Here is a 115,343-nt window from a genome sequence, read left to right as displayed (position 1 = left end):
CGTGCTGCGCGACACCGAGGTCGATTGGGACGAGTCGAGTATCGCCGACATCATCGATGCCGACCGGCAGGCGCGGGCACTTCGGCGACTCGCGACGGCGGCCGCGGCTCCGTTCGACCCGGCCCACCCACCGCTGGTGCGGTTCCACCTCGTGCGCACGGGCGTGGATACCTTCCAACTGCTGGTCACCAACCACCATCTCGTGCTGGACGGGTGGTCGATGCCCCTGCTGATCCACGAGTTGCTGTCGCTGTACATCTCCGACGGCGATACCGTCGAGCTCGCGCCCCCTCGGTCATACCGCGAGTATCTGCAGTGGCTGCAGGCTCAGGATCGCGACGCCGCGATCGCCGCGTGGCGGGCCACGCTCGCCGGAATCGACAGTCCGACACGGGTCACCGGCAGGTCGGATCGGTCCGTCGCCGCGGAAGTCGGTGAGGTCGACCTGAAGCTGGACGCCGCGACCACCGCCGCGTTGCTGGATCTGGGCCGCTCCCACGGCGTCACCGCCAACACGGCCCTGCAGGTGGCGTGGGCGATGCTGGTGGCCGCGCTGTCCGGCCGGTCGGATGTGGTGTTCGGCAATACGATCGCGCACCGCCCGCCGCAGATCCCGGATGTCGAGCGCATGGTCGGGCTACTGGTCAACACGCTGCCCGTCCGAGTCCGCCTCGACCCCGGCGAAACCGTCGGCGAGTTGCTCGTTCGCGTGCAATCCGAGCAGGCCGCCATGCTGGATCACCAGTACGTCGGGTTGGCGGAGCTGCAACGGGCCACCGGCATCACCGACATGTTCGACACCGCGACGGTGCTCGAGTCCTATCCGCTCGACCGGGAACTGTTGGCGCGCAATCTCTCCGACGCCGGCTTGCGCTTCGTCGACATCGACGCCCACGATGCCACGCCGTATCCGCTGAGTTTGCAAGTGTCCCCGCCACGGTCGAGCGGCGACGGACGAACGGACGCCGCCGACCATCCCGGCACCTACACGGTGGCACTGAAATTCGCCGCCGACCGATTCGGCACGGACGAGGTACGCACGCTGCTCGAACGCTTCGAGCTCCTGCTCACGCAGATCGTCGGGTATCCCGCCCGGAAGGTCGCCGCGATCTCGTCCTGCTGGGATTCCGAACGGGCGGAACTGCTTTCGGTCGGCAGCGAGGAGCCCGCCGCGGAGCTCGTGCTGCGCGACATCCTGTGGGGGACCGCGCGCGAGTACCCGGATGCCGTGGCTGTCCGCAGCGGCGACACCACGTGGACCTATCAGGAGCTGGAGCGTCGCGCCGACGGGTTCGCTCGCCTGCTGGCCGACCGTGGTGCTCGCGCGGAGTCGATCGTCGCCTTGGCCGTTCCCCGTTCGGCCGAACTGGTGGTCGCGATCTGGGCGGTGGCGAAAACAGGTGCCGCCTTCCTGCCGTTGGATCCCGGTAACCCCGCCGCGCGGATCGAGGAGTTGTTGGCGGACTCCCGGACCCGTCTGGGCGTCACGACCAGCGCTGTCGCGCCGCAGCTTCCGAATACCGTCGACTGGTTGACGCTGGACGCTGCGGCTTCGGACGCGCAGCAGGGTCTACCACTGCCGTCGGGGGCCGACCGGCTGTCGGCCGACAACGCCGCATACGTGATCTACACGTCCGGATCGACCGGCAAACCGAAGGCGGTCCATCTCAGCCATCGAGGACTGGCCGATCTGGTCGCGGCGCAGGTAGACGCCTTCGGCGTCAGCGCGGATTCGGTGGTGTTGCAGGTCGCGTCGCCCGGATTCGACGCCTGCCTGTCGGAGTTGCTGTTGGCGCACGGCAGTGGCGCCGAACTGGTGGTGGCCCCGCCGGAGGTGTACGCCGGGGCCGACCTCGAGGAATTGATTCGCGCACAGCGGGTTTCGCACGCGATCATCACCCCGTCGGTGCTGAAGACCATGGATCCGTCCCGGACGCCGTCGTTGACCTCGCTCGCGGTCGTCGGCGAAGCGACCGAGCCGGACACCGTGAACCGGTGGGGCCACGGGCGACGGCTGATGAATCATTACGGACCTACCGAGTGCACGATCTGGGCGACGGGGTCGGATGCCGTCGTCCCCGGCGAGCCGGTGACGATCGGCGGCCCGATCCGAGGCGCGTCCGCGATGGTTCTCGATACGTGGCTGCGGCCGGTGCCGGTCGGGGTCGCGGGCGAACTCTATCTCGGTGGTCCCGGACTGGCCCGCGGGTACATGGACCGACCGGGTGTGACCGCGTCACGCTTCGTCGCGGATCCGCGATCCACCCGTGGCGAGCGGATCTACCGCACCGGTGATTCCGTGCGCTGGGTCCGCGGACGCACCGGATTGGCACTGGAGTATCTGGGTCGGCGCGATCAGCAGGTCAAGATTCACGGCCTGCGGATCGAGCCGGGGGAAATCGACGCCCACCTGGCCCAGCACCCGGATGTGGCGAGCGTGGCCACCGTCGTGGTGAAGGGTCCCGCCGAGGAACCGATTCTGGTGTCCTATTTCGTCTCCGCCTCGGGCTCCGCGGTAGACGTGGCGGCACTCGGCGACGATCTCTCGGGCACGCTACCGCGTTATATGAATCCCGCGGCGATCGTGCAGCTCGAGGAGATGCCGCGCACGCCTACCGGCAAACTCGATCGCAAAGCATTGCGGCAGCGGGCCTTCGAATCCGACGCCACGGGCGGCAGAACGCCGTCGACGCGGACCGAACAGGTCGTGGCGAAACTCTTCGCCGAGGTGCTCCATCTCGACTCCGTGTCCGCCGACAGCAACTTCTTCGCGCTCGGCGGGGACAGTATCGTCTCGATGCGGCTGGTGGCGCTGGCGAGATCCGCCGGGCTCACGTTCACGCCGCGAGATGTCTTCGAAAACAAGACAGTTGCCGCACTGGCCGCGATGGCCGGCGGCGATCCGGTGCCGGTGACAGATCGCGCACCGGACGCTCCGCTGGTCGCGCTCACACAACCCGACCTCGCTCGGCTCGAGCAGCAGTACCACGGCCTGTCCGACGTATGGCCGTTGTCGCCCATGCAATCCGGCGTGCACTTCCACTCGACGTTCGATCCGGACGCGGGGGACAACTACACCGTCCAGACGATGATCGGATTCTCTGGCACGGTCGACGGTGAGCGCCTGCGCCGTGCCGCTCAGGCCGTGGTCGACCGGCACGATATCCTGCGCGCCGCCTTCGTGGAGACCGCGGCCGGGCCGTGCCAGATCGTGCTCGACCATGCCGAGATCGGTTTCCGAGAGATCGATCTCGCCGATGCGGAGTCTCCGGCCGACCCGGAATCGATCGCCTCGGCCGACGCGGCGGCGGGATTCGACCTGTCGGCGGCACCGCTGCTGCGCTTGACGCTGATCCGTCTCGACGCGCAGTCCTTCCGGCTGCTCGTCACCAATCACCATGTGATCCTGGACGGCTGGTCGATGCCGCTGCTGATGCGAGAACTGCTCGACTACTACGGGTCGCCCGACCATATCGACTCCGCCGGACCTGCTCCCTCTTACCGCGACTATCTGTCCTGGCTGGGCAGGCAGGACAGTTCCGCATCCAAAGCGGCATGGGCGCAAGCATTTTCGGATGTGGACGCACCCACCCGGGTGTCCCGCGACGTGGGCGCGGCGGGTTCGGCATCCACCGCCGAAGTCGGGGCCGAGCTGACGGCGCGGCGATTCGGGGACCTCCGTCGAGTGGCGGCGGAGGCCGCTGTCACCCTCAATACAGCGGTCGCCGCGGCCTGGGCTCTGAATCTGCGCGTGCTGACCGGTGAGACCGATGTGATCTTCGGCTCCGCGGTGTCGGGGCGGCCCCCGGAGTTGCCGCTGGTCGATCAGACCCTCGGCATGTTCCTCACCACGATTCCCGTGCGAGTTCCGCTCGAACCCACCATGACGGTGCGCGCGTTGCTGACCAGCATTCAGGCGCGGCACGCCGACATGCTGGACCATCACCATATCGGCCTACCCGAGATCCACCGCAGCGTCGGCCTGCCCGAACTCTTCGATACCGCCGTCACTTTCCAGTCGTTCCCCGTCGACCGGACGGCACTGCAGCGACTCATCGATTCGGCGGGCCTGCGGGTGGACGAACTCAGCGGCGTCGACGCGACCCCGTACCCGCTGAGCCTGGTCGTGGAACCGAAACAGTCCGAGCACGGCGAAGCACAGGGACTGCGGATCACCCTGCGATTCCACGACCGCGCATTCGACACCGCCGCCGCGCGTCGGATCCTCGACCGCTTCGTCGCCTTGCTGGGCCGGATCGCCGTCAACGCCGACGTACGGCTGGGCGAGCTGCCGCTCGACGAGGAACCGGGGCCGTCGTGGCCGGATTCGGCCGCGGAACAGGCGATCCCGGACACACTCGACCGGATACTCGCCGCTCGCGCTGCCGCCGAACCCGACGCGATCGCCGTGCGATGCGATACGACCGCGATGACGTACCGGCAGCTCGACGAGCGATCCGCACGTCTGGCCCGGGTTCTGCTGCGGCACGGTGTCCGGCGGGGACAGGTCGTCGCCGCGGTGCTTCCGCGATCCCTGGCGGCGACCCTCGCCCTGTGGGCCGTGGCGAAGACCGGCGCCGCGTTCCTGCCGATAGACCCGACCCTGCCAGCGGAGCGGATCGAATATCTGCTGTCGGACTCGGGAACCGTGCTCGGGCTGACCGACCAGTATGCGAGGCAACATCTTCCCGATGGCGTCGAGTATCTGATCCTCGACCAGGAGCAGCTACTCGACGCCGGGGACTCGGTTTCCGCCGGACCGATCACCGACGCCGAACGCGGGGGACCGATTCGACGGGATCAGACCGCGTACGTGAGCTACACCTCCGGGTCGACCGGTATGCCCAAGGGCGTCCTCGTCAGCCATCGCGGCCTGGCCGATATCGTCGCGGCGCAGCGGCGGATACTCGGCGTCGACCCGGAGTCGGTGGTTCTGCAGGTGGCCTCGCCCAGCTTCGACGCCTCGGTGTTCGAGTTGTTGATGGCGCACGGCTCGGGCGGTCGACTGGTCGTATCGCCCGCCGATGTCTACGCCGGACCCGAGCTGGCGGATCTCATCGGGCGCGAACATATTTCGCACGCGGTGATCACTCCCTCGGCGCTGGCGACCATCTCGTGCGAGGGTCTCGACGGGCTGCGCGTGCTGGCGACAGCCGGCGAGCCGGTCGGGCCGGAACTGGTCGATCGGTGGGCGCCGCATCGCACCATGGTCAATCTCTATGGGCCGAGCGAGAGCACGATCTGGGCCACCGCCAGCGAGGCACTCGCGCCCGGTGCCGCGATCACGATCGGCAGGCCGGTCGGCCCCGTCGCGGTCGTCGTCCTCGACACCTGGTTGCGGCCCGTGCCGCACGGTGTCGAGGGTGAGCTGTATCTGTTCGGCGCCGGTCTGGCCGATGGATATGCCGCCAGGAGGGGGTTGACCGCGGCGCGGTTCGTCGCGTGCCCGTTCGCGGAGCCGGGTCAGCGCATGTACCGCACCGGTGACATGGTGCGCCGTGACGCCGATGGCGAGTTGGAGTTCTTGGGGCGCAACGATTTTCAGGTGAAGGTGCACGGCACCAGGGTCGAGCTGGGCGAGATCGACGCGGTGCTCGACGCGCGTGCGGAGGTGGCGTACGCGGTCACGGTGCCGCGTCGCGACGGCGGGCGCCCGGTGGTGCTGGTGTCGTATGTCGTGCCCGCGCCGGGGGCGGAGGTATCGGGCGAGGAGTTGCGTGCGGCACTGGCCGAGGTGCTGCCCCGGTACACGGTCCCGTCCGCGGTGATGATGCTGGACGAGATGCCGCTGACCGTCAACGGGAAGCTGGATCGCGAGCGGTTGCCCGAGCCGGTCGCCGTGACGCGCGAATTCCGGGCGCCCTCACCTGGGTTGGAAGAGCTGGTCGCGCGGACCTTCGAGCAGGTGCTCGACGTGGACCAGGTGGGCGTCGACGACGACTTCTTCGCCCTGGGCGGCGATTCGCTGAGCGCCTCGATGGTGGTGGCGCGCATCGGCGCGGCCCTGGACGCGCGAGTGCCGGTGCGGTCGGTCTTCGAGGCGCCGACCGTCGGCGGATTGGCCGGGCTGGCCGCGGCGGTCAGCGGTGGGGGCCGGTTGCCCCTGCTGCCGGGAGTGCACCCCGACTCGGTGCCGCTGTCGCTGGCACAGCAGCGGATGTGGTTCCTGAACCGGTTCGAGCCGGACTCCGCGGTGCACAACATTCCGGTGATGCTGCGGTTGTCCGGACGGCTGGACACCGAAGCGCTGGGTGCCGCGCTCGCCGATGTGGTCGCGCGCCACGAGGTGTTGCGGACGATCTATCCCGAATCCGCCGGTGAGCCGCGGCAGGTCGTTCTCGACGAGCCCGCGGTGCCGGTGCGGCCGGTGCGGGTGCACGCGGATTCGGTCCCGGAGGTGGTGGGCGAGTTCGTGCGGGGTGGATTCGATGTGACGACCCGTGTGCCGATGCGCGTGGGATTGTTCGAGCTGGGCGCCGAGCACGACAGTGACACCGGCGAATTCCTGCTGGTCCTCGTGGTCCATCACATCGCAGGCGACGGTCAGTCGATGGGGCCGCTGGCCCGTGACGTGATGGTGGCCTACGTCGCGCGGCTGGCCGGGCAGGCTCCGGAGTGGGAACCGCTCGCTGTGCAGTACGCGGATTACGCGTGGTGGCAACGGCAGATGCTGGGCGCCGCGGACGATCCGGCGTCGTTGATGTCGCAGCAGGTGGAATTCTGGCGCTCGACTCTCGAGGGCGCACCGGACCGGCTGGAACTACCGGCGGACCGCCCACGCCCGGCTGTGGCGTCGCTGTCGGGAGGCCGGGTACCGGTGGAGATCGGTGCGCGGCTGCACGAACGGCTGGGCACGCTGGCACGGTCGCGCGGGTCGTCGCTGTTCATGGTGATGCACGCGGCGCTGGCAACGGTATTGGGGCGGCTCAGCGGCAGCGATGACATCGTGATCGGCACCCCGGTCGCGGGGCGGGGCGAGCCCGGTCTCGACGATCTGGTGGGGATGTTCGTGAACACGCTGGCGTTGCGGACCCGGGTGGAGACGGGCGAGCCGTTCACCGAGTTGCTGATGCGCACCCGGGAGACGGACCTGCTGGCGTTCGAGCACGCGGACGTGCCGTTCGAGCGGGTCGTGGAGAAGTTGAACCCGGAGCGATCGGCTGCCCGGCATCCGTTGTTCCAGGTGGCCTTGGCATTCCAGAACGTGTCGACGGTCGATGTAGTGCTGCCCGAGGTCCGGGTGACGCGGGCGAATGTGGATACCGGGGCGATCCAGTTCGACCTGCAACTGGTGCTGGCCGATTCCTCCGGCAATGCCGGTGCGGCGCAGGGTATGTCGGGCATGCTGACCTACGCTCGGGATCTGTTCGACGAGGCGAGCGCGGCGGCGATCGTCCGGCGGCTGGTGCGAGTACTGGAAGCCGTCGCCGACGATCCGACCGTGGTGGTCGGGGATATCGACTGGCTGGAAGCCGACGAGCGCTCGGCGCTCACCTCGCGGGTCGGTGCGCGCACCGTGGAGGCGTCCGAGCCGCCCGGATCGCTGCCGGAGGTGTTGGCCTCGGCCGTCCGCGACAACGGCGACGGTATCGCCGTGGTCGCCGGGGATACCGCGCTGTCGTATACGCAACTGCACGAACGATCGAGCCGACTGGCGAGATTGCTGATCCGCCGTGGCGCCGGACCGGAGAATCCGGTGCTGGTCGCGGCGGCGCGGTCGACGGAGTCCGTCGTCGCGTGGTGGGCGGTGGTGCAGTCGGGTGCGGCATACGTACCGGTGGACCCACGCTATCCCGAAGGCCGGATCGAGCAGATGGTGTCGGATTCTCGTGCGACACTCGGGATCACGGTGTCGTCGGTGCGCGCTCAGCTGCCCGATTCGGTGGACTGGATCGTGCTCGACGACCCGGCTGTCGCCGCGCGGATCGACGCGGCGGCGAGCGGCCCGATCGGCGACGACGAGCGGACGCGGCCGCTGCGGACCTCGGACGTCGCCTACGTGGTCTTCACCTCCGGATCCACCGGCGTGCCGAAGGGCGTGGCCGTCACCCATTCCGGCATCGCCGACTTCGTCTCGGGGCGGCGTGCCGACCGCGGGCTCCAGCACACGTCCAGGGTGTTGCATTTCGCGTCGCCGTCGTTCGACGCCGCACTGATGGAGATCCTGATGGCGGTCAGCCGGGCCGGAGCGCTGATCGTGGCGCCGACGGGGATCTACGGCGGCGGTGAGCTGGCCGAGTTCTTGCGCGTGCGGCGGGTCACCCACGCCTTCATGACCCCGGCCGCGCTCGCGTCGGTGGATCCGGCCGGGCTCGACGACTTGCGGCTGGTGATGTCCGGTGGCGAGGAGGTCCCGGTAGATCTGGTGAGCCGATGGGCGGGCACCGACGTCGCGGGCGCCCGGGAGTTCCAGGTGCTGTACGGACCGACCGAGGCCACCATGATCGCCACGGCGACGCGTGCGCTGCGACCCGACGATCGCCCGACGATCGGTGCCCCGCTGCCGGGGATACAGGCACTGGTCCTGGATGCGCGCCTGCAGCCGGTGCCGGTGGGGGTGGCCGGAGAGTTGTACCTGGCGGGTCCGGCGCTGGCGCGCGGGTACCTGAACAAGCCGGCGACCGATGCGGCGCGGTTCGTGGCGCATCCGTTCGGGGAACCGGGACACCGCATGTACCGAACCGGCGACGTGGTGCGCTGGAATACCGACGGCGATCTGGAGTTCCTGGGGCGCAACGATTTCCAGGTGAAGATCCGCGGCTACCGGGTGGAGCTGGGCGAGATCGACGCGGTGCTGAGCGCACGGGCGGAGGTGGCCTACGCCGTTACGGTGCCGTGGCGTGCGGGTACCGGTCCGGCGCAGTTGGTGTCCTACGCGGTACCCGAAACCGGGGCGAGCCTCTCGGGCGAACAGTTGCGCGCGGCATTGGTCGAGGCGCTGCCGTCGTACCTGGTGCCCGCCGCGGTGATGAAACTCGACGCGATCCCTTTGTTGCCCAACGGAAAACTCGACCGCACGGCCCTGCCCGCACCCGTTGTCCAGGCCAAGCGATTCCGGGCACTGGCGTCGCCGGCGGAGGAAATCGTGGCAGGCGTCTTCGCCGACGTCCTCGGTATCGACGGTCCCGTCGGCGCCGACGACGACTTCTTCGACCTCGGCGGCAACAGCCTGGTGGCCACCCGCGTGGCGGCGCGGATCGGTGCCGCGCTCGACGTGACCATCCCGGTGTCGGTGATCTTCGAAGCGCCCACGGTCGAGAGGTTGGCCGCGCGCGCCGAATCGCATGCCGACACCGGTCGGGTAGCACTGACCGCGCGACCGCGGCCGCCGCGAATTCCCCTGTCGTCGGCACAGCAGCGGATGTGGTTCCTGAACCGGCTCGAGCCCGGCTCGGCCGCCTACAGCATTCCGATCGTGCTACGGCTGTCCGGACAACTGGATCTCGACGCGTTGCGCGCGGCGATCGCGGATGTGGTGGACCGGCACGAAGTACTGCGGACCGTGTACCCGTACGCCGAGGGCGAGCCGTCGCAGGTCGTCCTTCCCACCGCGCGGGCATGCGCGCCGATCACCGTGACCTCGGTCGCGGAACCGGAACTGGAAGAGGCGTTGTCGGCGTTCGTCTCGACGGTGTTCGATGTGACGGTCGATGCGCCGTTGCGGGTGCGGGTGTTCGAGCTCGGGCCGAACGAGTGGGTCCTGGCCGTGGTGGTGCACCACATCGCCTGCGACGGGTCGTCGCTCGGCCCGCTGGCACGGGACATGATGACCGCCTACACGGCTCACCTGGTCGGGAAGACCCCGAGTTGGCTGCCGCTGCCGGTCCAGTACGCCGACTACGCGATCTGGCAGCGGACGGTGCTGGGCGACGAAGACGATCCGGAGTCGCTGCTGAGTGCCCAGATCGACTACTGGACACTCGAATTGGCGGAGCTCCCGGTGGTGCTGGGTCTGCCGACCGACCGACCGCGTCCGCCCGTGCAGACCCATGCGGGCGCGAGCGTACCGATGACCGTCGGCGCCGATCTGCACGCGCGACTCCAGCAGGTCGCGCGAGCGCACAACACGACGCTGTTCATGGTCTTCCACGCTGCGCTGGCGGCCACGCTGGCCCGGCTCGCCGATACCGACGACATCGCGATCGGCACTCCGTTCGCGGGCCGCGGCGAGCCCGAACTCGACGATCTGGTCGGGATGTTCGTCAACACCCTGGTGCTGCGGACCCGGTTGACGCCGGGGATGACATTCACCCAGCTCCTCGAACAGCAGCGGGGGACCGATCTGGCCGCGTTCGGGCACGCCGATGTTCCGTTCGAGCGGCTGGTGCAGGAGCTGAACCCGGTGCGGTCGCACGCCAACCACCCGCTGTTCCAGGTGATGCTGGCATTCCAGAACGTCGCCGGGGCCCAGTTCGAACTTCCGGGGCTCTCGGCGTCCGCCATGACGGCCGACACCGACATCGCACTGTTCGATCTGCTGATCACGATGTCGGATTCCTATGACTCCGCCGGTGATCCGGCCGGGATGAGCGGCGCGGTGATCTACGCGAGCGACCTCTTCGACGCGGCGACCGCGACCGCGATCGTCGATCGCCTGCTGCGCTTGCTCGACGCGCTGGTGACCGATTCGGCACAGCCGGTGCGCGAGGTGGATCTGCTCGGCGCGGACGAACGCGAAACCATTCTGACGCACTGGAATTCGACCGATCGCCGGATGATTCCGGGCGAGACGCTCGCTTCCGTCTTCGCCCACGCCGTGCGGGTGCACGCGGACCGGCCCGCGGTGACAGCCGGGGAACAGACGTTGACCTATGCGGAATTCGCGTCCCGCGTGCATCGGTTGGCGCGGTGGTTGATCTCGCGCGGAGTGGGTCCGGAGTCGTTGGTGGCGCTGCGGATGCGACGTTCACTGGACCAGGTCGTCGCCATCTACGCGGTGCACGCCGCGGGCGGCGGGTACGTGCCGGTGGATCCGGATCTGCCCGCGGACCGCATCGCCTACATGCTGTCGATCGCCGCACCGGTGCTGGAGCTGTCGTCCCTCGAGGGGCTGGAGCTGTCCGGATTCGATGACGGGCCGGTCACCGACGCCGATCGGCTCACCCCGCTGCGATCGCACAATATCGCCTACGTGATCTTCACTTCGGGGTCGACCGGAAGACCGAAAGGCGTTGCGGTATCGCACTGTTCGGTGGTCAACCAGATGCGCTGGGTCGACGAGACCTACGGGCTGACGCCGAATGACGTCGTACTGCAGAAGTCCCCGGCCACCTTCGACATGTCGGTGTGGGAGCTGTTCGCGGCACCGGTGGTGGGCGCGCGGCTGGTGATCGCGCGAGCCTACGGGCATACCGACCCGGCGTATCTCGCCGAAATCATTGCCGCCCAGCGGGTCACGTTCGCCGCCCTCGTGCCGTCGATGCTGTCGGTACTCGCGGACATGGCGTCTGCGGAGTCGCTCGCGTCGTTGCGGACGCTGCTGGTGGGCGGTGAGGCATTCGGCCCGGAGACGGTGGCCGCGGCCCGGCGAATAGTGCCCGGGGTCGAGTTGCACAATCTATACGGGCCGACCGAGTGCACCGTGTGCTCGACCGCGCATCGGGTGACCGGAGCCGAGAGCGGGAACATGCCGATCGGCTCACCGGTTTGGAACACGCGGGCCTACGTACTCGACGACCGGCTACAGCCGGTACCGGCCGGCGTCGCCGGGGAGTTGTACTTGGCGGGCACCCAGCTGGCACGCGGCTACCAGTCACGTCCCGGCCTCACCGCGGAACGGTTCGTGCCCGACCCGTACGGTGACGGCCTGCGCCTGTACCGCACCGGCGACTTGGTGCGCTGGCGAGGGGCCGGCGAATTGGAGTACCTGGGCCGCACCGATTTCCAGGTGAAGCTGCGCGGCCTGCGGATCGAACTCGGCGAGATCGAGGCCGTCCTCGCCGAGCATCCCAGCATCGCGCGGGCGATCGCGGTGGTGCGCCCCATCGGTGTGATGGAACACCTCGTCGCCTATGTCGTGCCCGCCGCGGGCGCCACGGTCGACACCGTCGCGGTCTCGGCGCACGCGGCGACCAAACTGCCCGACTACATGGTGCCCGCCACGCTGATGGTGCTCGACACGGTGCCCCTGCACACGTCGGGCAAGCTGGACCCGTTGCGGCTACCGGAGCCGGTGCTCGCCGTCGCGGAGTTCAGGGAGCCCTCGTCCTGGCTGGAAGGCGAGGTCGCCCGGGCCTTCGGCACGGTACTCGGGGTGGATCGAGTCGGCGCGGATGACGACTTCTACGCATTGGGCGGCAACTCGCTGAAGTCGGTGCAGGTGGTGAGCGAGTTGCGCAAGGAACTCGACTACGAGGTTCCGATCAGCTGGATGTTGTCCGATCCCTGCCCCGCCGACCTGGCGAAGCGGATCGAATCCAGAATCGACGCCGATCCCGCCGTCGACGGGCCCGATGCCGGCTTCGACACGCTGCTGCCGATCCGGACCGGCGGTGAGCGAGCCCCACTGTTCTGTATCCACCCGGCCCTTGGCCTGTCGTGGTGTTACCGCACACTCGACCGCTACCTCGCCGACGATCGACCGATCTACGGCATCCAGGCGCCACAGATCAGCGGCGAGATCCCCGGTCCGACAACGATCGAAGACATGGCAACACGCTACTTCGACGAGATTCGCGCAGTTCAGCCACACGGCCCCTATCACCTCCTCGGTTGGTCGCTGGGCGGTGCGATCGCCCACGCCATCGCGGTCGAGATGCGCGCCGCCGGGGAAGAGGTCGCGCTGCTGGCGCTGTTGGACGCCGAGGTGGGCGGTGTCGACGAGTCGACGCTGCGCGCCGTCACGGCCGGCGAGCTGATCAGCAATCTCGGCCCGGTCATGGGCGTGGATTTCGTCAGCCCCGACGCGAGTGCCGAGGAGGCCGCCGAGCTGATCGAACGGCACCTGGGCAGCAGCCTCGGTATCGACGCCGCACGGATCCAGCGTCTGACCGATGCCTACAACCTGGCGGTCCGGGCGGCCGGCGCGTGGCATCCCGCGGTCTTGGACAGCGACATGCTCTATTTCACCGCGACCCGCGAACGGCGATCCGACGCCACGGGTCACGAGGGATGGGCGCGGGTGGTCCGTGGGCAGCTGTCGAATGTCGACATCGATGTGGCCCACCTCGATATGACCCAACCGGGTGCGATCGCCGAGATCGCCCGGATTCTCAACGCGCGATTGGACAGCTGAGCGCGTCTCTTCTCCACCGGGTGGCCGACCCGGCGGTCCGGTTCGGTGCCTGCGCGTGCGACACCTACCTGGTCGCCTGCTATTTTGAACGTCGTTCAATGATGTAGCGAAGGATGTCTGCCGTGCCCGAAGTCGAGAAATCCCCGAAGCGGGCAACCGGATTCACCGCACGGGACATGGCGCAGATCGCGGTGTTCGCGGCCCTGATCGCCGCCCTCGGCCTGCCCGGTGCGATCACCGTCGGGTTCAGCGGGGTGCCGATCACGCTGCAGACGCTCGGGGTGATCCTCACCGGTGCGATCCTCGGCGCCCGCAAGGGCACGGCCGCGGTGGCGGTGTTCATCGCGCTGACCATGATCGGGCTGCCCCTGCTCTCCGGCGGCCGCACCGGCCTCACCGCGCTGGCGTCGCCGACGGCCGGCTATCTGATCGGCTGGATCCCGGCGACGCTGGTCATCGGGCTGCTCACCGCGATGATCCTGCCGAAGTATCCGATCGTGCTCGGCCTGCTGATCAACGCCCTCGGCGGCATCGTGATCATCTATCTGTTCGGCACCGCCGGCCTGCTCGTGCGCACCGATCTCAGCCCGTGGGCGGCGGTGTCGACCAACTTCGCCTTCGTGCCCGGCGATCTGGCCAAGGTCGTGATCGCCACGGTCGTCGCGAAGGGCGTGCATCGCGCCTATCCCGGGCTGATCCGTGCCTGATCGCCGACCGTCGTGAGCGAGATCGTCGTCGAGGCGGTGGGTCACCGCTTCGGTGATCGGACCGTGCTGCGCGATATCGATCTGCGGATCACCGAACGCCGGGTCGGATTCATCGGCGCCAACGGGTCGGGCAAATCGACGCTGGCCCGCATGCTCAACGGACTGCTGAAGCCGACCACCGGCACGGTGAGCGTCGACGGGCTCGACGTCGCCCGCAAGGGTGCGCAGGTGCGACGCAAGGTCGGCTTCGTCTTCACCGACCCCGACACCCAGATCGTGATGCCGACGGTCGCCGAAGACCTCGCGTTCTCGCTGCGCCGCAGCGGTCTGAGCAAGGCCGAGATCGCGGCCCGCGTGCAGCGCATGCTCGACCGCTTCGGCCTCGCCGCGCACACCGACCATCCGGCGCACCTGCTCTCCGGCGGGCAGAAACAGTTGCTGGCCATCGGTTCCGCGCTGATCCGCGAGCCCGAGGTGATCGTCGCCGACGAACCGACCACGCTGCTCGATCTGCGCAACGCGCGGCGGGTATCGCAGGCGCTGAACTCCCTGGACCAGCAGGTGATCGTGGTAACCCACCAGCTGGGATTACTCGACGGATTCGATCGAGTCGTGGTGCTGGACAACGGTTGCGTGGTCTTCGACGGCCCCCCGGCGGCGGCGATCGACGCGTATCGGCAACTGATCGAATGATCGGCCTGTATTGCCCCGGCGACTCGCTGCTGCACCGGCTGCCCGCCGGAGTGAAGCTGGCGCTGTTGCTGGTCTCGATCCTGGCGATGACGGTATTCGTCCGTGGCCCGCTCGGCGTGCTGGTCGCCGTGGCGGCAGTAGTCGGCCTGTTCGCGCTCGCCCGTGTCTCCTGGCGGGTGGCCTTCGCCCAGGTGCGCCCGGTGCTGTGGATGACCGCGATCATCGGGGTGTTCCAGTTGCTCACCACCTCACCGCAGCGAGCCGTGGTGGTGTGTGGGGTGTTGCTCGTGTCGGTGGCCCTCGCGGCACTGGTCACGGTGACCACGCGGGTCACCGCGATGCTCGACGCGCTGACTCGCGCACTGGGCCCGCTGCGTCGCGTCGGCGTGAACCCGGAGAAGGTGAGTCTGCTTCTCGCGCTGGCGATTCGGTGCGTTCCGTTGCTGGCGCAGATCGTCCACGACGTCGGCGAGGCGCGGCGGGCGCGCGGAGTGTCGTGGTCGGCGACCGCGCTGGTCACACCGGTGCTGGTGCGGGCACTGCGGACCGCCGACGCGATGGGCGAGGCGCTGGCCGCACGCGGCGTCGACGACGACTGAGTTCGGGTAAGGCGGACGTGCGCTTGCCATTACTAGACGACCGGTCGTATAGTTCCTCGCATGGCACGACCACGGCGCAGCGACGACACGAGGGCGCTTCTCATCGAGGAGGGCGCGGCCGACCTGCTGTCCAACGGCTATCACGGCACCGGCATCAAGCAGGTGCTCGACAAGGTCGGGGTGCCGAAAGGCTCGTTCTACAACTACTTCGACAGCAAAGAGACATTCGCCCGAGCGGTGATCGAGCACCATTCACTGTGCATCCAACGCAATCTCGCCGATGCCTTCGGCGCTGCCGCCGACCCCCTCGGTGGCGTGCGCGTCTTCTTCGCGCGGCAGACCGCCGAGTTCGTGCGCACCGACTTCACCGGCGGGTGCCTGCTCGCGAACCTCGCGGCCGAGCTCGAGGGCAGTGAGGTGCTGCGGGAAGAACTGTCGAGTGCCTGGATCGCCTGGCGCGACAGTGTCGCGGCCGCATTGCGTGCCGCACAGGCCGACGGCTCGGTGCGTGGCGATATCGACGCGGTCGACCTCGCCGACCTACTCCTCGAATCGTGGGAGGGCGCCGTGATCCGGATGAAGCTGCAGCGCACCGTGGAGCCGCTGCACAAGTGCCTGAAACGTCTGCTGGACGACTACTTCCGGCCCTGATCGGGGTCGGGCGGACCGGCTGGTTGCCGCTTGTCTATTCCAAGACGACCGGTCGTATCGAATGAAAGGGAAGACACCATGTCCACCATCAAGACGGCCATCGTGACCGGATCCTCCAGCGGAATCGGGCGCGACGTCGCCCGCGCCTTCGTCCAGCGCGGTGACAATGTCGTGCTCAACGGGCGTGATGCCGCGAAGCTCGCGGCGGTGGCCGAGGAGTTGGGCGCGCCCGAGCGCACGGCGGTCGTCGTCGGCGACATCGGCTCGCCCGCGACGGGCTCGGCCCTGGTCGCGGCCGCGGTCGAACGATTCGGTGGGGTGGATGTGCTGGTCAACAACGCGGGCACATTCGCCGCGAAGCCGTTCACCGAGGTCACCGCCGACGAGCTGACCGGCTACCTCGACGGCAACCTGAAAGGCACCTACTTCACCACGCAGGCGGTGGTCCGACGGCTGCGTGAGCAGGGTTCGGGCGGCAACATCGTCAATATCGGCACGGTGCTCGTCACGCACGCGATCGCCGATGTCCCCGCCTCCGCGCCCTTGGCCAGCAAGGGCGCGATCCACGCGTTGACCACGAGTTTGGCGGCCGAACTGGCTGCCGACCGCATTCGCGTCAATGCCGTCGCTCCCGGCTTCGTGCGCACGCCGCTGCTGGCCGCCGCCAACGAGACTGTGTTCGGTGGGTACGCCCTCCTGGACCGTCTCGGTGACGTCACCGAAACCACTGCGGCCGTCCTGTACCTCGCCGACGCCGAGTTCGTTACCGGCCACATCCTGCCCGTCGACGGCGGCTTCATTTCCGGCCGAGCGGCCTGAGTCGGCGAAAACATCTCCCGCGCAACGGATTCGGGTACGCAGCGCCCCGAACTCCGGTCATCCTGTGAGAGCTGCACCCATCGAAAGGACACGCTCATGCCGTACGTGAATATCAAGGTCACCGATGAAGGGGTTACCACCGAGCAGAAGGCGCAGCTCATCAAGGGCGTCACCGATCTGCTCGTCGATGTGCTCGGGAAGGATCCGAACCAGACCTTCGTGGTGATCGACGAAGTGCCGCTGACGGATTGGGGTGTGGGCGGACTGAATGTCGCCGAGTACCGGGCCGAGCGCGCGGCCCAGGGCTGAGTTGATCGGTGAGCCGGGATCTCGCGCCCGGCTCACCGACTCAGGCGGGTCCGTCGAGGGGCACCGAGGCGTCGAGTGCGAACCAGCCCATGGAGATTCGCTTGCTCCGCGTCGAGAAGTAGCTCGGGCCCAGCCACAGATCCGGTTCGATCTCGCGCAGTTCGTCGTAGATCCGCCGCGCCGGTCGCCGGGAGCCGACGCGGGGATCGTCGTAGTCGAAAAGCACCGCCGCGCGCCCGTCGATCACGGAATCGCCCACCGTGGCGACGAAATTCAATGCCCGCATGCCGCCGAGAAGGCGAAAGACATTGTGGCCGACGGCCACCTCGTTCACGTGACGAAACGACTTGGCTACCCAGAAGTACGACGGTCGAGCCATCGCCGGCCCCAGCAGTCGCTCGCCCGATCCGGGGAACGAGCGCATCGTCACGTCACCGTCGAGCCGGGCGAAGTCGGCCGCCGTCACATCGGGTGCCGCGGCGAACAACCTGCGGAATTCGGTGAGTCCCGCCGCGGACAACGCGTCGAGGCGGGGTCGGTGATCGGAGGGGTAGCGGACCGGCATCAGACCGTTCGCGGACAACGGTGTCGGCTTCATGGGCGGACTCGATTCTGTCGAAACTCGGTCCTCGCATGGTGCCAAGTGGCGGCGCGCGCCGGTGCCGGTTTCGCCGGACCCACGACAGCGGGCCGGGACGCAGCACGCGTCCCGGCCCGCTGTCGGTGCGGATTCTTACCGGTCGCGCAACGCGTACGGCTCGATCGCGCCGCGCTCCAGTGCCCGCGCGTCGATGGTCTCGGCGCGGTAGGGGAGCAGGGCGAGGCGGTCGCGCATGCCGCGGACCGGGTCGTCGATCTTCTCGTTCAGGCCGAACAGGAAGGTCCACTCGTGCTCGTCGCTGCCGTAGGGGACCACGGTGGCGAACTGCTCGTGGAAACGACCCCACGAACGTTTCAGCGTCTCGTTGCGCCACATCGTCGCGCAACCGGCCTGGGCCGACAGCACGCCGCCGGGGGCGAGCAAGGCCTTACATCGGGACAGGAACTCCGACTCGTAGAGGCGGTTGTGCTGGGCGTCCTCGACGCGCTCGTCGGGCAGATCGATGACGATCACATCGTAGCGGGTACCGGCAGCCTGCGCGTTCGCCAGGAAATCCCAGCCGTCGGCGTAGTGCACGTGGACAGGACCCTCGTGCTTCACCGCGGCGGTGAGCTCGGCGGTGGTGTAGCCGTAGGGCAGGTGCTCGGCGCACAGCTCCACTTCGCGCTGATCGATATCGACGTGGTCGACCAGGGTCGCCCCGGCCGCCACCGACATCTGCGAGGCCACACCCTCACCGGAACCGATGATCAGCACCCGATCGAGCTTCTCCGCCAGCACGAACGCCGGGACCATCATGGCCTCGTGGTAGGTGACCTGGGAGAACTCGGTGGACTGACGATCGTCGTCGGAGAACAGGGAGATCCCCTGATCGGTGCGCGCGATCACCATGTGCTGGAACGGGGTGTTCGTATCCACGATCACCTCGTGCAGATCCCAGATCCGGGTCAGGCCGTCGCCCACCGGTTCGTAGATCTTCTCGGCGCCGTGGCCACGCTGGACCGTCTGCATCCGAACTGTGGTGGGGGACAACTTGTCTCGGAGCAGTTCGACGGCTTTCGTCGCGCCCGCACCGATGCTGCCGCAGGTGAAGACGTCGACGAAGATGTCGCCGGACTCCGGATAAGTGTGAATCGAGGCGTGAGACTCCGACAACAGCGCGAGGACGGTCACCCCCTGCGGATCGAACTTTTTATGTACGACTTCGCAGATGGTGACGCCCGCCGCGATCAGAGACTCACGCAACGCCGATTCGAGTCGTTCGAGATCGTCACACAGGGCTGTGTCGACGCCACCGAACTCGGCCAGCACGTGCCAACCGGTGAATTCCGCCGTCATGGGCAAACTCACTCTCGCTCAGCGCCCGAGACATGAACGGTCAAGGGCGGAAAACCATTGAAGGACACCGACGAATAACTCGCGGTATAGGCGCCGGTGTGCAGGATCTGAATCCGGTCACCGGCTCGCAACGTGGTCGGCAGAAGGACCTTCGTGCGTTGATACAGTACATCGTCGCCGTCGCAGGTCGGACCCGCGACCACCGCCTCGTCGACCGGATCGCCGTCGCGATCGGTGACGAACCGGTAAGCGATGTACTCGTTCTCGGTCTCGGCCATACCGTTGTATCGGCCGATGTCGAGATACACCCAGCGCCGACCGTCCGGCGCGAAACGCACGCCGACGACCTCGGCGTGTACGGTGCCCGCGTTACCCACCAGCGCACGGCCGGGTTCCACGATCAGGCCGGTGGCCGCGGGCAGGAACTCGGCGGCGGCACCGGTGATGGCGGCCGCGATCGCGTCGAGTGCGGGGGCCTCGTCGGCGTAGGAGATCGGCAGACCGCCACCCACATTGACCGCCGAGACATGAATGTCCTTGTCCGCCAAGGCGGTGACGATCTCACCGGCTTGCTCGACACCGATCCGCCAGGCGGCGGGGTCGAGCTGCTGGGAGCCGACGTGGAAATAGGGACCGCCGACCGTCAGGCCCAGATCGCGGGCGCGCACCAGCAGCCGCAGGGCTTCGGCGGGCGAGCACCCGAACTTGGTGCCGAACGGGGTCCGCGATTCGGGCGCCGAGGACAGGAATCGGCACTCGACCTCCGAGCCCGGCGCGTGCTCGGCGATGCGGTCGAGGTCGTCTTCGGTGTCGAAGGCGTAGCGGCGCACGCCGAGGGCGAAGGCGCGCGCGATATGGGCGCTCTTCTTGATCGGGTTGCCGTAGCAGAGCCGCTCGGGCGCGACGCCGAGGTCGAGGCACTGGTCGATCTCGCCGATGCTGGCGACATCGAATTCGGCGCCCTCGTCGTCGAGCAGCGTGATCAGTTCGGCCACCGGGGCCGCTTTGACCGCGTATCGGATCCGGGTGCCTGCGGAGACGGCGGCATCGAGGGTTCGATAGTTGGCACGTACCCGCTCGGGGTCGATGACAAGGTACGGGGATTCGGGCACGGTGAACTTTCTCCTCGGCGGCCGGGAGAGACTATCAGCGGCGCCTACCCAACAACGAATCCGTCAAACATTCGTCATATTCGTCATAGTCGGTCGGTATTACTCAGCCTGCCGCGACTGTGACCTCGTCGAACACGACCTCGCCCGCGGCGTCGGACTCCTCGAGATCCACGATCGCCGTCAGCGCCCAGCCGTGGTCGCCCGCGGGGTCGTCGAGCACCTGGCGAACGTGCCAGAAACCGGGCCGCTGCTCCACCTGGAACAGCTGGGGGCCGCGTGCGTCGGGACCGGTGCCGATCGTGGCGTACTCGTCGAAATAGGGGGCGAAGTCGTCGGCCCAGTCAGGTCCGGTGCCGAGCTGGTCGAGTTCGTACCAGCGGCGTCGCGAGGCCAGCTCCACGCGGCGGAACATCGCGTTGCGGACCATGATCCGGAAGGCGCGTTCGTTGGCGGTGATCGGGCGCACCGTTTCGGCGCCGAACGCGACCTGCTGGGCGTCGTTCTCCGCGCCCGGGTTGGTGAGCTGTTCCCACTCGTCGAGCAGGCTCGAATCGACCTGACGGATCAGTTCGCCGAGCCATTCGGTGAGATCGTCGAGATCCTCGGTGCGCGCGGCGTCGGGCACGGTTCGACGCAGGGCGCGGTAGGCGTCGGCGAGGTAGCGCAGCACCACGCCTTCGGAGCGGGTCAGTTCGTAGTGCGAGATCAGTTCGGCGAAGGTCATCGCGCGTTCGATCATGTCGCGCACCACCGACTTCGGGGACGGCGCGAATTCCGAGACCCAGGGGTGCCCGGCCCGGTAGGTCTCGAACATCGGATCGATCAGCTCGGCCAGCGGCTTGGGCCAGGTGACTTCCTCCAGGAGCTCCATCCGCTCCTCGTATTCGATACCGTCGGCCTTCATCTCGTTGACGGCGACACCCCGGGCCTTGTGCTGCTGGGCCATCAGCAGCTGGCGCGGGTCCTCGAGGGTGGCCTCGATCAGGGAGACGACATCGAGCGTGTAGGTGGGACTCTCGCGATCGAGGAGGTCGAACGCGGCCAGCGCGAACGGCGACAGTGGTTGGTCGAGCGCGAAATCGCGTTGCAGGTCGACGGTGAGCCGCGCCATCCGGCCCTTCGCGTCGGGTTCGGAAAGTTGTTGCACCACACCGGCATCGCGCAGCGAACGGTAGAGCCGCAGGGCTCGCAGGATGTGCTTGCGCTGTGCCGCGCGCGGCTCGTGGTTGTCCTCGAGCAGGTGACGCATCGCGGCGAAGCAGTTGCCAGGGCGGGCGATCACGTTGAGCAGCATCGAGTTGGTCACCGCGAAGCGTGACACCATCGGCTCGGGCGGGGCGGCGATGAGACGGTCGAAGGTCTCCTCGCTCCACGAGACGAAACCCTCGGGCGGTTTGCGGCGCACCACCTTTCGCTGCTTCTTCGGGTCGTCGCCCGCCTTGGCGATGAGGCGGGTGTTCTCCACCTCGTGCTCGGGAGCCTGCACCACCACGGTGCCCATGGTGTCGTAGCCCGCGCGCCCGGCGCGTCCGGCGATCTGGTGGAACTCGCGGGCTTTGAGCCTGCGGGTGCGCACGCCGTCGTATTTGGTGAGGCCGGTGAGCAACACCGTGCGGATCGGGACGTTGATGCCGACGCCGAGGGTGTCGGTGCCGCACACCACTTTCAGCAGGCCGTCCTGGGCGAGCTTCTCCACCAAGCGGCGATATTTGGGCAGCATGCCCGCGTGGTGCACGCCGATGCCGTGGCGGATCAGCCGCGACAGGGTCTTGCCGAAGCCCGAGGCGAACCGGAACTCGCCGATGGCGGCGGCGATCGCGTCCTTCTCGGCGCGGGAGGCGAAGTTCACGCTCGTCAGCGCCTGCGCGCGTTCGAGGGCGGCGGCCTGGGTGAAGTGCACGACGTAGACCGGCGCCTGGTGGGTGGTCACCAGCTCTTCGAGGGTTTCGGTGATGGGCGTGCGCACGTACGAGAACGTCAGGGGGACAGGACGTTCGGTGCCCGCGACCACCGTGGTCGAGCGGCCGGTACGCGTTTCGAGATCGGTGGCGAAGAAGTCCACCTCGCCCAACGTCGCCGACATCAGCAGGAATTGGGCGCGGGGGAGTTCGATGATCGGCACCTGCCACGCCCAGCCACGGTCGGGGTCGGCGTAGAAGTGGAACTCGTCCATCACGATCTGGCCGACCTCGGCCGCCGCGCCCTCGCGTAGCGCGAGGTTCGCCAGGATCTCCGCGGTGGCGCAGATGATCGGGGCGTCGGCGTTGACCGCGGCGTCGCCGGTCACCATGCCGACGTTCTCCGCGCCGAATACCTCACACAGCGCGAAGAACTTTTCGCTGACCAGTGCCTTGATCGGCGCGGTGTAGTAGCTGCGCTGCCCGTTGGCCATGGCGAACAGGTGCGCGCCGACCGCCACCAGCGACTTTCCGGAGCCGGTCGGCGTCGACAGGATGACATTGGACCCCGAAGCCAACTCCATCAGCGCCTCGTCCTGCGCTGGATACAGGGGTGTGCCCTGCTCGGCGGCCCACGCCGAGAACGACTCGTAGAGAGCGTCGGCGTCGGTCCCGGGAATTTCGAGTAGGTCGGTCAGATCCACTCCGACAACCCTAGTCTGCGCGGCGGGCGAAGCCCTCGTCGGCCGCGCAGGGCCATAGCGAAGGCGCAGGTACGCCTAGTCGGTCCGGTGGGTCAGGCCTTACCGTCGTCGGAGGTGTCGTCGTAACCACCCTGCTCGGCCAGGAAGCGCTCGAACTCCGCCCCGAGCTCCTCACCGCTGGGTAGTTCACCGTCGGCAGCCAGCAGGCTGGACTGGCGTTCCTGGGCGGTGACGAAGCTGTCGTATTGGCGTTCCAGCGCTGTGACGACCGTCTCCACCTCCTCATTGCCCGCGATGTGCTCGGCGACCTGCTCGCGCACCCGCGCGGCCGCCTCACCCAGCGCCGAGAGCGGCAGGTCCAGGCCCGCGTTGTCGGCGAAGTTCTCCAGCAGCGTCTGCGCGGCTTCGGGGTAGTCGGTCTGAGCCAGGTAGTGCGGCACGTGCACCGAGAACCCGAGCGACTCGTGGCCGTGCTGAGCCATCCGGTACTCGAGCAGCGAGGACGCGCTGCCCGGCACCTGCAACTCGCCCGGCCAGCGCTGGTGCTCGCCGATCAGCGAGCGGTCCGAGGAATGCGCGGTGACGCCGAGCGGACGCGTGTGCGGGATCGCCATCGGAATCGCCGAGAGGCCGATCGTGCGGCGCACGCCGAGCTGTTCGGCCAGCAGCCGCACCGCGGTGGTGAACTTCTCCCAGCGCAGATCCGGTTCCAGGCCCGAGAGCAGCAGGAACGGGGTGCCCGCGGTGTCGCGCAGCGCCCACAGGTTCAGTTCCGGCTCGGCGTAATCGGCGAAATGATCGGTCTTGAACGTCATCAGTGGGCGGCGCGAACGGTAATCGAGCAGCTCGTCGACGTCGAAGGACGCGACCAGTTCCGATTCGAGGCTCTCGCGCAGATGGGTCGTCGCCAGACGCACGGCGTGGCCGGCGTCGGTGAAACCTTCCAGGCCGTGCACCAGCACGGGGCCCGCGCCGTCGTCCGAGGACAACTGCGGCGCCGGGAACTCCAGTTCGTACATATGCGACTGGTCATCCATCGCGTTTCTCCTTCCTGCGCGGTCCACCATCGCTCGCGGGGTGGGGAAGCGGATCTCCATTGTCCCCCACGCGAGCAGTGCTGTCGCACACGGCCGGGGACGGCTCGTCCTGGTAGGCAACAGCATGGACGCGCCGCGCATTCCCGCACTGCCGCGGCCAGGGGGCCACCGGCGGTGGTCGTCGGGGCTGGTGTGTGTCCCCACACGGCGTGGCGGGACCGAGCCGATCGACGAGGTGGGGCACAGTGGACGGTGTGAACGTGGCGCAGGCGACACCGATCCGCGCGGGTGATCCTGGCCTGCGTCGCTGGTGGCTGGGGTTGGCGACAGTGGCGTTCGCGCTCACCGGGTGCGCGCAGAGTGTCAGCGGGACGCCGGTCGCCGAGAGCGCGGTCTCGGTGCGACAGGTCGACGGTGCGTTGGCCGAGCTGTTGCCGTCGCCGTCGACCTTTCCGGCTCGGTACCCGGCGGTGGTGCTGCCCGCGCAGGCGGCGGCGGCCGCAGCGGGTGATCTCGACGGAGTCGGCGCGGGTGCGTCGGTCAGCCCGGCGCAGTGCACGCCGACCGAGCCCGAGCCAGGTGGGGAGCCGGCGGCGGTGGCGGTCGGATCCGATGACGCGAGCCGGGCCACGCTCACCGTCGAACTGTCGCGGAGCGCCGAACCGGTGGCGCGGCTGCGTGATCGGCTCCGCGAGTGCGGACAGATCCAGGTGCGGCGGGCCGGTGCGGGTTCCACTGTCACGACGGTGCTCGACCAGACCGTGCCTGCCGGTACCGATGACGCGATAGCGTTGCGACGCACCGTGGTTCCCGAAGTCGGTGGTGCCGGGCTGACCCAGACGATGCAGACCTCGATCGGGCAGATCGGCGATGTGCGCATCACGGTGACATCGATGACTTTCGGTGCGGGACAACCGGATACGGCCGCCGTGGACGAGATGTTCGCGACAACCGTCGCCTCCGTGCGCGGCAGCTGACGCGACTACCACGGGGCGGTGACAGATTCACCGGCGTCGCGGTGCCGGGACCGGGGTTACTCCACAGTTCCGGCGCTACTCACAGGGTGGATGAAAGCCCAGGTCGGCGCGGCCGGTGTGCGGCCGGCGGCGGGCACGGTGGAGTCATGACGCCATCGACGAACCCCACCCGCCGGCCCGCGCGCACCGGACCGTTTCCCCGCGCACTCGGCTGCGCCGAATCGACCCCCCGCTATCCCGGCGAACGACCGCGCCCACCGCTGCGGGTCGACGAACCCGGTGAACTGATCGCCGCCCTGCCCGCGATGCTCGGCTTCGTGCCCGAACGATCCCTCGTCGTCGCGGTGCTGCACCAGGTGGCGGGCGGTGTGGTCGAGGCGATCGAGGCGGTGGTGCGCTTCGACCTCGATGTGGCCACCGACAGGCGGCTGCTCGACCAGTTCACCGCCTGCCTGTCATCGATCTGCCTGCGCGAAGAGGCAACCGGGGTGCTTGTCGTCTTCGTCGAGGACCGCGCCGAGTTCGAGGGGGAGGAAGTCCTGCGCGCCGCCGAGTTGATCGACGCGCTGGCCGAGGACGGAATCGAGGTGCGCGGCGCCTGGTCGGTGCGGGCGATCGTGGCGGGCGAGCGCTACCGCAGCGTCTTCGGCACGGTCGGGACCGGTCTGGTCGCCGATCCGTCATCCTCGATCGTCGCTGTGTCACATGTGCTGGAAGGCAAGCAGATTCGCGGTTCCCGCCGGGAGATGACCGCGCTGATGATGCCCGACGACCTGCTGAGCGCGCGAGTGCGTGCCCAGCTCGGGGCGGCGCACGCGCGGTATCGGGGTGGGCTGGCGGCGGCGACGCGCGCCGGGAACATGCTCGCCTACCAGCGGCGGGCATTGGAATGGGTGCTGTGGCAGATCGCCGACACCGCGTCCGGCGCACCGCGGGCCGAGCGCGAACTCGCGCGACTGGCCGTGACCCTGCGTGACCGGCCGATCCGCGACGCCATGTACGGGCTGGCGCTGGGCGATCACGCCGAAGCCGCCGAGCTGCTGTGGGCACAGCTGGCGCGGGCGACGCCCGGTGCCGACCGCGCCGAAGCAGCGGCCCTGCTCGGTTTCAGCGCCTATCTGCGCGGCGACGGCCCCTTCGCAGGCGTCGCTGTCGCCGCCGCCGTGGAGGCCGACGCCGAGCACGCGATGGCGGCGTTGCTGGAGACTTCGCTACAGACCGGATTGCGGCCCGAACGGCTGCGCAGACTCGCGCATTGCGGTCACCAGATCGCCGCCGACCTCGGGGTCGACATCGGCCCGATCGCCCCGTGAGGCGGGCGTTTCAGCGCGCGCTGTGTGCCTTCGTGCCGAGGGAACGCAGGAAATCCCAAGCGTCGGAGACGATCTCGTCGAGGTCGTTGTGCTCGGGTCGCCAGCCCAGTTCGGCGACCGCGCGGTCGCTCGAGGCGATCAGGACGGCCGGATCGCCCGCGCGCCGCGGCGCGTCGATCGTCTCGATCGGCAGGCCGGTGACCCGCTCGCACGCCGAGATCACCTCGCGCACCGAGAAACCCGTGCCCGAACCCAGGTTGCAGATCCGGTGCGTGCCCGGCTGCGACGACGACAGCGCGAGCAGGTGCGCCTGCGCCAGATCGCGGATGTGGATGTAGTCGCGCACACACGTACCGTCCGGCGTCGGCCAGTCGGTGCCGTACACCGAAATGGCCTTGCGGTGACCCAGCGCCACCTGCAACACGAGGGGGATCAGATGTGTTTCCACGACCCGGTTCTCGCCGAGCCCGGCATAGGCGCCTGCCACGTTGAAGTAGCGCAGGCTGGTCGCGGCCAGATCGTGCGCCGCCGCGTAGGAGGTGATGGCGTGGTCGATGGCCAGTTTGCTCGCACCGTAGGGATTGGTGGGGCGAGTGGGCGAGTCCTCGGTGATCGGGACCTGCTCGGGCTCGCCGTACACCGCGGCCGTGGAGGAGAACACCAGGCGCGGTGTGCCCGACTCGCGGATCGCCTCCAGCAGCGTCAGCGTCTTCACGACATTGCCGTGCCAGTACTTCTCCGGCTGCTCCACCGACTCGCCGACCAGCGACTGCGCCGCGAAATGCAGGACGCCGTCGAAGGATTCGGCACGCAGCAGATCGGGGGCGGCGACGGCGATATCACCGTCGACGAATCGGGCCCCGGCCGGAACGCCGTCGGCGTTACCGGTCGAGAGGTCGTCGACGACGACGACCTCGTGGCCCTCTTCGAGCAGCACGGCGGCACAGCCGCCACCCACATAGCCGGCGCCGCCGGTGACAAGGAGTTTCACGAATCAGACCAGCCTCACCTGGACGGCATGCGCCATCTCTTCGGACAGTTCGAAACCGTTGTGGCCCGGCACTGTGATCAGTACCGCACCCGGCTTGGTCTCCACGGTAACGCGAGCGTCGGGCACCACACCCGCCTCACGCAACCGCCCGATGACCTCCGGGTCGGTCTGGATGTGCTCGGCCAACCTGCGCACGACCACCGCGTGCAGCGCGCCGTTGGGCAGATCGGAGAGCCGGATCAGCTTCTCCTCGGCGGCGGGAGCATCGGCGAGGCCGAGTTCGTCCAGGCCGGGAATCGGGTTGCCGTAGGGCGAGGTGGTCGGGTGGTTGAGCACCTCGATCAGGCGCCGCTCCACCTCCTCGCTCATCACGTGCTCCCAGCGACACGCCTCGGCGTGCACGTTCTCCCAATCCAATCCGATGATGTCGACCAGCAACCGCTCGGCGAGCCGGTGCTTGCGCATCACCGACACCGCCATGGACCTACCCTTGTCGGTGAGCTCGAGATGGCGATCGCCGGCGACGAGCAACAGGCCGTCGCGCTCCATCCTCGCGACCGTCTGGCTCACCGTGGGACCACTCTGCTCGAGGCGTTCGGCGATACGCGCCCGCAAGGGCACCACGCCCTCTTCCTCGAGGTCGTAGATGGTACGGAGATACATCTCCGTGGTGTCGACCAGATCCTTCACCTGATACCCCTTCGTCAGCACGAATTCTACCCACGCGCGAACGCCGGTCCGCCCGTCGGACCAGCGGCCCTATTTCTACTGCATGTCAACGCCGCACGGGGTCCGCTGCTTCCGGCTAGCGTGGCGAGCATGGTCACGTTGCCGAGCAGCGAACACGCAGGGACTGTCGTATGGACCGAGCGATTCCTCGGTTACACCTGGAGTCCGGAGCATCCGATGAAGCCGGCGCGCCTGCGATACACCATGTCGCTCGCCCAAAGCTTAGGTCTTCTCGACGGTGTCGAGCCGCTGGCACCCGACGCGGCCACCGAATCGGATCTGATGCGGGTCCACAGCAGCGCCTACATCGAGGCGGTGCGCCGGGCCGGGCAAGGGCCGCCGACGCCCGAGGATGCCGTCTACGGCCTCGGAACCGCCGATAATCCGGTGTTCCCGCACATGCACGAGGCCGCGTCGGTGATCGTCGGCGGCACCCTGGCCGCCGCGCGGGAGATCGCGGCGGGCCGTACGCGGCGCGCGGTGAGTATCGGCGGCGGAATGCACCACGCCATGCCGGATTCGGCGGCGGGGTTCTGCGTCTACAACGATGCCGCGATCGCCATCTCGTGGCTGCTGGAGAACGGCTTCGATCGCATCGCCTACCTCGACGTCGATGTCCATCACGGCGACGGGGTGCAGCGGGCCTTCTACGGCGATCCGCGCGTGCTCACGGTCTCGCTGCACCAGCATCCGGCGACGTTGTGGCCCAACACCGGTTGGCCGGAGGAGACCGGGGTCGGGACCGCCGAAGGCACCTCGATCAACCTGCCGCTGTTGCCCGGAACGCGAGACGCGCAGTGGTTGAGGGGATTTCACGCGGTGGTACCCGGGGCGGTGGCCGCGTTCCGGCCCCAGATCATCGTCAGCCAATGCGGTGTCGACACCCACCGCGAAGATCCGCTGGCCGATCTGGAGCTCACCGTCGACGGTCAGCGCGCGGCGTTTCTCGCGATGCGGGACCTGGCCGACGAATACGCCGAGGGGCGGTGGCTGGCGATCGGCGGCGGCGGATACGGCGTGGTGCGCGTGGTGCCGCGAGCCTGGACCCACCTGCTCGCCGCGGCACTCGACCGCCCACTGGCCCCCGAAACTCCGGTGCCCGCCGACTGGATCGAACAGGTGCGAGCGTCCGCGCCGCGGGTGCAGCCACCGACGTCCATGGGCGACGGCGGCGACACCGCCTACCGCCCATGGGACGGACCGGGCGGCACGCCCGAGATCGGCGACGCGGGCCAGATCCGCGCCCAGCGAGCGGTCGACACCGCCATCACGGCCACCCGGCGGGCGAGTTTCGGCCTGCTGGGTCTCGACCCGGAGGATCCACGTGACTGAGCCACTGCTGCCCGATACTTCCGACACGCCCGCGAATCCGCCTGCGCCACCCCAACACTGGTACGGCGACGTGCTCGCCGCCGACGGCGGTGTGGTCCAGGTGCGTCCGATCGTGCCCGCCGATGCCGACGCGCTCGCGGCCTTTCACACCGGTCTGTCCGACCGCACCCGGTATCTGCGCTATTTCGGTCCGTACCCGCAGATCTCGCCGAAGGACATGTACCGCACCACCCACGTCGACTACCGCGATCGGGTCGGCCTCGTCGCGGTACTCGGCACGGCCATCATCGCCGTGGCCCGCTACGAGTTGCTCGCCCGGCAGGGCCCACGTGCGGCCGAGGTGGCCTTCGTGGTCGCCGACGAGCATCAGGGACGCGGGCTCGGTTCGGTGCTGCTCGAGCATCTGGCCGGTGCCGCCGCCGAGAACGAAGTGGTCGCGTTCGTCGCCGAGGTGCTGGCCGAGAACGAGGCGATGATCACAGTCTTCCGCGAGGCGGGCTACCAACTGCAGCGCAGTCGTGACGGTTCCGAAGTACACCTCGAATTCGCCATCGACCCCACCGAGGCGCTGCGCACGGTGCGGGATTCACGGGAGGCCGCCTCGGAGGCGCGCAGCGTCGGAAACCTGCTCGCTCCCGGTTCGGTCGCGGTGATCGGCGCGTCACCGGAACGGACCCGCGTCGGCGGCGCCGTGCTCGCGAATCTGCTCGCGGGCGGTTTCAGCGGGCCGGTGTTCCCGGTGAATCTGCACCGGCGTTCGGTGCGCGGCGTGCGGGCCTACGCCACGGTGCGTGAGATCCCCGACGAGGTGGACCTGGCGGTGGTGGCGGTGCCGCCCGCCGCGATCGGGGCGGTCCTGGACGACTGCATGGCCAAGGGAGTCAAGGGCCTGGTCGTGCTGACCGCGGGTTTCGGTGAGACCGGGGCGGCCGGGCTGGCCGCCGAACACGACCTGGTCGCCGCCGCGCGCGGGCACGGCATGCGGGTGGTCGGGCCGAGCGCGCTCGGCATCGCCAACACCGACCCCGCGGTCGGTCTGAACGCCACGCTGGCCCCGGTCCTGCCGGAGCGGGGACGGATCGGGTTCTTCTGCCAGTCCGGACCGCTCGGTGCGGCGATTCTCGGCGAGGCCGCGGCCCGCAATCTGGGCCTGTCGACGTTCGTCTCGGCAGGCAACCGGGCTGATGTCTCGGGCAACGATCTGCTCCAGTACTGGGATACCGCCGCCGATACCGAGGTGATCCTGCTGTACCTGGAGAGCTTCGGTAATCCGCGCAAGTTCTCTCGTCTGGCCCGCCGGGTGGCCCGCGGCAAACCGATCGTGGCGGTGAGCAGCGGGCGCCTCGCCGCGGGCGCCGACATGGACCGCACGGTGGTCCGTGACCTGTTCGGACAAGCCGGGATCATCCAGGTCGACTCCATCTCCGAACTGTTCGACTGCGCCGCCCTGCTGGCCTGTCAGCCGCTCCCGAAGGGCCCCCGGGTCGCCGTGGTCGGCAACAGCGCCGCACTGAACTGGCTGGCGATCGACGCGGCGCGCGGCGAAGGGTTGCGGGTGTATCGGCCCGTCACCGCTGTCGACCGTGGTCCCGGCGCCCGACCGACCGAACGCGGCCTGCAGATCACCCGGTCGATCGAGCGGGATTCGCAGGGGGCGGTGCAGGCTGAGCGCGGTACGAACAGTTCGCCGCGGATCGACCGAGATCCGGCGGAAGTGCCCGACAGGGACTCGGACCGCGCCGGACGAATCGGTCGGGAGGCCGATCGTGGCAGGGCCGGGCGTGGAACGGATCGTGGGCGGCGGACCGGACGGGATTCCGACCGCGCGGAGCAGGGGTCCGATCGTGTCGGCCGGTCCGGGTGGGGTGTGCGGAGCGCTCGACGGGCCGGTCGTAATGCCGACAGCATCGAGCCTCCCGCCCGGGAGACCGACACCGCCGAGCCCATCGAGCGGGAAACTGTCGGGGTGGGAGTCGACGGGCCGGTGGACCTGGGTCCGGAGGCCACGCCCGCCGACTTCCGGGAAGCGGTCCTCGCGGCGCTGCGCAGCGACGAGGTCGACGCGGTGATCGTCGTGGTCGCGCCGCCGGTTCCGGTGCCGATGGAGGGCTTCGGGGATGCTTTGCGGGCGGCCGCCGCGGCAGCGCCGGGGAAGCCGGTGCTCACCACCTTTGTCGCGGAATCGGGCATTCCGCGGCAGTTGGCGGTGCGGACCACCGCGGGTGCGCCGGCGCGCGGATCGATCCCGTCCTTCCCGGACCCGGAACGGGCCGCGCGTGCGCTGGCCAGGGTCGACCGGTACGCGCGCTGGCGGGACCGGCCGATCTCGCCGGTCGTTCGCCCGCCCGGGATCGACACCGCGGCCGCGGCGGCGCTCGTGGAGGGCTGGTTGGCCGAATCGGGCGGACGTTGGCTCACCGATGAGGAGGCGGTGCTGCTGCTCGGCTGCTACGGGATCGACGTGGTCGAGTTCCGGGCGGTGCGCGATGCCGAGCAGGCCGTCGCCGCGGCCGAGGAGCTGGGCTATCCGGTGGCGGCCAAGGCCACCGGGGAGCTGTGGCGGCGTCGGCCTGATCTGATCGGTGTTCGCCTGGATCTGTGGGGGCCGGAGGCGGTCCATCAGGCCTACACCGACCTGGTGGAGATCTGCGGAGATCCGCTCCTGCACGTGCAGAAGATGGCGACCAAGGGGGTCGGCTGCGTGCTGCGCGTCACCGATGACCCTTCGTTCGGGTCGGTCATCCAATTCGGTCTGTCCGGCATGATCATCGACCTGCTCGGCGACCGCGCCTACCGCGCACTACCGCTGACCCAGGACGAGGCGACCGCGCTCATCGACGCACCGCGAGCAGCGCCACTGTTGTCGGAGGGTCCGGGCCGGACCGGGGTCGACAAGGCGGCCCTCGCCGAACTGGCCCAACGCATTTCGGCCCTGTTCGACGACATCCCCCAGATGCGCGAACTCTCGTGCGATCCCGTGCTCGCGGCCTCGGCGTCGGCGGAGATCATCTACGCCCGGGCCCGTATCGGTCCCGAACCGAGCCGCTTCGACACCGGCCCCCGCCGATTGGCCTGACGTCGCCGACCCTGACCGTCGGCTACCCGAGATGGGGCCGGTGAACGAACAACGCCGACCGGCTCGCGACCCGGAGGGGAGAGTTCGCGGTCGCCGGTCGGCGTTTCGGCAGACGACCCCGTGGGGCCGTCGAGTTTCGGATCAGCTGGCGTAGGCGCGCAGACGGTCGGCGCGGTCGCCCTTACGCAGCTTGGACATGACCTCGCGCTCGATCTGGCGCACTCGTTCACGGGACAGGCCGAACAGCTTGCCGATCTGGTCCAGGGTGCGCGGCTGGCCGTCGTCGAGACCGAAGCGCAGGCGGATGACCTGCTGTTCGCGCTCGTCGAGGGTGGCCAGGACGCTGCGCACGTCGTGGTGCAGCAGGCCGGCGATGACGGCGTTCTCGGCGGAGGTGGCCTCGGAGTCCTCGATGAAGTCGCCGAGCGGGGCCTCCTCGTCGTTGCCGACGGGCATGTCCAGGCTCACCGGGTCGCGGCTGTGATCGAGCAGGTCGGCGATCTTCTCCACCGGGATGCCCGACTCGTTGGCGAGTTCGGCGTCGGTGGCCTCGCGGCCCAGCTGCTGGTGCAGTTCGCGCTTGATCCTGGCGAGCTTGTTCACCTGTTCGACCAGGTGCACGGGCAGCCGGATGGTGCGGCTCTGGTCGGCCATGCCGCGGGTGATGGCCTGACGGATCCACCAGGTGGCGTAGGTGGAGAACTTGAAGCCCTTGGCGTAGTCGAACTTCTCCATCGCGCGGATCAGCCCGAGGTTGCCCTCCTGGATCAGGTCCAGCAGCGGCATGCCGCGGCCGGTGTAGCGCTTGGCCAGGGATACGACCAGACGCAGGTTGGCCTCGAGCAGGTGCGAGCGGGCGGCGGAGCCCTCGCGGACCAGGATCGCCAGATCACGCTTGCGAGCCGCCGTCAACCGCTTACCGGTCGATAGCAGGTTCTGGGCATACAGGCCCGCCTCGATGCGCTTGGCCAACTCGACCTCGTCGGCCGCCGTGAGCAGTGCCGTGCGTCCGATTCCGTTGAGGTACACGCGTACCAGATCGGCTGCCGGGCTCTGGGCGTCGATATCGGCCTCGCTGGGGCGCAAACGAGTGGTGGCGGGGCTTGTCATGACTTGCCTCCTGTCGGTGGTGTCTCATTCCGTTCAACGGACCCGACGTAGAGAAAGTTCCCGTTCCCGCGGTCGATAAACCGCTCTGAGCTGCTGGTTCCCACCCCAACGGCTGAGAAGTTCCTGAGAAGAGCGCCGTAGCCGGAACTCGCGCCACCGCGGGCCGATTCAGACGGGTCGCACCAATCCGTGGCGCACGAGTCCGGCGACCACACCGAGTGCCTGGGCGGCGAATTCCGGCGTGACCTGGTCGGCTCCGTCGGCGAGGGCGAGTAATTCGAGCAATTCGTACAACGGCAGCCCGTCGGGCCGCATTCCCGCCACCAGTGCGACGGTCGACTCGTCGACCTCGTGCTGCCAGCGGGGTCCGTCGCCGCGATGGAGCCGGGTCACCTGCTCGGTCCAGCCGAACTCGCCGGGCAGGAACACCCGTTCCAACGCGGTCGCCGGGCTCGGCGCGAAACGGGAGGTCCACGCGAGCCTGTCGTCGCCGGCCACCGCGCGCAGCCAGGCCGACCGCGCGAAGTACCCGGCCACCTCGGTGCCGAGCGGGTCGTCGAAGCCGTGGGTGAGGTCCTCGGCGAGGAGTTCGGTGGGGCCGTCGATCGCGCGCAGATAGACGAACCCGAACCCGACGCCTTCGACATCGGCGGCGTCGAAGGCGTCGAGCCACCGCGTGGCCTGTTCCTGGGCGGCCGGGTCACGGGGGTCCAGGCCCGCGTCGCGCAGCCAAGTGCCGACGTAGAGGGCCGGGTCGGCGACGTCGCGCTGCACGACCCACGCGTCGACGCCGTGTGCGGGCAACCAGCTCGACACCCGTTGCCGCCAGTCCTCGCCGTCCACGTGCACCCAGGCCGCGAGCATGGCCGCCGTGCCGCCGGGCGCCAGCAGCTCGGGCGCCTGCCCGATCACCAGTTCGCTGGCGCCGTCCAGGGCGAGGCCGGAGTCGCGATAGGTGTGCTCGATGCGAGCCGGACCGACCACGAACGGCGGATTGGCCACCACCTGATCGAAGCGCCGCCCGGCCACCGGCTCGAACCAGGACCCTTCGAGCAGTTCGATATCGAGTTCGTTGAGCGCCGCTGTGGCCTGGGCCAGCCACAAGGCGCGCGCGTTGACGTCGGTCGCGGTGACCCGACCCGCGTAACCCGCCGCGTGCACGGCCTGCACACCGCAACCGGTGCCCAGATCCAATACGGTGCCGACCGGTTCGGTCGGTGTCGCTCGCAGCAACGACAGCGACGCGTGCCCGACGCCGAGAACGTGATCCTCGGTGAGCGTGCGCCGACGCATCGAATCATCGAGATCGGAGAGGATCCACCGCGTACCCGCGCCGGCATCGAGCGGCCGCAGATCCAGCGCGGCCATGACCTCGTCACCCTCGCGCGTGAGCAGACCGGCCGCCACCGCCGCGTCGATGCGCACCGGCGCCAGCGCGGTGGCGACCTCGCGCTCGGGCAACACGTCGCCGAGCAGCAACAACCGCACCAGCGTGCCCAGGTCGCCCGCCGCCCGCGCGGCCCGGCGCACCGGCACCGGCTCCGAACGGCTCAGTGCCGCATGCACATCGGGTCCCAGCGCCTCCACCAGTGTGTCGGCGTCGTAGCCGACCCGGATCAGCGCGGTGCGCAGGTCCGGGCACAGTGCGGTGAGCAGGGAGTCGGTCATCGTCGGGTTCGTAGGCACTCGCCTACTCTGCCAGGACCGCGAGGGCCGAGATCGACCAGCTGCCGCTGCGTGTCGCCCGGTGCGCAGAGCCCGGGTCGCCTGGGCGCCGAAGGTGGCTCAGCCGGTGTAGGGGTCTCTGGATGTCACGCAGTACACGGCGTTTCCGGGGTCTCGTAGGACTATCCACTGTTCGCCGTCGGTGATTCGGGTGGCGCCGAGGGACTCGTGCCAGGCGGCGGTGGCGGCGATGTTCGACGAGGCCAGGTCGACGTGCGCGCCGGTGGGTCCGGGGTCGTCGAGGCGTTGGAGCAGAAAGTGCAGTGGCTGGTCGGGGCCGCGGAGGCGGGAGAATTCCGGGCGGCGGCCGGGCTTGTGTGTCCAGTCGGTGAGTGACTGCCAGAAGGCGGTATCGGCGTCGATGTCGCGGGGAGACAGGTCGAGACAGATCTGGTCCAGGCGCGTCACTGTGCCGTCGGGTGCGGTCGACACCGTCACCGGTGCGGGCCCGAGATCCGACGTGTCGGCGGCTGGAGTGAAGCAGAACGTCTGTCCGGCAGGCGATCGCAGCACGGTGTAGGCGGGCAGCTCGGCGACGACGCGGGCGCCGAGTCCGGTCGCGGTCGCTACCGCCGCGGGGATGTCGTCGACGTCGAGGTCGAGATGGATGCCGCCGTCGTCATCGACCGCTTGCATCTTGATCCACGCGGGTCCGGTGGCGGGCAGCAGGGTGACGAATTCGTCGTGCTCGCCACGCGGTGCCGACACCGTGGAATCGGTGACCTTCGCCCAGAACCGCGCGCAGTCGGCGAAGGTATCGACGGGCCGATCGAGAAATGCCCAGGTCCAGCGAATCATGCTGTCTCCCTTTCGATATGAGGACACTCGCGGAGACGTCGGCCGAATTCGGTTGCCCTGTCAGGCCGTGCGGATTGTCCTGTCCGAACGGTAGGCGGCCGGGGCTCCGCTGTCGACAGCCGTGAGGTGTGCCGCTGTAGCGGCGCTTCGTTTCGTGCCGCGTCTGCCCGAGGGGTGGTGGCAGGATATCGACGAAACATGTCACACCGGCCACTCGCTCGCTCGGCGCTGATCCGGCACGCTGACCGAGTGACCGATTTACGTGCGCCTGTGCCGCCCCTCGGCGACGACCCGGCCGACAACCTCACCCGCACACCGGCCTCGGTCCCCGACGAACGTCACCGACTCCACCCCGCGTGGATCGTGGCGGGCGTCGGATTCGTCGCCCTGCTCGGCGCGGCCGCCTTCCGCTCGGTGCCCAGCGTTCTCATCGAACCGTTGCACACCGAATTCGGCTGGTCGCACGCCACGATCTCCACCGCCATCTCGCTGAATATGCTGCTCTACGGCCTGATCTCGCCGTTCGCCGCCGCGTTGATGGACCGATTCGGCATCCGCAAGGTGGTGTGTTCGGCGCTGGTGCTGATCGCCGCGGGCAGCGGGCTGACGGTGTTCATGACCCAGGCGTGGCAGCTGGTGGCGACGTGGGGACTGCTGGTGGGCATCGGCGTCGGGTCGATGTCCATGCCGTTCGTCGCGACGATCACCGGACGCTGGTTCGTCCGGAGTCGTGGTCTGGTCACCGGGGTGCTCACCGCCGCGGGCGCGACCGGTCAGCTGGTGTTCCTGCCCCTGGTGTCGATGCTCGCCACCGAGCACGGCTGGCGACTGCCGTCACTGCTCGTGGCGGCGGTGGCACTGTCGGTGGTGCCACTGGTGTGGTTGTTCGTGCGCGACTATCCCAGCGATGTGGATGTGCGTGCCTACGGGGCGCCGGCGGGGTCGGACGTGGGTGTGCGGGTGCCGATCGCCGGGGGCGCGAACCGGGCGTTGAAGGTCTTGGCCTCGGCCGCGCGCAGGCCCGGATTCTGGCTGCTGGCAGGCGGATTCGCGATCTGTGGCGCCTCCACCAACGGCTTGGTCGGCACCCATTTCGTCACCGCCGCCCACGACCACGGCATGCCACCGACCACCGCGGCCGGTCTGCTGGCGCTGGTCGGAATCTTCGATGTGGCAGGCACCATCGCCTCGGGCTGGCTCTCCGACCGGATCGACCCGCGCTACCTGTTGCTCGGCTACTACTCGCTGCGCGGTCTGTCGCTGCTGATCCTGCCGTCGCTGCTCGGCCCGCACACCCAGCCGAGTATGTGGGTGTTCATCGTGTTCTACGGCTTGGACTGGATCGCGACGGTGCCGCCGACGGTGCTGCTGTGCCGTGAGCTCTTCGGCGCCGACGGCCCGATCGCGTTCGGCTGGGTCTTCGCCGCCCACCAGGTCGGCGCCGCCATCGCGGCCACCGGTGCCGGTCTCATCCGCGACCTGCAGGGTTCCTACGACCTCGCGTGGTATCTCGCGGGCGCGCTCTGTGGGATCGCGGCCGTCATGTCGATGCTGGTCCGCCGACCGAAGACGGCTGTGTAGCGGAAATTCGCGGCTATTCCAGCGTCTTGTGGTGTCTGGATTCGAGGGCGATCTGATTGTTGCGGCCGTCCCAGCGGCTGGGTTCGTCCTTGGTGCGCGGCGGCCGGTCGTTGGCGATCAATACCGCGATCCACGGCAGCGGCACCGACGCGGCGATGATCAGGATCGAGAGCAGCGGATTCTCGAACGCGCTGTAGGCGATCGCGGCGAGGATCAGGCACGGGATCCGGAAGGCCATGATGAAGGTGTAGCGGCGCACTCTGGCGCGATGCTGCTCGTCGAGCGAGGGCGCGGCCTCGGTGATCAGCACGGCGTGTTCGGCGGGGGCGGGACGGAAGAACCCACGCGAGGACTTGGGCTCGGTGGGCATGGTCACTTCCGGGTCCGGCTTCGATTCGTCGGCGCCTGGGTCATCGCCGTAGGACTGCATACCCCGAGTCTTCCACTCGACGTCGTCGAGCGCACACGCGGCTGGTCAGCGGTGCGGGCACCGGATGCGGCATCATGGAAGGCGTGAGTACAGACACTCTGGTACGCCCGGAAACCACGACCGACGAGACGACCAGCGACGACACCCCCAAATTCTTCCACTATGTGAAGAAGGACCGGATCGCCGAGAGTGCCGTGATGGGCACGATGGTCGTCGCGCTGTGCGGCGAGGTTTTCCCGGTGACGCGTTCGGCCAAGCCCGGCTCGCCCGTGTGCCCGGACTGCAAGAAGGTCTACGAGGGCTTGCGCAAGGACGGCGACTGAGCGGAGTGCTCGGTCGGTGACGCCGGTGCAACGGGTGAGGCATCGGCGTCTTCGTCGTGCTCGTCGACCTCCTCGTCGTCACCGCGCACCTGGCTGGTGATCCACTCCTTGACCTGCTCCATCCGGGTGGCCCGGGCGGGCCAGAACTCCTGAACGGCGGCGTTGAACTCCGCGCCCAGGATCACCGCGAAGCCGAGGAAGTACGTGAACAGCAGAAACGCGATCGGGGTGGCCAGCGCGCCGTAACTCACCCCGGTAGCGGTGATCCACGACAGGTAGCGGCGCAACAGGTCGCTGGCCGCGAGGAAGAAGACGCCGGCCACCAGCGCGCCGCCGAAGAGCCGATGCCACGGCAGCGATTTGTGCAGGGCCAACTTGTAGAGCGTGGTCAGCCCGACGATCAGCAGCACGCCGACGATCGGGTAGTAGAACGTGTCGATCAGCCGCAACCCGGGTTCACGCCACGCCTCGGGCAGCACCCGCCCGATCCGCGTGGGACCCAGCGCGATCACCGGCAAGATCAGCACCGCGGCCACCAGGAACTGTACGTAGAGCAGCAGTGCGAAGATCCGCTGCCAGACCGGATGACGCGCGTCCTGCTGCCCGTGCGCCTCCACGATCGCGTCGACGAAGGTGGCCATGGCCGAGGATCCGGCCCACAGCGACAGCACGAAACCCACCGACACCAAGGCGCCGCGTCCCTTGCCGAGCACATCGTCGACGGTGGGTTCGATCAGATCCGAGACCACCGACGGACTGAAGAAGTCGCGGCTGAACGCGATGATCTTGCTCTCCACGATCAGCACGGTGTCGGGCCCGAACAACCCGCCCACGTAGCCGAGGCTGCCGAGCAGACCGAGCAGCAGCGGTGCCAGCGACAGTGTTTGCCAGAACGCCGCGGCCGCGGACTTGGCGAAAATCGAGTTGTCCCAGGACTTGACCGCGACCCGGACCACCAGCCGCCACGCCGTAGCCAGCCAGCGCACCCACCGTGCGCGATCGCTGTGACGTTGCGGGGCTGCTTGCGCGTCGGCCGCGGGGCGCGCGGGCGCGTCGCGGGGCGGCAGCACCCGCGGCGGGTGCGCCGCGTCGGCAGCCGGGACCTGGTCGTTGCTCATCTCAGTGTCAAGCATCCCGCACGATGGGGGTCTGTGTGGTGCGGGCAGGGCATCGTGTCGGTGGGTAACAGGTAAATGGCCGGTGACCACGGGCGCGGTTGTGATGCCTGTCGCCCACCCCGCGTCGGTTTGGCGACACGCCGCATCGGGCGGCTAGGGTCGTCTGCGTGACTGGGTCGGGTGGTGCCGCTACGGCGAAGCAAGTGGGGACACCGGGCGATACTGCCGCGGGAGGTGCCCCGTCCGGCTCGTTGCGTGCCTGGCAGCGGCGCGCGTTGACGAAATACCTGGCCACCAAGCCGCGAGACTTCCTCGCGGTCGCGACACCCGGCGCCGGTAAGACCACCTTCGCGCTGCGGGTTGCCGCGGAGTTGCTGGCCGATCGCACGGTGGACCAGATCACCGTCGTCGCCCCGACCGAACACCTCAAGCACCAGTGGTCGGCCGCGGCCGCGCGGACGGGAATCCAGCTGGATTCGCGGTTTTCCAACTCCACCGGCGCGACCTCGGGCGACTATCACGGCGTGGTGGTGACCTATGCCCAGGTCGCCGCGCACCCCACCCGGCACCGGGTACGCACCGAGAACCGGCGCACCCTGGTGATTCTCGACGAGATCCACCACGCGGGCGACGCCAAGACCTGGGGTGAGGCGACCGAGGAGGCGTTCGGCGACGCGACGCGCCGCCTCGCGCTGACCGGAACCCCGTTCCGCAGTGACGATTCGAAGATCCCGTTCGTCACCTACGAACCCGACGAAGGTGGGTTCCCGCGCTCACGCGCCGACCATTCCTACGGTTACGCCGACGCGCTCGCCGACGGCGTCGTGCGTCCGGTGGTGTTCCTGGCCTACTCCGGCGACGCCCACTGGCGCGACAGCGCGGGTGAGGAACACACCGCCCGGCTCGGCGAACCGCTCAGCGCCGAGCACACCGCGCGGGCTTGGCGCACCGCGCTCGACCCGGCGGGCGACTGGATCTCGTCGGTGCTGCGCGCGGCCGACATGCGCCTGCGCCAGTTGCGCGACTCCGGCATGCCCGACGCGGGCGGTCTGGTGATCGCCACCGATCAGGAACGCGCCCGCGACTACGCCGAACTGCTCGAACACATCTGCGGCGAGCGGCCGACCGTGGTGCTCTCCGACGACCCACAGTCCTCGCAGCGCATCGGCGAGTTCGGCAAGGGCACCCAGCCGTGGATGGTGGCGGTGCGCATGGTGTCCGAAGGCGTCGACGTGCCCCGGTTGGCCGTCGGCGTGTATGCCACCAGCGCGTCGACGCCGCTGTACTTCGCGCAGGCCATCGGGCGTTTCGTGCGTGCTCGCAAGCCGGGGGAGACCGCGAGCGTGTTCCTGCCGTCGGTGCCGGTGCTGCTGGATCTGGCCGCGCAGCTCGAGCTGCAGCGCGATCACGTTATCGGCAAGCCGCATCGCGAGAAGGACGGCCTCGACGACGAGCTGCTGATGGACGCGAACAAGGCCAAGGACGAGCCGGGCGAAGACGAGAAGTCCTTCGTCGCGCTCGCCGCCGACGCCGAACTCGACCAGGTGATCTACGACGGATCCTCCTTCGGCACCGCCACCATCGCGGGCAGCGACGAGGAAGCCGACTACCTCGGTATCCCCGGTCTGCTCGACGCCGACCAGATGCGCGCACTGCTGCGCGACCGGCAGACCCGCCAACTCGCCGACCGGAGCGCCGCGCAGGAATCCGCGCCGCAACCCGCGGCCGTCGCCGAACGCGTCGCCACCTCCGACAAACTGGGCGAGCTGCGCCGCGAACTCAACAGCCTGGTGGCTATGCACCACCACCGCACCGGCAAACCCCACGGCGTGATCCATGGCGAACTGCGCCGCGAATGTGGTGGTCCGCCGACGGCGTTGGCCAGTGTCGATCAATTGGGCGAGCGTATCGCGGCCCTGCGGCGACTCTGAGAGATCCCGTCGACGGTCGCACTCGCCGGAGATCCCCGTCTGGCCTCGCCTAGCGTGTCACTGCCGCCAGTGTCTGCATGGCGCTGTCCACGGCGATGCTCAGTTCGTCGGGCCCGACGCCGTCTCTGGCCTGGATCGACAGGCCGTAGAGCACGGTGCTGAAAAGCATGGCGAGTGAAGCGGTATCGGTGTCGGGGGCGAGGTCGCCTTCGGTGACGCCACGGTCGAGCCGGGCGCGGATATCGGCCGTGGTGCGGCGGCGGGCTTCGACGAGGAATTCGCGGACCGCGGCGTTGCGGGTGGTGTAGGTCGCGCCGGCGAGCACCACCATGCAGCCGTGCGGAAGGCCGGGGTCGGTGTAGAGGGGGATGTTGTCGCGCAGCATCGCCTCGATCGCGGCGTAGGCGGTGGGTTGCTCGCGCAGCGCCCTGGCGGTGTGGGAACCCTCGCTGCGGCCGTAGAGCTCGACAGCGGCGCGGAACAAGGCTTCCTTGTCGCCGAATGCGGCATAGAGGCTGGGGGAGTTGATGCCCATGGCGGCGGTCAGGTCGCTCATCGAGGCGCCGTCGTAGCCGCGTTCCCAGAACACCTCCATGGCACGGCGCAGCGCGACTTCCCGGTCGAAGCCTCGGGGACGCCCGCGTTCTGCCATGCGAAACCTTTCTGTGCCGATCGGTAAATATACCGCCCAGGGAGAGGGCTTCGGCGCCTCCCGCTATTTCTGTGTCGATCGATAAGAAACTCTTGACGGCTGGGTGCGCGTGCGCTTGTCTATTTATGTATCGACCACTACAAAATTGGAGCGAGCCTGATGACGAGCAGCAACACCGTGGCCCTGGTGACCGGCGCGAGCCGTGGGATCGGCGCGGCCATCGCCCGCGCCCTGGCCGCCGCGGGCACCGATGTGGCGTTCACCTACCAGCGCGACGAGGTCGCCGCGAAGGCGGTGGCCGCCGAGATCGAGGCGCTGGGCAGGCGGGCGCTGCCGATCAAAGCAGACAGCGCCGACGCCGCGCAGGTCGTCGCCGCCGTCGAGCGGACCGCGCGCGACCTGGGTGGTCTCGACGTGCTCGTGAACAACGCGGGCATCTTCCCGGCCAAGCCCTACGAGGAGTTCACCCTCGACGAGATCGACCGCGCGCTGAACATCCACGCCCGCGCCGCCTTCGTCGCGGGCCAGGCCGCGCTGCCGCACCTCGGCGACGGCGGCCGGATCATCTCCATCGGCTCCAACCTGTCCGAACGGGCGCTCTTCGGCGGATTGTCGCTGTACAACCTGAGCAAGTCGGCCCTCAACGGCTTCACCAAAGCCCTTGCGCGCGAACTGGGTCCGCGCGGCATCACGGTCAATCTCGTGCAGCCGGGTCCCACCGACACCGATATGAACCCGGCGAACAGCGATCACGCCCCGACCCAACGAGAGTTCAATGCCCTCGGCCGGTTCGGCGCCGCCGCCGACGTCGCCGATCTGGTCACCTTCCTCGCCGGTCCGTCCGGCCGGTCGATCACCGGCGCGATCCTCACCGTGGACGGCGGCACCAACGCCTGAGCCTGCCGCTCAGGAGACGGGTACGAAGAACCGGCTCGGGTCGAGACTGTTGATGCTGGTCCAGCGCGGCTCCTGGGTGGGCAGATCGGAGGCGGTGGTGGCGTCGAAGTAGCCCTGCAATTCCAGTGCGAGGCGCGGATTCTCGTCGACCTTGCGCGCGATCGTGTACAGCATCGCGAACACGTGCACGCAGCGCGCGGTCCGCGCCGAGCAGGAACAGTCGGTGCTCACCAGGCTCGGCGCGGGGGAGTGACCCGCGTCGAGCAGGGCCCGGTGCATCTCGTCGGTGAGGATGGTCGGATCGGTGATCGTGTGACCGATCGCGGTCACCGCCGCTCGCGACAGCGGCGCCACCTCGACGTGCGCGATCGAGGCCTGACCGCCGCGATGCAGATGCGCGCGCACGGTGCGCCCCTCGATCTCGATGCCCACACCGTCGTTGCGGGCGATGCTGCGGGCCCGGGGCAGCAGTGGCTCCGGGCGGGTCTGGCGCAGCGGTTCGGCCAGCCGCACCCAGTCCCTTCCCCAGAGGGTGTAACCGAATTCGTTGTCGGCCATCAGTTCTCTCGCTTCCGGCGCAGGATGTCGACGAGGGCGTCGTCGTCGAGGCGGGCCAGTTCGGCGATGCCCGCGGCATCGGACAGATCCGTCAGCGCGGACTTACGGGTATGCATCGCCGCGATGTGTTCCTCCACCGTCGTGGCGCTGGTGAGGGTGGTGACGGTGACGGTCCGGGTCTGCCCGATCCGGTGCGCCCGGTCCGACGCCTGCGCCTCGACCGCCGGATTCCACCAGCGATCGAAATGGATCACGTCGGCCGCGCGGGTGAGCGTGAGGCCGGTGCCCGCGGCGCGCAGGCTCAGGATCAGCACCGGCGGTCCGTCCGGTGCCTGGAAGCGGGTGACCAGCTCGCCGCGCTGGACGGCGTCGAGCCCGCCGTGGAAGAACGGCGCCTCGACCCCGAACTGTTCGGCCAGGTGACGCACCAGCAGCTCGCCGGTCTTGCGGTACTGGGTGAAGATCAGCGTGGGGTCATCGGTGTCGAGGTTGGTGGCGACGATGTCGGTGCACAGGTCGAGCTTGCCGGAGCGGCCAGCGAGTTCGTCCAGGTCGCCGGAGACCAGTCCGGGGTGGTTGCACACCTGCTTGAGGTGGGTCAGCGCGGCCAGTACTCGGCCCTGCCGTTGCAGGCCGGAGCCGAACCCCTCGTCCAGCGCCTCGGCGAGGACCGCGTCGTACACCCGTTCCTGCTCGGCGGTGAGATCGCACAGCAGATCGCTGTGGATCTTCGCCGGCAGCGACGCCGCCACCTGAAGCTTCTTGCGTCCCAGGACAACCGGCTCGACCGCATCGCGCAGCCGAGCCGCCGCCGTGGCCGAACCCTCCTCGATCGGCTTGACGAACCTGCGCCGGAACTGCGTTCGATGCGCGAACAGTCGCGGCACGGTGAGATTGAGCAGGGCGAACAGCTCGTCGAGGTGGTTCTCCACCGGCGTGCCGGTCAGCGCGACCTTCGCATCGGCGGTCAACCCGCGCGCCGCCCGTGAGACCTGGGTGCGCGGATTCTTCAGCGCCTGCGCCTCGTCGAACACCACGGTCGCCCACTGCTCGCCGGTCAGTGCCGCCCCGTGCAGCCGCAAAGTCGGATACCCGGTCACGACAACTGTCCCCGCCCCTGCGGACACCGCACCGCCACGCCACGACACCGGCTTCAGCCCCGGCGCGAACCGTTCGATCTCGTGCACCCAGTTGCCCACCAGCGAGGTCGGACACACCACCAGCTGTGGCTCGTCGGCGCGCCCCTGGAGGAACCCGATCGTCTGCACCGTTTTGCCGAGGCCCATCTCGTCGGCCAGCACGGCCCCGCCGTACGCCGAGACGGTCTCGCGCAACCACCCGACCCCGCGCACCTGATAGGGCCGCAGCGTGGCGTCGAGGACCCCGGCGAGCTCCTCGTCGAGCGCCTGCGTCTGGCACAGCACCCGCGCGGCGCGCTCGGCGGAGACGATCGCGGTGCCGACCGCATCGGGCACCGCGTGTGCGGCGGTGGGCAATGCGGTGGGCCGTTCGTCGGTCAGCAATGCCCGCCAGGCCAACGCGGACGGGGCGAGGTCGTCGAGGGTGACGTGGGCCAGTTCGGTGGGCGTCACCACGGCGGTCGCCACCTCGACGGGTTCGATCGCGCCGCGTTCACCGACGGGCAGCGCGAGGGTGAGCTGCTCCTGGTCGCCGATTCCCGTCGGCGCGGCACCGGCATCGTGCCCGGTCCACGTCCACAACGCGAACAGATGACGGTCGGGGAGGTAGGTGGCCTGAGTGGCGGGCAGAACGTTCTCCTCTGATCGGGCAGCACGAACAACCAAACAACGTACACTGTACTGAGTTTGTTCCCGAACGCCCGAACTAGTTCCCGAGAGGAGGGCTGGTGCCCACCGACGAGGATGCGCAATCCATCGCACAGGCCACCCGGATCCTCGAACTGCTGTGGCGCCACGCCCTGCCGTCCAAGCCGGGTGCGCGCGGCCCGAAACCGGGCGTCACCGTCGACGACGTGGTCTCGGCGGGCATCGCGCTGGCCGACCGCGACGGTATCGACAAGCTGACGATCCGGGCGGTCGCCGCCGAACTCGGCCTGCGCGCGATGAGCCTCTACACCTACGTCCCCAGCAAGGATGCCCTGATCGTGCTCATGGTCGACGCGGTCGCCGCCGCGGACGCCCCGATCTCGGCCGACCTTCCGGTCCGAGACCGCATGATCGCCATCGCCACCCAGATCAGGGCCGAACTGATCGAGCACCCCTGGCTCCTGGAAGTGTCCCCGTGGCGCCAGGTACTCGGCCCGGGCAGGATGGGTCGCTACGAACGTCAACTGGCGGCGATCGACGGCATCGGCCTGGGTGATCTGGCCATGGACCGCGCGATCGCGGTTCTCACCGACTTCGCCACCGGCAATGCCCGCCTCGCCGTCGCGGCCGCGGGAGCCGCCGCGCACCTGAGCGACGCGCAGTGGTGGGAGGTCAACGGCCCCTTGCTGGCTCGGGTGATGCCCGCCGACGAATTCCCCCTCGCCGGGCGGGTCGGCACCGCCGTCGGCGAGCACTACCAGGCGCCCGCCGACCCGGACGGTGCGTTCGACTACGGGGTGGCGACCCTCGTCGATGGTCTGCTCTCCGACGCCTGATACAGCGACAGCGGGCGCCCTGTTCGGGTCGCCCGCTGTCGAGAGTTTTCTGTTGTCAGATGTTGTTGTTTCGGACGCGAGGAGTGGTCAGATCGCGGGAGCTTCGTCCGTGTTGATCACGGCTTCGAGTTCGCGCAAGCGGTCCATGTGTTCATTCGCGTGGTGCTGGCAGAAGAGCAACTCGCCACCCGCGGGAAGCACGGCACGCACTCGGGCAGCCGCCCCGCAACGATCGCAACGATCGAGTGCGGTCAGTGGGGTGCTGGTCAGGGTTCCTGGCATGACTCCTCCGTCCCGGCTCCCGGCTCTGCGTGGCCGTTCGCCTAGGTGTGGGCCTCGTGGTCACTCCACGCGGCTCGCATCCGCTACTTCCCAGCAGTGGTACGACTACTCTGTCAGACGTTCGGGGTTCAGGCTTTGTTCCCGGAAGTGAATCTTTGTGTTTTCGATAACAGACCTGCGGTTTCGCTGAAAGCGAACATCCACCGACCGTCGGTTTCGAGCACCCACCGATCACCCGCGAAGCGCTGATGCCACCTCCCCCTCGATCCTGTGACGCACCGATAGGTCGCTCGCTGCGGTGTTGCTCGTTACGCAGGGCGCAACCAGCGAACCGGGACGAAAACCATCGAGTTGTGACAGGGTCTTGACCGTCCGAACTTGTTGTCTACCCGGAGATTACCCGTGACATCCGACACTCACACCCTTGTTCACCTGTGTTCTTCCCAAGAATGGGAACAAGCTCGTAACGCAGGCGAACGCAGGCCGCCGTCGCTGGCCGACGCGGGCTTCGTGCACCTGTCCACCCCGGAGCAGGTCCACCTGCCCGCCAACCGACTCTTCGCCGGGCGCGCCGACATGGTCGTGCTGTGGCTCGACCCCTCGGCGTTCACCGGTGAGGTGAAGTGGGAGCCGGGCGTCCCCAGCGACCCGTCGTCGATGCTGTTCCCGCATCTCTATGCCCCGCTGCCCGTCGCCGCGGTGCTCGCCGCGCAGTCGTATCTGCCCGACTCCGACGGCGTGTTCACCACACCGCGCCGGGAGGGAGTGGCGTAGACCACAATCGAGGCCCGGCGCGTCTACTGTTGATGATGTGAACGTCGACGTCACAGCGCTACCGGGCATCGGAGTGCGTAAGGATTTCGAAGTCAGGTCGGGGCGCCGCGTCGGGGTGGTCGCCCACCGCGACGGTGACATCGACCTGATCGTGTCCAAACCCGACGACCCGGACGCCATCGCCGCCCAGGTGCCGCTGTCCACCGACGAGGCGTCGGTGCTGGCGAACCTGCTCGGCGCGCCGCAACTGGTCGCCAGACTCAACGACGACCACCGCGACCTGCCGGGCATCACCACCCGCCAACTCGCCATCGTCGACGAATCACCCTACGCGGGAAGAACCCTCGGCGAGACCGGCATGCGCACCCGCACCAAGACCTCGATCGTCGCGGTGATGCGCGCCGGTCAGCTCCACCCGTCACCCGGCCCGGACTTCACCTTCACCGAGGGTGATCTGCTCGTGGTCGTCGGAACCCCGGACGGCCTGGAAGCGGCCGCGAAGATTCTCGTGCACGGCTGAGCGCCCGTGACCTCGCAGGCCTTGGCTCTGCTCGAGCTCGGCGTGATCTTGTTCGCGCTGGGGGTCTGCGGGAGAGTGGCGGGCCGGTTCGGGATGTCACCGATTCCGCTGTACCTGCTCGGCGGACTGGCGTTCGGTCGCGGCGGGTTCATCGACCTCGGAGCCGCCACCGAGTTCGGGCACGTGGCGAGCGAGATCGGCGTCGTGCTGCTGCTGTTGCTGCTCGGGCTCGAGTACACCGCACCCGAGCTGATGACCGGTCTGCGGCGCTCCTGGGGGGCCGGAGTGCTCGACCTGGTGGCCAACGCGCTCCCCGGCGTCGCGGTGGCGCTGATCCTGGGCTGGGGCGCGCTCGGCGCCGTCGTGCTCGGTGGGGTCACCTACATCTCGTCGTCGGGAATCGTGGCCAAGGTGCTCGACGATCTGGGCCGCCTCGGTAACCGCGAGACCCCGGTGGTGCTGTCGATCCTGGTGTTCGAGGACCTCGCGATGGCGGTGTACCTGCCGATCCTGACCATGATGCTGGCGGGGTTGAGCCTGCTGAGCGGACTGATCTCCCTCGCGATCGCGCTGGCGACGATCACGGTGGTGCTCGTGGTCGCGCTGCGTTTCGGTCGGGTGGTCTCGGCGGTGGTCGACAGCGCCGATCGTGAAGTGTTCCTGCTGCAGCTGCTCGGTGCCGCACTGCTCGTGGCCGGTGTGGCCTCGGCGCTCAATGTCTCGGCCGCGGTCGGCGCGTTCCTGCTCGGCATCGCCATCTCGGGCTCCACCGCGCACGAGGCGGTGAAACTGCTCGAACCGCTGCGTGATCTGTTCGCCGCCATCTTCTTCGTGGCGTTCGGCCTGTCGATCGACCCGGCCGCGATCCCGCCGGTGTTCGCCTGGGCGGTCGCGTTGGCGGTGGTGACCACCGGCACCAAGATCGCGGTCGGCTGGTGGGCCGCGGGCAAGCAGGGAATCCGGCAGATGGGTCGCGCGCGGGCAGGCGCGGCGCTGGTGGCGCGCGGCGAATTCTCCATCGTCATCGCCGGATTGGCGGTCGCCTACGGCAAGGCCGACGCGAAACTGGCCGCGCTGGCCTCGGCCTATGTCCTGCTGATGGCGATTCTCGGGCCGATCGCGGCGCGGGTCGTCGAGCCGGTGGTCGAATCGGTCCGGCGCCGTTCGGGTGTCGCGACCGAGTGATCAGTCGATGACCCGGCGTGGCCACGCGCCCGCGCCGTCGTAACTCAGTTCCTCGGTGCGGTACTCGTGCTGGACAGGCGGCGCGAACTGCGCGACCGGTGCCGCGGGTGTGGCCGGTTTGGCTGGTTTGGCCGGTCGCGGACCCGGGCGGTGCCGCGAGGTGAGCCACATGCGCGGCAGCGCTTCCTCGTTCTCGATCTCGGTGAGGCTCACACTGATCAACACGAGCATGGTGACGATGCTGCTCACCCCGATCAGCGGAGCCAGCAGTTGCATCGCATGGGCGCCGGACCCCGGCGCGGCCTGGTGATCGGTGTGCGCGTGCATCGCCGCCATTCCGGTGTAGTGCATGCCGCACACGGCCACGCCCATGATCAGCGCCGCACCCACGGTGGCGAGAAAACCCTTGACGCGCAACGTGAACCACAGCGCCACGACCGAAGCCACGACCGCGATCAGCATCGACAGCGCCACGATCGCCGGGTCGTATCGCACGGTCGCGCTGGATTTCATCGCGAACATGCCGGTGTAGTGCATGGTCCCGACGCCGAGGCCGGTGATGGTGCCGCCGGCGAGCAACGAGCGCAGCGTCGGCTGCGGCTTGTTGACCATGAACAGCCCGATCCCGACCACCACCATCGCGGTGAGCGCGCTGAACAGCGTCAGCGGGACGTCGTAGCGAATGTCGGCGCCGCGGATGGTGAAACCGAGCATGGCGATGAAATGCATGACCCAGATGCCGGTTCCGCCGATCGCGATCGCGGCGCCGATGAGCCAGCCGGCCCGCCCCTCGGGGGCGTTGCGACCGCGGGCCGCGCATTGCAGCCCGAGCAGGCAGCCCGTGACGGACATGAAGTAGGCGAGAACAGGGGTGATCCAGCCGTAGCTGAAGTGATAAATGTCGAGCACGCGCGAAAAACCCTCAATGCCGATACCGCAGACTTGAGGCGGTAGAACGAAAAGCTGAGTGTGACCATACGGTGAAGATCGCCAATCCGTGTCCTCCGCAGTGCAATCCATCAGTGTGGGGTTGATCACGAAACGATTAACCGGTCGGTCTTCTGGATAAAACAGACCGCTGGGAATGTAGCTAGCGAAACGAAGAAAAGGCCCGCACCACCGAATCGGTGGTGCGGGCCTTTTCTTCGTAGAACTGCTGCTAGTCGAGGTAGTCGCGCAGAACCTGCGAACGGCTCGGGTGGCGCAGCTTGCTCATCGTCTTCGACTCGATCTGGCGGATGCGCTCACGCGTGACGCCGTAGACCTGACCGATCTCGTCGAGGGTGCGCGGCTGACCGTCGGTGAGGCCGAAGCGCAACCGCACCACGCCCGCCTCGCGCTCGGACAGCGTCTCCAGCACCGACTGCAGCTGATCCTGCAGCAGGGTGAAGCTCACCGCGTCGACCGCGACGACCGCCTCGGAGTCCTCGATGAAGTCACCGAGCTGGCTGTCGCCCTCGTCGCCGATGGTCTGGTCGAGCGAGATCGGTTCACGCGCGTATTGCTGGATCTCCAGCACCTTCTCCGGCGTGATGTCCATTTCCTTGGCGAGCTCCTCCGGCGTGGGCTCACGGCCCAGGTCCTGGAGCAGCTCGCGCTGGATGCGGCCGAGCTTGTTGATCACTTCGACCATGTGCACCGGAATACGGATGGTGCGGGCCTGATCGGCCATGGCGCGGGTGATGGCCTGACGGATCCACCACGTCGCGTAGGTCGAGAACTTGTAACCCTTGGTGTAGTCGAACTTCTCGACCGCGCGGATCAGACCCAGGTTGCCTTCCTGGATGAGATCCAGGAACGCCATGCCGCGGCCGGTGTAGCGCTTGGCCAGCGAGACGACCAGTCGCAGGTTGGCCTCGAGCAGGTGGTTCTTCGCGCGGTTGCCGTCGCGCACGATCCAGTTGAAGTCGCGGCGCGTCGTCACCGAGAGCTTCTCGCCCGCCTCGGCGAACTCGCGCATCTTCTCCGCGGCGAACAGGCCGGCCTCGATCCGCTTGGCGAGTTCGACCTCCTCTTCCGCGTTGAGCAGCGCGACCTTGCCGATCTGCTTGAGGTAGGCGCGTACCGAGTCGGCGGAAGCGGTGAGTTCGGCGTCCTTGCGTGCTTGACGCAGCGCTTCGGACTCCTCCTCGTCCCAGACGAAATCGCCGGAAGCCTTGTCCTTCTCGGACGGCTCCGCGGTCTCGGCGACCTCGGCGGTGTCCTCGGCGACGTCTTCGACGACGACCTCCTCGCCGACGAGTTCGTCCTCGGCGACTTCGAGATCACCGAGATCGTCGACGTCGACCGACTCGTCGTCGAGCTGCTCTTCACCGCCCTCGCCCGAGGTCGCCTTCTTCGCGGCGGTTTTCTTGGCCGGAGCCTTCTTGGCGGCAGCCTTCTTCGCCGGCGCCTTCTTGGCTACAGCCTTCTTGGCCGGCGCCTTTTTGGCGGCGGCTTTCTTGGCCGGCGCCTTCTTGGCCGGGGTTGCGGCGTCGTCGGCATCGGCGTCGGAGGCCGAGTCGGCGGTCTGACGGGTATTCGTGGCTACCACGTACGCCCTTTCGTGACGGTCTCGTGCGGCGTCACGCCAGAGTGGTTTTCCGGCGGAGCGGTCGGTCGGGTTGCACCGGCGATGCGTCGGCCGGGTGAAGTCGGCGCTCGTTCACCGACCTTCTCGCGACCGGCCGCGGCCGGAAGGTTTCACCGGCTCACCGCCGGACGTGTTCCATTGTAACGATCCAACCAGGGTACTCATGGCACGATGCCATCCAGGCGTTGCGTCGCAGGCCGCGCCGGGCTACGGCGCGATGCCCGCATCGATGGCCATCGCCGCGCCGACGATACCCGCCGTGTTCTTCAACACGGCCGGAATCACGGGAGTTCGGTTGGTGAGCAAGGGGATCCACTGCTCGTGATCACGGCTGATGCCGCCGCCCGCCACGATCACCTTCGGCCAGAACAGATCCTCGATGTGCCGCAACACGCGACTCACCCGCTGCGCCCACTCGGGGTAGGTGAGGTCCTCGTTGTCCTTGACCGAGGCGGCGGCCAGATCCTCGGCGTCGACGCCCTCGATCTTGAGATGGCCGAGTTCGGAGTTGGGTACCAGCACGCCGTTGTAGAGCAGCGCGGAGCCGATGCCGGTGCCGAAGGTGAGCAGCAGGGTCAGCCCGTCGAGGTCGCGCGCGGTGCCGTAGGAGTCCTCGGCCAGGCCTGCGGCGTCGGCGTCGTTGAGCACGGTGACGGCTCGCCCACCCAGTGCCTCGGCGAACAGCGCGCGGGCGTCGGTGCCGATCCAAGCCTGGTCGATGTTGGCCGCGGTTCTGGCGTGGCCGTCGAGCACCACGCACGGCATGGTGATGCCGACCGGACCCGCCCACCCCGTCCGGGCCACCAGTTCGGCGACCGCCGCGGCGACGGCTTCGGGCGTTGACGGCTGCGGTGTCGCGATCTTGATGCGGTCATGGACGAGCAGGCCGGTGGCCAGATCGACCTCGGCGCCCTTCACTCCACTGCCGCCGATATCGATCCCGAATGCGTGCCCCCGAGTGGACATGGTTCAACCCCTTGCTGACGCGGTCGATGTGCCTGACAGACACCAGCAAGCAGAGTAGCGGTAGTCACCCCTCGCGCGAGACGCCACGACATGTGATGCGATGGAGACGTGCCCGAACACACCGAGCCCGAGACCTCTACCGCCCCCATCACATCCGCCGACTACGAGCAGTTGCGGCGCCTCGCCGTCGAGCTCGCCGAAACGGCCGCCGCGCATGTGCGCGCCCGCAGGCCCGAGGTGTTCGCCGACGGCGGACCCGTGGCGGGCGCGGTGGCCACCAAGGGGCACGTCACTGATCCGGTCACCGTCGTCGACACCGAATCCGAACAGCTGATCCGTGGGCTGCTCGCCGAGCGCAGACCCGACGACGCGATTCTGGGGGAGGAGGGCGGCGGCGATGTCGGCGCCACCGCGCCGGGCACAGTCACCTGGGTCGTCGACCCGATCGACGGCACCGTGAACTTCCTCTACGGGCTGCCCGGCTACGCCGTGTCGGTGGGTGCGGTGGTCGACGGCCAGCCCGTGGCGGGCGCCGTGGTCGACGTGGCCGCCGCGACCACCTACAGCGCCGCATTGGGCGCTGGATCGCACGCTGTGCGCCCGGACGGCACCCGGGTGACACTGCGCTGCAGTAGCGAGGATTCGCTTTCGGTGGCCCTTGTAGCCACCGGCTTCGCCTACGGCAGCGTGCGTCGTGCCCGGCAGGCGCAGCTGCTCACCGAGATCCTGCCGCGGATTCGCGACATCCGCCGCCTCGGCGCCGCCGCGATGGACCTGTGCCATGTCGCCGCGGGTCGACTCGAGGCCTATTACGAGCACGGCCTCAATGCCTGGGACTGGGCCGCGGGCGCCCTCATCGCCGCCGAAGCCGGCGCTGTCGTCCGCGTCCCCCCGGTCACCGTCGGCGGTGCCGAGGGCGAACTGACGGTCGTGGCCGCCCCCGGCATCGCCGAGGACCTCAATGACCTACTCGACCGCGTCGGCGCCCCGACCGCCCTGCCGGACTGACGTCAAGCGGCGGGGCCGCCGAGGATTCAGCTCAGCACTTGACGTCGCGCGCCGCGTCGAGGAGTACGGAGTCGATCGATGACGAGCTCGCGCCGGGGGCGAGGTTCTTCAGCGACCGGAGCACGGCCTCGGCGTCGGCGCCGGGGCGCAACGACTCGCCGAAAGCCTGGCCGAGGACCAGATCGACGGTGTCGTCGGTGCGCGGGTCCTCGATCAGCTCGGCGCACGGAGCGACGAGCTGCACCGAGGCGGCGGCCGGTCGGCCGTTCACGCCGAACCGGATCTGCCCGGTGCAGGTGAGGTCCCCGTTGACATAGACCGGATCGTTACCGACCCGTGTCCCCGGCGCGCCGGCGAACCCGAGGTCGCCGAGAGCCGAGGCGATGTGACCGGCCTGTCCGCTCTTGCCGTTGGCGTTGAACACCCGCACTTTCGACTCCGACAGCGCCGCCGGATCGACCGCCTCCAGCCGCGTCGGGCCCACGCGTGAGCCCAGTGCCGCGGGCTGCGGGGCGTTGGTGGCGGTCGGCGTGCTCGGCGCGTTGCACGCCATCGGTTCGTTGCTGTCGTCACGGGTACGGAACGCCGTAATCCAGACGAACAGGCTCACCAGAGCCAGCACGAGGACGAGCGCGAGCCAGAGCTCGGGCCGCCGCCGCGGAAAGGGTTTGCCGTCGCGATCAGTCGCGCTGCCTTCGGTGATCAGTGAAACCACGCGCTCACTCTACGAGTCCCGCGGCGGTGCGCGAGTCGGGGAGGTCTCGGCGAGTTTCCCGGCAGGTGACGATTCGTCGTCGGTTTCGGCTCGGCGGGGGTTTGATTGCGACTTTCGCCCGATGGTCCGCTATTGTCTGCCCGCCCAGATCGAATATTTACCGGTGAAACGGTGGTCGGTCGCGGGAACAACAAGGGCATGTCCTGCGTTTACCGAACGCTGTCGGAGTAGATCGCTAGCTGGTCGAACCTGATAGACGACCGGTGCACGTGTGAGGTGCACCACCGGCGGGGCGGTACGAACGCCGGACCCCTGCGGGGTTACGGCAATCGACTGATCCGGGATATACGGAGTAAGGACTGAGGGGAAGACGACATGGCAACCGACTATGACGCACCGCGGCGCACCGAATCCGACGAGGTGTCGGAGGATTCGCTCGAGGAGCTGAAGGCCCGCCGCAACGAGGCGCAGTCCGCCGTCGTGGACATCGACGAATCCGATACAGCGGAATCGTTCGAGCTTCCCGGCGCGGACTTGTCCGACGAGGTACTCAGCGTTCGGGTGGTCCCGAAGCAGGCGGACGAGTTCACCTGCTCGAGCTGTTTCCTCGTGCATCACCGCAGCCGACTGGCCACGGAGAAGGGTGGACAGCTCATCTGCATGGACTGCGCGCTCTAGAAGCAGGCAGTGCGCATCACCGTGTGGACAGTTGATCCGCACGGACTGCGTACTACTGATCCAGACGGGATCAGCGAGGAAGGGTCAGCCCGCGCTCGGGAGTCCGAGCGCGGTCAAGACCCGGTCCGGCCTCCGCGTACTGACCAACCAGTACGGCGTCGGGTCGTCCGGGTCGTTCAGAACCAGCAATGCCATCGGACCGATCCAGGCCCGATGCTGCACATAGGCGGCGGGGTCGAGTTGTCGACCCAGCGCCGCACTCTTGGCTGTCGGCGCGACGGCCGCGGCGCGCGCGACGAAGCTCACCGGTAGGTGAGCGCGGTCGACGCGCAATTCCGCCGTACCATCGTCGGCCACGGTGACATCCAGGCGATGCCTGCTCATCCACAACAGAATCCAGACCGGGACCGGCGCCAGCAACGCATACGGCAGCCAGGCCCGCAGCCCCGGCGCGCCCATGTGGATCTCGGCCGCGAGCAGGCCCGCGATCGCGAAGCCGATCGGCCACCACCACAGCGGCACCCACAGGCGCTCGGAGTAGGACGACGGACCCTGCGCGCTCGGCGCGCGGTGGTCGGTGTCTGTGGTCGCGGTCGTCGGGGAATGGGGCTGGTCGGGCACCCCTCAACACTAGGTCACCGCACCAGGGCTGCGACGAGAAGGTCCGGCCTCGACCGCGTAGTCTCGACCGATGTGAACGCACTTGCACCGATTCCGCTGCGGCGGCTCGATCCCGGCATCCCTGTGCCGACGCGTGCCCATCCGGGTGACGCGGGCGTCGACCTCTGTACCACCGAGGATGTGATCATCGAACCGGGCGAGCGGGTGCTGGTCGGCACCGGGATCGCGATCGCGTTGCCGGTGGGCACCGTCGGCTTGATCCACCCCCGTTCCGGCTTGGCCGCGAAGGCCGGTCTGTCGGTGGTCAACACGCCCGGCACGGTCGACGCGGGCTATCGCGGTGAGATCAAGGTGTGCCTGATCAATCACGACCCACGTACCGCCATCGAGCTGCGTCGCGGTGACCGCATCGCGCAGTTGCTGGTGCAGCGGGTCGAGTTGGTCGATTTCGCCGAGGTCGACGATCTCGACGTCACCGCCCGCGGCACCGGCGGATACGGGTCGAGCGGCGGGCATGCCAGCCTGGCCGACAAGGAGGCGTGATGGGTCTGTTCGGAAAGAAGAAGCGGGCACGCGACGACGAGGCCGACTACGTCGAATACGACGACGTCGAGTACGACGAGGCGGACTACGACCTCGACGCCGACTCCGACGAGTACGACACCGACGAGTTCCAGCGCCCCGACTTCGCGCGCCTCGACTTCGACGACGCGCCGACCGACGAGCGCATCTACGGCAATTTCGACCACGCCCCCGATGCCGCCGCCGGCCCCTACGACATCAGCGAGGTCTCCGACGAAGCGATCTCGCGGCGCCTCGACCTGGGCTCGGTGCTGATTCCGGTGCCCCAGGGCGGGCAGTTGCAGGTGGAGATGAGCCCCGACGGCACCCCGCAGGCGGTGCACCTGGCCACCGAGCACGGCAGGCTCACGGTCGCCGCCTATGCCGCGCCGAAGTCGGCGGGCCAGTGGCGCACGGTCGCCGCGGATCTGGCCGAGTCGCTGCGTGGTGACGGCGCGAGCGTGGCCGTCGAGAAGGGCCCGTGGGGCCGCGAGGTCAAGGCGATCACCGAGGGGGCCGACCTGCGCTTCATCGGCGTCGACGGCCCGCGCTGGATGATCCGCCTCGTCGCCGCCGGTCCCAAGGGCGCCGTCGACGACCGCAGCCCGCTGATCACCGCCGCCCGCGCGGTCCTGGCCGACGCCGTGGTCCGCCGCGGCACCGACCCGCTCCCCGTGCGCGACCCGCTCCCGGTGGTCCTGCCCCAGGAACTGGCCGAACAGCTGGCCGCCGCCCACCAGCAGCAGATCCAGGCCCAGCAGGAGGCGCTGGAGGCCCAGGCCGCCGCGGCCGCCGCCCCGCCCCCGTCGGCCCTCCCGCCGAAACTGCCCGACGAGCCACGTCGTGGCGCCGATGGTTCGGCCATGCAGCAACTGGGCCTGAACTAGGTTCTCGTCCGCCTCTCCGCGACTTTTGCGGTCGTGGGGAGGCGGTGCAGTCGGCTGCCGGGCCGACGTCCGTGGTGGGTCTTGTGTCGGGGGTACCCGGCGAGTTACCCCTGTGTTCGCGAAATCAGTTGTCCTGCAAGGATTTTCGTTGCCCGTGCGTCGCTGGGAGCAACGTGCTCAATTCTGCGAATCCGGCGTGTCCGAGTATTGCCGGGTCGGCGCCCAGCTCGGTGAGCGTCACTCTGTGCAGTCGGCACGACGGCAAGGCTGTCGCCCATTCCTCCGCGACCGCGATGGGGTGGACCGGGTCGTCGGTCGCGCCGACCACCGCGACCGGCACATCAGTGGCGGCCAACTGCTCCAGGGACGGCCACGCGTACCCCGCGGCCTCGTCCAGCGCGGCGGGCAGATGCGGCCACTGCCCGCGCCACGACTGGGTCAACGCGTCGGCCAGCCAAGGCGGACTCGACGCCCGCATCCGCTCGATCACCGCCTCCAGGCCGTCGGCTCGCAGTTGCTCGGCGGTAACCGATGCGCTCAAAGCGGCGGGGCACGTGGCGGTTTCGGCACCCGTCCAGGCGGGTAATGCTGTGATGACACCGACTACCGCGTTCGGGTGCTCGGCTGCCCAGTCGAGCGCGATCGCGGCGCCGAGGGAGATGCCCGCGGCCAGGACCGGACCGCGCGCCGCGGCAGCGTCCAAAGCCGCGGTACAACTCCCGATCACGGCCTGCGGGTCCGGTTCGACGGCGTGGAAGGCGAGTCCGCGCGCATGGGCGGCAGGCCCGAACGCGCGGGCCGCGAAATCGGCGTCGGAGCCGGTCCCGGGCAGGGCGACCACGGTGACCTGGGGTGGGGTGCGCAACACCGACCGAGCGTAGCGGCCGGGCGTTTGCCCATCTACAGTGGCGGTGTACGGCCAACTAGCGGGAGAAGCGTGACATGTCGTCATCCACGGGCGGACACAAGTCGGGATCGGGTCCGGACTCGGGATATTTTCGTCGACTCGGTCGTCGTCTCACCGCCGATATCGATCAGCTCGACGCCGAGGAACTGGCCGAGACGGTAGAAGCCTCCGGTGCCCGGCGGGCCAAGGACTGCTGTCGTGGTGAAGAGGCGACGATTCTGGGCAGGCTCCGCAGTGTCGAGGCGTGTCCGAAGGCCGCGGGTGCCACCGTGCAGGCCGAGTTCTTCGACGGCACCGACGCCATCACCCTGGTGTGGATCGGGCGCAGGCGCATTCCCGGGATCGAACCGGGCAGGCGCATTCTGGTCCGTGGCCGCGTCGGCGACCGCGACGGCCACAAAGTGATCTTCAACCCCTACTACGAATTGCGCGGGAACAGCTGACGTATGCCCTCCAGCGACGAGTACCGCACTGCCGCGGACCCCGAAGCCACCGTGGCGTTGCCCGTGGTCACCGATGACACGGTGGACCCGGAGATCGACACCGAGGTCGACAAGGCCGAACAGACCTTGCTCGAGCAGCTCGGCGGTTTCAGCGGCCTGATCTATTCCACCCTCCCCGTTCTGGTCTTCGTCCCGGTGAACACCTTCGCGGGCCTCACCGTGGCCATCTGGGCCGCACTCGGCGTCGCCGCCGCCATCCTCGTCTGGCGGCTGGTGCAGCGCAGCCCCATCCAGCCCGCCGTGTCCGGCTTCCTCGGCGTCGGTCTGTGCGCGCTCATCGCCCAGCGGGTGGGGGAGGCCAAGGGCTTCTTCCTGTTCGGCATCTACACCAGCCTGGTGTACGCGGGCGTGTTCGCGGTGTCGATCCTGCTGCGCCGACCACTGGTCGGGGTGATCTGGGGCGCGCTCAACGGCCACGGTCACCACTGGCGTACCGACAAGCGGATCCGCAAGCTCTACGACCTGGCCACCGTCGTGTGGGTGGTCGTGTTCGGTGCCCGCTACCTGGTGCAGTCGCAGCTCTACGACACCGACCACACCACCTGGCTGGCCGTGGCGCGGATCGGGATGGGCTGGCCGCTCACCGCGGTGGCTCTGATCGTCACCGTCTGGGCGGTGCGCCGCGCGGGGCACCTGCCCGCCGAGAAAGCCGACAAGTCCGGGGCCGGAACGGAATCCGTGCGCGCATAGGGTGGGTAGCGCGCCGCCGGAGGTGGGGAAGTACCCACCCTGGGGTATCTGGTTGCGACCGGCCGTTCGTCGCACGATCAATGCGTACCGAAAATACGCGATGATCGTGAGAGGACCGGCGACCATGATGGCAACCGAGCACCGAAATGAGCGACCGGCCACCACCGCCCGCCGCGACGCCACCAAGACCCCCGCGCCGGTTCTGTCGGAGAGCAAGCGCATCGGCGCCGAACTCGACGCGCTGATCGGCCCGGCCGCCCGCGGTGACCGCGACGCCGTCGCGGAGATCCTGCGCCTGGTGCACCCGCTGGTCCGCCGCTACTGCTCGGCCCGGATGGGCTCCACCGGCCATCTCACCGTCACCGCCGACGATGTCACCCAGGAAGTCCTCATCGCCACCGTCACGGCCATTCCGCGCTACCGCGATCAGGGCAAGTCGTTTCTGGCCTTCGTCTACGGCATCGCCGCCAACAAGGTCTCCGACGCCTTCCGTCGCGGCAAGCACACCGCCTTCCCGACGGCCGAACTCCCCGACACCGCGAGTGCCTCCGCGGGTCCGGAGGACTGGGTACTGGCGTTCGAGCGCCGTGCCGCCACCCATGAACTGATGAAGGTGCTCGCGCCGAATCACCGCGAGGTGCTGCACATGCGCATCGTGCTCGGCTGGAGCGCGGCTCAGACCGCCGAGGCCATCGGCACCAGCCCCGGGGTCGTCCGGGTGATGCAGCACCGCGCGCTCAACAAGCTGCGCGCGGAACTGAAAGTGGCGTAAGGACTCAGGGTTTCACGCCGTGGGTCGCCAGGGTCAGCCGCAGATCCTCTTCGGCTTCCACCGAGGTGACGAACAGCAGTTCGTCGTCGCCCTCGAACGGATCGTCGGGCTGCGGCACGATCACCCGGCCACCGCGCAGGATCGTCACCAGCGCGGTATCGCGCGGCATCTTCAATGTTCGCACCGGCTTCCCGGCCAGCTGGGTGTCGGCGGGCAGGGTGATCTCCACCAGGTTGGCCTGCCCCTGCCGCAACGTCATCAGCCGGACCAGATCACCCACCGACACGGCCTCCTCGACGAGCGAGGCGAGCAGCCGCGGCGTCGACACCGCCACGTCGACGCCCCACGACTCGTCGAACAGCCATTCGTTGCGCGGATCGTTGACCCGCGCCACCACTCGGCGCACCCCGAACTCGGTCTTGGCGAGCAGGGCGTGCACGAGGTTCGCCTTGTCGTCGCCGGTGGCCGCGATCACCACCTCGTAGGTCTCGAGATCGGCGTTCTCCAGCAGCGACAGCTCACAGGCGTCGGCGTGGACCCAGACGGCGTCGGGGATGGCAGCCGGGTCGATGTGGTCGAGCTGGCGTTCGAGCAGCATCACGCGGTGTCCGCCGCGTAGTAGTTCCCTGGCGATCGAGCGCCCGACCGCGCCCGCTCCGGCGATGGCGACCTTCATGTGTTCAGTCCTCGCTCACGGGGGCCTTGGCGGCCAGGGCGATCGCCTCGCCGACAGTGCCGGACGTGGCCGCTACGTAGACGACGTCGTCGGCCTGGACGATCGTCTTGGATTCGGGAAGCAGGCCCTGACCGAAGCGCAGGATGAACGCCACCCGCACCTGCAGGTCGCGTTCGAGATCGCGCACGGTGCGACCGGACCAGTCCTCGTGCAGGGTCAGCTGGGTCACCGCGACCGCGCCGGTGGGGTCGCGCCAGGTGGTGGTCGAGTTGTCGCCGATGAGGGTGCGCAGGAATCGGTCGGTGGTCCACGGCACGGTCGCGATGGTCGGGATGCCGAGCCGTTCGTACACCTCGGCGCGCTTGGCGTCGTAGATGCGGGCCACGACACGTTCGACGCCGAACATCTCCCTGGCCACTCTGGCCGAGATGATGTTGGAGTTGTCGCCGGAGCTCACCGCGGCGAACGCGTCGGCGCGCTCGATCCCCGCGCGGGTCAGTACCTCACGGTCGAAGCCGACGCCGATCACCTGCTGTCCGGTGAAGCCCTCACCGAGGCGGCGGAAGGCGGTGGGATCGCGGTCGATGACCGTGACCTCGTGACCCACCCGGGTCAGCGCACGCGCCAGTGACGAGCCGACACGCCCGCAACCCATGATCACTACGTACACCGTGCACCCTCGTTCCTGGCCTACCCGTGGCGTCCGGCAAGGACCGTACCCGCCGGATGCTCCCATCGCCCATTTTCCCCGCGCCGACGCGGGGCAAACAATCCAGACATCGCCGTGACGCCGATGAACGTGCGCGCGAAGGCGCTGGTGAACTCCTCTATGCTCAGCCCGGTGTCCAAGTTGACGACGGCAGCCAAGCGCGTGCTGCTGGGCAGGCCGTTCCGTAGCGATTCGCTCGGCCACACGTTGTTGCCCAAGCGTATCGCTCTTCCGGTCTTCGCCTCCGATGCGATGTCGTCGGTCGCCTATGCCCCGGAGGAAATCTTCCTGGTGCTCTCGGCGGCGGGCATCTCGGCGTATGTGTACGCGCCGTGGGTCGGGCTCGCTGTCGCGTTGGTGATGGCGGTGGTGGTGGCCAGCTACCGGCAGAACGTGCACGCCTACCCGTCCGGCGGTGGCGACTACGAGGTCGCGACCAAGAACATCGGACCCAACGCCGGTCTGACGGTCGGCAGCGCGCTGCTGGTCGACTACGTGCTCACCGTGGCGGTGTCGATTTCGTCTGCCGCGTCCAATATCGGCTCGGCCATCCCGTTCGTCGCCACCCACAAGGTGCTGTTCGCGGTGGTGGCGATCGCGATCCTCACCGCGATCAACCTGCGTGGCATTCGCGAATCCGGCACCGCCTTCGCGATTCCGACCTACGCGTTCATCGTCGGCATGGTCGTGATGCTCGCCTGGGGCCTGTTCCGTACCTACGTGCTCGGCGACGACATCCAGGCCGAGTCCGCCGGGTTCGGGCTCAACGCCGAAGACGAGCACCTCTACGGCTTGGCCTTCGCCTTCCTGATCGCGCGCGCCTTCTCCTCCGGCTGTGCGGCGCTCACCGGTGTCGAGGCCATCAGCAACGGTGTGCCCGCGTTCCGTAAACCCAAGTCGCGCAATGCCGCGACCACCCTGCTGCTGCTGGGTTCCATCGCGATCGTGCTGCTGATGGGCATCATCATCCTGGCCCAGAAGATCAAGGTCGTCTACGCCCACGATCCGTCGCACCTGGTCGGCGCGCCCGCCGATTACCACCAGAAGACGCTGATCGCGCAGATCGCCGAGGCGGTGTTCCACGGCTTCCCGATCGGCTTCTTCTTCATCACCATCGTCACCGCGCTGATCCTCGTACTGGCCGCCAACACCGCGTTCAACGGTTTCCCCGTTCTCGGCTCGATCCTGGCCCAGGATCGCTATCTGCCCCGCCAGCTGCACACCCGCGGCGACCGGCTCGCCTTCTCCAACGGCATCCTCTTCCTCTCGGGTGCGGCGATCGCGTTCGTGGTGGTTTTCGGCGCCGAGGTGACCAAGCTCATCCAGCTCTACATCGTGGGCGTGTTCGTCTCGTTCGTACTGAGCCAGACCGGCATGCTGCGGCACTGGACGCGCCTGCTGCGCACCGAGACCGACCCGGCGCAGCGCAGGCAGATGAAGCGTTCCCGGGTGATCAACGCGATCGGTTTGACCGCCACGGGCGCGGTGCTGGTGATCGTGCTGGTCACCAAGTTCTTCGCAGGCGCCTGGATCGCGATCATCGTGATGGTGGCGATCTTCATCGTGATGAAGCTGATCCGCCGCCACTACGACTCCGTCTCGCGCGAACTCGACGAATCCGACTGGGACGGGGTGCTGCCCAGCCGTACCCACTCCCTCGTATTGGTCTCCAAACTGCACCTGCCGACGCGACGCGCACTGGCCTACGCCCGCGCGACCCGACCTGACACCCTCGAAGCGGTGACGGTCAACGTCGACGACGCCGACACCCGCAAACTCGTGCGTGAGTGGGAGAACAGCGAGATCAACGTGCCGCTGAAGGTGATCGAATCGCCCTACCGCGAGATCACCAAGCCGGTGCTCGAGTACGTCAAGCGGGTGCGCAAGAACGCACCGCGCGACGTGGTCACCGTGTTCATCCCCGAGTATGTGGTCGGACACTGGTGGGAGCAGGTACTGCACAACCAGTCCGCGCTGCGATTGAAGGGCAGATTGCTGTTCGAGCCGGGTGTGATGGTGACGAGCGTGCCGTGGCAGCTCAGTTCCTCCACCAGGGCCAAGCAGGCAGGCGAAGTGAACGCACCGGGTTCGGTGCGTCGAGGTTTCGAACGACCAGGACGTCGCGAATGAGCGGCGCGCCGGTCGAGGGTGAGAGTGGGTGTGGCCGTGAGTGATTGGAGCGGACAAGAATTCGAGGTACGTCTCGGGGCGCCGGGGCACGGTGGTTTCATCGTCGCTCGCCACGAGGGCCGGGTCGTGTTCGTGCGACACGGGTTGCCCGGTGAGCTGGTGCGCGCTCGGGTGACCGAGGATCGTGGCGGTTCGTTCTGCCGCGCCGATGCCGTCGAGATCATCGAGGCGTCCGTGGACCGCGTGCCCGCGACCTGTCCCGTCTCGGGACCCGGTGGTGCGGGGTGCTGCGATTTCTCCTTCGCCACCCCCGCGGCGCAGCGTGCGCTCAAAGCCACGGTGGTCGAAGAGCAGCTGCGGCGGTTGGCCAAGATCGAGCATGCGGTGACGGTCGAACCGATCGCCGGTGATTCCGGTGCCGACACCGGCGGTTGGCGCACGCGGGTGCGGCTGGTCGTCGACGGTGCGGGGCACGCCGGCGTGCATCGCTACCGCAGCACCGAGGTGCTCGCGGATCTGCGCTGCCCGCAGCCTGTCGCCGGTGCGCTCGACGGTGTCGCGGATCGGTTGTGGACGCCGGGTGCCGATCTGGTCGTCGCGATCGACGGTGACGGTGTGCGTCATATCGTGGAACTGGCCGAGACTCCGGCCTCCGGCCCGGGCGGTCGTCCGGAGACTCCGCGTGGCGGCAGTCGCGGGCGCGGTCAGCGGCCGGGGCGCCGTCGTGAGTCGGTGCCGCCCGCGGGTGATGAGCGTGGTGCGATCCGGGACCGGGCGGCTTCGCGTAAGTCGGCCATGAACGCGCCTCGCGAGGAGTGCGTGGTCGAAGGTTCGGGTCGTGTCGTGGAGTACGTGGCGGGGCGTCGGTGGGAACTGGCGGCGACGGGTTTCTGGCAGGCGCATCGTGGTGCGGCGCAGTGTTATTCGGATCTGATCGCCGAGTGGTCGGGGCTTGCTCCCGGTGGGTCCGGTTGGGATCTCTACAGCGGTGTCGGTGTCTTCGCCGCTCGGCTTGCCGAGCAGACGGGGCAGACCGGCGCGGTGACCGGTGTCGAATCGGCTCGTTCGGCGGTGGTCGACGGGGTGGCGGCGTTGGGAGATCTGCCGTGGCTGGAATTGCACAGCGATCGGGTCGAGCGTTGGGCTCGGAGTGCTCCCGGTCGGCCGGATGTGGTGGTGCTCGATCCGCCGAGGGCTGGTGCCGGTAAGGATGTCGTCGCTGCCGTGACCGATGCCGATCCGCGTCGGATCGTTCATATCGGTTGTGACCCCGCGGCTTTCGCTCGGGACCTCGGGTTGTATCTCGACGCCGGGTATCACCTCGCGCAGTTGCGGGCGTTCGACGCGTTCCCGGCTACCCATCATGTGGAGTGTGTGGCGTTGCTCGATCGCTGACGGGTGCTGTTGCCCGGCTGGAGTCGGGCAACAGCGGAGTCAGTCGAGGGCCCAGGTCACTCGGACGCTCGCGCCGACTTCGGTTTCGCCGGGGACGACGGGGACAGGGGAGCCGGCGCGTGCCATCAGCATGGGGGACGAGTCCATCTCCGCGCTGATGTCGTAGGCCCGACCGGCGGGGGGAGCGGTGTCCTCGGTGATCTGGATGACCGCGCCGAGGCTTACCCCGGCTCGGGCCGCGTACTGCTCGGCCTTGGCCAACGCGTCGTCGAATGCCGCGTCGCGGGCTTGTTCGAGCAGTGGCGCGGGGTCGGCGACGCCTCGGGTCAGACCGCCGAGGCGCACGTCGTCGCCGCCCGCGTTCACCGCGGCGGCGACGGTGTCGGCGGGCTCGGTGCCGGTTCCTTCGCGCAGCGACACGCTGAGACCGGTGGACGCCAGGTATCCGGCGATCTCAGTGCGGCCGTTGTCGGTGTAGACGGTCTCGGTGCGCACGCTCAAGCCGCTGGTCGCCATGTCGGCGTCACTCACGCCGGCAGCCCGCAGTGCCGCGACGACCGCGCTCACCTGGTCGCCTGCGCGCCCGTAGGCCCCCGCGACGGTGTCGGCGCGCGATTCCACCGACAACGTCAACCGGATGAGGTCGGGGACCGCGCGCACCACGCCGCGCCCGAAGGTGGTCGTGCTCGCCTGCCAGGATTTCTTGCTCACCGCTGTACTCCTGTCGGTCGAAGGCTGCTGTGCTGCTCAACGTCTCGCGTCCGAACCGAGTTCCGCTGCCCGGATCAGTAGTTCTCGGAGTTCGCCGATACTGTGCGGACTGCTGCGTCCATCTGCGCGTATGCCCCGGCCGCGAGTCGTTGTAGCAGAGCGAGTTTCAGTTGCGGGTGCTGCTCGGCGAGCTCGTCGAACACCGCGGGGCTCATCACCGCCACGCGGACCCCCGTCTCGGCGACGATGTCGTTGACGAACCTCTCACCGATCAACATCGGGATCTCGCCGAACGACATCCCCGCCGAAAACGTCACCAACCGGTGCACCCGCCCGTCGGTACCGGGGAACGTTCCCCGCACCCGTCCGTCGAGAATCAGATACAGCCCGGACCGTGGTTCACCGCGTTCGGCGATCACCTCACCTCGGGCGAACGTGCGGACGACGAACTCCGCGCACAGCCGGTCCCGGTCGAGGGCGTCCAGCCCCACCAGCAACGGATGCTCATCGAGGTCGATCGAGGTGCGAGCGCTCGACCCAGCCGGTCGACGCCGGTCGAGCACGATGTCCTCACACCATTCGGTCGCGGTGTCCCGGTCGATGAACACCCGCCCGCGTGGATCGTCGGGATCCAGACTCGACGCCTCGTGCCCGAGCTTGGCATCGGGATCGACCAGCGCCACTCGGCTGCCCCGGCGCACCAGCGCGGTCTGCAACTGCTCGACCATGCCGCGAGCCACCTGACTCACCTCACCGACCCGCCGCAGATCGATCACCAGCGCGTCGAGGCCGTCGGCATTGGCCTCGATCGCCCGAACCGCCCGCTCGGCACCGGCGAACAACAGGTCGCCGTGCAACTCGTAGACCCGCGCCCGGTCACCGTGGGCGGCCAGCACCTCGGCGTCCTCGGGCGGGCGGCGCAACCGCGACGGCAGCTGCGCCACCGAGTAGTCGGCGCGAATAGCGGTGCGCGCGGACCGGGTCACGTGACAGAAGTGCAATTCGAGTCGCCGCGACAGCTCCCGGCAGGCCGCGGCCCCGCGCACGCTGTTGCCGTGCCCGTCCAGCCTCGGCGAATACACCGAGATCCCGAGCTGACCGGGCAGCACCGCGATGATCCCGCCGCCGACCCCGCTCTTGGCGGGCAGCCCGACCGTGGTCACCCAGTCACCGGCGGCGTTGTACATGCCGCAGGTGGTCATCACGCTGAGCACCCGTTCGGTGAGCGAGGCCGACAGCGCCCGTTCGTGGGTCTTCGGATTGACCCCGTTGTCGGCCAGCGTCGCCGCCATCATGGCCAGATCGGCGCAGGTGATCTCGATCGAGCACTGCCGGAAGTAGCGGTCGACCGCATCGTCGGGGTCGACGTCGATGATCCCGACCGAGCGCAACATGTACCCGATCGCCCGATTGCGGTACCCGGTGCGGGCCTCGGATTCGTAGACCGCCTGGTCCATCGTCAACTCGCGCCCGGCGAAACGGGAGTAGCAGCGACGAACCCGCTCGAACTTGTCGGCGGCGTCGCGACCGTTGATCAGCGAGGCGGCGGTGATGGCCCCGGAGTTGATCATCGGATTGCTCGGGCGCTGAGTCTCCGGTTCGAGGCTGATCTCGTTGAACGGCTCCCCGGACGGCTCCACATCGATGTGCTCGGCCACCCCGTCGAGCCCGCGATCGGCCAGCGCCAGCGCATAGGTGAACGGCTTGGAGATCGACTGGATGGTGAACCCGATATCGGTGTCGCCGACTTCGTAGACGAGCCCGTCGGCGGTGGCCAGGCACAAGCCGAACGAATCCGGTGCGACCGCGGCGAGCTCGGGGATGTAGTCGGCGGGCGCGCCGGAGGTGTCCTCGCGGCAGGCCGCGTACACCTCGTCGAGCATGCCTGCCACCACACCCGGGTCGATCGTGCGCGTCGCGCCGTGGCTTCGGGTCACAGCGTCACTGTAGGTCGCGCCGTCACCGGGTGCGGGCGGGGACGCGCGGGAGATTGTCCTCACAGCCGAGAACCCAGTGAGGTAAGCCTTTGTAGAACCCGATTTCCGCTTGCGCGTCCTGTTCAGCGGCCATGGGGCGGTATCGTCGTCGCGACCGTAGACCTCGCCGTGCCCGTGCTGGGAAGGGCCCGCGAGCCTGTGCCCGTCACGCGGGCAAATACACTGGGCTGATCACAATGTAGTCCGGAGGGAGCGAGTTCAGGTGGGAGTGCTGTCGCGGGTGGATTCACCCGAAGATCTGCGCCGGCTGAGCGTGCCGCAACTGCGGGATCTGGCGGACGAGATCCGCGAGTTCCTGGTGCAGAAGGTCGCCGCCACCGGAGGCCATCTCGGCCCCAATCTAGGGGTGGTCGAGCTGACCATCGCCCTGCACCGGATTTTCGATTCGCCGGCCGACCCGTTGATCTTCGACACCGGCCACCAGGCCTACGTGCACAAGATCCTCACCGGCCGCAAGGACCGCTTCGACTCGCTGCGCAGCCGCGACGGCCTCTCGGGCTACCCGAGCCGCGCCGAGAGCGAACACGACTGGGTCGAGTCCTCGCACGCGTCGGCCGCGTTGTCCTACGCCGACGGTCTGGCCAAGGCGTTCGCGCTCACCGACCAGGACCGCACCGTGGTGGCGGTCGTCGGTGACGGCGCGCTCACCGGCGGCATGTGCTGGGAGGCGCTCAACAACATCGCGGGCGCCCCCGACCGTCCGGTGGTGGTGGTCGTCAACGACAACGGTCGTTCCTATGCCCCCACGATCGGTGGACTCGCCGACCGCTTGACCGCCCTGCGCACCCAGCCCGCCTACGAACACGCACTGGTCGCCGGGAAACGCATTCTGAAAAGCATTCCCGCCGTGGGGGATTCGGCGTATTCGATGGTCCACGCGCTCAAGGCCGGGATCAAGGACGCGGTGAGCCCGCAGGAACTGTTCTCCGATCTGGGCATGAAGTACGTGGGCCCGGTCGACGGCCACGATCTCGTCGCGCTCGAGGCGGCCATGCGGCGAGCCAAGGACTTCGGCGGTCCGGTCGTCGTGCACGTGGTCACCCGCAAGGGCAACGGGTACGAGCACGCCGAGAACCACGTCGCCGACCAGATGCACGCCTGCGACCCGATCGACCCGCTCACCGGCCGCCCCCTCGCCGGCAAGAAGGCCAAGGGCTGGACCGCGGTGTTCTCCGAGGAGCTCATCGAACACGGCTCACGTCGGGAGGACATCGTCGCCATCACCGCCGCCATGCCGGGCCCCACCGGTCTGGCCGCGTTCGGTGAACGCTTCCCCGAGCGCATGTTCGACGTCGGCATCGCCGAACAGCACGGCATGGCCTCGGCCGCCGGTCTGGCACTGGGGGGCATGCACCCGGTGGTCGCCATCTACGCCACCTTCCTCAACCGTGCGTTCGATCAGCTCTTGATGGACGTGGCGCTGCTCAAGCAGCCCGTCACGGTCGTGCTGGACCGCGCGGGCGTCACCGGCCCCGACGGCGCCAGCCACAACGGCATGTGGGACCTGTCGCTGCTCGGCATCGTCCCCGGCATCCGCGTCGCGGCCCCCCGCGACGGTGCCACCCTGCGTGAGGAACTGGCCGAAGCGCTCGCCGTCTCCGACGGTCCGACCGTGCTGCGTTTCCCGAAAGGCAGTGTCGCCGAGGACATCACGGCCGTGGAACGTCTCGATGGTCTGGATGTGCTGCGACTGGCCGTCCCCAGCGCGGGGTCCGCGCAGTCCCAGCACGGTGACGTCCTGATCGTCGCCGTCGGCCCCTTCGCCGACACCGCCATCAAGGTCGCCGAACTGCTGGAACCGCAAGGCATCTCGGTCGCCGTCGTCGACCCGCGCTGGGTCATCCCGGTCTCCGACACCCTGGTCAAGCTCGCCGAGAACTACCGCCTCGTGGTCACCGTCGAAGACGGCGGCCTGCACGGCGGGATCGGTTCCACCGTCTCCGCGCGCCTGCGCGACGCGGGCCTCGATGTCCCCACCCGCGATCTCGGTGTGCCGCAACAGTTCCTGGACCACGCCTCCCGCAACGAGATACTCGAAGAACTCGGCCTCACCCCCGACGCCATCGCCCAGCGGATCGGCGGCTGGCTGCAATCACGCTGATCAGGGCGGTAAAGCACCCGCCGCATGTCGGGTGCTGTACCTCTCAGGGCCGAGGGTAGGGCGTGACGGTCGGCGAGGACAGTAATCCGGCACGCTCACGGCGAGGATCCCTGAGACGTCCTCGGCCCGAGTTCGTTCAGCGGTGCGGCCGCCGGGCGACTACCGCGAAGTTCAACGGGATGCGCGGTGCGCCGTCGGGCAGCGCCCACCCTCGCTCGCAGGGCACGAGATCGGAAAACGCGGGCCAATCCATGTAGGGCAGCTCCGTCAACGCTTCGATGACCAGCCCGGCGCCCAGCAGCGCTCCGACGATCTCGCCCAGATCGTGGCGCCACTCGTGATTGGTGGTGTGGGCGATCTGTCCGTCCGATTCCTCGGTGTAGGTACCCGAGTCCGAGTAGCTCCGAGCGCCGCCGCCACCGAGGTAGTCGTCGTCGATCTCCCACGGTTCGAACTGCATCGCACCCAGAATCGGATGGTCGTCGCGGATCACGAACACCCCACCCGGTTCGAGCAGGTCATGGATCGACCGCGCCCACGCGGTGAGCTCCGGCAGCCAGACGATCGTTCCCGCACTGGTCACGATGGTGTCGAAGCGCCGGTCGAGCAGTGCCGAGGCGAACCGCGCGTCCCCCTCGACCCAGCTGATCTCGCGGCCGTCGGCCTCGGCGATCCGCGCCGCGTGCCGCAGCGAGTTCGGCGACAGATCCAACCCGTGTACCTCCACCGCGCCCAACCGCGCCCAGGACACGGTATCGGTGCCGATGTGACACTGCAGATGCAGCAGCGACCGCCCTCGGATCCCGGATTCCGGGAGATGCGGCGCCAGCACCGCGAGATCGTTGCGCACCACCGAGGAAATATCGTCCGGATCGGCCAGGAAGGCGTCGACGTCATACATCCGCGACCGCACATGCACGTCGGCCCGGTCGTCCCAATTCGCCCGATTGGCGGCGATCGCTTCGGCTTCGAGCACGGCATGACCTTTCGACAGCGGCGTGATGGCGAGAATCAACGCTAGCGTCGAGCACACCTCGGGTCGACTGATTTAGTGCCGCTGGGCACCGAGCCTCCGCCCGGAAACCACGCATCGACCCTGCCGCACCGGCGGCAGGGTCGATGCGCGTCTACCGATATACGGGCTCGTTGTCCTCGCGATAGATCGCGAGCGCCGATTTCATCAACCGCACCAACGACCCCCTGGCATCACCGGTGTCACCCGGTCGCGCCTCGATCACAGAGCCTCGTTCGGTGACCAGGTAGCGCCCATCAGGGAAATCCATCACGTGGAAGCCCTGTCCGGATTGCGGTCGGTTGTCCGTCGCGGCGCCCGGATAGCCCGCCACGTACACCAGCGTCGACCGTGCGCGCCCGAAGAAATCATCCGCCTTCTGCTGCGGAGTCCGCCGGTCGGCCGCCCAGGGATCGTAGGGCGCTTCCTCGTCGAGGTCGTTGCTGTTCATCGAGAACACGTCCCCGCCTGCCGCTTCCGTCTTCGGCAAACGGGCGAGGAGCTTGTCGGGCAACTGCTCGATCTCGAGCATGCTCATCCGGATGTCGCCACCCTCGCGGTCGAGCGGTACTCGCTGCTGTTCCACCAGCACCGCCTGCTGGCCGCGCACCGCCGCGAACGACCGCAACTTCTCCCCGTCGCCGTACCCGGCCAGTTCGAACCGCGCTTCCGGCTCGAGCAGAATCCGCAACGCGGCTTCCATCGAATGGTCGAACGTAGGCAGAATCCGCTGCGCCTCGTCCTGCCACATGCGGTCGTAGTCGTCCACGGTCACCGCGTCGGTATGGGTCTGCAGGGGATACGGCAGCACATCGCGATCCGCCGCGCGCCACAGCACCGTGAACCCGAGCGGGCTGAACTGCCACTGTCCCTGGCTCATTCGCCGATCACCGGCGGCACCGTCTTGGCTCGCTGATCCTCGCTGAGCCCTGTGAGTTCTTCACCGTTTTCCTGATTGATCAGATAGTCCTTCGTCCCGGATTCCTTCTCGTCGTCGCCCTTACCGCCGCGACCACCACCGGCACCCATGCCGCCCATGCCCGACATCCCGCGGCCGGCGCCCCCGGAACCCGAACCTCCAGCGCCCGCACCAGTTTTCCCGGCGGTCGCACCTCCCGGTGTGCCCGGAACGGCCGCTCCCGGAACGCCGGAACCGGGTGTCCCCGCACCGGGAGAGCCCCCGCCCGGAGAGCCACCGGTCCCCATCGGTGTCGTCGACGCGGGTGTGGTGCCTGTCGGCGTGGTCGGCATGGTCGACTGCGGTGTTGTCGTTGCCGCAGGCTCCGTGCTCGACGGAGTGGTGTCGTCACCGGTGTCGTCGTCGGACGGATCCTCCGTCGTCGGTGTCTCGGTGGTCGGCTGTTCGGTGGTGGGCTGTTCCGTGGTGGGCTGCTGCGTCGTGGGTTGCTGCGTGGTCGACTTCGTGTCGGTGGTGTCGCCCTGGGTGCCCTTGCCGTCGACCGTCTTCGACCCCGTGTCGAGGGGGTTGTACGGCTGCGGCACCAGTGGGACGTTGGTATCGGCTTGCCCGATTGCCGTGTAGTAGACGCCCCTGACCACCTCCGCCCCTTCGGATTTCGCGGTATCAGCGTTGTGGCTGTCCATCTTCCAGGTGGGGCCGGGAATCCAGCTCGCGATCCCGCTGATCGTGGAACCTTCGTGCGGCTTGACCCGATCCTTGGTGATCTGCATGGCCGACTCGACCAGCTTCACCTTCTCGGCCATCATCTGCGCCGAACCCAACAGGTTGCCGGATTTCTCGACGTACTCCTGGATTCCCTGACCGGCGCTCGACGCCGCGTTACCGGTCCACTTCTCCGAGATGGCCTTCGCGATCTCCGCGTCGTAGGTCTTGAATCCCTCTTCCAGCCTGTTGCGCAACGTCTCCCAGCGGGTGTGCAGCGTGTTCACATCAGCCATCGACATCGCCGAGACCCGTTCGTACAGGTCCGACATGCCGCTGGGGTCCTCGTACGATCCGCTCTGAACTTGCGGCTTCTGGTAGGTGCCGTCGAACGAGCTTTCCAACTGCGTCAGCCGATTCCGCGCGATCGATGCGTCCGGGCTCTCATCCGTAGACCTGGTCGGCTTACTGCCTTCCGCATAATTCTTGAGCTGGACGTATTCGCGACCGATCGGGAAAACGCTGAGAGCGCTGTCCAGAATTGACATTATTGATCACCGCCAGTGATGTTGGCGCCCTGTGAAGTCAGTGCTTGTGCTTGGGCTATTTGCTGGTCTTCATACTTCTTCACCGAGATCTCGATGGTGTCGCGTATCAGCTCTAGCACTGCGATGTGTTCCTCAAAGGCAGTCTTGAAATCTCGTTCGCCACCGATGGCCTTCAGGCCGAGCATCTTCGCCAGCTCATCAGCAGCGTCGAAGCGGCCGAGTCCAGTGACGCTAGCCAGCATCTGAAGGTCATTCTTTAGCTGCGTGAACAGGGCGATTTGCGTATTGCTTGCATCCCGGCAGCTCGTCGCGACCGATCTATCCAAGTAGAGGCGCCCTGCCTTGGCCTCTTCGTTCAGGTACTGCCAGCGGGACTTCTCGTCGGTCGGAGCCACCGCACCCCCTATATCGTTCGTGATTTTATTTTGGAAGGATTGGAACGATTGCTTCTGCAATCGGTTTCAGTCGTTCACATGGCGGTACAGCCTTCGACTTGGAGCTGACATTCAGCATGCCGAGTTGTATGAATCCGGTGCTTGTTTGGAACATGATTGTGCAGTCTTCATTTACGTCATTATGGCTCTGCCGGTACTTAGTTCCTACACGGCCTGCGATCGACACATCTGCAAAGTCAACATTTCCAGGCTTAGCTCTGACTTCATCGACGGTGTGCACTGACGATGCCACCGAGATCCCGTAATTCGGCGGGAACTCGTTCTCTTCCCACAGGCAGATCTTCCATCCCGGCTCTTCCGCGCCGAGGATGCCTGACCGCTTCGTGGCGAGGTCGATGTCGAGGCTCGTCAATGTCGAGTCGGGAATCTGGGAACACGGATCCCACAAGGCCGCCGTGGCGGCCGATAGGTCCGTAGTCGAACTCGGCTGCGCATTACCACTTTCGGTGGTGGAGCACCCCGCCACGGCGAGTACCCCACACAACACCGTGGTCACCACAAGAGACCGTCGCCGCACGAGCATCCTCCGTCTTCCCCGATCACCGAGCCACACCGTCCGGCCGAGCCCGTACCAACCCCACAGCCGCCCCGAATGCTCCCCGCACCCGGAACCCCGTCGTTCCGCACAGCCTACGACACCGACCCGCCCCATTCATCTCACCGCCCCCGACCCATGAAACCTCCGCAACCCCAGCGAGTTCCGCCGAACCGGAGTGCTGCCGAACCCTCGGAACCCACCCACGGCGAAAGCCCGACGGTCGCGAGTCCTTGCGGTCGAGCATTGATCTTCACGGTCATGTGCCTCACACACCCGATTACTGAGATGGCATTCCTTCACGTCCTTAGACGCACCGAAGACTCCTCCGGTTCCATCGATTTCACCGCACCTACCAACTCGCTCACATCCGCTACGCTCGGCGATTGGCACTGCGTGCCGCGGGTCTGGCGTGCCGGTTGTTCCGGTGGTTGCGACCTGGTCGATCAGGTTCGACATCGCAGGTCGCGGGCAGGGAGTGCCCGCGGCCGGGGTGGCATCACACGAGGGGCGGGGCACCGACGATGACCAGCGCAGGCGGGGAACTCAACGTCTCTCCGGACAAGATCAAAACCCACGCCACCAACGTCACCTCAGCCGGTTCCGGGTTGACCGAAGCTCTCGAGGCAGCCCAAGCGGTCTCTGCCCCCTCGGACGCGTTCGGGAAACTGTGTGCGTTCCTCGGTCCGTTGTTCGTCGATGCGGTCGAGACCGATGGCATCGACGCGATCCAGGCCGCGATCGACGCCTTCGGTGATACCAGTTCGAACCTGACCGCTGTTGCTGATGCGTTCACTACCCGCGACACCACCAACGCCGCCGCGCTGAAGTCCCAAGAGTCCGGTCTGTAATGGCCGCCAATCCGTTGATCGCCGCGAAGGAAGACACCACCGATTGGTCTACCGGGATCAGTTTGGTCAGCTCGGTCACCGACCTGTCCGACGCGATCTCGGGCGGTTCCTGGATCGAAGTAGGTCTGGGTGTCGTCGGTCTCGGTGCCGAAGCAGTCTCCCTGGTGGTCGACCCGCTGGGCACCTTGGCCGGTTACGGTGTGGGCTGGCTGATCGAGCACTGCCAACCGTTGCAGGATGCTTTGGACTGGATCGCGGGTGACCCTGCCCAGATCGAGGCCTATGCCAAAACCTGGGACAACGTCGCCGCCCGGATCAGCGAGGTAGCAACTACTCAGAATGCTGCGGTCACAGCGGATGTTGCAGACTGGACCGGTCAAACAGCTACCGCGTACAAGTCGGCGGCCTCGAACACCACGAACCTGTTGACCGCGGCGAACGGCGCTGCGACCGCGGCAGCGTCGGCGATCCGGATGGCGGGCGGGATCGTGGCTGCGGTCCGCGAGACCGTGCGGGATCTGGTGGCTCAGACTGTTGGTCGTCTCGCGGTGTGGGCGGCGGAGTTGGTGTTCTCGGTGGGTTTGGCGACTCCGTTGGTCGCGGTCCAGGCCACTGCGTATATCGCGAAGACGGTGGCGACGATTTCGAAGTTGTTTTCGAAGTTGGCGAAGACGATGGCGAAGTTGAAGCCGTTACTCAAGCAGTTGAAGTCGGCGTTCGGTGATATCGCGAAGGCGTTCAAGAAGACTCCGTCGAAGACCTCGAAGAACGCCGACACCACCACCACTACGACCAGTCCTGCGGCGGCGAAGAACACCGACACCTCGACAACTCCGTCGACTACCAAACAGCCTGACACGCCCACGAATCCGGCCAGCACGCCTGATACACCGTCGAAGACAACCGATAACCCGGACACCCCAGGGACCACGAAACCGGCGAGTACGCCGGAGACGAGCAAGCTTCCCGACCAGTCCGGCTCCGAGAAGCCGGACCTGAACAAGACCGCGAAGCAAACCACCGACTGCGGTGACCCGGTCGACGTCGCGACCGGTGAGTTCCTTCTTCCTGCAACCGATATCGACCTCCCTGGCGTATTGGCACTGGTGTTGACTCGCCGGCACCGCTCGTCGTACCGCTTCGGACGCTGGTTCGGGCCGTCCTGGGCCGCGACACTGGATATGCGCGTCGAAGTCGACCAGGTCGGAGTCAGGTTCGTCGGACCCGACGGTGAGCTGTGGCAGTTCCCCCACACCGCCCCCGACGTCCCAGTCCGGCCGGTCCATCAAGGCATCCGCGCAACCATGACCCGCACCGCATCAGGCAGATACGCAGTCCACGACCCAGAACGCGAACTCACCTGGAGCTTCCAGTCAACCGCCGCGTCCGCCGGGTCGGAAAACCCGCTCGGCAACTATCCGATCACCCAGATCACCGACCGCCACCACAACCGAATCACCTTCCACTACAGCAGCACCGGCCAACCCGCCGAAGTCACCCACTCCGGCGGTTACCGCGTCCGGATCGACACCACCGACAACCGCGTCACTGCCCTGACAGTGCTCGGCACCACCACCGGCGAGCTGCTGGAAGCCACGGTTCGCGAGTTCGGTTACTCGGCAGGTGATCTCGTCTCTGTCACCAATGGTGTCGCCGCGACCACGACCTTCCGCTACGACGATCAACACCGCATGCTGTCGTGGCGCGACTCTCGCGGCACAGAAATGCACAACACCTACGACCGATCCGGGCGGGTCATCAAACAGGTCGGCACCGACGGCATCCTGTCCGCGACTTTCACGTATGAGGCGATTCCTGACTTTCGCCGCTCGCGCACTCATCACACGAACTCCCTCGGCGCCACCACCACCTTCGAGTTCGACGAAGACCTCTGCCTGCGCAACCTGATCGACCCACGCGGCGCGACATCGATCACCGACTACAACGAGTACCGCCAACCGGTCCGTCACGTCGACGCCTACGCCAACACCACCGTCTACCTCTACAACGGCGACGGTGACCTGGTCCTACTCCGACGCCCCGACCAGGCAACCATCACCATCAGCTACGCCGCGCCCCACTGCCCCGCCACGATCACCGATGTCGATGGCACGACCACCACCCGCACCTACGATGACCATGGCAACCTCACCAGTGTCACGGATGCGGACGGTGTCACCACGGCCTACACACATCATCGAGGTGGCGCGCCGGCTTCGATCAGTCTCTCAACAGGCGCCACCACCAGCATCGATGTCGATGCCGCCGGCCTACCTGTCCGGATCATCGAGCCCAACAACGCGGTCACCATCGTCGAACGTGACACGTTCGGCCGACCGGTGACCATCACCGACCCTCTCGGTAACACCAGGACCAACCACTACTCGGCCGAGGGAAGGCTGCTCTCGCGCACCGATGCCGACGGCAGCACCCAGTCGTGGACATATGACGGCGAAGCGAACCTACTGGCCCACACCAACCAGATCGGTGCGATCACCCGCTACACCTACGGCACTTTCGACATGGTCAGCACGCGCGAATCCGCCGATGGCACCGTGACCGCTTACACCCACGACACAGAGCGCCGTCTCACCTCGGTTACCAACCCCCTCGGGGACACCTGGACCTACGAATACGACCCGACCGGCAACGTCTGCACCGAAACCGACTACAACGGATCGGTCACCCACACCGAGCACGACCTGCTCAACCGGCCTACCAACGTCACGACACCGACCGGCGTCCAACGTCGCCTCACCTACGATATTCTCGGCCGATTCATCGGCGTCAGCACAGACACGGGCGAATGGGTTGTCAACACTTACACCCCAACCGGGCTGCTCATCAACGCTAGAAATGGCGTGCACGACGACCCGATTCATTCGGTCACCTTTGTCCACTCGCCAGCCGGGCGGATACTGACCCAGCGTGTCGACGGGCGCGCCACCACCTACAACTACGACCGTCACGGTCGCCGCACCGGGTACACAACGCCGAGTGAGGCGTCGACCATCTACGAACACACATCGACTGGTCTGGTCGCCACCCTCACTACTAACGGCCACCGATTCGACTTCACCCACGACCTCATCGGACGCGAAAACAGTTGGCACAGTGCTGGCATCGGACAGCACAATACCTATAGCGCTGGTGGATACACCCTCAGCCGCGAACTCGTACAGCTCGATCCACACACCAGTGCGCCCATCAAACTGCTCGAGCGCGACGATTACACCTGGCGTCCGGATGGGTACGTCACGAGCCACACCATCACGACACCCACCGCAAACCGGTGCCGCGACTACACCCTCGATGCGATCGGTCGCATCACCCACATCGCAACCCCGAGCCCCGGTGCCAACGAGCAGTACGCCTACGACGCCCTGTCGAACCTCACTGCCGCCGAGATCCACGCATCACCGGCACTATCCGGTCCCATCGCGACCAACCAGAACACACCTGAACCCCCTCCCGACCAGCGCTTCGAGTACCGCAACAACCTCCTCGTCCGCGCCGGACGCACCCGCTACCACTATGACGCCGCCGGTCGCCTCACCCGCAAAGAGAAGAGGCGGATCTCCCGTAAACCCGCCATCTGGCATTACCGGTACAACGCCTTCGACCAACTGATCGAAGTCACCACCCCGGACGAGAACACCTGGTCCTACACCTACGACCCGTTCGGCCGCCGAACCAGCAAACGGAACGACACCAGCAACACTCTCACTGAATTCACTTGGGATGGAGTCCATCTCACCGAACAGTCGACCACCAACCATGCCGGTACCCGAACCCACACATGGACCAACCACCCAACAACCCACATCCCTCTCGCTCAATCCGTCGACGACCAATTCTGGGCAATAGTCACCAACCTCGAAGGCAGCCCGACCCACCTCGCCGACCCCATCACCGGCAAAATCACCTCAACAGCCGACACTGCTCTCTGGGGTCAGACCACCTGGGCGGGTCCCGATACACCCCACCGATTTCAAGGCCAGCAATACGATCCCGAATCCGGCCTCCACTACAATCTGCACCGGTTCTACGATCCAGAAGTCGGCAGATTCCTGACTCAGGATCCACTGGGGTTACCACCCGCTGAAAACCCAAATTCTTACCCCGGGAATCCAATTTCTTGGTGCGACCCGCTCGGGCTAGCGCCGGTTGGTTGCGCAAAGCGTGCGTGGGCGGACCGTGCGGACTTTAGTAGTCAAAAAGTTCTGGATAAAAAATATGACGCGCATGCTTCGGATTTTGGCCTCACCGGCAACAAGAACAATGCCAATAAGGCGGCGTTTGTCGAAGCGATGAAGCAACACATGACGGCCCCGGACACGAAGATTTACCGTTTCAATTACAGAAATCAAGGAACAGCGATCGGATTCATCGACCCCAACACAAACAAGATGGTAATGTTGCGATCTGACGGCAAGTTCTGGTCGGCCTGGAAGCTGGGAGATCAGCAATTTGAGGGTATCGTTCAGAAGGGTTTTCTATGGTAGCTGTAAATGGCGAGTTCAATTTTTCCAAACGCACTTGGCAGCGCCCCCGTGATGTGTCCCCGAATTCGGGCATTGGCGAGCAATTGGCACTGATGAGAAGGCTTGCCTGCTGCGAAATTAATGGCGCAGAGTTTGCGCGCAACTGGTACGCAGCACGGAGTAGATCCCTGGAAGCAAAGGAGCGGGTGCGACCCCCTTTCGAATTCCTGCTGGATCGAGTCTTCTTTGCGCTCGAAGATTACCCGATCGATCCATCGGATCGGGAAGACGGGGATATAACCGAAGAGCAACTTCGCGCCGCAGTCTGCGATGCTCTGGTTCACCTCGATAAACTGTAGGTGCGCGACATGGGCACGGCGCGGATGTCTCCAATGCTTGGGAAGTTAAACAATGGTCGAGTTCATTTTCACGGTCCGCGATGACCCTCCAGAAGATGGATATTCGCTAGGCGACCTGGAAGTGCTAGGTAACTCAGGGTCGGTTACCACTCGCGGTCTGGAGCATCCTGATCAACGTATGATGGTGTATCCCTCCGCTGCTACCCTTCTCTCTGAGGCTCGCTTACTGGCCAGTCGTGGAAAAGGGAATGGGAGGTTTGAAGGCTATGGTTCTATGTTTGTGGTCGAGTTTTCACTGCAGAAGGATCGTGTAGCTACCCGACACGGAAAGATGGTGATTGATTCCACTCCGTTGTCAGAGTTCCTATGCGCTATCTACGATAGTGTGAAATCTTTGCATGACCATGGCGTCAGTGTCATTGAAGAGAATCGCAAGGTGTTGAATGTGTTGGAGAAGGAGATGGATTCATTCGAAATGTGGCGAACATCTCCTGAAGTCAGAATTGAAAATTCAAATGATAGGCGGGACCGTTGAGTTTTAGATCGGGGCGGTTGACGGATCTTGAGCGTACTGTTGCGAATTTTACCGCCTCCAGTGTCGAGGTGTTGCCTATGGTGATCCGTCAGTAGGTGATCACAATTCTGCATCGAATGTGTGACAGTCTCCCGATCCATTTCGGATTCAATTTCAGGCCATGGCGCTACAACTTATCTCTATCGGAACTGGAGCTACGCAGCTTCGACAGATCTCCGGACCCATCCTTTGTGTCCATCAGATTCTTCAGCGTCTTCGCAATGCAGATGAAGACGGTATTCAAAACGATAACAATTGATCTGGCCGACGACGATCAATCCCTGGCGTTGCTCCATATTTCGGATATAGATGAAGTAAAATGGAATCGGGTCAAGTGCATAGCGTTGAAATCTACTGGAGTGGATAGTTTGGTCGCATGCGCAAGTTATTCAATTCGAGTGTATCCACATGGTTTCCCGCTGGTCACAGCGAAATCTGGCAACGCTATCTGACATCGCGTGCCAGCCGACCTTCTAGCAGCTGGCTCGCGTCGTGGCTCGACTAATTGGACGGGGGCGTCAGTGCGCTGGTCAACGCAGGGACTGCGAGGGTGCGCTGCCATTGGCGGGCACCGCCGGCGAGGAGAAAGGCCTCGATCCTCGCGGACAACTCCTCGGGTGTGCCGACGTTCTTGTAGTCCGGGAGTCCGTCCCAGCAGAGACGGCGGACCAGGTCGGGGGAGAGCAGGTTCTCGACCGGGATGGAGTGTTCGGTGGAGAGTTCGCCCATGGCGCCGCGGGCGGTGGTGAGGCGGGCGGCGGCGACGGGGTCGCGGCGTTCCCAGCGGTTGACCGGTGGTGGGCCGTCGAAGGGGAGGGTCAGTGGGGGGAGTTGTTTGTCGGGGAGGGTGCGGCCTCGTTCGACGGCGGCCAGCCAGTCGCGGGAGTAGCGGCGTTGGCGGGGGCCGCCGAAGACGGGGAGGGTGCGCAGTTGGGCGATCGAGCGGGGTTCGCCGGTGGCGGCGGCGACGATGGCCGAGTCGGGCAGGATGCGGGCGGGGGCGACGTCGCGGGCGCGGGCGAGTTCGTCGCGGGTGGTCCACAGTTCGCGCACGATCGCCAGTTGGCGGGTGCGGCGCAGGGTGTGGATGCCGGAGGTTCTGCGCCAGCGGTCGGCTTTGGGGGAGGGCGGGTCCATGGTCCGGACGTGTTCGAATTCCTCTGCGGCCCAATCGAGTTTGCCCTGCTCGGTGAGATCGGCGGCGACGGTGTCGCGCAGTTCGAGGAGCAGTTCCACGTCGAGGGCGGCGTAGTTGAGCCATTCGTCGGGCAGCGGGCGGCTCGACCAGTCGGCGGCGCCGTGGCCCTTGCGCAGGGAGCGGCCGAGGAGGTTTTCGACCATCGCGGCCAGGCCGACGCGTTCGTAGCCGGCGATGCGGCCGCCGAGTTCGGTGTCGAACAGACGGGCGGGGCGCAAACCCAGTTCGGCGAGGCCGGGCAGGTCTTGGTCGGCGGAGTGCAGGACCCATTCGAGGTCGTTGATCGCCTCGGCCAAGGGGGTCAAGGCGTCGGTTACGGGAATCGGGTCGATGAGGAACGAGCCCGCGCCTTCGCGGCGGAGCTGGATCAGGTACGCCCGTGCCGAATAGCGGAAGCCGGACGCGCGTTCGGCGTCGACGGCCAGTGGACCGGTGCCCGCGGCGAGGGTTTTGGCGGCCGCGGCGACCTCGTCGGCGGTCGCCAGCACAGGTGGAACGCCCTCGGCAGGGACGAGCAGGGGCTCTGCTGCGGTGGGTTCCTCGGCGACCGACATAAACGTGAACTCTACGTGGCGATCAAGGGCGATCGGTGCGGGTATAGGACTCCGGTCGTAAATGGGTGATCCCGGCGGGCGGCAGCCCGGCGGCGAAGGCCAGCACTTCGCAGAACGCTTCGACGTGCCGACGCATCTCGGTGGTCGTCGCCGTCCACGACGCGCGCAGTTCGAGCTGGTGGGCGCGCGGTGGGCCCGCGATATCGCCGTAGCGGACCGAGCTGGTCGCGGTGACCGTGCCGCCGAGAGCGGTGAACGGTTCGCCGCGTGATTCCAGGGAGTCCACCAGCCAGCTCCACGCGACCTCGGGTAAGAGGGGGTCGGCGGCGAGCGCGGCGTCGATATCGGCCTGGATGTAGGCGACGAGCCGGAACACGCCGTTCCAGGCCTCGTCGCCGTCGGGGTCGTGCAGCAGGATCAGCCTGCCGAACGCGTCGCCCTCGGAGTCGATGGGCACCACCGGGCCCTCGGGGTGGATGACCTCCGCTCCGAGCGCATAGGAGAACGGCGCCAACCGTTGCGGAGGCCGGATAGGCGCCAGCTCGATTTGGGGGTGCACTGTTGCGGTGCCCATCGCATCGACCGCCGCCCGAAAAGAAGCAGGCTCACGGGGCGTTCCCCCGGTCGGTGCGGCGCCGTCGCGGATGTCGAGCGGTGTCACGAGGTGGAACGGTAGACGGTGGGTGCCCGGTGCCGTCGGAGGCGCGCCGCCTTGCGCGTCGCGTGCGGGCCGTGTTGCGGAGGGTGCATTCTCGGCGGCGATGTGATGCGCGATGTGCGACGCGAACGGTCCGGTGAGTGTCGGGTACCCGACGGACCGAACGTGTGGTTGGTCCCACACCTCGACTGGGCGTGTGGTCGGTCGCGGCGCGATGCTTAGGATGAACGGCGATGAGCACTTACACTCGCCGCCGGTTGACCGATGCCCCTTTCCTGGCCGCCGCCACCGGCGCGACGCCCAGCAGGCGCCCGGTGTGGTTCATGCGTCAAGCCGGCCGATCGCTGCCGGAGTACCGCGAACTACGCAAGGGCGTCGGCATGCTCGAGTCGTGCTTCGACCCGGAGCTGGTGTGTGAGATCACCATGCAGCCGATCCGCCGTCACGGCGTCGACGCGGCAATCCTGTTCTCCGACATCGTCGTTCCGCTCAAGGCCGCGGGCATCGACCTCGACATCGTGCCCGGCGTCGGTCCGGTCATCGCCTCGCCGGTGCGCACCGAAGCCGACGTGCGCGCGCTGCCGCGACTGCGCCCCGAAGAGGTCGGCGCGGTCACCGAGGGCGTGCGACTGCTCACCACAGCGCTCGGCGACACCCCGCTCATCGGGTTCGCGGGCGCACCGTTCACCCTCGCGTCCTACCTGGTGGAAGGTGGGCCGAGCAAGCAGCACGAGCGCACCAAGGCGATGATGCACGCCGATCCGAAGACCTGGCATGCGCTGCTGGGCGCCCTCACCGACATCACCATCGCCTTCCTGCAGGCACAGTTGTCGGCCGGGGTCGACGCGGTGCAGCTGTTCGATTCCTGGGCGGGCGCGCTGTCGCTGGCCGATTACCGTGAGTTCGTGCTGCCGCATTCGGAGCGGGTGTTCGCGGAGGTCGCCTCCGCCGGTGTGCCGCGCATCCACTTCGGTGTCGGCACGGGTGAGCTGCTCGGCGCCATGGGTGAGGCGGGCGCCGACGTGGTCGGCGTGGACTGGCGGCTGCCGCTCACCGATGCGGTGCGTCGGGTCGGCGCCGGAAAGGGCTTGCAGGGCAACCTGGATCCCGCGATCCTGTTCGCCGGATTCGACGCGGTCGAGGCCGAGACGCGGCGGATCGTGCGCGAAGCCGACGAGGCGATCACGCTCGGCGCGACCGGGCACATCTTCAATCTCGGCCACGGCGTGCTGCCCGATACCGATCCCGGCGTGTTGACGGCGCTGGTCGAGCTGGTGCACTCGCTGTAGAGGTCGATGCCCGATCGACATCGGTCAGGGTGCGCGTCGTCGGCCGGTACCGTCGCGGCTACGGTCGTGGCATGAGGATCGCGGTCGTCGGTGGCGGAATCAGCGGGCTCGTCGCGGCCTATCGGTTGCGGCAGCGGCTGGGAGACAGCGTCGATATCGCCGTGCTCGAGCAGAGCGGGCGGGTCGGCGGAGTGCTGCACACCCGCGAATTGGCAGGGGAGCCAGTCGATCTCGGCGCCGAGGCGTTCGTGGGACGTCGGCCCGAGGTGATCGAGTTGATGAACGAACTCGGCCTGGCCGACCAGTTGGTGCGACCGGCCGGAAAACGGCCGCTGATCTGGGCGCAGGGCTCGGCGCATCCGCTGCCGGGGCACACCCTGATGGGGATTCCGTCTGACGCGGAGTCGCTGCGCGGGCTGGTCGATGACACGACGCTGGATCAAGTCGCCACCGAGGCGCAGCGTCCGCTGCACTGGGAGCCTGGCTCCGACGTCGACGTGCAGACCCTGGTGGGTGACCGCTTCGGTAGGCAGGTCGTCGGGCGGAGCGTCGACCCGTTGCTGGGCGGGGTCTATGCGGGGATCAGTGCTTCCATCGGCGTCCGCGCCGCGCTACCCACCCTTGCCGCGGCGCTCGACGCCGGCGCTTCGAGTCTCACCGAGGCCGTCCGCGCGGCGATGCCCGCCCCCAGCTCGGCTCCGGTCTTCGGTGGTCTGCGCGATGGCTACGCAGCCCTGCTCGCCGCGCTGGCCGAAGCGTCGGGAGCCCGTTTCGTCACGACCACGGCCGCGACGCGCGTAGCCCGCGCACCGCGCGGCTGGGTGGTGGACCCCCTCGGAGCCGTCGACGCGGTCGTGATCGCGACGCCGGCCCCGGTTGCCGCCCGCCTCCTGCACTACGTAGCGCCCGAAGCGGCGCGGGCCGCCGCCGGTATCGAGCTGTCCTCCTCGGCGCTCGTCGCCATGGCACTCCCGCGCGACACTGCACTGCCGGACAACTCCGGCATCCTCGTCGCCACGGGAGAACCCTTGCGCGCCAAGGCGTTCACCCTGTCCAGCCGCAAATGGCCCCATCTGGCCGAGCGCGACGTTGCCCTGGTCCGCGCTTCCTTCGGCCGCCTGGGCGACGACAAGTCGCTGTCGTGGACCGACGACGAGCTCGTCGCAGCGGCGGTCGCCGACCTGTCCACCGTCACCGGCATTCCGATCACCCCGCTCGAAGCGGTCGTCCAACGCTGGCCCGGCGGCCTTCCGCAGTACGCCCCCGGCCACACCGAACGGATCGCGACACTCGAATCCGCCCTCGCTGCCCTCGACGGACTCGCGGTCGCGGGCGCCTATCTCCATGGCGTCGGTGTTCCCGCCTGCGTCGCCTCGGGCACCGCCGCCGCGGAACGCGTGGCCACCGCGTACATCGAGAGCACACAGCACTGACCCCGATGCTCGCCGATCGGATGTGCCCGGGGCCGCAGCTGTTGCGGCATCTCGGGAGTGGCGCCGCCTGGTCGCTCTGAGTCGCACACTGGCACAGGCACACTGGGACGATGCAGAGATTCGACGCGGTGCTGTGCGATCTGGACGGGGTACTCCGTCAATTCGACCACGACGGTCAGCGCGAGATCGAGGAGCGCTACGGTCTTCCCGTGGTGGCCACCGCCTTCGCCCCGGAACAGATCCGCCCGGCGATTCTCGGGCAAGCCACCGCCCAACAGTGGCTGGCCTCGATCACCGCGGCGCTCGGCGGTCACCCCGACGCGGTCCGGGCGGTCGATGCCTTCGCCGCCGTCGACTTCTGGGTCGACGAGCAGGTCAGGGATCTGCTGGCGCAGGTCCGCACGCGCGTGCCGCTGGTCCTGGTCACCAACGCGATGGACAACCTCGACGCCCATCTGACGCAGATGCGCCTCACCGGGTTCGCCGACACCGTGATCAGCAGCGCGGCCGTCGGCGTCGCGAAACCCGACCTGCGCATCTACGAGATCGCCGCCGAAGCGGCCGGGGTCGCGCCGGACCGCTGTGTGTTCATCGACGACCGGCCGGAGAACGTGGCCGCAGCACAGTCGCTCGGTATGACCGGCATCCACTACCGGGGGATCGACGATCTGGCACCACTGCGCGCGAAGGCCTGAAACTCGTCAAGTCGTCGGCCCGGCCAACCGGCGGCGTGTCGTGGGGCATCGATGATAGCGATGCTGCATGATCGCCCGCTGTGACCATTGCCGGTGAGCAGCGCAGCGCGCGGACCCTGATCCTCGATCCCGATCTCGGGCCTGTCGAACTTCACGACGGAGAAGTGACGACGGTGACCTCGGTATTCGGCAGTGACGAGTCTTCGCCGTGGCGGGCGAGTAGGCCGGTGGCGGACTGAGCCCCAGCGGCGGGCGAAAACGCCGCAGTGGCACCATAGATCCATGGCGCGACTCGACTACCAGGCTCTCAACTCCTCCATTCGATACCTGATGTTCTCGGTGTTCCAGATTCAGCCGGGCGTGCTCGGTGAGGACCGAGCCGGGGCAATCAAGGAGGCGCAGGCGTTCTTCGACGGACTGGCCGACAAGGGTGTGGTTCTGCGCGGGATCTACGACGTGGCGGGGCTGCGGGCCGACGCCGATTTCATGCTGTGGACCCATGCCGAGCGGGTCGAGGACTTGCAGGCCGCGTACTCCGATTTCCGACGGACCACCGAGCTGGGCAAAGCGAGTGCGCCGGTCTGGAGCAACGTGGCGGTGCACCGGCCCGCGGAGTTCAACAAGAGCCACATTCCGGCGTTCCTGGCAGGGGAGGACGCGGGGAACTACATCTGCGTCTACCCGTTCGTGCGGTCCTACGAGTGGTACCTGCTCCCCGACGAGGAGCGGCGCAAGATGCTCGCCGACCACGGCAAGGCCGCGCGTGGGTACCCGGATGTGCGGGCCAACACCGTGAGCTCGATGGCGCTGGGCGACTACGAGTGGATTCTCGCCTTCGAGGCCCCCGAGTTGCACCGGATCGTCGACCTGATGCGTGACCTGCGGGCCACCGAGGCGCGGCTGCACGTGCGCGAAGAGGTGCCGTTCTTCACCGGACCGCGCGTCGAGGTCGAACAGTTGATCACCGCACTGCCATAGCGGCGCGGACACCGAAGGCCCGATCATCAAGCGGGCCTTTCTCATCGGCCTGATGTCGCCACGATCCCGCGCTCACGTATCGTGAGCGGGCCGATTGTGGCTATGAGGGTGAGAGAGATTCGCGCGTGGTACCAGGGTGGGGAACGGACCGGACCGAAGAGGACCGATCCGCTGTAGCGGCTATCGATCGAAACGCACCGGAAACGGCGGAGCCGCGCCGCACTCCGGTGCAGTGGCTGCGCTCGGCGCGCACCGACCTGGTCGTCGCGGGTTGCTACCTGTCGCTCGCGGTTTTCGTACTCGCCGGGCTGTGGTCGAACCCGCGCAGTGGCTATCTGAGCAAGAGCGATCAGGACCAGACGCTGTTCGAGTGGTTCAATGCCATCACGGCACGAAACATCACCCACCTGGGAAGTCCGCTCAGCACGCAGCTGCAGAACTATCCCGACGGCGTGAACATGATGGCCAATACCCTCATGTACGGCTGGGGAGTACCGTTCACGCCGGTCACCCTGCTTTTCGGGCCGACCGTCACTTTCGTATCGGCGCTCACGTTCGGCCTGTCCGGTACCGCGTTCGCCTGGTACTGGGTGTTCTCGCGCGAGCTGGTGGCCTCGAAATTCGCCGCGGCCGTTGGTGGTGTGTTCTGCGGCTTCGCGCCCGCGATGATCGCGCACACCAATGGGCACGCGAATTTCGTTGTCCTGGTGTTGCTTCCGATCATCGCAATGCAGGTCATCAAAATGGCGCGGTACGCGGAGAACGCAGTCGGGGCACGACGGGTGTGGCAACCGCGCGCCGCCGTCGTGCTCGGACTGCTGGTCGCTCTGCAGCTCACGCTGGGTGAGGAGCCGCTGCTGATCTTCGCGCTCGGCTTCGCGGTCTTCGCGATGGCCTACCTACGCACCCGGGCCGCCATCGTGCTCGCGCTGCGTGCGACGGCCCCGTCGGTACTGCTCGCGGCGCTGATCACGTTGACGCTCACCGGTTTCGGGCTGTGGTGGCAGTTCGCCGGACCGCAGTCGTATCGATTCATCGGGATCGGCCGGGTCGGCAACGACATTCTGTCGCTGTTCCAGTTCTCGCCGGAATCGGCGGGCAGCATGTTCTCGTTCGGCCCCGATGTGAGCATCAATCCGACCGAGGACAACGCCTACTTCGGTTGGCCGCTACTGCTGCTCGTCGCTGTGGCCGTGTTCTTCCTGCGGCGCGAGCGCATCGTGCGGGCCGCGGCGATCGTCATCGTGGTGTTCACGACGCTGTCGCTCGGCATTGTGCTGTCCTTCGACGGCGTTGTGCGCTTCGGCGACGGCGACTTCGCCATGGTGCCGATGCCGTGGCTGGCCTTCGGGTGGATCCCGCCGCTGAACGGGATCATCGAATCACGGTTCGCCATGGCGGCCATTCCGGTCATCGCGATAATCCTGGCCATCGGCACCCAGCGGGCGATCGAATCGTGGCGCACCTCTGTATCGATGCGGCGGCCCGTCGCCTGGTTCGGCGCCCTGACCTTCGCGTTGTTGCCCATCGCGCCGACCATGCTGCCCGTCGAGGAACGCTCCGCGACGCCCGCGTTCTTCGCCGACGGCACTGTGCGGCAGTACGTCTCGGGCGGCTCGGTGGTGATCGTGCCGCCGCCCACCTCGGCGGACGCCGTCGCGCTGCGGTGGCAGGTCGACGCCGACTTCGCCTTCCCGCTCGCCGGCGGCTATTTCGTCGGCCCGAGCGGCGCGGACCGCGGGGCCGGTTACGGCGCCGACCCCCGGCCCACCGCGGTTCTGCTCATGCTGGTCCGGATGTTCGATACGGCTCCGGTCATCGACCGAGCTCTGCGCGAACAGGCCCTCTCGGACCTGCGTTACTGGCGCGCCGATGCGGTGGTGCTGCCGCCGTCGCAGAGCACCGACACCCTGCGTCGCACCGTGGACGACCTGCTCGGCATCCCGTCCGAGCAGGTGGACGGCGTGTGGGTGTGGGACGTGCGCGGTCTCGTGTGACGCCGTCCGGTCATTGATTCAATCAGTGATTGAAAAGCTGATTGAAACGTGTTTCACTTCTGGGTATGGTCGATGAGGTCAAGACGGGGACGCGGCAGCGACTGCTGATCGCCGCCGAAACATTGCTGCTGACCGAGCCCTACGACGAGGTCTCCGTGCGCGGCATCTGTGTCGCCGCCGGTGCGAACGCCGCCGCGGTGCACTACCACTTCGGATCGAAGGAAGCCCTGGTCGGTGCGCTGATCGAGGACCGGCTGGGACCGCTGTGGGCCGATGGTCTCGCCCGCGCGAGTGCCGGACCCGACTCGCTACCCGCCGTCGTCGACACGATCCTGGCCCCCTTCGTCCAGCTCGCCGGCGACCCCATGGGCCGCTTGCACCTTCGACTGTTGTCGAGGTTCGTGCTCGGACGCCATCTCACGACATGGCGGGGCCCATGGTTTCGGATGGGCACGTGGGTCGCGCTTCTTCCTGAGGTGAGTGACCGGGAGAGTCGCCGCCGGTGGATGCTCGCCTTCGATCTCATCATCATGCGTTTCGGCAGCCCCGAAATCGAGGAACACGGCATGGCGCAGCCGGACCTGGAGACGCTGCGAGATTTCGTGGTGGCCGGTTTGACCGCGCCGACGGGAGAACAGCTATGAACGACATCTTCGCACCGGCCCAGCTGGGTCCGATCACCTTGCGCAACAGGGTGATCAAGGCCGCGACCTTCGAAGGCCGCACGCCGGACGCCCTGGTCACCGAGGAACTGATCGACTTCCATCGGGAGGTCGCCGCCGGCGGTGTCGGCATGACCACCGTCGCGTACTGCGCGGTCGCGCCCGGCGGTCGCACCGATCGGCATCAGATCTGGATGCGCCCGGAAGCCGTTGCGGGACTGCGGAAGCTGACCGATGCCGTCCACGCGGAGGGTGCCGCGGCCAGCGCGCAGATCGGCCACGCCGGACCGGTGGCCAACGCCGCCTCCAATCGAGTGCCCGCGCTCGCGCCGAGCCGGATGTTCAACCCCCTCGGCATGAGATTCACCAAGACTCCCACCGTCGCCGAGATCGCCGACACCGTGGCCGCGCACGCCGATGCCGCACGCCTGGCCGAGCAGGCCGGATTCGACGCGGTGGAGATTCATCTCGGCCACAACTATCTGGCCAGCGCGTTCCTGAGCCCGCTGCTGAACCGACGCGAGGACGCCTACGGCGGCTCCCTGCTCAATCGGGCTCGAATGGCGCGGGAAATCGCCTGTGCGGTCAAGGATGCCGTGGGTGATCGGATCGCGATCACGGCCAAGATCAATATGGAGGACGGCCAGGCCGGTGGTCTCACCGTTCCCCAATCGCTGCAGGTGGCCGCCTGGCTCGAGGCCGACGGTGCGCTCGACGCCCTCGAATTGACCGCGGGCAGTTCGCTGCTGAACCCGATGATGTTGTTCCACGGCACACCCCCGCGCCGTTCCTTCGCGAAAACCCTGCCCAACCCGGCCCGCCTGGGGTTCCGTCTGGTCGGGAAGTCCTTCCTGAAGGAGTACCCGTACCAGGAGGCGTACCTGCTCGAGCGGGCCCGCCACTTCCGGCGCGCACTGTCGATGCCGCTGATCCTGTTGGGCGGCATCACCAATCTCGACACCATGCGCCTGGCCAGGACCGAGGGCTTCGAGTTCGTCGCCATGGGCCGGGCCCTGCTGCGCGAACCGAATCTGTTGCGCCGCATCCGAACCGATGAGTCCACCCGCTCGGCCTGTGTGCACTGCAACGAATGCATGCCCACCATCTACTCGGGCACGCGCTGCCTGTACCGCCCCACCTTGTCGCGCGAGCCGATCCAGCTGACACTCGGCTGAACACACCCGAACAGAGAGGCACATCGTGCCCGCCATACAGCGAACAACTGGGAGATCGCGCATGCGGATCGAGGGCAGCGTCTTCGTCGTCACCGGAGCCGGGAACGGCATCGGACGATGCGTCGTGTCGGAGCTGATCGCCCGTGGCGCGGTCGTGGTCGGCGCTGATCGTGATGAGCAGGCGTTGGCCATCACCGCCGCACTGGTGACGGACCGCGAGCGTTTCACCGCCTATCCGATCGATATTTGCGACCGTGCCGCCGTGGCCGCGTTCCCCGGCAGGGTGATCGCCTCCCACGGGCGAGTCGACGGCCTGTTCAACATCGCGGGAATCGCCCAGGAACTCCAGACCGTGGCAGAGCTCAGCGACGCCCGGATCGAAACGCTGATGCAGGTGAACTTCTTCGGCGCGGTGTGGATGTCGCGGGCCTTCCTCCCGCACCTGCGGCAACGCCCCCGCGGCGTCATCATGAACACCTCGAGCCTGTCGGCGATCGTCCCGGTGCCCGGCTCAGCGGTGTACGGCGCGTCGAAGGCCGCGCTCGCCCTGTTCAGTTACGGGCTGGCGCAGGATTTGCGTGGCCGCTCGAACGTCACGGTCACCACGGTGCTTCCGGGTTCGGTCTGGACCGACCTGGTGCGCAGGGTAGCCCGGCAAATGGGCGCGCCCGAGTGGCTCGCCAAGGGATTCTCCGCCGAGCCCGAGCGGGTGGCGCGCCGGATCGTGGATACGACCGCGAGGGGTAAGGGCCGTGTCGTGATCGGCAAGGACGCCCACGTCTACGACGCCGTCCGGCGGTTCAGCACCCGACTCGCCGATCGGCTGTCCTACGTACAGGTCGGCCACGGTGTCTACCCCGAGCGCACCGCGCCCGCCCGCAGCTGAATCAGCGTTTCAGCTGGTCGACCCCTCCGCGGGGCGCAAGCGCAGCGAGATCGAGTTGATGCAGTAGCGCTGGTCGGTGGGAGTGGGGTAGCCCTCGCCCTCGAACACGTGCCCGAGGTGGCTGTGGCAGTTCGCGCAGATCACCTCGACCCGGCGCATCCCCAGGGTGTCGTCGGGCTTGAGGATCACCGCGTCGGAATCGGCGGGATCGAAGAACGACGGCCACCCGCAGTGGGAGTCGAATTTCTCTGTGCTGCGGAACAATTCGGCGTCGCAGGCGCGACAGGTGTAGACGCCCTCGGTCTTGGTGTCGGTGTATTCGCCGATGAACGGGCGCTCGGTGGCGGCCTCGCGCAGAACGGCGTATTCCTCGGGGTCCAATTTCGCCCGCCATTGCTGCGGCGTCAGCTGGATGCGCGGCGTGGGCAACGAAGTTTCAGAACTCATGGCTCCACGCTAATGGTTTCGGCCGGTGCGCGCCGTGAGCGGTGCGTCACCGGCCGATAACTACTTGAGTGCGGGCTCGCGGTCCTCGACCGGCGCCACCGGATCCTCGCGGTGCGGCGGAGTGTCGGCGACCGGTGCCACGGGCGCCGGTTCGTCGGTGCCGTCGCGTGAATCGGGCGCATTCGCGATCCAGGTCGGGTCGATCCCGAACTGCAGCCTGCCCTCGCGACGCGCGGCCAGATACCGGTCGCCGAGCACACAGAACACGACGATGAGCAGCAACCCCCAGCCGAAGGTCACCCGCAGGTACTCGAGGTTGCGGCCGACGCCCTGCCAGCGATCGGAGAGCCACTTGTCGTAGGTCATGAACCCGAAGATCGCCAGCCACGCGGGCCAGTTGCGCAGCACGGAATTTCGTAGCACCACGGTCATCAGGAACGGGAAGACCATCATCGAGTAGTACATCTGGCCCAGCGAGGGCAGCAGGAACCACGCGGTGAGCAGCACGCCGGAGAACGTGGTGACGAAGAACAGCTCGTCGTGGCGGTAGTAGCGCCACAGCAGCCACAGCGACACCGCCACCACACCGGCCATCAGGACCTTGACCAGCAGGATCAGCCACTCCGGCAAGCCGTAGTAGAGCCCGTTGCCGCCGACCGAGCTGTTGAAGTAGTCGCGCGTCTCAGCCAGGTACGGCAGAACTCGGGTGAAGAACTTCTCGGGGTCCGCCGACAGCGGCCACGCGATGGCGGTGAGCGTCAACGGCACACCGAGCGCGGTGATGAACACCTTCCACTGGCCGCGAACGGCCGCCACCAGCAGCAACGGCGCCAGTGTCGGCTTCACCGCGATGCTCAAACCGAGCGCAACACCGGCCCAGAGGTCCCGACGCGCCAGGAGCAGCGTGATGAACACCAGCTCGGCCAGCAGCAGGCAGCCGTTGACGTTGGTGAAGACCAACGTGTTGGTCACCGTCTCGGAGGCGAACATCGCCAGCAGCAGCGCGGGCGCGGCGATCGAGCCGAGGCCGAACTTGAACAGGCGAAGCAGCAGGTACCAGGCGAGCAGGATCGCGGCGGCGTTGAGCCCGATGAACAGCCAGCGCGACAGCTCGTAGTCGATGATCGCCACCGGCGCGATCAGCAGCGTTCCGCTCGGATAGTAGAGATAGTGCGGATCGACCGACGAGAAGTCGGCGGTGTACAGCGGCCTGCCGTTCAGGAACTCGAACGAGGCGTTGTACACAGGCCGGTAGTCATCGGTGACGAAGCCGTTGATCGCCTTGATGAAGACGCGGTTCAGCACCATCATGACCGCGAAGGGCCAGAGCGCGAACTTGATCACCTCGGCGGAGGTGCGAGCGGTACGGGGCTCGAGCTGTCGGAACAACACTGGGGCACGGTACACCGGATCGGGTTGCGATGGTGTCGCCGGACCCGGATGACGCGCCGGAACCCGGCGGTTGCCCCGACCGGATCAGGCCGGGCAGGCGCCGCCGTCGGCAGGCAGTTTCGCCTCCGCGAGGTAGTCGGTGACGGCCTTCTGCGCGCACCCGGAATGGGTGACGACCGGATGCCCCCAGCCCTGCCAGGTCATCGTGGCGTGCCGGGCGCCCGCCGAGCCGAGCGCGCCGGTCACCGAGGCGGCGGCCCCGCCGACGATCGGATCGGCGGCACCGGCGAACACCAGCACCGGCAGGTCGAGTTCCGTCGGCAGTGGCGCCGCGGTGGAGACCGGCCAAGCCGAGCAGACCATCAGCCCGATGGCGGCATTACGCCCGAATACCGGATATTTGCTCGCCCATGTGCCGGCGAGTTCACGAGCCTTGTCCGCGGTCGGGGGCTGCTGGCTGTCGGTGCAGCGGTTCACGAACTCGCCGTCGGAGGTGATCGCGGCCGCCTCGCGCACGATCATGGCCGACAGCGGTCCGCGATCGCCACGGTCGGCGGCGGCCAGGACGTCGGCCAGCGCGGTGACCCGATTCGCCTGGTCGCCACGGGGACTGGACAGGAAACCGGTGAGCGCGGTCGACAGGTCCGCGGCCGAGATCTCGCCGAGCCCGCCGCTGGTCGCCTTGTTCATCAGCGCGACGACTGCCGCGCGGGGATCGGCTCCGAGGGCGCAGTTGGCGGCCTTACAGCGTTGGGCGAACGCGGTGAGCGCCGCTTCGGCGCCGGTGACGCGCGCCTCGGCCATGGTGGTGGCGTCGGCGCCGACCGGTTCGGGGGCGTCGAGCACCAGTCGAGCCAGGTGGTCGCCGTAGCGGCGGGCGTAGCTCAGGGCCACTTTGGCGCCGTTGCCCGCGCCGAGCAGATTGATCTTGTCGACCTGCCACTGCTTGCGCAGCTGCTCGATGTCGTCGGCGGCATGCGGTGCGTCGAACGTGCCCTCGTAGGGCTGCAGGAAATCCCGGCAGGCGATGGTGGCGTCCTGGCTGAAGCCCGCGACGGCGCCGACCTGATCGGCGTTGCCCACCCCGGTCTGGCCGAGGTCGGTCATCACCGCGCGCAGCTGCGCCGGAATGCAGTCGATGGGCTGGGAGGCCCCGATGCCGCGCCGGTCCACCGCGACGATCGGTTGCGCGGCCAGCAACGCGCTGTTGGGCCCGATCGCCAGACCGGCCAGCGTCGACGCCGACGAACGATCCGAACCGGAGGTGAGCACCAGCGGGGCCGCGTCGGCGGGGGTCTGCGGCAGACGGGCCCGCAGGGCGCCGGCGCGGAAGGTGCCGAGCACGGTGCCCGCGGTGTCGATCGGCGTCGAGAACTCGGCGCAGTCGAGGACCAGCCCCGCGGGGGCGGCGCCGAAGTCGAGCGAGCTCAGGGTGGCCGCGGTGCAGTCACGCCAGGCCAGATCGGTCTTGGGCACCTCCGCCTTTGCCAGATCCTGGGGCGCGGGAGCTTCGGTCTGGGCGCCACCGGCCCCCGGGCGCTCGACGGCGACGACAGGCCGATCAGACGGTCCGGCCCCACAGCCCGCGAGCATGATCGACAGTGTCGCGGCCGTTGCCGCGGCCCGAGTCCAACGCATGCGCTACACACTGCCAGGTTCGGCGCCAGGTTTCATCGACGGGCCCAGCGGGCCAGGACGGTGCCGTCCTCGGCGAGCACCAACTGCTTGCGGGCCATCGGTAGGTCGAATGAGCTCGCCGACAGCGAGATTCGCCCGCCCGCGCCCCCGACCAGCATCGGGGCGGTGGTCAGGCACAGTTCGTCGACCAGGTCCGCCTCGGCCAACTGCCCGAACAGATGTGGTCCGCCCTCACACAGCACCCGGTGCAGACCGCGTTCGGCGAACACCCGGATCAGCGCGGCGGGCATGATCGCGGCCTCACCGGCGAAAACCACCTGTGCGCCCGCGTCCTCGAGGGCGCTGACCTGCGCCGAGTTCGCATGCCTCGTGGTGACGATCAGCGGCGGCACCTCGGCGTCGGTGAAGAATTTCGAGCCGGGATCGAGCTCGGCGGAGGCGGTGACCACCGCGATCGGCGGCGGGGTGCCCTCGGGATGCCCGCCGATCCCGTGCCGGTGGTGCGCGATGCGCCGTTGCGGGTCCGTATGCGCGCCGCCGTAGTTCTCCGCGCGCAGCGTGCCCGCGCCGATGACGATCACATCGGCCAGCTCGCGCAGGACCGTGAACACTGTCTTGTCCGCTGCGGTGCCCAGCCCTTCGGAAACGCCGTCGACGGTGAACGCGCCGTCGATGCTGCTCACGAAGTTCGCCCGCACCCAGGGACCGTCCAGATGCCGTGGATAGGCATAGCACCTGGCCAGTGCGTCGGGGTCGAGGTCTGCGAGCTGGGTCACATTGTGGATACGCTGCATAGGGATCGATGCAACCACGTCCGTACCATTTGTCCATGCAAGAACGCCTTGTCGATCGCCATCCGGAGGTCCCGGCCGACCAACTCGTCGCGCAGATGGTGCCCCCGCCCATGTTCGACGAGGTCAGCTTCGCCTCCTACATCCCCGACCCCAAGGAACCGAGCCAAGCGGCCGCGGTTACCAAGGCGGAGGAATTCGCAGGTCAGGTGGCGAAAATCCACAAGGCCGCCTCGAAGAAGAGCCTCTTCGGCAAGAAGAAGGCCGTGTCGGGAGCAGGCCTGTATCTCGACGGCGGCTTCGGTGTGGGCAAGACCCACCTGCTCGCCTCGATCTTCCACAGCTCCCCGGCGCCGAAGTCGTTCGGCACCTTCGGCGAGGTCACCAACCTGGTCGGCGCGCTGGGCTTCAACAACGCGGTCGAACGGCTCTCCGCCAACAGCGTGCTGTGCATCGACGAGTTCGAACTCGACGATCCGGGCGACACGATGCTGGTCTCGCGACTGCTCACCGAGTTGTCGGCCCGTGGCGTCTCCATCGTGGCGACCTCCAACACGCTGCCCGGACAGCTGGGCGAGGGCCGTTTCGCGGCCTCGGACTTCCTGCGCGAGATCAAGAAGCTCGGCTCGATCTTCGATCCGGTCCGCGTCGACGGGCCCGACTACCGCCACCGCGACCTGCCGCCGGCCCCGGAACCCACCTCGAACGAGTCGCTCCTCGAGCGTGCCGCGACCACCCCGGGGTCCACGCTCGACGAGTTCGACGTGCTGCTCGAGCATCTGAGCACCCTGCACCCGTCCAAGTTCGGTGCGCTGATCCAGGGCGTGGCCTCGGTGTTCATCTCCGATGTGCACACCGTGACCGATCAGGCTGTCGCGCTGCGGGTGGTCGTGCTGGCCGACCGCCTCTACGACGCGAGCATCCCGGTGACGGTCTCGGGCGTCAAACTCGACGAGATCTTCTCGAAGGAGATGCTGGACGGCGGCTACCGCAAGAAGTACCTGCGCGCGATCTCGCGTCTGCTCGCGCTGTCGCGCTTCGAGGCCGCTGCCGCGTAAGCGCGTCCGCGGCGGGCCGAGCTGTTCGGCTCGTCGCGGACCACGCGGTGCAGTCGGCTGTCACAGCGTCCGCTCGTAGACGAAATCGGAATGCAGCTGGCTGCCGACCATGAAGGTCTTGGTGCCCACCTGCCGAAAGCCGTGCTTGGCGTAGAACTTCTGCGCGCGTTCGTTGGCCTGGTTGACCCCCAGCCACACCGCGTCCGCGCCCGCCAGCCGCGCGGTGTCGACCGCGGCCTCCATCATCGCCCCGGCTACGCCGCTGCCGTGGTGCCCTGGCAGCACGTACATCTTGCTCAGCTCGACCACCGACCCGGCGTGTACCCGCGCGGCGACCTCGGAGTCGCTCGGCCTGCCCGCGACGAGCATGGCGTAGCCGACGATCTCGTCACCCTCCACGGCCTTGAGCACTGTCCTGGTCGGGTCGGACAGGTATTCGCCGAAACGTTCGCCGGAGAGCACCTGCTCGAGGAAGATCTCGATGTCGGCCGCGGTGGCCTCGGGCGGGCAGGCCAGCGGAAAGGTCGCGGCGGCGACATCGCTGAGCGCCTCGGCATCCCAGAGCCCGGCCCGGTCGACGACGACGGAACTGTTGGTCATCCTTCCAGTACAGCATGGCTCGCCTCAGCTGCGATGGGACTGTGGGCCGATACAGTGCGGTGGCACCGGGCCTACCTTGCCGAGTACTGTCCTGCGCATGACGAGCGGTAGCCGCATCGGGATCGTCGGTGCGGGAGTGGCGGGTTTGGCCTGCGCGAAGGTATTGAGTCAGGCGGGTTTCCCGGTCGAAGTCTTCGACCGGGCCCCCGACGTCGGCGGTGTGTGGAGTGCCACTCGCCGGTATCCAGGACTTCGCGCGCAGAACAGCAAGTCCACGTACGCGTTCAGCGATCACCCGATGCCCGAAGATTTCCCCCGCTGGCCCGACGGTCAGCAGATGCAGGCCTACCTGGCCGGATACGTGCAGGAGTTCGGCCTCGGCCCGCACCTGCGCCTCGGCACCGAGGTGGTGGCGGCCGACCCGGTCGACAGCGGCTGGTTGCTCGAGATCCGCGACCACAGGGGCGGGCACCGCACCACCTGCGATCACCTGATCGTCGCCAACGGCGTCTACAGCGACCCGGTGCTGCCCGACCTGCCGGGCGCCGCGGCTTTCCGTGCCGCGGGCGGGCGACTGTGCCATGTCTCGGAGTTCCACGATGTCGAGCAGGCGCGCGACCGCTCGGTGGTCGTGCTCGGCTACGGCAAGTCCGCCTGTGACGTGGCCGAGGCCGTCAGCCATATCGCCGACGAAACCACCGTGGTGGCGCGCCGACTCACCTGGAAGATGCCGCGCAAACTCGGCTTCGGCATGGACTACGAGCGCCTGCTGCTGACCCGCGCGGGTGAGGCGCACTTCCCCTCCCGCTTCCCGCACCGCGCCGAACGACTACTCGACTGGCTCGCCGTGCGCCAGTCGAACATGGACCTGCTGCAGGAGCGGGTGACGCGCAAGCTGCGGCTGCGTGAGCTCGACCTGGTGCCGACGGGCCCGATCTCCGAGATCGGCACCAGCAGCGCGAGCTTGGCCACCGAAGGCTTCACCGAGCAGGTCGAGGCGGGCCGGATCAGCGTGCACCGCGACACCGAGATCACCGAACTGATCGGTGGGCGACACGGTCCCGCGGTGCGCCTGGCCGACGGCAGCCTGAAATTGGCCGAGATCGTCGTCTGCGCCACCGGATACCGGCAGGAGGTGCCGTTCCTCACCCCGTTCGTGCGCCGCGCCCTCACCGACGAGACGAGCGATTTCCGGCTCTACCGCCACATCCTGCCGGTGGAGGTCCCCAACCTGAGCTTCGCCGGCTACAACAGCTCCCACGTGAGCGCGCTCAGCGCCGAGGTGGGCGCGCACTGGATCGCCGGCCTGCTCACGGGCAGGTTCGTGCCCCCGATGGCCGAGCTGATGAACAACGAGATCGACGCGCGCCTGGAGTGGTCGCGCGAGCGCAGCGACGGAAACCACGCGCACGGTGCCTCGGTGGTCCCGTTCTCGCTGGCCAATATCGACGAGATGCTCGACGATCTCGGCACGCCGCTGCCGTTCAGGTCGAGGCTGGCGCAGTGGGTGCGACCCGTGCGGCCGTCGTCCTACCGCGGGGTGCTGCGCACTCGCGCGGTGGCCGCTCCCGTGGCGCCCACGCCGGCGCCCGTAGCCGAGAGGTAGCCGACACGCCGGATCGCCGTCGGCAACGCCGACGGCGATCGGTGCGTTGGTGATAATCCTCGCGTGGACGCGCTGGATCTGAACCTACTGCTCGCTCTCGACGCGCTGCTCGACACCAACAGCGTGACCGAGGCGGCCCGGCGACTACACACCTCGACCTCGGCGATGAGTCGCACCCTCACCCGACTGCGCGAGGTACTCGGCGATCCGCTGCTCGTTCGTTCCGGCAGACAGATGGTGCCGACGCCGCGAGCGCTGGAACTGCGCCACGATGTGGCGAGCCTGGTCGATCAGGGACGGCTGTTGCTCACCGCCCGCGACGGACACGGGCCGGGCAGACACCGCGACTTCGTTGTCCGCGTCGGCGATTCGGTGGGTGCCCACCTGTCCGGTCCGCTGCTGGCAGCGGTCCACGCCCAGCTGCCGGGGGTGACGGTGCGGCTGCTCGCGGCCGACGCCGCCGACGGCGCGGTGGCGCTGCGCGACGGCCGGGTCGACGTCGAAGTCGGCATGATCGGGCAGACCGACCCGGAAACGGTGGTCAAGCGTCTGTTCACCGATCGCTGGATCGGCGTCGCCGCTCCCGACCACCCGTTCGCCACCGACCGCCCTACCGTCGCCGCCTACGCCTCGGCGCGCCATCTGGAGGTTTCGCCCACCGGTCGCACGCACGGCCCGATCGACGACCGCCTCGCGCTGCACGGGCGCACCCGCCGAGTGGTCGCCACCGTCGCCGACCTGCCCACCGCGCTGCTCACCCTCGCCTCGACCGAATTGGTCTGCCCGGCACCGGAACTACTGTCCCGAGCCGCACGCACCGCGCTCGGCCTGGCGATGTTCGAGATCCCGCTGCCGCTACCGGCCCCCGTCGTCGCCATGGCCTGGCATCCGCGCAATACCGCCGACGCGGGCCATCGCGCCCTGCGTGACCTCATCGGCGCCGTCGCGCACGACGCCCCGAAGCCGGACGTGGACCCGGGTCTCGTCCCGCTGGCGAAGCCCGCCTGACGCACGCGACGCGCTCGTCAGCCGTTCACGCGGGGCCGAGCCGGAAGTTCCCGCTGTCGCGGAGCTCTCGTGTGGCCGGAAGTCGGCTCAGCCGAGGTCCGGGGTCGGCGGTCCGAAGACGTCGCGGCGGCCCGGCGGGAGACCGGCCGAGCGTTTCAGCTCGTCGAGCATGGCCTGCAGCTTGTCGACGTGGGCGCGTTCGATGTCGAAGGCGCGGTAGGTGCCGGTGACGGTGATCCCGGCCGAATCGGTGGCGGTCGGCGGAATCGGATCGGCCACAGGGCGTTCCAGGGGATCGGACGGGCTCGTCGACATGCCGCGGCCGGTCGGCAGGCCGAGGGTCGGTGGATCGGCGACGGCCGGGTCGTCGACCGGGTGATCGTCGTTCGTGAGCGCCGCGTGACTCGTGAGCGGCGCCTGGTCCGGCCGGCCGTGGTGGCCGGACAGCCCACCGGTGTTCGCCGGTCGACTCGGGGCGGCCGGGCTGTCGCCGGCCTCCGGCGCGCCGTCGACGTGCGAGGAGCTGCCGGCACGCGGCGGATCCACCGCGACATGGTTCGGCTGGGTGGTGAGTTCTGTCGGTGGAGTGAGACGTGGGGGCGGGCCCGAGACGGTCTGCGGCGCGGGGGTCTCGCCGGTGGTCAGGCGGTCGTGCGGGGTGAAATCCTCGAACAGGGATTCGGCGCGGCGGGTGGAGCCGGTGGTGAAGCCGTTGCGGGCGTGGTCGCTTCGGTCCGGAGCCGCCGGCGCGGGTTCCTCGGTGAAGGACCAGTGGATGCTGTTGGCGGTGTTGCCCACTGGCTCGGCCTTCGCCGACGTGACACCATTGCCGTTGCTGGACAGTCTGTTCGGCGACGGAACATCTAGTCGATCGCCTCCGGTGGCCTCACCCTCGGTCGGCTTCTTGACCGGGCGGGCCCGCTCGATACCGGCAGCGGAGCTGATTTCCCCCGTCAGCGGATCTCCAGCCGCAGCCTCGGTCCGCGCCGACTGCGCGTCGACCGGTGGGCCCGAAACATGCTTCGCCGCACCGGGACCGAGGTCGAACCCGGTGGCGCCGCCGATCGTCACGTCACCCTCGCGCACGACGGTGCTCACCTCGGCGCTCCCCGGCAGGGTCGCGATCGCCGCGGTGTCACTCCCCGACGCTGCGCCGTTGTCCGCGTCATCGGGGACCGAGGTGGGCGGGCGATCCTCGGAGAGCGCCGTCGCGGTGGCCCTTGTCGAGGCAGGCGCGCTCGGTCCGGGCGTGCGTTCGACAGCCGGTGCGGTCAAGACCGTTCCGATCGCCGTGGGCACCGAGGAGCCGTTGCGTGGGGACGCGATGTCACCGGCCACACCGTGGGCGGCGCCGTTGGTCCCGTTGGTCGAGGTCGTGTTGCCGACCGAGGCGGCCGCGACCCTCTCGCCGGACGCGCTGCCGGTCGGCGTTGCCCCGCTGAGCCGTGTGGGCGCAGCCCGACGGCTCGGCGGTTCGCCACCCGCGCCGTTGCCGCCGGCCGCGACGACCGGATCACTGTCGAACGAGGTCGATTGGGCGAAGGGCGCCGCCTCGGGGCGGGGGACCGGCGTCGCGGCCATGGCGGTGGGATCGCCGAGGTGGTCGGTGCTCGGCCGGGCGGGAGAGTTGCGGCGTTCGAGCGGGGGCCGCGAGCCCTCGTCGTCGCGATTCCGGTGCGGCGGTAAGGGATCGGAGGGCCTGGGCTGGTCATCCGGTCCGTCGGTGGCGCGTTCGGCGGCCTCCGCGGCTTCGCGGACCTCGCGGCGGCTGCGTGTGCCCCGGGCTGGACGGCCCGAATCGGGCTCGCCGTCGTTGTCGAGGGCATCGAGGCGAGAGCTCAGGCGTGAAATGTCCTGTGACGCACGGAATGCCCAGGATTCCAGGCGCCTGATCCGGATGTGGTCGGGCAGATCCTCGTCGACCGGGAAGGTGGGTACATCGAGTTGGACCCGCGCGGCGACGATATCGAGCTTGTCGCTGACCTCGCGCAGCGCCGTGGCGATGCTCGCCAGCATCGACCCGATGGATTCGTCGTGCTCAGCGTGGTTCATGCACACCCTACTTCCCGTGGTCGCCCGAGCGTGCCCGCCTCGGCCGCAGCGATCATATCCACCGGGGCGACAGCACGTGTTGTCGTGACTGCCTACGCGACGCGCCGAACTGATTCGCAATCAGGATGAAATGGACATGCAACAGGCCGGGTCTGTGTATCGAAATGATCAAGATCTAGGCGTCTTTGTGCGACGTTGGCACAATGAAATGGCTTGATATACAAGCAGAGTCGCATTTGTGATATCTATCACCGGGCGGTGACGCACCCGAACGCGGGTCAAGGGGGCTGGCGCCTTTTCTGTGGCTGCGGGAACCTGATGTCCAGGACGTGCGCGTGAGCCTACGACGGGTCCCTTGGTGAGGGAGTGATGGTGTGAGGACGAAGCGGCTGAGTGAGACCCAGGTGGCGTGTGGACGACAGGCGCTGCTCGACGAACTGGGAATTTCCGAGGGCAGCCGCCGCGCCGTCACCGAGCGGACCGGGTACGGCTGTGGTTGCCCCGAATGTGCCGCGATGCAATGGAATACGCAGCGACTCGAACACTGGATCTGTGGCAGGCTCACGGCGGCGGGCGCCGATGAGGCCGAGGTCGACGCGCGGATCGACGATATCCCCGTCGATATCTACTGGCGTCGAGGTGACCGGCGCTGCGTGGTCGAGGTGCGCAGCGGCCCACTCGACATCACCGCGGCCCGCGCCCACCGGAAACGCTTGCAGGCGGCCGGAATCGACGATGTGCTGTGGGTATGCCCGCAGGGTTTCTGGGTGCCGCTGGTCCCCGCGGTCGGCATCGCCGATTTCGCGCCCGCGGCCGCCGACTACCGCATCGATCAGGGCATGCTCGCCGCGGGCGAGACCGGTTTCGCCGCTCCGGTTCGCGGCAGCACGGAGTTGCGTGATTTTCTCGAAGGCTGGGTGTCCGGCGAAATCCACTGGGGGCACGCAGATCTCACGACAGGAGGGTGGGCCGACGTGGGCACCTGGGAACGGCACACTGCGGCACAGGCCGCGATGATCGAGCACCAGCGCACGGAGTTGCGTGATCAGCGGGTGGAGCTGGCGGTCTCACGCCAGGCGGTGCGCGACAAGCAGCGGCTGGTCGGCCGGCTGCACAACCGGATCGATCGGGCCGGGGTGAACGCCGACGCCGTAGCCATCACGATGGCCGGACTGCGCAGTGAACTCGTCGCCCAGCAGCGCGCCGCGGCGAGCCTGCGCGCGAGCATCGGCCGGATGGATCGCATGCTGAATCAGTGGCAGTGGCTCACCTGCTGCGCGATGCTGTTGGTCCTCACCGTGATGGTCGGCGCGATGGTGACGCGCTGAGCCGCATCGGCAACCGGTCCCACTGCCAGTCGTTGCGGAGCACGAGTCCGGCCAGGTCGAGCAGGTCGAGGCCGGTTTCCGCGCTGGCCGTAGCCAGCGCCTGGCGATCGTAGGGGCCCTGTTCGAGGTCGGTGGCCAGGCGTTGCTCGACCGAGGAGTCGACCGTGCGGGCTCGGAGTTGGGGTGTGCCGAGCGCGCTGCCGGTCCAGGCGAGCCAGCCCCAGCCGTGCTCGTGCGCGTAGGCGCGGCCGAGTTCGCTCTGGATCCGATTGCGGTGGAAGGCGATGCGGCCCAACGGGACCACGTCGACCAGGACGGTGCGGCCGTCGGTGAGCTGTGCGGCGACCGCCGGATAGTGGACCTGATCCTCGCCGCCGAAGTGGTAGGTCAGCGCGGTCGGTTCCTCCTGGAACGCCGCCACGGACGGATCGGCGTCGAGGGTTCGGAGCAGGCGGGCCGCCATCGCGGAGTCGTAGGCGACGTCGCGGCCTGCCTTCGCCAGGTAGAACCGTCCGCGGTCGGCGTCGTCGCCGTCGGCCACCCGCGCCGACTCGGTCGGCAGCGGCGCGGCGGACCCGGTCGACCACTCGATATCGGCCAACAGCGCCCGCAGCTCGTCGGCGCCTTCCTCGGGCACCTGCAGCTTGGCCAGGATGCTGGCAGTCTTCTTCTGCCAGCCCAGGATTCGCTGCATCACGTATCCGGCGACCCGCTTGGCGTCGCCCTGTTCGTGTCCGGCCAGCCGCAGCTTGAGATAGGACCATTCCATGGCCACCAGGTCGGTGTCGGTCGCGTAGGTCTCGGCCAGCAGCATGCGCACCAGGCGCAGATCACCGGCCTCGATCGGATAGCGGTGTGCGAACACCTTCGCCGACCGGTGTCCCGAGCGGGCGGCCTCGCGCACGATCCGCCCGATGGCCTTGGCGTAGAGCTGACGGACCCGGTCGCGGGCCAGGTCGTAGCGTGCGCCGATCCGGGTGAGGGTTTCCGGGCGCTGTCCACCGATCCCGAGGCGCAACGCGACGATGCGCGCGTCGCGGGCCGCGCGTTCGGCGTGCTCGGCGAGGAGTTCGCCGACCAGCTCATCGAGCTCCTCGAGCTCGAACGAGACGTCGGCGGCGATATCGTGACCCGGTGGCACGACGATCTCGGCACTCACAGCGGCGACCTCCCTGGCTCGGTCGAGTCAGCGTAGCCGCAGGCCCCGACAACTAGAGCGAGGTCAGGTACTCGCTGTAGAACAGGCACAGTCCGGTCGCCGACGCGATCCCGGCCAGCACCCAGAACCGGATGATCACCGCGGTCTCGGGCCAATTGTTGAGTTCGAAGTGGTGATGGAACGGCGCCATCCGGAACAGTCGGGTGTGGGTCGTGCGGAACACCACGATCTGCAGCACCACCGACATGATCTCGGCGACGAACAGCGCCCCGATCACCACGGCGAGCAGCTCGGTGCGGCTGGTGATCGACAGCCCCGCGAGCAGGCCGCCCAGGCCGAGCGAACCGGTGTCGCCCATGAAGATCTTGGCAGGCGCCGCGTTCCACCACAGGAATCCGATACACGCGGCAGCGCCCGCGGCACTGACCATCGCCAGGTCGAGCGGATCGCGCACGTTGTAGCAGCCGCGTCCGGGGCTGATCTCGCACGAGTTGTCGTACTGCCACAGCGTGATCACCACGTACGCGCCGAGCGTGAGGCTCATCGAACCCGCCGCCAGTCCGTCGAGCCCGTCGGTGATGTTCACCGCGTTCGACCACGCGACCACCAGCAACACGATGAACGCGACGAAGAACAGCGACGCGAAGGTGATGGTGCTGATATCGCGGACATAGGACAGGTTGCGACTGGCGGGCGTCAGCCCCGTGGCGCCGGGGAATCGCAGCACCAGCACGGCGAACACCACCGCGGCACCGACCTGCCCGACGTACTTGCCTGCCGCGGTCAACCCGAGATTGCGGTGTTTTCGCAGCTTGATCGAGTCATCGAGGAAACCCACCACACCCAGCGCCGACGCCAGCAGCAGCACCAGCACCCCCGACGCGCTCGGCCCCGGCGCGTCCCACAGCAACCCGATCAGGTGCGATCCCAGATACCCGGCCCAGACCCCCGCCCCGATCGCCAACCCGCCCATCGTGGGCGTTCCGCGTTTGGCGTGATGACTGGCAGGCCCGTCGACGCGGATCTCCTGTCCGAACCCTCGCCGCGCGAAGACCCGGATCAGCCCGGGCGTGAGCGTGATGGTGACGACCAGAGCGATCCCCGCCGACAACAGGATCTGCCTCACTCGATTGCCCCTTCGTGCCGCCGGTCCCGCACCGGACCCACCCGGCGATGCCGTGTGCCGATACTAGGGGAGCTCACTCTGAAACCGTGCCGAGAGTGATCTGGGTTACATACTCGGCACGCTCGATAGATGACGCAAACAAGTCAGGCCCCCTCGAAAGGGGGCCTGACTCGGTACGGTGGTGCGCGATACTGGGATTGAACCAGTGACCTCTTCCGTGTCAGGGAAGCGCTCTCCCGCTGAGCTAATCGCGCGAGGTGGAGACGGGAATCGAACCCGTGTGCACGGCTTTGCAGGCCGTTGCCTCACCACTCGGCCACTCCACCGTACAAAGGAGGATGGGGCTAGTGCCTTACCTACCTCTCGAGCGGATGACGAGATTCGAACTCGCGACCCTCACCTTGGCAAGGTGATGCGCTACCACTGCGCCACATCCGCATTTACTTCACACTTAGGGGAGCGGCTCGGCCTCTCGGCTTTGCTGCTCTCTGCGGTGCGATGAGAACATTAGCCGACGTTCGACGAAGACTACAAATCGCCTGGTAAACCGGCCTAAATGTGAATTACACGCATGTCATCCACGCTCACCCGAGCCGCTCTCCACTCCCAACGGCTCCGCGCACCCACATCGTGAAACATAGATATTCGCATCTATTGATGCTATCGCCCGAAAGGCGCCGGCACGGACATCGATCGCCCGCCCGCGCATGCACGCGCGCGAGCGCGAAGCACCGACTCCCACGGCTCCACCTCGCCGAAACCCCGCTTCACAAGGCGATTTGGTGTCATCCCAGCCCTCCGTGCTAATGTTCCATCTCGTTCGAGCGGCTCGAAACCGCCCGACACAGTGTTCGGTCCCATAGCTCAGCGGGAGAGCGTCCGCCTCACACGCGGAAGGTCGCTGGTTCGAAACCAGCTGGGACCACCATAAAGTGCAGGTCAGAGCGTTTTGGGTGATGACCGTGCAATATACGTGCAATAGCGTTCAGTGTCGGGGCTTGGAAAACTGATAGGCAGGGTTACCGAGGGTGCTCGTCGGGCCTGCAGATATGTGATGCCCGACACAATCGCTATCGACTGCCTGCTCCACGCGGTGCGTCGATGCTGGGCAACTTCAACCGGCGGTCTGGCGTAACTCGCTGCGACCTTGTGACGGAATAGGTTGTATACCAACATATTCCGGCGGATCGGCCACCTTGCTGCGCTGATGTCTAGCGATTGCTATCCAGATCTACTCTCGGAACGCTCTCTCGAGCGTCGCACGTCCACTCGATGTGATGGCTGCAGGTCGTCCTGGGGTCTGCTGGCTTGAAACCAGCTGGAACTTCGCATTAGGGCCGGTCGGGCATGTTTTTCGTGGCAGCCAACCGTTTTCGTGCAATACGAGAAGGATCGCTGCCCGCGGACCCGTAGTGTCCAGAATTTGATAGGCGATATGGAACCGCACGGTATGTGATTGCAGCCATGCCACCTGAGTTGCTGCGACTCCGGAACCTTCCCAGCGCGCGCGGCTCGGTGCTGGAGGGGCTCGGGGTCGAGGTGGGGGAGTTGGTCGGAGGCTCTGAGCTCCGGTAAGCGGGGCCTAACCGGTGGTCAATTCGACAGGCTGCAAAGCTATCTCGCTGTCATGGAGAGGTGATTCGCCTTTTTTGGGGGCGCAGCGATCGCGCCATCTCGGACATCGACCTGACTGCCGGTTGTCGGTCGAATCGACTCGAACACCCGTAGGCAGCGGGCGCCACGGCGCACCTCTGCAGAGATGTTGAGAATCGAGATCGATTCTCAACAGCGGCGATAAGTGAATCGGCAAGGCCGTCACCGAATCCGACCCAGACCCACTACCAGGTCGGATTCGGTGCCCGCCCGCTGATCTTCCTGAAGCGGCTATTGCCCGACCGCACCTTCGACGCCCTGATCAAGCGCGCCACCGGCGTGCGCACTTCCGCAGCTTCCGGGCGATGCGACCGGGTCAACCAGGCCGTGCTGTGCACGATCACGCCAGAATTCGCCTATGGGAGCGGGCAGGTTCCCAGTTCAGCGACGACCGGATTCGCCGGTAACGGCGTCAAAATTCGCCAGCGCAACCAGAGGCGGTCAACCCTCGAAGGCGCGCGGTGTAGATAGCGAAGGTCGGAGTACGATCACCCCGGATCACCGACTCTTCCCGGCAAGATGCAGAGATCGAGAGCGCGCCGGTTCAAACAAGAGGTGGCGCGTTCGACTGTCGTGAACACGAACAGCACGCTCGCACAGGGGCGGTGCCGAGATTCGCGATCAAACCACTCTGGTCCTCGAGCTACGCGCCCGAGTCCGGGCCATCTGCACAGCCCGGTCAGGACGGGGGATCGGCACCGTGCGGTCATCGAGTTCGCGCTGCAGGTCGATGTTGATGCGCTGTGCTTCGGCGACCGGCGCACGCTGCGACTCGGCGGCATGCTCTACGTGCATGGTTGCACCGAATCTCTTTCGGTGGCGATCAGTTCTCGACGGCGTCTACACCAGCAGGTCCTCGCAGGGGGCGAATCCAATGTCATCGCCGCCGTGCACGGATTCCTCAACGAATTCGACGACTACGATTTCTCCACTTTCGCCGTGGTATGGGGCCATCAGGAAGTGGAGCACCACTACGCCTTCCGGATGTGGCTGGCCGCGGTCGGCGAGAGCGTCCACGACACGGCGGTAGGGACGATGCGCCAGCCCGCATCGAGCGCGCCTACGACATCGAACTCGACGACCGGGATATGTTCGGCATGTCCATTCTCGCCGACGTGGCGGCCGTGGTGCACAAGGCGTTGGCGGAGGTTCCCGCGTGAGCGAGGTCGCCGACACCAACCAGCATCACGCAATCGTCGATAGCCGGCACTGCTGGCAACGATTCGGATCGTCCCCAGGTCAGTATTCGTCCCGGGATCGACCGCGGTGGCGGTGTGGCTGGACTTGTGTGAATCGACGCCGATCAGCATCATCGAATCGGGTTCCTCGCCTCGTCGGGTGGGGAATCCGCGGCCGACACGTCGACTTCAAGAACCTCTCACAGCACCTTGTCGTCACACCTCTGTTGCGTCAAGCTGTGAACGGAGACCGGGTGGGTGGACACATCACGGGCAAGTCAACCCCCAAGGGTGACAGACGGTTCACGAGTCAGCCCACCCGATCTCCTGCGGCACGCTACGGGGCAGCCCCGGACCACGCAACCGCCCCAATTGGACAAGTCGACGGTTGGTTTCGTCCATTCCTTCGGGTGGCCGCATCATCCGGCAGCGTCATGCGGAGCAGTTGCTTGCGTCGTTCGTTCTTGCTGTTTGTGCCCAGCTCGAGCGGGTATGCGCGGGCGGTGGACACGAACGGGCTCTGGAGAGCCGGTACGGTTGGTGAGCGGGTCTCGGTGTTGTTGATCGCGGATCCGGGCAAGCCGGCCGATGTCGCGGAACGCCTCGCGGAGTGCCTGCCGGGACGGCTGCAAAGCCGTGACAGGCTCGAGCGCCAGTGGTCGACGTGTGTGCGCCTCGAGCCCTACCTTCTCGCCGAGGGAGCGGATTTCGCCGAGGTGATCGACGCGGTCGATCCGGCTGCGGAATCCGAAGACCTCGTCATGTACCTCACCGATCTGCCGCGCCGTGAGGACACGCTTCCGGTGGTGGCCGACGTCAGTGCCGACCACCGATTCGCGCTCATCTCCGTGCCTGGGGTGGGCGGCTTCCGGATCGAGCGACGCGTCCGCACTGTCAGCGAACTCGCGATCTCTCACATGCTCGGTGACCCGGAACTCGCGCCGCTCCGGGCGGCGCGACGGTTTCCGTCTGTACCGATCGTGAGCGGCGTCAGGTACTTCACACCCCCGGGACTGCGGCGATTGCGCCTGGTGTCGGGGATGGTGCGGGCCAACCGGCCGTGGCGGCTGGTTACTGGACTCTCGAAGGTACTCGTCGGTGCGTTCGCCACCGGAGCGATCGCACTGGCCACCGACACGATTTGGATGTTCGCCGACACGATGGGCCCATGGCGGATGAGCGCGGCAACGGTCCTATCGGTCGTGGCGATGGTTCTGTGGCTGATCCTCGACCACGAACTCTGGGAGCGACCGCGGTCGGCGGCCGAACGCGATCGATCAGTGTTGTACAACCTGGCGACCGTGATCACTCTGGGCGTCGGTGTCGGTGTCCTGCATGTGGCACTGTTCTGCCTGCTGCTGTTCACCGCGGGCCTGGCTCTTTCACCAGAACTGCTGTCCTCCGTTCTGGGGCACAGGGTGAACTTCTCCGATTACCTCACCCTTGCTTGGCTGCTGGCGTCTATCGCGACCATCGGTGGAGCGCTCGGGTCCGGTCTCGAGGACGACACTGCGGTCAAGGAGGCGACGTACGGTGCACGCCAGCGCCGGCGCATCGATGAACAACGGAGTGGCTAGGACCGGGCGTGATGGGCACGGTGGGTGCGGCACACGTGCCCCTCGTTGCTCGCAAGATCCATTCTCGGCGGCTTGCAATCCCTGCGGCGATCGTCTGTGCGATCGGTAGCGGTCCGCCTTTGTTCTGGCAGGACCAATAGTCGAGGGCTTTTTCGCCTTGTCGGGCCGTGTTGTGGCTCTGACGCGGTCGGCAGGATTGGCGGTGTCGAGTATCCGGCGGCCGGCCGGTCGCGCCGATCCGAAGGAATTGATATGGCCACTGCTGTAGGAATCGATCTGGGAACTACGAACTCTGTTATCGCGAGCTGGCAGGGTGGGGAGCCGGTGGTGATCGCCAATGTCGAGGGCGCGCGCACCACGCCATCGGTGGTCGCTTTCACCGAGAGCGGTGAGCGACTCGTCGGTCAACTCGCGCGTAGGCAGGCGATCTTGAATCCGAAGGGCACGATCTATTCGGCGAAGCGATTCATCGGACGTCACTTCGACGAGATTTCGGCGGAAGCCAAGGCGGTGAGCTTCGACGTCGTCGAGGGCGAGGGCGGTGTTGCCCGATTCGATGTGCGGGGCAAAATGTATTCGCCCGAGGAGATCAGCGCGCTGGTGCTGCGCAAGCTTGTCGACGACGCGAGCAAGTATCTCGGGGAGCGGGTCACAGAAGCGGTGATCACCGTGCCCGCCTACTTCAACGACGCGCAGCGCACCGCCACCAAGGACGCCGGCCGGATCGCAGGACTCGACGTCCTGCGCATTATCAACGAGCCGACAGCCGCCGCGTTGGCGTACGGATCGGACAAGCAGACCCATGAGACGGTGCTCGTGTTCGACCTCGGCGGCGGTACTTTCGATGTGAGCCTGCTCGATGTCGGTGACGGTGTCGTGGAGGTCCGCTCCACCGCGGGTGATTCGCATTTGGGCGGTGACGACTTCGACCGGCGCATCGTCGACCATCTAGCCGATGAATTCCAGCGTGACGAGCACATCGACCTGCGTGCCGATCCGCAAGCGCTGCAACGACTTTTCGAGGCGGCGGAAAAGGCCAAGGTCGAGCTGTCCTCGGTATCACAGACACAGGTGAATCTGCCCTTCGTCACCGCTGACGCGAACGGACCCAAGCATCTCACCACCACGCTCATGCGCTCGAAGTTCGAGGACTTGACCGCGGATCTGGTGCAGCGCTGCCTCGAGCCGGTCGAGCAGGCCATGACCGATGCCAAGGTGACCGCCAATGACATCGACGAGGTGATCCTGGTCGGTGGTTCCACCCGTATCCCGGCGGTACAGGCGTTGGTACGTCGGTTGACCGGCGGCAAGGACCCGAACATGAGCGTGAACCCGGACGAGGTGGTCGCGCTCGGTGCGGCGGTTCAGGCGGGCGTGCTCAAGGGCGAGGTCTCTGACGTGCTGCTGCTGGATGTCACGCCGCTGTCGCTGGGCGTGGAGACCCAGGGCGGGGTGATGACGAAGATCATCGAACGCAACACCACCATCCCGGCCCGGCGCAGCGAGGTGTTCTCCACCGCGGAGGACAATCAGCCCGCGGTCGATGTGGTTGTGCTCCAAGGCGAACGCGAGCGTGCCGCCGACAACCGGGTGCTCGGCCGGTTCCGGCTCGAGGACATCCGGCCGGCGCCACGCGGCCAAGCGCAGGTCGAGGTCACTTTCGACATCGACGCCAACGGCATCCTCAATGTCACCGCGCGCGACAAGGACACTGGTAAAGAGCAGAGCATCACGATCAGCGAGCAGTCCAATCTCGACCAGAGCGAGGTCGATCGGATGCTCGCCGAGGCTGAGCGACACCGCGGCGAAGACGAGCAACTACGCAAAGCCGTCGATGCCCGCAACGCGTTGGATTCAGCTGCGTACCAAGTGGAACGGCGGTTGGGCGATCTCGGGGACAGCGCGCCGCCGCATGAGCGGGCACGCGCCGAGATGCTGATCGCCGATGCCAGGCAGGCCGTCAAAGAAGAAGCGCCGCTGGACCGGGTGCAGTCGATCACCTCGGAACTGCAGCAATTGCTGTACGGGTTGCAGCCCACACCGTCCGGCGGCGGCGACGGACCGTCCAGCTATGCGGACGCTGGTGAAACGACTGACTCACCCGCTGACGACGACGTGATCGACGCCGAGTTCGACCGGAGCTGAGGACTCCCGATGGAAACCTCCGCAGAGCAGTCGATCCCCGACAATCCCGACCCGGACACGGTCCAGGAACCCGATGCCCGGTTCGCCCAGTGGGAAGACCGTTGGCGGCGCACCGCGGCCGATCTGGACAACCTACGCAAACGCTACGCCAGAGATCTCGATCGAGAGCGCATGGCCGAACGAGCGAAAGTGGCCAGAGCCTGGCTACCGATGTTGGACAACTTGGAACTGGCCCTGGCGCACACGAACAGTGAGACCGACCCACTCGTCGCGGGCGTGCGCGCTATCCGGGACCAAGCGGTGCAGGTACTCGAACAGCTCGGCTACCCGAGACATTCGGAGGTGGGAGTTCCGTTCTCTCCGGAAATGCACGAGGTGACCAGCGTGGTCGACCGGCCCGATCTCCCGCCAGGGACCGTGGTCGAGGTGCTGCGCCCCGGTTACGGCGAGAACGAAGGCCAGCTACGTCCGGCTTCTGTGATCGTTACCAGAGCCGAGGGGTGAGAGTTGGTGGAGCGTGACTACTACGAGATCCTGGGGGTTTCCCGCGATGCCGAGAAGGACCAGATCCAACAGGCGTATCGCAAGCTGGCGCGGCGATATCACCCGGATGTGAATGCCGATCCGGCGGCGGAGGATCGGTTCAAGGAGGTCAGTGAGGCCTACGAGGTCCTCTCCGATCCGGAGACGAAAAGCCGCTACGACCGCTTCGGTTCGGACTTCCGGCGGGTGCCGCAGGACTACGACGAACGGGTCGGCGCGAGCGGCGGTGGTTTCGGTGGAGGTAGGGGTGGGGGTGGTTTCGGGCGCGGGGCCCGTGTGCACGTCGGTCATGGTTTCGACGGCGACGTCGACTTCGGAGACATATTCGGCGATATCTTCGGTGGTCGCGGTGGCCGATACGGACCGATTCCCGGCGCCGATCAGGAGGCTGTCCTGGCGCTGACCGTCGAGGAGGCCTACCGCGGCGGCAAACGCAAGCTACGGCTCGGCGAGCGAAACTACGACGTCGACATTCCAGCCGGGGTCGTCGACGGGCAGCGGATCCGGTTGTCCGGGCAGGGCGGCAGGGGTAGTGGTGATGCGCCCGCCGGAGATCTCTACCTGGTCGTGCGCATCGAACCGCATCCGCGTTTCCGGTTGGTCGGCCGCGATATCTACCTCGACCTGCCCGTGTCCCCCTGGGAGGCGGTGCTCGGGGCCACTGTCGCGGTCCCGACTCCGAGTGGTGAGGCAAAAGTCAAAGTGACACCGGGCTCCTCGACCGGACGCAAGCTGCGATTGCGTGGTGCGGGCATGCCCAATCCCCGCGGCGCTGACGGCAATCTGTACGCCGAGGTCAAGGTCATGGTGCCGGTGAAACCGACAGCGCGGGAACGCGAGCTGTTCGAGCAGTTGGCCGCCGCGTCGACCTTCGATCCAAGGAGAGAGCGATGAGCGCGCCCACACCCCGATACGTGATCGTGCGGCGAGCGGGGCTGCGACTCGACGAGTTCTCCCGGCGCTGCGATCTGCATCCGAACATGGTGCGCCGATTGGTCGCACTCGGGCTGCTCGACGGCGTTCGCGAAGGCACCGAAGAACTTCGCTTCGAACCGTCCACGTTGGCCGTTGTCGCCCGAATCCAACGCTTACGGGCAGGGCTCGGATTGAACTACGCGGCCATTGGAGTGGTGCTCGATCTGCTGGACCGAATCGAAGAACTCGAAGCCGATCCTCGAAGGAGGACATCACGATGGACACCAGCACGTTGACTGAAAAGTCCCGGGAAGCGTTGAGCGAAGCGCAGAACGCGGCTACGCGATCGGGGCACAGCGAGGTCGACGGTGAGCATCTGCTGCTCGCCCTGATCGACCAGCCGGAAGGACTGGTGCCCCGGCTACTCGACCACGCGGGCGCGGATCTCGACGCGTTGCGGGCCGAGCTGAATCGCGAGCTGTCGCGCCGGCCCAAGGTGAGCGGTCCTGGCGCCGCACCCGGTCAGGTGATGGTCACCCGGCGATTGGCCGCGCTGCTCGAATCGGCCGAGCGCGAAGCCAAGCGGCTCAAGGACTCCTATGTGTCGGTGGAGCACCTGATCATGGCGCTGGCCGAAGAAGGATCGGGCACTGCCGCGGGCCGGATCCTCGCGGGTCAAGGCATCACCAGAGAGTCATTCCTGCAAGCCCTTACCACGGTGCGCGGCAATCAGCGGGTGACCTCGGCGACCCCGGAGGGCGCATACGAGGCACTGGAGAAGTACGGCCGCGACCTCGTGGCCGAAGCCCGCGCGGGCAAGCTCGACCCGGTCATCGGTCGAGATGCCGAGATCCGCAGGGTGACACAGATTTTGAGTAGGAAGACCAAGAACAATCCAGTACTGATCGGTGATCCCGGCGTCGGCAAGACCGCGATCGTGGAGGGCCTGGCGCAGCGCATCGTCCGTGGCGATGTGCCAGAAGGCCTGCGCGAGAAGACGATCTTCTCCCTCGATATGGGGTCGCTGGTCGCCGGGGCGAAGTATCGCGGCGAGTTCGAAGAGCGGCTGCAAGCGGTGTTGTCGGAGGTGAAGGCCGCCGAGGGCCGCATCCTGCTCTTCGTCGACGAGCTGCATACCGTGGTCGGGGCGGGATCGGTCGGGGGCGACGGATCTCTCGACGCGGGCAACATGCTCAAGCCCATGCTCGCCCGCGGTGAGCTGCACATGATCGGCGCCACCACCCTGGATGAGTACCGCAAGCACATCGAAGCCGACGCGGCACTGGAACGCCGATTCCAGACGGTGCTGGTGGACGAGCCAAACATGGAGGACGCGGTGTCCATCCTGCGCGGCCTGCGCGAACGCCTCGAGGTCTTCCACGGCGTGAAGATCCAGGACGGCGCGCTGGTCGCTGCGGTGGCCCTGTCGCATCGCTACATCACCGACCGCTTCCTACCGGACAAAGCTATCGACCTCGTCGATGAGGCATGTGCTCGGCTACGCACCGAAATCGACTCGATGCCAGCCGAACTCGACGAGCTCACCAGGAAGGTGACGAGGCTGGAGATCGAAGAGGCGGCACTGTCCAAGGAGACCGACGCGGCGAGCAAAGCTCGTCTCGAGGAGCTCCGCAAGGAACTCGCCGATCTGCGGGCCGAAGCTGATTCACGCCACGCGCAGTGGGAGGCCGAACGGCAGGCGATCCGGCGCGTGCAGGAATTGCGCGGAAAACTCGAGCAGCTGCGCCACGAAGCCGAAGAGGCCGAACGAAACTACGATCTCAACCGCGCGGCCGAGTTGCGCTATGGCGAGATCACCGAGCTGGAACGCAACTTGCGAGCGGCCGAGGAGCAATTGCGCACCAAGCAGGGGCAGCAGCCGCTGCTACGCGAGGTGGTCACCGAGGACGAGATCGCCGAGATCGTCGCCGCGT

At 67.6% G+C, this 115,343-nt stretch carries 95 protein-coding genes and 4 tRNA genes (2 of these 99 cut by a window edge); 52 read left to right on the top strand and 47 right to left on the bottom strand.

The window, feature by feature from the left end:
* From QX204_RS21665 to QX204_RS21635, 7 genes are all read left to right on the top strand, one after another.
* Positions 1–13,234, top strand: the 3' portion of a protein-coding gene (locus QX204_RS21665; protein ID WP_301901865.1) for a non-ribosomal peptide synthetase. Its footprint begins 4,934 nt before the window's first position; 13,234 of the gene's 18,168 nt are visible here — the last part of the coding sequence; its start codon lies beyond the left edge, outside the window; its stop codon occupies positions 13,232–13,234.
* 176 nt (positions 13,235–13,410) lie between these two features.
* A complete protein-coding gene (locus QX204_RS21660) occupies positions 13,411–13,941 on the top strand; it encodes a biotin transporter BioY (RefSeq protein ID WP_056815568.1) in 531 nt (176 codons plus the stop codon).
* A gap of 12 nt (positions 13,942–13,953) precedes the next feature.
* On the top strand, positions 13,954–14,634 hold the full coding sequence (locus tag QX204_RS21655) for an energy-coupling factor ABC transporter ATP-binding protein (protein WP_301901864.1): 681 nt from the start codon (positions 13,954–13,956) through the stop codon (positions 14,632–14,634).
* The gene (locus tag QX204_RS21650) at positions 14,631–15,233 is read left to right on the top strand and encodes an energy-coupling factor transporter transmembrane component T family protein (RefSeq protein WP_301901863.1); all 603 of its coding nucleotides are present in this window, start codon (positions 14,631–14,633) and stop codon (positions 15,231–15,233) included. The genes QX204_RS21655 and QX204_RS21650 overlap by 4 nt, the downstream gene beginning before the upstream one ends.
* A gap of 60 nt (positions 15,234–15,293) precedes the next feature.
* Positions 15,294–15,884: a TetR/AcrR family transcriptional regulator gene (locus QX204_RS21645; protein WP_301901861.1), complete on the top strand. Its 591-nt coding sequence runs from the start codon at positions 15,294–15,296 to the stop codon at positions 15,882–15,884.
* 78 nt (positions 15,885–15,962) lie between these two features.
* Complete coding sequence (locus QX204_RS21640) at positions 15,963–16,703, top strand: SDR family NAD(P)-dependent oxidoreductase (protein WP_301901860.1); 741 nt, start codon at positions 15,963–15,965, stop codon at positions 16,701–16,703.
* A gap of 96 nt (positions 16,704–16,799) precedes the next feature.
* On the top strand, positions 16,800–17,012 hold the full coding sequence (locus QX204_RS21635) for a tautomerase family protein (RefSeq protein ID WP_301901859.1): 213 nt from the start codon (positions 16,800–16,802) through the stop codon (positions 17,010–17,012).
* A 40-nt stretch (positions 17,013–17,052) separates the two neighbouring features.
* Here the strand turns inward: QX204_RS21635 and QX204_RS21630 are convergent, their stop codons facing one another.
* The 5 genes from QX204_RS21630 to QX204_RS21610 all read right to left on the bottom strand — a co-directional run bounded on the left by QX204_RS21630 (position 17,053) and on the right by QX204_RS21610 (position 23,702).
* A complete protein-coding gene (locus tag QX204_RS21630) occupies positions 17,053–17,610 on the bottom strand; it encodes a hypothetical protein (RefSeq protein ID WP_301901858.1) in 558 nt (185 codons plus the stop codon).
* Positions 17,611–17,745: 135 nt separating this feature from the next.
* Positions 17,746–18,951 (bottom strand): adenosylmethionine decarboxylase, encoded by a 1,206-nt coding sequence (speD, locus tag QX204_RS21625; RefSeq protein WP_056811305.1) that lies wholly within the window; start codon positions 18,949–18,951, stop codon positions 17,746–17,748.
* A gap of 8 nt (positions 18,952–18,959) precedes the next feature.
* Positions 18,960–20,063: a type III PLP-dependent enzyme gene (locus QX204_RS21620; protein WP_301901857.1), complete on the bottom strand. Its 1,104-nt coding sequence runs from the start codon at positions 20,061–20,063 to the stop codon at positions 18,960–18,962.
* A gap of 103 nt (positions 20,064–20,166) precedes the next feature.
* A complete protein-coding gene (locus QX204_RS21615; protein WP_301901856.1) occupies positions 20,167–22,665 on the bottom strand; it encodes a DEAD/DEAH box helicase in 2,499 nt (832 codons plus the stop codon).
* Positions 22,666–22,757: 92 nt separating this feature from the next.
* Complete coding sequence (locus QX204_RS21610) at positions 22,758–23,702, bottom strand: PAC2 family protein (RefSeq protein WP_301901854.1); 945 nt, start codon at positions 23,700–23,702, stop codon at positions 22,758–22,760.
* A gap of 245 nt (positions 23,703–23,947) precedes the next feature.
* Between QX204_RS21610 and QX204_RS21605 the strand changes: the two genes are divergently transcribed.
* Together QX204_RS21605 and QX204_RS21600 are read left to right on the top strand one after the other, a co-directional pair.
* Entirely contained in the window at positions 23,948–24,679 is a 732-nt protein-coding gene (locus tag QX204_RS21605) for a sensor domain-containing protein (RefSeq protein WP_301901852.1), read from the top strand.
* Positions 24,680–24,825: 146 nt separating this feature from the next.
* Positions 24,826–25,992 (top strand): DUF4192 domain-containing protein, encoded by a 1,167-nt coding sequence (locus QX204_RS21600; protein ID WP_301901850.1) that lies wholly within the window; start codon positions 24,826–24,828, stop codon positions 25,990–25,992.
* Positions 25,993–26,002: 10 nt separating this feature from the next.
* Here QX204_RS21600 and galE read toward each other — a convergent pair whose 3' ends face one another.
* Both galE and QX204_RS21590 read right to left on the bottom strand, forming a co-directional pair.
* Positions 26,003–26,983 (bottom strand): UDP-glucose 4-epimerase GalE, encoded by a 981-nt coding sequence (galE, locus tag QX204_RS21595; protein ID WP_301901848.1) that lies wholly within the window; start codon positions 26,981–26,983, stop codon positions 26,003–26,005.
* Positions 26,984–26,986: 3 nt separating this feature from the next.
* A complete protein-coding gene (locus QX204_RS21590; RefSeq protein ID WP_056815561.1) occupies positions 26,987–27,673 on the bottom strand; it encodes an iron-dependent transcriptional repressor DtxR in 687 nt (228 codons plus the stop codon).
* Positions 27,674–27,802: 129 nt separating this feature from the next.
* Here QX204_RS21590 and QX204_RS21585 point away from each other — a divergent pair, with 129 nt between their 5' ends.
* Both QX204_RS21585 and QX204_RS21580 read left to right on the top strand, forming a co-directional pair.
* The gene (locus QX204_RS21585) at positions 27,803–29,044 is read left to right on the top strand and encodes an acetoin utilization protein AcuC (protein WP_301901846.1); all 1,242 of its coding nucleotides are present in this window, start codon (positions 27,803–27,805) and stop codon (positions 29,042–29,044) included.
* The gene (locus QX204_RS21580; protein ID WP_301901844.1) at positions 29,037–32,120 is read left to right on the top strand and encodes a bifunctional acetate--CoA ligase family protein/GNAT family N-acetyltransferase; all 3,084 of its coding nucleotides are present in this window, start codon (positions 29,037–29,039) and stop codon (positions 32,118–32,120) included. Before QX204_RS21585 ends, QX204_RS21580 begins: the two co-directional genes overlap by 8 nt.
* A 141-nt stretch (positions 32,121–32,261) precedes the next feature.
* Here the strand turns inward: QX204_RS21580 and QX204_RS21575 are convergent, their stop codons facing one another.
* The 3 genes from QX204_RS21575 to QX204_RS21565 form a co-directional block, all read right to left on the bottom strand.
* Entirely contained in the window at positions 32,262–33,230 is a 969-nt protein-coding gene (locus tag QX204_RS21575; protein WP_301901843.1) for a sigma-70 family RNA polymerase sigma factor, read from the bottom strand.
* Positions 33,231–33,398: 168 nt separating this feature from the next.
* Positions 33,399–34,898 carry a DUF7782 domain-containing protein gene (locus QX204_RS21570; protein ID WP_301901842.1) on the bottom strand — a complete coding sequence of 500 codons (1,500 nt, stop codon included), beginning with the start codon at positions 34,896–34,898 and terminating at the stop codon, positions 33,399–33,401.
* A gap of 117 nt (positions 34,899–35,015) precedes the next feature.
* On the bottom strand, positions 35,016–35,753 hold the full coding sequence (locus tag QX204_RS21565; RefSeq protein WP_301901841.1) for a VOC family protein: 738 nt from the start codon (positions 35,751–35,753) through the stop codon (positions 35,016–35,018).
* Positions 35,754–36,002: 249 nt separating this feature from the next.
* Here QX204_RS21565 and QX204_RS21560 point away from each other — a divergent pair, with 249 nt between their 5' ends.
* Positions 36,003–37,334: an MFS transporter gene (locus QX204_RS21560; RefSeq protein ID WP_301901840.1), complete on the top strand. Its 1,332-nt coding sequence runs from the start codon at positions 36,003–36,005 to the stop codon at positions 37,332–37,334.
* A 13-nt stretch (positions 37,335–37,347) separates the two neighbouring features.
* Here QX204_RS21560 and QX204_RS21555 read toward each other — a convergent pair whose 3' ends face one another.
* Entirely contained in the window at positions 37,348–37,704 is a 357-nt protein-coding gene (locus QX204_RS21555) for a DUF3099 domain-containing protein (RefSeq protein ID WP_056815558.1), read from the bottom strand.
* Positions 37,705–37,847: 143 nt separating this feature from the next.
* Here QX204_RS21555 and QX204_RS21550 point away from each other — a divergent pair, with 143 nt between their 5' ends.
* Positions 37,848–38,087 (top strand): DUF3039 domain-containing protein, encoded by a 240-nt coding sequence (locus QX204_RS21550; RefSeq protein WP_056815556.1) that lies wholly within the window; start codon positions 37,848–37,850, stop codon positions 38,085–38,087.
* Here QX204_RS21550 and QX204_RS21545 read toward each other — a convergent pair.
* Positions 38,057–39,205: a YihY/virulence factor BrkB family protein gene (locus QX204_RS21545; RefSeq protein ID WP_301901839.1), complete on the bottom strand. Its 1,149-nt coding sequence runs from the start codon at positions 39,203–39,205 to the stop codon at positions 38,057–38,059. The genes QX204_RS21550 and QX204_RS21545 overlap by 31 nt on opposite strands.
* Before the next feature lie 203 nt (positions 39,206–39,408).
* Here QX204_RS21545 and QX204_RS21540 point away from each other — a divergent pair, with 203 nt between their 5' ends.
* Positions 39,409–41,136, top strand: a complete 1,728-nt coding sequence (locus tag QX204_RS21540) for a DEAD/DEAH box helicase (protein ID WP_301908061.1) — start codon at positions 39,409–39,411, stop codon at positions 41,134–41,136.
* A gap of 49 nt (positions 41,137–41,185) precedes the next feature.
* Here the strand turns inward: QX204_RS21540 and QX204_RS21535 are convergent, their stop codons facing one another.
* On the bottom strand, positions 41,186–41,788 hold the full coding sequence (locus tag QX204_RS21535; RefSeq protein WP_301901838.1) for a TetR/AcrR family transcriptional regulator: 603 nt from the start codon (positions 41,786–41,788) through the stop codon (positions 41,186–41,188).
* 159 nt (positions 41,789–41,947) lie between these two features.
* Between QX204_RS21535 and QX204_RS21530 the strand changes: the two genes are divergently transcribed.
* Complete coding sequence (locus QX204_RS21530; protein ID WP_301901837.1) at positions 41,948–42,685, top strand: SDR family NAD(P)-dependent oxidoreductase; 738 nt, start codon at positions 41,948–41,950, stop codon at positions 42,683–42,685.
* A gap of 9 nt (positions 42,686–42,694) precedes the next feature.
* On the opposite strand, the gene QX204_RS21525 is transcribed toward QX204_RS21530, so the two are convergent.
* Both QX204_RS21525 and QX204_RS21520 read right to left on the bottom strand, forming a co-directional pair.
* Complete coding sequence (locus QX204_RS21525) at positions 42,695–43,243, bottom strand: hypothetical protein (protein ID WP_301901836.1); 549 nt, start codon at positions 43,241–43,243, stop codon at positions 42,695–42,697.
* Positions 43,243–44,973: a DEAD/DEAH box helicase gene (locus tag QX204_RS21520; protein ID WP_301908060.1), complete on the bottom strand. Its 1,731-nt coding sequence runs from the start codon at positions 44,971–44,973 to the stop codon at positions 43,243–43,245. The genes QX204_RS21525 and QX204_RS21520 overlap by 1 nt, the downstream gene beginning before the upstream one ends.
* Positions 44,974–45,110: 137 nt before the next feature.
* Here QX204_RS21520 and QX204_RS21515 point away from each other — a divergent pair, with 137 nt between their 5' ends.
* Positions 45,111–45,866: a TetR/AcrR family transcriptional regulator gene (locus tag QX204_RS21515; RefSeq protein ID WP_301901834.1), complete on the top strand. Its 756-nt coding sequence runs from the start codon at positions 45,111–45,113 to the stop codon at positions 45,864–45,866.
* 87 nt (positions 45,867–45,953) lie between these two features.
* On the opposite strand, the gene QX204_RS21510 is transcribed toward QX204_RS21515, so the two are convergent.
* On the bottom strand, positions 45,954–46,148 hold the full coding sequence (locus tag QX204_RS21510; protein ID WP_056811260.1) for a DUF7455 domain-containing protein: 195 nt from the start codon (positions 46,146–46,148) through the stop codon (positions 45,954–45,956).
* Between the two features lie 402 nt (positions 46,149–46,550).
* Between QX204_RS21510 and QX204_RS21505 the strand changes: the two genes are divergently transcribed.
* The 3 genes from QX204_RS21505 to QX204_RS21495 are packed head-to-tail and all read left to right on the top strand — an operon-like array spanning position 46,551 to position 48,627.
* Entirely contained in the window at positions 46,551–46,922 is a 372-nt protein-coding gene (locus QX204_RS21505; protein ID WP_301901831.1) for a DUF952 domain-containing protein, read from the top strand.
* A 37-nt stretch (positions 46,923–46,959) separates the two neighbouring features.
* A complete protein-coding gene (locus QX204_RS21500) occupies positions 46,960–47,442 on the top strand; it encodes a cation:proton antiporter regulatory subunit (RefSeq protein WP_194824356.1) in 483 nt (160 codons plus the stop codon).
* A gap of 6 nt (positions 47,443–47,448) precedes the next feature.
* Positions 47,449–48,627: a cation:proton antiporter gene (locus QX204_RS21495; RefSeq protein ID WP_301901830.1), complete on the top strand. Its 1,179-nt coding sequence runs from the start codon at positions 47,449–47,451 to the stop codon at positions 48,625–48,627.
* Here the strand turns inward: QX204_RS21495 and QX204_RS21490 are convergent, their stop codons facing one another.
* From QX204_RS21490 to ppgK, 3 genes are all read right to left on the bottom strand, one after another.
* Positions 48,628–49,536: an MHYT domain-containing protein gene (locus tag QX204_RS21490; RefSeq protein ID WP_301901829.1), complete on the bottom strand. Its 909-nt coding sequence runs from the start codon at positions 49,534–49,536 to the stop codon at positions 48,628–48,630. It lies immediately after the preceding gene.
* Positions 49,537–49,786: 250 nt separating this feature from the next.
* Positions 49,787–51,160, bottom strand: coding sequence for an RNA polymerase sigma factor (locus tag QX204_RS21485; protein WP_301901827.1), 1,374 nt, complete (start codon positions 51,158–51,160; stop codon positions 49,787–49,789).
* Between the two features lie 246 nt (positions 51,161–51,406).
* Positions 51,407–52,165, bottom strand: a complete 759-nt coding sequence (gene ppgK / locus QX204_RS21480) for a polyphosphate--glucose phosphotransferase (protein ID WP_301901825.1) — start codon at positions 52,163–52,165, stop codon at positions 51,407–51,409.
* 108 nt (positions 52,166–52,273) lie between these two features.
* Between ppgK and QX204_RS21475 the strand changes: the two genes are divergently transcribed.
* Positions 52,274–53,173 (top strand): inositol monophosphatase family protein, encoded by a 900-nt coding sequence (locus QX204_RS21475; RefSeq protein WP_301901823.1) that lies wholly within the window; start codon positions 52,274–52,276, stop codon positions 53,171–53,173.
* Between the two features lie 31 nt (positions 53,174–53,204).
* On the opposite strand, the gene cei is transcribed toward QX204_RS21475, so the two are convergent.
* Positions 53,205–53,888, bottom strand: coding sequence for an envelope integrity protein Cei (cei, locus tag QX204_RS21470; RefSeq protein WP_301901821.1), 684 nt, complete (start codon positions 53,886–53,888; stop codon positions 53,205–53,207).
* Positions 53,889–54,263: 375 nt separating this feature from the next.
* On the opposite strand from cei, the gene QX204_RS21465 reads away from it, so the two are divergent.
* Positions 54,264–54,566: a DUF4193 domain-containing protein gene (locus QX204_RS21465; protein ID WP_056811237.1), complete on the top strand. Its 303-nt coding sequence runs from the start codon at positions 54,264–54,266 to the stop codon at positions 54,564–54,566.
* An 84-nt stretch (positions 54,567–54,650) separates the two neighbouring features.
* On the opposite strand, the gene QX204_RS21460 is transcribed toward QX204_RS21465, so the two are convergent.
* On the bottom strand, positions 54,651–55,094 hold the full coding sequence (locus QX204_RS21460) for a DUF3093 domain-containing protein (RefSeq protein WP_301908059.1): 444 nt from the start codon (positions 55,092–55,094) through the stop codon (positions 54,651–54,653).
* A gap of 165 nt (positions 55,095–55,259) precedes the next feature.
* Between QX204_RS21460 and dut the strand changes: the two genes are divergently transcribed.
* Entirely contained in the window at positions 55,260–55,730 is a 471-nt protein-coding gene (gene dut, locus QX204_RS21455) for a dUTP diphosphatase (RefSeq protein ID WP_301901816.1), read from the top strand.
* Positions 55,730–56,635, top strand: coding sequence for a DUF3710 domain-containing protein (locus QX204_RS21450; protein ID WP_301901815.1), 906 nt, complete (start codon positions 55,730–55,732; stop codon positions 56,633–56,635). Before dut ends, QX204_RS21450 begins: the two co-directional genes overlap by 1 nt.
* A gap of 124 nt (positions 56,636–56,759) precedes the next feature.
* On the opposite strand, the gene QX204_RS21445 is transcribed toward QX204_RS21450, so the two are convergent.
* Positions 56,760–57,503 (bottom strand): alpha/beta fold hydrolase, encoded by a 744-nt coding sequence (locus tag QX204_RS21445; protein ID WP_301901813.1) that lies wholly within the window; start codon positions 57,501–57,503, stop codon positions 56,760–56,762.
* 74 nt (positions 57,504–57,577) lie between these two features.
* On the opposite strand from QX204_RS21445, the gene QX204_RS21440 reads away from it, so the two are divergent.
* From QX204_RS21440 to QX204_RS21430, 3 genes are all read left to right on the top strand, one after another.
* Entirely contained in the window at positions 57,578–57,985 is a 408-nt protein-coding gene (locus tag QX204_RS21440) for an OB-fold nucleic acid binding domain-containing protein (protein ID WP_301901811.1), read from the top strand.
* 3 nt (positions 57,986–57,988) lie between these two features.
* Positions 57,989–58,735 carry a DUF3159 domain-containing protein gene (locus QX204_RS21435; RefSeq protein ID WP_301901810.1) on the top strand — a complete coding sequence of 249 codons (747 nt, stop codon included), beginning with the start codon at positions 57,989–57,991 and terminating at the stop codon, positions 58,733–58,735.
* Between the two features lie 124 nt (positions 58,736–58,859).
* The gene (locus QX204_RS21430; RefSeq protein ID WP_301901809.1) at positions 58,860–59,507 is read left to right on the top strand and encodes a sigma-70 family RNA polymerase sigma factor; all 648 of its coding nucleotides are present in this window, start codon (positions 58,860–58,862) and stop codon (positions 59,505–59,507) included.
* Between the two features lie 4 nt (positions 59,508–59,511).
* Here QX204_RS21430 and QX204_RS21425 read toward each other — a convergent pair whose 3' ends face one another.
* Positions 59,512–60,183, bottom strand: a complete 672-nt coding sequence (locus QX204_RS21425; RefSeq protein ID WP_301901808.1) for a potassium channel family protein — start codon at positions 60,181–60,183, stop codon at positions 59,512–59,514.
* 4 nt (positions 60,184–60,187) lie between these two features.
* The gene (locus QX204_RS21420) at positions 60,188–60,853 is read right to left on the bottom strand and encodes a potassium channel family protein (RefSeq protein ID WP_194824370.1); all 666 of its coding nucleotides are present in this window, start codon (positions 60,851–60,853) and stop codon (positions 60,188–60,190) included.
* Between the two features lie 171 nt (positions 60,854–61,024).
* Between QX204_RS21420 and QX204_RS21415 the strand changes: the two genes are divergently transcribed.
* Both QX204_RS21415 and QX204_RS21410 read left to right on the top strand, forming a co-directional pair.
* On the top strand, positions 61,025–63,022 hold the full coding sequence (locus QX204_RS21415; protein WP_301901805.1) for an APC family permease: 1,998 nt from the start codon (positions 61,025–61,027) through the stop codon (positions 63,020–63,022).
* A 36-nt stretch (positions 63,023–63,058) separates the two neighbouring features.
* Positions 63,059–64,417: a class I SAM-dependent RNA methyltransferase gene (locus QX204_RS21410; RefSeq protein WP_301901803.1), complete on the top strand. Its 1,359-nt coding sequence runs from the start codon at positions 63,059–63,061 to the stop codon at positions 64,415–64,417.
* A gap of 39 nt (positions 64,418–64,456) precedes the next feature.
* On the opposite strand, the gene QX204_RS21405 is transcribed toward QX204_RS21410, so the two are convergent.
* Together QX204_RS21405 and glsA are read right to left on the bottom strand one after the other, a co-directional pair.
* Complete coding sequence (locus QX204_RS21405) at positions 64,457–65,128, bottom strand: SIMPL domain-containing protein (protein WP_301901802.1); 672 nt, start codon at positions 65,126–65,128, stop codon at positions 64,457–64,459.
* A gap of 74 nt (positions 65,129–65,202) precedes the next feature.
* Positions 65,203–67,011: a glutaminase A gene (gene glsA, locus QX204_RS21400; RefSeq protein ID WP_301908058.1), complete on the bottom strand. Its 1,809-nt coding sequence runs from the start codon at positions 67,009–67,011 to the stop codon at positions 65,203–65,205.
* A gap of 316 nt (positions 67,012–67,327) precedes the next feature.
* Here glsA and dxs point away from each other — a divergent pair, with 316 nt between their 5' ends.
* Positions 67,328–69,226, top strand: a complete 1,899-nt coding sequence (gene dxs, locus QX204_RS21395; protein ID WP_301901801.1) for a 1-deoxy-D-xylulose-5-phosphate synthase — start codon at positions 67,328–67,330, stop codon at positions 69,224–69,226.
* Positions 69,227–69,362: 136 nt separating this feature from the next.
* On the opposite strand, the gene QX204_RS21390 is transcribed toward dxs, so the two are convergent.
* From QX204_RS21390 to QX204_RS21370, 5 genes are all read right to left on the bottom strand, one after another.
* Entirely contained in the window at positions 69,363–70,202 is an 840-nt protein-coding gene (locus QX204_RS21390; protein WP_301901799.1) for a class I SAM-dependent methyltransferase, read from the bottom strand.
* 151 nt (positions 70,203–70,353) lie between these two features.
* On the bottom strand, positions 70,354–71,118 hold the full coding sequence (locus QX204_RS21385) for an ESX secretion-associated protein EspG (RefSeq protein WP_301901797.1): 765 nt from the start codon (positions 71,116–71,118) through the stop codon (positions 70,354–70,356).
* Positions 71,115–72,410 (bottom strand): hypothetical protein, encoded by a 1,296-nt coding sequence (locus QX204_RS21380; RefSeq protein WP_301901795.1) that lies wholly within the window; start codon positions 72,408–72,410, stop codon positions 71,115–71,117. Before QX204_RS21380 ends, QX204_RS21385 begins: the two co-directional genes overlap by 4 nt.
* Positions 72,410–72,805 (bottom strand): hypothetical protein, encoded by a 396-nt coding sequence (locus QX204_RS21375; RefSeq protein ID WP_301901794.1) that lies wholly within the window; start codon positions 72,803–72,805, stop codon positions 72,410–72,412. Before QX204_RS21375 ends, QX204_RS21380 begins: the two co-directional genes overlap by 1 nt.
* A gap of 25 nt (positions 72,806–72,830) precedes the next feature.
* Complete coding sequence (locus tag QX204_RS21370) at positions 72,831–73,361, bottom strand: DUF3558 domain-containing protein (protein ID WP_301901792.1); 531 nt, start codon at positions 73,359–73,361, stop codon at positions 72,831–72,833.
* A 563-nt stretch (positions 73,362–73,924) separates the two neighbouring features.
* Here QX204_RS21370 and QX204_RS21365 point away from each other — a divergent pair.
* Complete coding sequence (locus QX204_RS21365) at positions 73,925–74,251, top strand: type VII secretion target (RefSeq protein ID WP_301901791.1); 327 nt, start codon at positions 73,925–73,927, stop codon at positions 74,249–74,251.
* A complete protein-coding gene (locus QX204_RS21360; protein ID WP_301901790.1) occupies positions 74,251–78,756 on the top strand; it encodes a DUF6531 domain-containing protein in 4,506 nt (1,501 codons plus the stop codon). Before QX204_RS21365 ends, QX204_RS21360 begins: the two co-directional genes overlap by 1 nt.
* Here the strand turns inward: QX204_RS21360 and QX204_RS21355 are convergent.
* The gene (locus tag QX204_RS21355) at positions 78,735–79,079 is read right to left on the bottom strand and encodes a hypothetical protein (protein WP_301901788.1); all 345 of its coding nucleotides are present in this window, start codon (positions 79,077–79,079) and stop codon (positions 78,735–78,737) included. The two genes, QX204_RS21360 and QX204_RS21355, sit on opposite strands and share 22 nt — an antisense overlap.
* Before the next feature lie 67 nt (positions 79,080–79,146).
* Between QX204_RS21355 and QX204_RS21350 the strand changes: the two genes are divergently transcribed.
* The gene (locus QX204_RS21350; RefSeq protein WP_301901787.1) at positions 79,147–79,629 is read left to right on the top strand and encodes a hypothetical protein; all 483 of its coding nucleotides are present in this window, start codon (positions 79,147–79,149) and stop codon (positions 79,627–79,629) included.
* 540 nt (positions 79,630–80,169) lie between these two features.
* On the opposite strand, the gene QX204_RS21345 is transcribed toward QX204_RS21350, so the two are convergent.
* Positions 80,170–81,420 carry an HRDC domain-containing protein gene (locus tag QX204_RS21345; protein ID WP_301901785.1) on the bottom strand — a complete coding sequence of 417 codons (1,251 nt, stop codon included), beginning with the start codon at positions 81,418–81,420 and terminating at the stop codon, positions 80,170–80,172.
* A 22-nt stretch (positions 81,421–81,442) separates the two neighbouring features.
* A complete protein-coding gene (locus QX204_RS21340) occupies positions 81,443–81,994 on the bottom strand; it encodes a DUF3000 domain-containing protein (protein WP_056811191.1) in 552 nt (183 codons plus the stop codon).
* A 317-nt stretch (positions 81,995–82,311) separates the two neighbouring features.
* Here QX204_RS21340 and hemE point away from each other — a divergent pair, with 317 nt between their 5' ends.
* From hemE to QX204_RS21295, 9 genes are all read left to right on the top strand, one after another.
* Positions 82,312–83,367, top strand: coding sequence for a uroporphyrinogen decarboxylase (gene hemE, locus QX204_RS21335; RefSeq protein WP_301901783.1), 1,056 nt, complete (start codon positions 82,312–82,314; stop codon positions 83,365–83,367).
* Between the two features lie 71 nt (positions 83,368–83,438).
* Positions 83,439–84,800 (top strand): protoporphyrinogen oxidase, encoded by a 1,362-nt coding sequence (locus QX204_RS21330; protein WP_301901782.1) that lies wholly within the window; start codon positions 83,439–83,441, stop codon positions 84,798–84,800.
* A 110-nt stretch (positions 84,801–84,910) separates the two neighbouring features.
* Entirely contained in the window at positions 84,911–85,495 is a 585-nt protein-coding gene (locus tag QX204_RS21325) for an HAD family hydrolase (RefSeq protein WP_301901781.1), read from the top strand.
* A gap of 80 nt (positions 85,496–85,575) precedes the next feature.
* On the top strand, positions 85,576–85,734 hold the full coding sequence (locus QX204_RS21320) for a hypothetical protein (protein ID WP_301901779.1): 159 nt from the start codon (positions 85,576–85,578) through the stop codon (positions 85,732–85,734).
* 43 nt (positions 85,735–85,777) lie between these two features.
* Positions 85,778–86,473 (top strand): hydrogen peroxide-dependent heme synthase, encoded by a 696-nt coding sequence (gene hemQ, locus QX204_RS21315; protein ID WP_301901777.1) that lies wholly within the window; start codon positions 85,778–85,780, stop codon positions 86,471–86,473.
* A gap of 227 nt (positions 86,474–86,700) precedes the next feature.
* A complete protein-coding gene (locus tag QX204_RS21310; protein ID WP_301901775.1) occupies positions 86,701–88,470 on the top strand; it encodes a glycosyl transferase in 1,770 nt (589 codons plus the stop codon).
* A gap of 65 nt (positions 88,471–88,535) precedes the next feature.
* Complete coding sequence (locus QX204_RS21305) at positions 88,536–89,114, top strand: TetR/AcrR family transcriptional regulator (protein ID WP_301901773.1); 579 nt, start codon at positions 88,536–88,538, stop codon at positions 89,112–89,114.
* Positions 89,111–90,307: an NADH:flavin oxidoreductase gene (locus tag QX204_RS21300; RefSeq protein WP_301901772.1), complete on the top strand. Its 1,197-nt coding sequence runs from the start codon at positions 89,111–89,113 to the stop codon at positions 90,305–90,307. The genes QX204_RS21305 and QX204_RS21300 overlap by 4 nt, the downstream gene beginning before the upstream one ends.
* A gap of 61 nt (positions 90,308–90,368) precedes the next feature.
* Positions 90,369–91,193, top strand: coding sequence for an SDR family NAD(P)-dependent oxidoreductase (locus tag QX204_RS21295; RefSeq protein ID WP_301901771.1), 825 nt, complete (start codon positions 90,369–90,371; stop codon positions 91,191–91,193).
* A gap of 9 nt (positions 91,194–91,202) precedes the next feature.
* Here the strand turns inward: QX204_RS21295 and msrB are convergent, their stop codons facing one another.
* From msrB to QX204_RS21275, 4 genes are all read right to left on the bottom strand, one after another.
* Positions 91,203–91,640, bottom strand: coding sequence for a peptide-methionine (R)-S-oxide reductase MsrB (gene msrB / locus QX204_RS21290; RefSeq protein WP_301901770.1), 438 nt, complete (start codon positions 91,638–91,640; stop codon positions 91,203–91,205).
* A gap of 60 nt (positions 91,641–91,700) precedes the next feature.
* On the bottom strand, positions 91,701–93,032 hold the full coding sequence (locus tag QX204_RS21285; protein ID WP_301901769.1) for a glycosyltransferase family 87 protein: 1,332 nt from the start codon (positions 93,030–93,032) through the stop codon (positions 91,701–91,703).
* Between the two features lie 84 nt (positions 93,033–93,116).
* A complete protein-coding gene (locus QX204_RS21280; RefSeq protein ID WP_301901768.1) occupies positions 93,117–94,670 on the bottom strand; it encodes an alpha/beta hydrolase in 1,554 nt (517 codons plus the stop codon).
* A gap of 32 nt (positions 94,671–94,702) precedes the next feature.
* Positions 94,703–95,446 carry a pyrimidine reductase family protein gene (locus QX204_RS21275; RefSeq protein WP_367620141.1) on the bottom strand — a complete coding sequence of 248 codons (744 nt, stop codon included), beginning with the start codon at positions 95,444–95,446 and terminating at the stop codon, positions 94,703–94,705.
* Positions 95,447–95,499: 53 nt separating this feature from the next.
* Here QX204_RS21275 and zapE point away from each other — a divergent pair, with 53 nt between their 5' ends.
* Positions 95,500–96,519 (top strand): cell division protein ZapE, encoded by a 1,020-nt coding sequence (zapE, locus tag QX204_RS21270; protein ID WP_301901766.1) that lies wholly within the window; start codon positions 95,500–95,502, stop codon positions 96,517–96,519.
* Positions 96,520–96,579: 60 nt separating this feature from the next.
* On the opposite strand, the gene QX204_RS21265 is transcribed toward zapE, so the two are convergent.
* Complete coding sequence (locus QX204_RS21265) at positions 96,580–97,119, bottom strand: GNAT family N-acetyltransferase (RefSeq protein WP_301901765.1); 540 nt, start codon at positions 97,117–97,119, stop codon at positions 96,580–96,582.
* Positions 97,120–97,216: 97 nt separating this feature from the next.
* Here QX204_RS21265 and QX204_RS21260 point away from each other — a divergent pair, with 97 nt between their 5' ends.
* Both QX204_RS21260 and QX204_RS21255 read left to right on the top strand, forming a co-directional pair.
* Positions 97,217–98,725: a flavin-containing monooxygenase gene (locus tag QX204_RS21260; RefSeq protein ID WP_301901763.1), complete on the top strand. Its 1,509-nt coding sequence runs from the start codon at positions 97,217–97,219 to the stop codon at positions 98,723–98,725.
* Positions 98,726–98,788: 63 nt separating this feature from the next.
* Complete coding sequence (locus QX204_RS21255) at positions 98,789–99,733, top strand: LysR family transcriptional regulator (protein WP_301901761.1); 945 nt, start codon at positions 98,789–98,791, stop codon at positions 99,731–99,733.
* A gap of 87 nt (positions 99,734–99,820) precedes the next feature.
* Here the strand turns inward: QX204_RS21255 and QX204_RS21250 are convergent, their stop codons facing one another.
* Positions 99,821–101,785 (bottom strand): hypothetical protein, encoded by a 1,965-nt coding sequence (locus QX204_RS21250; RefSeq protein WP_301901759.1) that lies wholly within the window; start codon positions 101,783–101,785, stop codon positions 99,821–99,823.
* A 374-nt stretch (positions 101,786–102,159) separates the two neighbouring features.
* Here QX204_RS21250 and QX204_RS21245 point away from each other — a divergent pair, with 374 nt between their 5' ends.
* A complete protein-coding gene (locus tag QX204_RS21245) occupies positions 102,160–103,113 on the top strand; it encodes a hypothetical protein (protein WP_301901757.1) in 954 nt (317 codons plus the stop codon).
* Here the strand turns inward: QX204_RS21245 and QX204_RS21240 are convergent.
* The 5 genes from QX204_RS21240 to QX204_RS21220 all read right to left on the bottom strand — a co-directional run bounded on the left by QX204_RS21240 (position 103,079) and on the right by QX204_RS21220 (position 105,836).
* Positions 103,079–104,272: a hypothetical protein gene (locus tag QX204_RS21240; protein ID WP_301901755.1), complete on the bottom strand. Its 1,194-nt coding sequence runs from the start codon at positions 104,270–104,272 to the stop codon at positions 103,079–103,081. The two genes, QX204_RS21245 and QX204_RS21240, sit on opposite strands and share 35 nt — an antisense overlap.
* Before the next feature lie 52 nt (positions 104,273–104,324).
* Entirely contained in the window at positions 104,325–105,398 is a 1,074-nt protein-coding gene (gene mraY / locus QX204_RS21235) for a phospho-N-acetylmuramoyl-pentapeptide-transferase (protein ID WP_301901753.1), read from the bottom strand.
* A 179-nt stretch (positions 105,399–105,577) separates the two neighbouring features.
* A tRNA-Val gene (locus tag QX204_RS21230) sits at positions 105,578–105,652 on the bottom strand.
* Position 105,653: 1 nt separating this feature from the next.
* Positions 105,654–105,724 (bottom strand) — tRNA-Cys (locus QX204_RS21225).
* 40 nt (positions 105,725–105,764) lie between these two features.
* Positions 105,765–105,836: transfer RNA gene (locus tag QX204_RS21220), tRNA-Gly, on the bottom strand.
* Positions 105,837–106,251: 415 nt separating this feature from the next.
* Here QX204_RS21220 and QX204_RS21215 point away from each other — a divergent pair.
* Positions 106,252–106,326, top strand: a tRNA-Val gene (locus QX204_RS21215).
* Positions 106,327–107,672: 1,346 nt separating this feature from the next.
* Here the strand turns inward: QX204_RS21215 and QX204_RS21210 are convergent.
* Positions 107,673–107,846 (bottom strand): hypothetical protein, encoded by a 174-nt coding sequence (locus QX204_RS21210; RefSeq protein ID WP_301901752.1) that lies wholly within the window; start codon positions 107,844–107,846, stop codon positions 107,673–107,675.
* Between the two features lie 176 nt (positions 107,847–108,022).
* Positions 108,023–108,364: a hypothetical protein gene (locus QX204_RS21205; RefSeq protein WP_301908237.1), complete on the bottom strand. Its 342-nt coding sequence runs from the start codon at positions 108,362–108,364 to the stop codon at positions 108,023–108,025.
* Positions 108,365–108,732: 368 nt separating this feature from the next.
* Here QX204_RS21205 and QX204_RS21200 point away from each other — a divergent pair, with 368 nt between their 5' ends.
* The 6 genes from QX204_RS21200 to clpB form a co-directional block, all read left to right on the top strand.
* On the top strand, positions 108,733–109,806 hold the full coding sequence (locus QX204_RS21200; RefSeq protein WP_301908057.1) for a hypothetical protein: 1,074 nt from the start codon (positions 108,733–108,735) through the stop codon (positions 109,804–109,806).
* Positions 109,807–110,058: 252 nt separating this feature from the next.
* Positions 110,059–111,951: a molecular chaperone DnaK gene (gene dnaK, locus QX204_RS21195; RefSeq protein ID WP_301901751.1), complete on the top strand. Its 1,893-nt coding sequence runs from the start codon at positions 110,059–110,061 to the stop codon at positions 111,949–111,951.
* Between the two features lie 9 nt (positions 111,952–111,960).
* Positions 111,961–112,455 (top strand): nucleotide exchange factor GrpE, encoded by a 495-nt coding sequence (locus QX204_RS21190; RefSeq protein WP_301901749.1) that lies wholly within the window; start codon positions 111,961–111,963, stop codon positions 112,453–112,455.
* 6 nt (positions 112,456–112,461) lie between these two features.
* The gene (locus QX204_RS21185) at positions 112,462–113,388 is read left to right on the top strand and encodes a DnaJ C-terminal domain-containing protein (RefSeq protein ID WP_301908056.1); all 927 of its coding nucleotides are present in this window, start codon (positions 112,462–112,464) and stop codon (positions 113,386–113,388) included.
* A complete protein-coding gene (locus tag QX204_RS21180) occupies positions 113,385–113,705 on the top strand; it encodes a chaperone modulator CbpM (RefSeq protein WP_301901748.1) in 321 nt (106 codons plus the stop codon). The genes QX204_RS21185 and QX204_RS21180 overlap by 4 nt, the downstream gene beginning before the upstream one ends.
* Positions 113,687–115,343 carry the 5' portion of an ATP-dependent chaperone ClpB gene (clpB, locus tag QX204_RS21175; protein ID WP_301901747.1) on the top strand. Its footprint extends 974 nt past the window's final position, so only the first 1,657 of its 2,631 coding nucleotides appear in the window; the start codon lies at positions 113,687–113,689; the stop codon falls past the right edge of the window. The genes QX204_RS21180 and clpB overlap by 19 nt, the downstream gene beginning before the upstream one ends.

The sequence above is a fragment of the Nocardia sp. PE-7 genome, from assembly GCF_030486425.1.
GTDB lineage: Bacteria > Actinomycetota > Actinomycetes > Mycobacteriales > Mycobacteriaceae > Nocardia > Nocardia salmonicida_A.
Note: the sequence above shows the minus strand (reverse complement) of the source record. Positions and strands in the feature narration are given on the sequence as shown.

Coding starts and splice junctions, on each gene's coding strand:
- QX204_RS21300 (WP_301901772.1), top strand. CDS start 89,111: ATGAACGACATCTTCGCACCGGCCCAGCTGGGTCCGATCACCTTGCGC.
- speD (WP_056811305.1), bottom strand. CDS start 18,951: ATGACGGCGGAATTCACCGGTTGGCACGTGCTGGCCGAGTTCGGTGGC.
- QX204_RS21295 (WP_301901771.1), top strand. CDS start 90,369: ATGCGGATCGAGGGCAGCGTCTTCGTCGTCACCGGAGCCGGGAACGGC.
- QX204_RS21610 (WP_301901854.1), bottom strand. CDS start 23,702: ATGGATGACCAGTCGCATATGTACGAACTGGAGTTCCCGGCGCCGCAG.
- dnaK (WP_301901751.1), top strand. CDS start 110,059: ATGGCCACTGCTGTAGGAATCGATCTGGGAACTACGAACTCTGTTATC.
- QX204_RS21265 (WP_301901765.1), bottom strand. CDS start 97,119: ATGACCAACAGTTCCGTCGTCGTCGACCGGGCCGGGCTCTGGGATGCC.
- QX204_RS21530 (WP_301901837.1), top strand. CDS start 41,948: ATGACGAGCAGCAACACCGTGGCCCTGGTGACCGGCGCGAGCCGTGGG.
- QX204_RS21280 (WP_301901768.1), bottom strand. CDS start 94,670: ATGCGTTGGACTCGGGCCGCGGCAACGGCCGCGACACTGTCGATCATG.
- glsA (WP_301908058.1), bottom strand. CDS start 67,011: ATGCTCGACGAGGTGTACGCGGCCTGCCGCGAGGACACCTCCGGCGCG.
- QX204_RS21190 (WP_301901749.1), top strand. CDS start 111,961: ATGGAAACCTCCGCAGAGCAGTCGATCCCCGACAATCCCGACCCGGAC.
- QX204_RS21545 (WP_301901839.1), bottom strand. CDS start 39,205: ATGAGCAACGACCAGGTCCCGGCTGCCGACGCGGCGCACCCGCCGCGG.
- QX204_RS21510 (WP_056811260.1), bottom strand. CDS start 46,148: ATGCCAGGAACCCTGACCAGCACCCCACTGACCGCACTCGATCGTTGC.
- QX204_RS21325 (WP_301901781.1), top strand. CDS start 84,911: ATGCAGAGATTCGACGCGGTGCTGTGCGATCTGGACGGGGTACTCCGT.
- hemQ (WP_301901777.1), top strand. CDS start 85,778: ATGGCGCGACTCGACTACCAGGCTCTCAACTCCTCCATTCGATACCTG.
- QX204_RS21180 (WP_301901748.1), top strand. CDS start 113,385: ATGAGCGCGCCCACACCCCGATACGTGATCGTGCGGCGAGCGGGGCTG.
- QX204_RS21525 (WP_301901836.1), bottom strand. CDS start 43,243: ATGGCCGACAACGAATTCGGTTACACCCTCTGGGGAAGGGACTGGGTG.
- QX204_RS21435 (WP_301901810.1), top strand. CDS start 57,989: ATGCCCTCCAGCGACGAGTACCGCACTGCCGCGGACCCCGAAGCCACC.
- QX204_RS21465 (WP_056811237.1), top strand. CDS start 54,264: ATGGCAACCGACTATGACGCACCGCGGCGCACCGAATCCGACGAGGTG.
- QX204_RS21360 (WP_301901790.1), top strand. CDS start 74,251: ATGGCCGCCAATCCGTTGATCGCCGCGAAGGAAGACACCACCGATTGG.
- QX204_RS21250 (WP_301901759.1), bottom strand. CDS start 101,785: ATGAACCACGCTGAGCACGACGAATCCATCGGGTCGATGCTGGCGAGC.
- QX204_RS21380 (WP_301901795.1), bottom strand. CDS start 72,410: ATGTCAATTCTGGACAGCGCTCTCAGCGTTTTCCCGATCGGTCGCGAA.
- QX204_RS21425 (WP_301901808.1), bottom strand. CDS start 60,183: ATGAAGGTCGCCATCGCCGGAGCGGGCGCGGTCGGGCGCTCGATCGCC.
- QX204_RS21350 (WP_301901787.1), top strand. CDS start 79,147: ATGGTCGAGTTCATTTTCACGGTCCGCGATGACCCTCCAGAAGATGGA.
- QX204_RS21535 (WP_301901838.1), bottom strand. CDS start 41,788: ATGGCAGAACGCGGGCGTCCCCGAGGCTTCGACCGGGAAGTCGCGCTG.
- QX204_RS21635 (WP_301901859.1), top strand. CDS start 16,800: ATGCCGTACGTGAATATCAAGGTCACCGATGAAGGGGTTACCACCGAG.
- QX204_RS21305 (WP_301901773.1), top strand. CDS start 88,536: ATGGTCGATGAGGTCAAGACGGGGACGCGGCAGCGACTGCTGATCGCC.
- QX204_RS21660 (WP_056815568.1), top strand. CDS start 13,411: ATGGCGCAGATCGCGGTGTTCGCGGCCCTGATCGCCGCCCTCGGCCTG.
- QX204_RS21210 (WP_301901752.1), bottom strand. CDS start 107,846: ATGCACGTAGAGCATGCCGCCGAGTCGCAGCGTGCGCCGGTCGCCGAA.
- msrB (WP_301901770.1), bottom strand. CDS start 91,640: ATGAGTTCTGAAACTTCGTTGCCCACGCCGCGCATCCAGCTGACGCCG.
- QX204_RS21205 (WP_301908237.1), bottom strand. CDS start 108,364: ATGATGCTGATCGGCGTCGATTCACACAAGTCCAGCCACACCGCCACC.
- QX204_RS21385 (WP_301901797.1), bottom strand. CDS start 71,118: ATGAGCCAGGGACAGTGGCAGTTCAGCCCGCTCGGGTTCACGGTGCTG.
- QX204_RS21585 (WP_301901846.1), top strand. CDS start 27,803: ATGGTCACGTTGCCGAGCAGCGAACACGCAGGGACTGTCGTATGGACC.
- QX204_RS21555 (WP_056815558.1), bottom strand. CDS start 37,704: ATGCCCACCGAGCCCAAGTCCTCGCGTGGGTTCTTCCGTCCCGCCCCC.
- QX204_RS21440 (WP_301901811.1), top strand. CDS start 57,578: ATGTCGTCATCCACGGGCGGACACAAGTCGGGATCGGGTCCGGACTCG.
- QX204_RS21365 (WP_301901791.1), top strand. CDS start 73,925: ATGACCAGCGCAGGCGGGGAACTCAACGTCTCTCCGGACAAGATCAAA.
- QX204_RS21630 (WP_301901858.1), bottom strand. CDS start 17,610: ATGAAGCCGACACCGTTGTCCGCGAACGGTCTGATGCCGGTCCGCTAC.
- ppgK (WP_301901825.1), bottom strand. CDS start 52,165: ATGTCCACTCGGGGGCACGCATTCGGGATCGATATCGGCGGCAGTGGA.
- QX204_RS21650 (WP_301901863.1), top strand. CDS start 14,631: ATGATCGGCCTGTATTGCCCCGGCGACTCGCTGCTGCACCGGCTGCCC.
- QX204_RS21450 (WP_301901815.1), top strand. CDS start 55,730: ATGGGTCTGTTCGGAAAGAAGAAGCGGGCACGCGACGACGAGGCCGAC.
- QX204_RS21600 (WP_301901850.1), top strand. CDS start 24,826: ATGACGCCATCGACGAACCCCACCCGCCGGCCCGCGCGCACCGGACCG.
- QX204_RS21430 (WP_301901809.1), top strand. CDS start 58,860: ATGATGGCAACCGAGCACCGAAATGAGCGACCGGCCACCACCGCCCGC.
- QX204_RS21570 (WP_301901842.1), bottom strand. CDS start 34,898: ATGACCGACTCCCTGCTCACCGCACTGTGCCCGGACCTGCGCACCGCG.
- QX204_RS21330 (WP_301901782.1), top strand. CDS start 83,439: ATGAGGATCGCGGTCGTCGGTGGCGGAATCAGCGGGCTCGTCGCGGCC.
- QX204_RS21340 (WP_056811191.1), bottom strand. CDS start 81,994: ATGGGCACCGCAACAGTGCACCCCCAAATCGAGCTGGCGCCTATCCGG.
- QX204_RS21640 (WP_301901860.1), top strand. CDS start 15,963: ATGTCCACCATCAAGACGGCCATCGTGACCGGATCCTCCAGCGGAATC.
- QX204_RS21565 (WP_301901841.1), bottom strand. CDS start 35,753: ATGATTCGCTGGACCTGGGCATTTCTCGATCGGCCCGTCGATACCTTC.
- QX204_RS21645 (WP_301901861.1), top strand. CDS start 15,294: ATGGCACGACCACGGCGCAGCGACGACACGAGGGCGCTTCTCATCGAG.
- QX204_RS21260 (WP_301901763.1), top strand. CDS start 97,217: ATGACGAGCGGTAGCCGCATCGGGATCGTCGGTGCGGGAGTGGCGGGT.
- hemE (WP_301901783.1), top strand. CDS start 82,312: ATGAGCACTTACACTCGCCGCCGGTTGACCGATGCCCCTTTCCTGGCC.
- zapE (WP_301901766.1), top strand. CDS start 95,500: ATGCAAGAACGCCTTGTCGATCGCCATCCGGAGGTCCCGGCCGACCAA.
- QX204_RS21345 (WP_301901785.1), bottom strand. CDS start 81,420: ATGTCGGTCGCCGAGGAACCCACCGCAGCAGAGCCCCTGCTCGTCCCT.
- QX204_RS21575 (WP_301901843.1), bottom strand. CDS start 33,230: ATGACAAGCCCCGCCACCACTCGTTTGCGCCCCAGCGAGGCCGATATC.